The following is a 113,231-nucleotide window of genomic DNA, read 5'->3' as shown; positions in this document are numbered from 1 at the left end:
TGATGAAGGCGCAGGCGCCGTCGGTTCTGACCTACGACTACGTCATCACCTCCATCGACAATCCCGATTACGGGCGCGAGATCTACATGGCGCTCGCCTATAGCGGCGACCAGAAGGTGCTGAACGAGAAGATGGGAACGTCCGGCGTCTGGCGCTATGCCGTGCCGCAGGAGGGCACGCTCTCCTGGCTCGACTGCCTGGCCGTCACCGCTTCCTCGCCCCGCAAGGCGCAGGCGATGAAGCTGCTCGACTATATCCTTTCCGCCAAGAGCGCCGCCCTGAACGCGCAGACGCTCGGCATGCCCGCGTCCAGCACCGCAGCGCTCGCGCTCATTCCCGATACGATCAAGGCCGACCCGGCGATCTACACGCCCGAGGACATCCTCAAGAAAAGCCAGTACCAGACGGAGCTTTCGGTTTCCTCGATCCAGACCCGACGCCGGATCATCAGCGCCATGGCCAACTTCCAGTGACACTCGGCAAGCGCGCAGTCTTCCTGATTTTTCCGATCGTCCTCGCCGGATATCTCCTGGCGGCAAGCCTCGTCTATGTCGTCGAGAGCAAGGCGCTGCTGTCGCTCGAAAAGGCACGCCTCTCCCAGCAGCTCGACCATGCCGAGGCGCTGTTCCGCACCGACGCGAACCAGAGCCGCAGCTTCCTCTATTCGCTACTGGAGGGAAATGCCGTTCGCCTGTTCGTGTCCGAGCCGGACGACAGCTATCGCAACAATGCGCTGTCGCTGCGCATCCAGGCGTCGATCCGGTCTCTGTCGGACGATCCGCGCGCCTATGTCTCCTTCTCGATCCTGCAGCCGGACCTCTCGATCGGCTACTACTTCGAGAACAGCGACGATCCCTTCGCCGAGGTCAGCCCGGCACAGATGCAGCTGGCGCAGGCGCTGGCAAAGAGCGAGGTCCTGCGCAACTGGACGTTCCTCGACGGGGGCACGGGCGCGAGCGCTGGGGAAAAGCGGCCGCTGCTCGTCTATTCCGAATATATCGATCCCACGACCTTCAGCCGGGCGCTGCCGAGCAACCGGACCCGGGCGCTTCTCGTCCAGGTCGCCATCCAGCCGGACCAGTTCCTGGCAATGCTGCAATCGCTGAAAACCGAATACGGCGCCGAGCCGCTGCTGACGACGCAGGTTCTGACCGAGACGGATGCGGATGCGCTCTCCGCCTCGGTCGAGCTGATCCCGCAATTGCACCTGACGCTGCGCATTTCCGACGCCTATGCCTCGAGCGCGATGGGGCAGCTGAAGCTGGTGCTGGGGATCGGCACCATCGGCATGAGCCTTCTTTCCATCGGCCTGATGATCGCGCTCATCCGCCGCTTCATCACCGATCCGATCGCCGCGCTCGACCAGCAGGTGACGGCGGTGATGGACGAGCGGACCGAGCAGATCGTCGATGTCGGCGGCGACGGCGAGATCGGCCGGTTGACCGGCAATATCAAGAAGCTGCACGACCAGTCGTCGAGCGCGCTGCGCCGCGTGCAGGAGGCCTCCTGGACGGACGCGCTGACGGGTATGCTGAACCGTGGCCGCTTCAACATGCTCGCCGGCCGCATCGTGCAGCACGCGGTCGATGGCCATGGCAGTGCCGCCCTCCTCTTCATCGACATCGACCACTTCAAGTTCGTCAACGACAAGTACGGCCACGAGGTCGGCGACGCGCTGCTGCGCATTTTCGCGGCGCGGGTGCGCGACGCCATCGCGCCGATCATGACGCGTCGCGGGCTGCCGGGCGCTATCCTGGCCCGCCTGTCGGGCGACGAGTTCGCCGTTCTCATCCAGGCGGAGCCCGGCACCGGCGCGATCCGCGAGACCTGCGACGCGATCCTTTCCCTGTTTGCCCAAGGCTTCGAGGTGCAGGACAAGGTGCATCCCGTCACCGCCAGCATCGGCGTCGCCATCTGCCCGCTGGATGCGGAAAGCGTTGCCGAACTGATCTCCAATGCCGATGCGGCGATGTACCAGGCCAAGACCAGCGGCAAGAACCGCTCGTCGCGCTTCTCGCGCGCGCTGCAGGACAAGCGCGACCGGGTGCGCCAGATCCAGGACGAGCTGCGCGTGCTCGACCCGGACGAGCAGTTCCACCTCGTCTATATGCCGATCGTGGACCAGAGGGGCACCGTCACCGGCTGCGAGGCGCTGCTGCGCTGGACCTCGCCGACGCTCGGCCGCGTGACGCCCGACGAGTTCGTGCCGATCGCGGAAAGCTCCGGCCAGTTCACCAAGATCGACTGGTGGGTGGTCTCCCGCGCCATGGCCGATTACGACAAGATCCGCGCCATGTTCGGGCCGCAGGCGGTGCTGGCGATCAACATCTCCTCGGCCGAGCTGCATTCGCGCAGCATCGGCGACCATTTTACCCGCGAAGCCGCCCGCCATGGCATCGCGCCCGACCGGATCGAGATCGAGCTGACCGAGACCTTCGCCGTCAAGCTCGGCGACCAGCTGCATCGCAACATCGAAGCGCTGCGCAGCCGCGGCTTCCGCATTTCGATCGACGATTTCGGCGCGGGCTACACCTCCGTGCAGCAGATCATCGAATACACCGCCGACACGATCAAGCTCGACCGGGCGATCGTCGAGACCATGGCGACGGCAGACCTCTCCCCCGCCCTGACGGCGCTGATCGCGCTCTGCCATGCGCGCGGCATGTCGGTCATCGGCGAGGGGGTCGACAGCGTCGAGAAGGTCGATTTCCTCACCCGTGCCGGCTGCGACCACTTCCAGGGCTACCTCATCTCCAAGCCGCTGGCGCTGGACGAGCTCGGCATCTGGGCGCTGCAGCAGGTGCGCGAGACAGGGATGGGGCTGCCGGACGAGCGTCCGCTGACCTACGTCCCGCGCGCCCGCGGCACGCTGCGTCTCCTCTAGCTTCAGACGCAGCGCGACAAGCCTGAGCGGGTGCAGAAACCATTTTTCCTTGACCCGGCGGGAGCGCCGCTCTAACCGCAACAGCAAGGTTTGCTTCCCCGGTTGCTTCCCGCGTTTGCTTTAAGGACGAGATACGATGAAGGTATTGCTGATCGGTTCGGGCGGGCGCGAACATGCCCTGGCTTGGAAGCTTGCCCAGTCGCCCCGCCTCACCCAGCTTTTCGCCGCCCCCGGAAATCCGGGCATTGCCGATGTGGCGACGCTGATCGAGATCGACGTGGAGAACCACGAGGCCGTTCTCTCCTTCTGCCTCAGCGCCGGGATCGAGTTCGTCGTGGTCGGCCCCGAGGCGCCGCTGGTGGCCGGCCTTGCCGACATGCTGCGGGCGGAAAACATCCTCGTCTTCGGCCCCTCGCAGGCGGCAGCCCAGCTCGAGGGCTCCAAGGGGTTCACCAAGGATATCTGCGCCCGCTACGACATTCCGACCGGTGCCTATCGCCGGTTTACGGAGGCCGCCCCGGCCATCGCCTATATTCACGAGCAGGGTGCGCCGATCGTCATCAAGGCGGACGGGCTTGCAGCCGGCAAGGGCGTCACGGTCGCCATGACCGTCGCGGAGGCCGTCGATGCGGTCGAGGCCTGCTTCTCCGGCTCGTTCGGAGCGGCCGGTGCCGAGGTCGTGGTCGAGGCCTTTCTGGACGGCGAGGAGGCGAGTTTCTTCTGCCTCTGCGACGGCAAGACCGCGCTGCCGCTCGGCTCCGCGCAGGACCACAAGCGCGTCGGCGAAGGCGATACGGGCCCGAACACCGGCGGCATGGGCGCCTACTCCCCCGCCCCGGTGATGAGCGACGACATGGTCGAGCGCACGATGCGCGAGATCATCGCGCCGACGCTCGCCGGCATGGCCGAGAGCGGGCATCCGTTCGAAGGCGTGCTGTTTGCCGGGCTGATGATCACCGAAAAGGGTCCGGAACTGATCGAGTACAATGTGCGCTTCGGCGATCCGGAATGCCAGGTGCTGATGATGCGGCTGAAGAGCGACCTGCTGCCGCTGCTGCTCGCATCCGCGACCGGCGGGCTGGCCGGCCTTGAGGCGGACTGGCGCGAGGAGACGGCGCTGACCGTGGTGATGGCCTCCAAGGGCTATCCCGCAGCCTATGACAAGGGCACACCCATCGCCGCGCTGCCGCCGGAAGAGGCGGCGATGAAGGTGTTTCACGCGGGCACGGCGCTGAAGGACGGCGCGCTGGTCGCGACCGGCGGACGCGTGCTCAACGTGACCGCCATCGGCGACACGGTGGAAGCGGCGCGGGATGCGGCCTATGCCGCCGTCGACAAGGTTTCCTGGGACAACGGCTTCTGCCGGCGGGACATCGGCTGGCGCGCGATCGGCCGCACCGCCTGAACGCGGTTCCCGTCGAGGGCCGCATTTTCGCGCCGTTCATTCAAATTTTACCAATTCTCCTGACGGGACCGTAACCGCGGACCTTTATCGTGCTCCCAGATATGTGGGAGACACTGATGCGCGGATTTCTGCTGGCGAGCATCGCCTTTGCCTCGGCCATCCCGGCCCTGACCGCTTTTTCGGCCACGGCCTCGTCGCTCGAATACCTGCACGCGCCGCCGACCTCGACGCCGAGCGTGACGATGATGCCGTGCACCGCGTGTCCGGCCCTCAAGCCCGATGCGCGTGAGGTGACCTATGTCGTGCCCGCGCTCGAGCCCGGCACGGATCGAAGCGAACTCAAGGAAATCAACGGCGAAATGAAGATCGTCCGGGCGGAAGCCTGGCTCGGCGGCTCGCCCGTGACCTTCGTCAGCAAGGCATCGGACGCGGATATCAAGCTTGCGCGCGGCGAGCCGGCTCAGCCTGCCCTTGCAATCCATACAGTGGCGATCAATGCGACGGCGATCGGTGCGGTCGGCGGCAGCGCGGCGGCGGAAACCGGCATGAACGTCGCGGTGGACACGGCGATGACCACGGCGTCGCTCAGCCCGAAGACGGCGATCTCGATCGCTTCGGCCTCGGTGGCCTCGGCCTCAAGCGTTTCCGCAGAGCCGAGCAGCCCTCCGCCGGCCGCCGAATCGTCTTCACACGATTTTGATGGGCAAAGCCTTCAGCTTCGGTTAAACTGATTGCGACTTCCAGTCCCTGCCCTCGCCGGCCTCCAGGCCTCACGGGCAAGCGCCTTGTCAAAAGGCAGAAAATTGCGTCCCTGAGAGAAGCAGGGGCGCAATTTTTTTTGTCGGCTATGGCCGTTCCCGATCGAAACGATCGATGTCGGCCGCCATCAATCTCCGCCGCCATCAATCTCGGCCGCCATCAATCTCTGCAACAAGGGTGTCGATCTCGTGATCGGCAAAGACCCGGATGCCGTTGCGGCGCAGAAGTGCTGCGGCCACGCCCTCGCCGGCCTGCTTTCGGCCAGCAAAGCCGCCATCGTAAATGCTGCGCGACCCGCAAGACGGGCTGCCGTCGATCAGCAGCGCGTGGGTGCAGCCGGTCGCGCGCGCCAGGGCCAGCGCATTTTCCGCCGCCTGCCGGAAGCCGTCGGTGATATCGGCGCCGGTCGCCTCGATGACGTGGGCCTCGCCCGCGAGCACATCCGCGCCGCTGCGGCCATCCGCGATTTCGGCGGGCGGGCGCGGCACGGGCATGCCGGCCGACATTTCCGGACAGATCGTCACCAGACGGCCTTCGGCCTGCCAGCGATCGAGCGCGGCATGGCGCAGCGGCTTCGCCTTGCCGTCATAGCGGACGGCATGACCCATGAGGCAGGCGCTGACGAGAATCTTTGACCCCGCGCCCACTGCTCCGCTCAGCCTGCAATGCGCGAGAAATCCGCAACCGTGCCGGTGGCGGCGCGGATGCGGCCGAGCAATGCCAGGCGGTTCGCCCGGATTGCGGGGTTCTCGTCATTGACGAGGACATCGGCGAAGAACCGGTCGATCGGCGCCCGCAGCGTCGAGAGCGCTTCCATGGCGGCGCGGAAATCCTCGCGCGCGACCGCTTCGGCCGCAGTCGATGTCGCGGTGCCGACCGCGGCATAGAGCTCGCCTTCCGCCGGCAAAGCGAACAGAGCGGGATCGACCATGTCCATGATCACGGCGCCCTTCTTCTCTTCGGCCGCCAGAAGCTGCGTCGCGCGCTTGGTGCCGGCGAGCAGGTTCAGCCCCTCCTCCGACGTCACGAACGCCGTCAGCGCCTCGACCCGGCGAGCGACCATCAGAAGGTCGTCGTTGGCGGATGCGGCCTGCCCCTCATCCGCCCTCCGGGCACCTTCTCCCCGCAGGCGGGGAGAAGGGGAGGAGAACGCAGAGGCTGCCGCTTCCTTCTCCCCGCCTGCGGGGAGACGGTGGCCCGAAGGGACGGATGAGGGGCCAGCCGCAAGCACGGCATCGATCAGGTCATGCCGCGCGCCGAGGTCGCGGAGATAGACTTTCAGGCGGTCGTGGAAGAAGGAAAGGAGGTCGGATGACTCTTCAAAATCAAACTTGAACGAATGGAGTGTCAGGCGAATGCCTTCCTTCGCTTTTTCAACCGCCTGCGATTGCCAGTGTGGCTTTAACGTTCTCAGAGGCCCCTTGAGATCAATGCCGCCATTGCTGTTATCCTGAATGGTCGCAAGCGAATCCTGTATCACACGGGGACCATGCGAACTGAAAACGTGCGAAAGGCTCAAGCGGATTTTCCGCTCGAAGATGATTCTGAGCACACCCAAAGCGTGACGGCGCAGTTGATAGGGGTCCTTGGAACCGGTCGGCTTCTCCTCGATAGCCCAGAAACCAACAAGCGTATCCAGCTTGTCCGCCAAGGCAAGAGTTGATGCAACCGCATCCGTCGGCACGACATCCGTCGGGCCCTGGGGCTTGCGGTGTTCGGCGATTGCGGTGGCCACGGTTTCGGTTTCGCCCTGCAGCAGCGCATATTTGCGGCCCATGATGCCCTGGAGTTCGGGGAACTCGCCGACGGCTTCGGTGCGCAGGTCGGCTTTCGCGAGCACCACGGCGCGATCGACCAGCGCCGGGTCCGCGCCGGTGACGGCGCAGAGATCGGCGGCGAGTGCGCGGATGCGCTGCACCCGTTCGCCCTCGGTGCCGAGCTTGGCGTGGAACGTCACGTTGAGCGCGTCGAGCTTGGCCATCCGCTGGTCGAGCGGCTTTGAAAGGTCGAGGTCGAATTTTTCGGCCGAGGGGCGCAGGGTTTCGAGATCCGGCAGGTCGCCCTGGTCGCGGGTCCAGAAATGGCGGGCGTCGGAGAGGCGGGCGCGGACGACCTTGCCGTTGCCGTGGACGATCTCCTTGCCGCCGTCCTTCGCCTCGATGTTGGAGACGAGGATGAAGTGGTTGGAGAGGGTCTCCTCGCCCGGGCGCCGCGTGACGAAGCACTTCTGGTTGGTCTTGATGGTGAGGCGGATGATCTCGGAGGGGATCGACAGGTCGCCTTCGTCGAAGGTGCCCATCAGCACGACCGGCCATTCGACCAGGCCCGAGACCTCTTCGAGCAGGCCGGCGTCCTCGACCAGTTCCAGGCCGCTTGCGAAAGCCAGATTGCCGGCGTCGGCGGCGATGATCTCCTTGCGGCGCTCGGCATCGAGCACGACCTTGGCCTTGTCCAGCTTCTCGACATAATCGGAGAAGCGGCGCACCGTGAACGCATCCGGCGCGTGGAAGCGGTGGCCATAGGTGACGTTGCCGGCGACCAGACCGTCGACCTCGAAGGCGATGACCTGGGTCTCCTCGTTTTCAGGGCCGAAGGTGCAGACGATCGACTGCAGCGGGCGCACCCAGCGCAGCGCGCCGGGACGGGTGGAGGCGACGCCCGAGCGCATGGAGCGCGGCCAGGGGAAATTGCGGATGATGCCCGGCATGACGTCGGCGACGATCTCCTCGGCGCCGCGGCCGGGCTTCACCAGATGCGCGACGTAGAAATCGCCCTTCTTCGGATCGGAATGCACATGCGCCTCCGCGATCGAGCCGAGGCCTGCGGCGCGCAGAAAGCCTTCGATGGCCTTTTCGTTGGCGTCGGTGCGCGGGCCCTTCTTCTCCTCGCGCACATCGGCCGAGCGGGCGGTGACGCCGCGAATGTCGAGCGTCAGGCGGCGCGGCGTCCAGTATTCGCGGGCGCCCTCATAGGTCAGCCCGGCCTCGACCATGGCGTCCGTCAAGAGCTTCTTCAGGTCGCCGGCAGCCTTGCGCTGCATGCCGGCAGGGATTTCCTCGGAGCGAAGTTCAAGCAGAAGATCGGGCATGGCACTCAGACTTTTCGATGAAGCGAACGGATGCCCGTCGCCTTAGCAATCCCGGCCGGAAAAGTCACCAGGAGAGGCGCGGTTTGGCCGCCTTGTTTGCCAGCCCCATTTGCCCGGTATCACGACCGCCTACCAGCCGCCGCCGCCGCCGCCGCCGCCACCGCCGCCGGAAAAGCCGCCGCCGGAGGAGAAGCCCGAGCTGGAACTTTTCGGCGACGGGGGAAGCGAGGACTGCATGGCGCCGGCCATGGAGCCGGCAAAGCCGCCCATGCGATCGCCGAAGCCGCCATAACCGCCCTGGCCGGAATACCAGACGGGCGTGTAGGCGGCGGCACCGGCCGCGGCGGTCGCGAGCCAGGCGTCGAAGGTCTTCGACCAGGGTTTTTCCACCCCCAGCGCCACGGCATAGGGCAACAGGGTTTCATAATGCTTCGGCGACATGGTGGGCGCGCCGGCCATGTTCATGCGCTCCTGCTCGGCCAGCGTCAGATATTGCCTCAGGCCGGCGATATGGGCCGACAGGCGGGCGCCGACCGGCGTCGGGGCGCCCATGAGAAACAGGAAGACGAGATTGACGAGCACGATGCCGCCGATGCCGGCGAGCAGCGGGAGCTGGTGCGTTTCCACCGCATCGAAGGCGATGGAGGCGACGAGGCCGCCGAAGACGGTCACCCCGACGAAGCCGATGACCGTCAGCACGACGATGCCGGCGATGCGCCCGGCAAAGCTCGATTTGCGGCGGATGGAACGGCCGAAGACGGCAATGAAGATGGCGACGAAGACCGCGATGATCACGGGCACGATGACGATGGCCGCACCCGCATCGTCGAGCGTTCCGAGCACGAGGATCGCCAGGATGAAGACGATGGACAGCGCGATGCCCGCAATGATCGCGCCGATATTCGCCTTGTAGTATTTGCCGCGATGCTCGCTTTCCATCGCCTTGCGGAAGGCGTCTCCGGCTTTCTGCACGGCGGGGCCGTTCTCCCGGTCGATGACCAGCCGGCCGCCGGCCGCCTCCACGGCGCGCATCAGGGCGGCCTCGCCGGTCGGCAGCGTGTCGGTTGCCGCTTTTCCCGTGGGCGTCTTGCCGGTGGCGGCGATGACGAGCGCGCTCTTCAGATCCTCCAGAACCACGCGGCCGGTGACGGCGAGGTTGAGGGCTGCGGCCGAGATCGCGGTCCAGCCGCCATCGGCAAAGCCGCGATTATCGATATAGTTGACGAGCGCCGGCGAGGCGTTTTCGGGCGGGTCCCAGCGCGGCACGACGACGCCGCCATCCGGATCGCGCCCGGCACGCCGCCAGATCCAGCCATAATAGACCGCGACGACCAGAAGGCCGACGCCGGCCAGGATCGCGGCCATGTTTTCCTGCCACCAGGCCGCGCGCAGCTGCGCCTCGCTCGGCGGTGCGATCACACCCTTCTTGAGGCGCATGACAATGGTCAGGCCCTCGTTCGGACCGAGCGGCTGCGTGGTGCGAAACGTCGCGCCATTGCCGGCCGGAGACCCGCGCGCGTTCTTTTCCTTGGAGCCATAGGCGCCGGTAAAGACATTCAGCGCCTGCGGCCGCGCGCCGCCCGGCAGCAGCACCGTGGCGCTCGCCTCGTCGATCGGGAAGGCCCAGCCGGTTCCCGTGACGTTCCAGAAAAGCTCGTCGTGATCCTCGAAATAGCGGATCTGGCGGTCGGTGGTGTAGGTCAGCGCGAAGGTGTGGACGCCCGGCTCCAGGAAGACATCCTTGTCGCCGGTGTAGATGCGGATGCCGCCGTCGATGTTTTCGGTGCGCGAGGGCTCGGACTGCCCGTCGCGCTCGACCGAAACGAGATTGAAGCCGACGCGGTGCGTGCGGCCATCGTCAGTTGCGTAGGTCAGCGGGAAATCGCGGTAGATGCCGCGCTTGATGAGGTTGCCATCGGCGATCGCGCGGATGGTCTCGGTGACGGTGAGCGTGCCGTCGCGGGCGACCTCGATCTGCGCGTCGTAGGAGAGGATGCGCTCTTCGGCCGCGGCCGGACCGGCGGTGAGACCCGCGAGCAGGAGAAGGGCGAGCAGGAGAAGGGCGACGCCGAGCCCTGCGACGAAGCGCGACAGGCGCGATGCGGTCTCCCGCGCCTGCGCCATGCGTGCCACCAACCCCGTCCGGACCGTGTCTCCCGCGTGCCGCATCGGATCAGGCCGACCGCAGGGTCATGTCGACGCCGAGCGAGGCGAGCGCGTCCCAATAATCCGGATAGGTCTTGCCGACGCAATCCGGATCGAGAATGGCGATGCCGCCGATCTTCAGGCCCGCCAGCGCGAAGCTCATGGCGATGCGGTGATCGGCGAAGGTGTCGATCTCGGCCGGCAGGATCTGCCCGGCAAGGCCCGGATCGGAGGCGACCAGCAGGTCGTCGCCCTCTTCGGTCGCCAGGCCCGCGCGGATGTTCGACAGGCCGAGCGACAGCGCGCGCACGCGGTCGCATTCCTTGACGCGCAGATTGGCGATGCCGGTGAAGCGCACCGGGGTTTCGTTGAAGGCGGCGAGCACGGCGAGCGTCGGCACCGCATCCTGCATCTGCGACCCGTCGATGACGGCAGGGAGATGGGGGAACCGGGCGATGACGTCATGCGCGCGGGCATCCGGCTGCGAGAACTCCGCCGTGGGCACGCCGAGATCGATGCGGCCGCCGGTAAGCTTTTCCATCGCCCAGAGATAGGTGGCGGCCGAGGCGTCGGGCTCGATGCGGAAATCGGCTGCGGTGTAGCCCGTGGGCCAGACGCGCCAGACGGAGGACGAGGCCTGCTCGACGCGGGCGCCGAAGGCCCGCATGGCGGCAAGCGTCAGGTCGATATAGCCCCGCGCGCCGATCTCGTCGCCGGCGAGCACGATTTCGAGCGGCTCTCCGGTGTCGCCCGACGAGGCCGCACCGGCTGCGGCCATCAGCAGGGCGGAGACGTACTGGCTCGACAGGCCGGCATCGATTTCGACGCGGCGGCCGGGGATGCGGCCCTTGCCGGTGACGGTGACGGGCGGGCAGCCGGTCTCGGCCGAGATCTCGACGCCGAGCGAGCGCAGCGCATCGACCAGAGGCGCGATCGGCCGCTTGCGCATGTGCGGGTCGCCATCGACGATCACGGTGCCGTCGACCAGGGCGGCGGCGGCGGTGAGAAATCGGGTCGCCGTGCCGGCATTGCCGAGGAAGAGCGGTGCGGGAGGCGCCGCAAGGCGGCCGGTGCCGGTGACGACGAAGGTGGTGGGATCGGGCTCGCGGACCTCGACGCCCATGGCGCGCAAGGCCTCGGCCATGTAGCGCGTATCGTCGCTGCGCAGGGCCCCCGTCAGCCTGCTCGTGCCATGGGCAAGGCCCGCCAGCAGCAGCGCGCGATTGGTGATCGATTTCGAACCGGGCGGGCTGACGGCACCGACCAGCGGATGGGTCGGCGGCGTGATGGTCAGGGCTTTCTGCATCGCGGTCTTGTGCGCCGGCTTCTCGGCCGGCTTCTGGGCTGTCGTCTGGGATATGGGAGCATTGCTCATGCGGACGGTCTCTTGTGATCTTTCTGCGCGCCGGGCCTTTCAAGCACGGCCCGGCATCGATGGAACTCCGGGATCGGGCGGGTCAGAACTTGATCGTCGGCACGGCGCGATCGGTCTCGTTGGTGATCTCAAAATAGGGTGCCTTGGAAAAGCCGAGCGGCCCGGCCACGAGGTTGGACGGGAAGCTCTCGACCTTGACGTTCAGGTCGCGCGCGGCGCCGTTATAGTAGCGGCGCGACATCTGGATCTCGTCTTCGGTGCCTTCGATCGAGGCCTGCAGCTCGGAGAAATTCTGGTTGGCCTTGAGGTCGGGATAGGCTTCGGCGAGGGCAAACAGCTTGCCGAGCGCCTGGCCGAGCAGGCCTTCCGCCTGCGCCCGCCCCGCGACATCGCCGGCCGGCACGGCCTGGGCGCGATTGCGCAGGTTGACGATCTCCTCCAGCGTGCCGCGCTCGTGGGCGGCATAGCCCTTGACCGTTTCGAGCAGGTTGGGGATCAGGTCGGCGCGGCGCTTCAGCTGCACGTCGATGCCCGACCAGGCCTCTTCCTTGACGTTCCGCGCCTTGACCAGCCCGTTATAGACGAGGACGAGATAGCCGGCGACGACGACCAGAATGACGAGACCTGCAATCATTTTCTCTCTCCCCCGATGCCCCTGCGGGCTGCCCGCATCTCCATAGCGCGCTTTTACCCCGCTGCCCACCGTCTTGCAGTCCTGGCGCACGCTTCGACGGCGTCCTTTCACTGGAAATGAGTCACGATTTGTCGGGATTGGCGTCAGCCTCGATCCGGCTTACGCTGTCATAATCGAATTCACGATGACGACGCACCGGCGCACTTCAGGACGCGCGACATCCCCTGATTTCCGATGGTGGACATGGCGGCACCTCTCTGCGCGAGACACCGCCGGTCCGGACGACGACCGACGTCGCAGCGGTGTTCGCGCTGCCGGGTGTCATGGATGCATCGCCTGGTGCATCGGCACCGTCCCGTCGGCAATGACGGCCTGACAACCTTATTCGGAAGCCGTGGCTTCCCCCAGATTAGGAGACCGTGAACATGACGCTTCTTGCCATCATCGCCCTGTCTGCCGTGATGCTCACCGGCATCAGCCATCTCGTCGCGCTGCGCGGCGAACGCCATCGCTTCACGCCGCCCATGCTCGACAGCGCGCCGGTCAACATTCACCGCCCCGTCCAGCGCTCCTGGCACAGCTGAGCCGCCTGGTCGCTTTATTTGCGTTTGTCTTGCCGGGAAAAACGGTTCTAACCGTTCCCGGACAAACGCTCGGCGGCCCAGCCTTCAGGCCGCCGCAGCCGCCGAAAGATTGACGCCGCCGGCGTCCGTCATCAGGAAGGCTTCGCCGCAGGCCTTGGCGAGCGTTCGCACCCGCAGAATATAGCTCTGGCGCTCCGTCACGGAGATGACGCCGCGGGCATCGAGCAGGTTGAAGACGTGGCTGGCCTTGATGCACTGGTCATAGGCCGGGAACACGCATTTGTGCAGAGCGCGGTTGGCGCTGTCCCCCGGCGCGCCGGCTTTCAGCAGAGCCAGGCATTCGCCTTCCGCATCGATGAAGTGCTGGTGCAGCATCGCCGTATTGGCGTATTCGAAATTGTGCCGCGAATATTCCTGCTCGGCCTGCAGGAAGACGTCGCCGTAGCTGATCTTTTCCGCGCCTTCGCGGCCGTTGAAGTTGAGGTCGTAGACATTGTCGACGCCCTGGACATACATGGCCAGCCGCTCCAGACCATAGGTCAGTTCGCCGGAGACAGGCGAGCACTCGATGCCGCAGACCTGCTGGAAGTAGGTGAACTGCGAGACCTCCATGCCGTCGCACCAGCACTCCCAGCCAAGCCCCCAGGCGCCCAGCGTCGGGCTTTCCCAGTCGTCCTCGACAAATCGGATATCGTGCAGCAGCGGATCGAGCCCGATGGCGGCGAGCGAGCCGAGATAGAGCTCCTGCAGGTTCGACGGGTTCGGCTTCAGGATGACCTGATACTGGTAGTAATGCTGCAGCCGGTTGGGGTTCTCGCCGTAGCGCCCGTCGGTCGGTCGGCGCGAGGGCTGCACATAGGCGGCCCGCCAAGGTTTCGGACCCAGCGCCCGCAAGGTGGTCGCCGGATGGAACGTGCCCGCGCCCACTTCCATGTCGTAGGGCTGCAGCACCGCGCAGCCCTTGTCGGCCCAATAGGCGTGCAGGGTCAGGATCAGAGCCTGAAACGAGCGCTTCGGGTTCATATGGTCGGGCAAATCGGGCAAGGCAGACAGGGCAGACATGGCAGATCAATCGCTGGTGACGGAAAGACGAGACCGGACGAGTGCCACGGGCGGCGACAGGGGTCAATGTTTAAGCTATCCTGGGCGCAGATTTGCGATGGAGCCGCCGATGAATGTCAAGACGACCGTCACCTTGCCGGAAGATCTGATGCGATATGCGGAGAAGATGGTCGAAGACGGACAGTTCCCATCCGTCGATACGGTGCTTGCTGCGAGCCTCGAACATATGATGATCCGCCAGGATCAGGCGGCTGTCGATGAGGTCCTCCACCTCAATGCGGAAGAGTTGCGTCGGCGGTTGGACACGCCCATCGAAGAGACAATCGCGATGGATGAAGACGACCTCTTCGACCGCGTTCGCGCGCGCATCGCTGCCCGCGAAAGGCAATGAACACACGCTACCGGGTGCGCTATCATCGGGAAGCCGAGCAGGATCTCGTCGAGATCTACGACCTCGTTGCAAACTACGCCGGAAAACAGGCCGCCTAACGAAAATTGCGCGACATCGAATCCGTGGTGAGGGCCTTGGCTGCTTTTCCCTATCGCGGCTCGATCCGCGCCGACTTTCCCGACAATTTTCGCGTCGTACCGGCAGCCGAGAAGGCGGTTATCTGCATCACCGTTCACGAAGATATCAAGACCGTCGTCGTGCGCCACGTCGGTTATGCGGGCTCAGACTGGATGGTCTCCGTGCAAGGGCGCCTGACGTGATAGCGCGACCTCGTTCCGCTGCGATCAATCCTGCTTCACCCGATATTCTCCCGTGGCGGGGTCCTGCACCAGCGTGCCTTGCGACCCCGTCTGCTGCTGCTTGCGCACGCGTTCGCGCTGGCGGGCGAGGCGTTCGGCGTCGAGCACGAATTTGCGGTAGCCGAACCAGGCGATGGCGGCGACGATCAGGAGGAGGATGAGTTGCGGCATCTTGGGTTCCAGAGGGAGACGGGGTGCGGCCTGTCCCTAGAGACCGAACCGGCCCCATAATGCCTTTTCTTCTGCCGCTTCGGCAAGACCGGCGACGGCGGAAAGCGCAAGCCCGCTTGCGCCCGTCGCAAGCCCGCCTGCGATGGCGACACCCGGCTGGCGGCGTCCGAGCAGGCCGCGCGAGGCGCTGACCAGCCGCAGCTCCGTCTTTTCGCCGTAGCGGCGCTTGAGTTCGCCGCGCATGTCGCCGAGACCGTCGATCAGGCCGAGCGCGCGGGCGCGCTCGCCGGTCCAGAACAGGCCGGAGAAGATTTCGCCGTCATCGGTGAGGAGGTGACCGCGTCGTGCCTTCACCATGCCGGTGAAGACGCCGTGGATCTCCTGCTGCAGGCTTTTCAGATAGGCGACGTCCTTTTCCTTTTCCGGCTGGAAGGGATCGAGCATCACCTTGTTTTCGCCGGCCGTGTAGATGCGGCGTTCGATGCCGACCTTGTCGAGCAGCTCGGTGAAGCCGAAGCCGCCGGAGACGACGCCGATGGAGCCGACGATGGAGGTGGGATCGGCGATGATCTCGTCACCGGCGAGCGCGATCATGTAGCCGCCCGACGCCGCGACATCCTCCACGAAGACGAGGACGCGCTTGTTCTTTTCCACCGCGAGATCGCGGATGCGCTGGTAGATCAGCCGGGACTGGACCGGCGAGCCGCCCGGCGAATTGATGGCGATGGCGACGGCCGGCGCGTCCTTGTCGGCAAAGGCGCGTTCGAGAAGCGGCGCGACAGCCGCAATGTTGAGCATCGGCCGGAAGGCGCTGCCGCCGGCCATGATCGCTCCGTGCAGGCGAACGACCGGGATCGTCACACCCTGCTTGCGAAAGCGCTTCGGCAGCAACCTCTTGATGAAACCGGCCAAATCCGTCTCCTTTTCCTCGTGTCATCTCTTCCGGATGTAGGCACTGGCCCGGCCGGCGCAATGGCACGGCCCACGGGATCACGGGAAATTCAGCGGCGGGCGTAGAAGGCGCGCCCATTGTTGAGATTGTCCACCTCGGCCAGGAAGGCATGGGAGCCCTCGCCATGCATGACGAGCGGCGCGCGCAAAGAGAGGCGCGCGCGGGACTGCTTGATGCCGGTGGCGAGGATGCGCACCGCGTTTTCGCCGGCCCGCGGCAGGAGCGGCGTGATCTCCAGGCCACCGAAGCGGCGTCCGCAGGCGGCCACGATCTCGCCGATCGATTCCGGCCGCGCGATCAGCGACACCTGCCCGCCGGGACGCAGGATCGCGCCGGCCGTGCGGAGCCAGGCGTCGAACAGCCCGTCGTTCATCGCGTGGGCCGCAGCCTTCAGGGCGTCCGGCGTCCGGCGGTCGGCGCCATTGTTGAAGGGCGGGTTCATGACGACATGGTCGAAGACATCGCTCGGCAGACCGGCCTCGACCCGCGCACGCCCGGACAGGGCCACATCGGCCTCCAGCACTTGGAGACGGTTGGCGAAGGCGGCATTTCCCGCAAGGGCGAGGCTGCGGCGGGCAAAGGTGGCCATCTCGGCCGCCCGCTCCACGAGGAGCACCTGCGCCGAGGCCACCCGGACGGCCACCGCCATGCCGGCCGCACCCGCGCCGGCCCCGAGATCGGCGACCTTGATCGGCGTCGAACCCGGATCGGGCACGAGGGCTGCGAGCAGCATCGCATCCATGCCGGCACGATGGCCGCGGCCGAGCGGCTGAACCAGGTGAAACCGACCGCGGTGAAAGCTGTCCACCGTCTCCCCGGCCGTTGCGGCCGGCTCGGCCGTCAGGGCCGTTGCTGCGGGATCAACGGACGTGCGATCGGGAGATTTCTCAAGCGTCATGAGCGGCTCCGCGCCTCATTGATCCCGGAGTTCTGCGGCGAGGCCCGCATCCGAGAGGATGGTCCTTGCCTCGTCGGCGCGCTCGCCCTGAACCATCAGGCGGCGCGGCAGGAGGCCGAGCGAACCGTCGAGAATGCTCATGCCCTGATCGGCGATGAAGCAGATGATGCCCGCGTCGCGCATCAGGCTTTCGGCGAAGGAGAGGACGACGGCGTCGTTGGTACGGATCAATTCTTTCATCTGGCTCGCTTTTTTCCCATTCGTCGGTGCCCTGGGGCAAATCGCCACTTGCCGCGAAAGCCCCCCCTTTCTATTCTCAGAAGAATAGCTTGAACAGGAGTGCTTCGCCTTGGGCGTCGTGATACCGCTGGAAGACGGCAAGAACAAACAGGCCTCGGTGCAGCCGCTGGTCAATCTGACCAAAGCCGACATGGAGCGGGTCAACCAGCTGATCCTGGCCAAGGCGGGTTCGGATGTCGAGATGATTCCCGAGGTTGCCAACCACCTGATCTCGTCGGGCGGAAAGCGGCTTCGTCCCATGCTGACGCTGGCCTCCGCTGCCATGTTCGACTTCAAGGGCGATGCGCATGTCAAGCTCGCGACCAGCGTCGAGTTCATGCACACGGCAACCCTGCTGCACGACGACGTGGTGGACGAGAGCGACTTGCGGCGCGGCAAGTCCACGGCACGGATGATCTGGGGCAACCAGGCCAGCGTGCTCGTCGGCGACTTCCTGCTCGGCCAGGCGTTCCGGATGATGGTCGAGGTCGGCTCGCTCGATGCGCTCGACGTTCTCTCGACGGCCGCCTCGGTGATCGCCGAAGGCGAAGTGCTGCAGCTCTCCGTCGCCAAGAACATGGAAACGACGGAGGACGACTATCTCGCCGTCATTCGCGCCAAGACCGCCGCGCTCTTTGCCGCCGCCGCCGAAGTCGGCCCGATCGTCGCCAAGACCGACCGCTCGGCCCGCAACGCGCTGAAATCCTATGGCATGAACCTCGGCCTTGCCTTTCAGCTGGTCGATGACGTTCTCGATTACGGCGGCAAATCGGTCGATCTCGGCAAGAATGTCGGCGACGATTTTCGCGAGGGGAAGATCACCCTGCCGGTCATCCTCTCCTACCGGCGCGGAACGGCGGAGGAGCGTGCGTTCTGGAAGGACGCGATCGAGGGCGGCAATGCCAGCGACGCGAACCTGGAACACGCCATGGGGCTGATCACGCGCTATGGCGGGCTGACCGACACGATCGCAAGGGCCAAGCACTACGGCATGATCGCGCGCGATGCGCTCGCCCCCCTTCCCGCCTCGCCGTGGAAGGATGCGCTGCTGGAGGTCATCGACTTCTGCATCGACCGGGTGAACTGACGCTGGTGATGCGGGTCGAGCAGGACGGGCGATTTCTGGCGGCGTGCGCCAAAAAAGCCATTCTGTCTTGCCAAGCCTGCCGCAACCAAGGGTGATGCTCTCGAAGGGGAGCTGACCCCGGCTGGACGCAATTCCGGTTCTGCGCCGGGCGCAATTCCGGTTCTGCGCGGACTGCGTTATCACTACAGAACTGATTCCGGTTAGGCGCTTGCGCGGCGCATCCGAAACGAAAGGCTTGTCATGCGGCAAAAACATATTCTTCGGATGCTCACCAGCGTGGCGTTTCTGACGCTTGCCGGCTTCGTCTCCGGCCCGGCGCTCGCGGAAGAGGCGAAGGCCCCGGCGACGGAAGCCGCCGCCAAGCCCTTCGACGTGAACTCCGTCAACAGCTTTTCCGGATCGTTCCTCGCGGCCCGCACGGCCGACGTCGATCACGATCTGGACACCGCGACCAAGCTCTACCGCACGGCGCTGGAATTCGAGCCCGACAATGTCGAGGTGAAGCAGCGCCTGATGATCACCTCGTTGATGAACGGCAACTTCGCCGAAGGAGTGAAGATCGCAAACGAGCTGAAGACCGATGACTCGGTCGAGCGGATCACCACCGTCGTGCGCGGCGTCGACGCGATCAGCCGACGGGAATTCCGCAACGCGGAGAAGATCCTGAAATATTCCGGGCCGAACGATCTTGACCGGATGATGAACGGGCTGCTTCTGGCCTGGGCGAAGGCCGGACAGGGCAAGCCCAAGGACGCCATCGCCATGATCCAGGACATGAAGGGCCCGGACTGGTTCGCCATCTTCAAGAACTACCAGCAGGGCGCGATCGCGCTGGCGGCCGGCGACAAGCAGACCGCGCGCACCAAGTTCAACGAGGCCGTGACCGACCGCAATGGCGGCGGTGCGGCGCCGGACACGTTCATCCGCTCGATCATCGCGCTCGCACGGCTGGAAGCGACCGACGGCAACAAGCAGAAGGCGCTCGACACGATCTCGCTCGGGCAGAACTTCGTCAACAACTACGCTCCGCTCGATGCGCTGCGCAAAAGCATCGAGGACGGCAAGCCGCAGGAACAGCAGGTCCGCAACGCCAGCCAGGGCGCCGCCGCCGTGCTGTTCTCCGTCGGTGCCGCGCTCAATCGCGAAGGGGCGGAAGACATCGTCTCGCTCTACCTGCAGACGGCACGCGCGCTCGATCCCGACAGTGCCGACATCCTCGTGATGCTCGGCGGCATTGCCGAGACGCTGAAAAAGCCGGAGCGGGCCATCGCGCTCTATCAACAGGTGCCGCAGGGCTCGCCGATGCGCCGCCTGTCGGAAATGCAGCTGGGTCTGGCGCTTGCCGAAGTCGGCAAGGTGGACGATGCCAAGAAGCATCTGCGCGAACTGATCGACCTCGATCCGAAGGACATCCGCAGCTACGTCGCCTATGGCAGCGTGCTTTCGGACGCCAAGGACTACAAGGAGATGGCCGTCACCTACGACAAGGCTGTCGAGATCGTCGGCCCGGTGCCCAAGCGCAGCGACTGGTCGATCTATTTTCAGCGCGGCATCGCCTATGAGCGCCTGAAGGAATGGGAAAAAGCCGAGCCTAGCTTCAAGAAAGCGCTGGAGCTGAACCCCGACCAGCCGCAGGTGCTGAACTATCTCGGCTATTCCTGGGTGGACAAGAACATCAACCTCGAAGAGGGGCTGAACATGATCCGCCGCGCCGTCGACCTGAAGCCGGATGACGGCTACATCGTCGATTCGCTCGGCTGGGCCTATTTCCGCCTGGGGCAGTTCGACGAGGCCGTGGCCGAGCTGGAGCGCGCCGCCGAGCTGATGGCCGGCGACCCCACCATCAACGACCATCTGGGCGATGCCTACTGGCGCGTCGGCCGCAAGCTGGAAGCCGTGTTCCAGTGGAACCAGACGCTGGAGCTGAAGCCGGAAGACGACGAGATCGCCAAGATCAAGGCGAAGATCGAGAACGGCCTGCCGCCGGTGGAGGCCAAGGTTCCCGCCGCCGCCGAGGCCGAGGGCAAGCCGAAGCCGCCGGAAGTGACGGTTCCCGGCAAGAAGTCCTGATACCGGCCCGTGGCTGACACGCCTCGCATGCCAGCCGCTTCCGATGCGTCGGCCATCCTTGCGTCCGCGGCACACGTCTTTGCCGCGGAACGGGGTGCCGGCGTGCCGCTGGTGCTTGCGGCGCCGGCAAAGATCAATCTCGCGCTGCATGTCGTCGGCCAGCGTGCCGACGGTCATCACCTGCTCGAAAGCCTGGTGACCTTTACGGATACCGGCGACCGCCTGTCTCTGGCCGTAGCGGAGGCCGACAGCTTTACCGTGTCCGGCCCGTTTGCCGGCGATGTGCCGGTGGAGGCCGAGGGCCAAAGCGGCAATCTCGTGCTGAAGGCGCGCGACCTTCTGCGCCTGCGGCTGACCGCACTCGGCCTGCCCTGCGGGCCGGTCGCGCTGCATCTCGAAAAGAACCTTCCGGTCGCGTCGGGCATCGGCGGCGGCTCGGCGGATGCGGCGGCGGCGCTGACCGGGCTCCGGCGGATCTGGGGACAGGTGCCGGAGAGCGATCCGGATTCTGCTGCACTGGATCTGGCCGCGCTGGGGCTGTCGCTCGGGGCCGACCTGCCCATGTGTCTGACCGGCCGGCCGCTGATCGCGCGGGGAATCGGCGAGGCGATCGCGCCCGTTTCCGGCCTGCCCGAATTTCCGGCTCTGCTGGTCAATCCGGGTGTCGCGGTCTCCACGCCCGCCGTCTTCCTCGCCCTGACCGAAAAGACCCATCCGCCGCTGGCGCTGCCCGAGCGTCTCGCCACGCGCGCGGACTGGATTTCGGCGCTTGCGAAAACGCGCAACGATCTGGAGCCGCCGGCCCAGTCTCTAACGCCGCTGATCGGGCGCGCGCGGGCGGCACTTTGGGACGCGGGCGCGGCCCTTGCCCGCATGTCCGGCTCCGGCGCCACCTGTTTCGGGCTGTTTCTCGACAGGGAAACGCGCGATCTCGCCGCGGAGCGCATCCGCAACGCCCATCCGGACTGGTATCTCCTGCCCTGCACCACGCGGGGCTCGGACCCGGCCGCCGCCGAGAGGACCACGACACCATGACGATCGACACCGCCCGCAGCTTCGTGCCCGTTTCCATTGCGGTCCTCACCGTGTCCGACACGCGGACGCCGGACACCGACACATCCGGCGATACGCTGGTCGCGCGCCTGACCGAGGCCGGCCACACGCTTGCCGCCCGCGGCATCGTGCCGGACGACCGCGATGCCATCGCCGGGCAGGTGACCGCCTGGAGCCTCGATCCCGGCATCGACGTCGTGATCACCACCGGCGGCACCGGCTTTACCGGCCGCGACGTGACGCCGGAGGCGCTGGAGCCGCTGTTCGACAAGAGGATGGACGGCTTCTCCGCCATCTTCCATCGCATTTCCTATGAAAAGATCGGCACGTCGACCATCCAGTCGCGGGCGACCGGCGGCGTGCTGAACGCCACCTTCATCTTCGTGCTGCCGGGTTCGCCCGGGGCCTGCCGGGACGCGTGGGACGGGATTCTCAGCCAGCAGCTCGACCTGCGCCACCGCCCCTGTAACTTCGTGGAGATCATGCCGCGGCTGGACGAACACCTGAAGCGGTGACGGCGCGCGCCGCTTTCTAACGACCCGAGGCCCAGGCGGGCATGAGTTCGCTCGACAGACGATGGACGCCGCGGCGGGTGACGAAATCGGCAATCGTCATGCCGGGTCTCGCCATGCCGGCAGCCTGCGCGCGTTTGATGAGAAAGCCCTGCTCGAGCGGCGGGCGGCGCGACGCCAGCCGCGCCAGAAGCGGCCGCCGATGCCGGCGGGAGGCGGAAAAGCGTGCGGGACCGCGGCCGATCGCCATGTGCTCGGCGATCTCGTCCACCCAGCGACCGAGCGGCCAGGCGCCCGGCTCGATCAGCAGCAGCCACTCGCCGCGCGCCGAGCCGATCACGTCCGCCATGTCCCAATCGGTCAGAAAGCGCGCGCCGGCGGCGTCGGCCACCCGCTGCGAGGCATCGCGCGAGCCGTGATCGAGGATGATGACGTCGCTGACGAGACCTTCCACCGCACCAGCCACCAGCGCGGCCAGGGACTGGGCCAGCCTCGTCTCGCTATCGTGGGTTTCCATCAGGATCGTGAGCATGGCCGTTCCTACCGCATTGCACACACGATTGCCATGAAAGCGGAGGATCGACCGGCAGATTCCCTTCGTTCATCATGAATCGCCGGGCGGCAGGCGGCTGCGACGAGAGCCGAGAGCGGCATCCCCTCCGTTTTGTTCTTGCATTGTTCTCATTTTGGCGATAGCAATAAAACCAGAGAGAACGACATGGCGATTTGGCGAAAGTCGGGTCGCCCATGTTCCCCGGAGTGTCCCATGAACGATCTGTCCCATGTAAGGCAGGGCGCCTTTGCGCCCGGCAATCGGGCCGATGTGGCCGACGCACTGATGGTCGAGAGCGGCCTTCGCATCGACGTGGATCGTCGCCGCGGGCGTGGCGCGGGCGTCAACACCTCCGGCCGTTTCGAGCCGGTGAGCCGCAGCGCCGAGGATGACGGCTGGAACTCGCTCGAGGATCTGCCGCCGTTCAAGACCGAGGTGCAGGTGGAGAAGCCGCGCACGATCATTTCGCGCAACGAGTCGCCGGATATCCCGTTCGACCGCTCGGTCAATCCCTATCGCGGCTGCGAGCATGGCTGCATCTACTGCTTTGCCCGGCCGACCCATGCCTATATGGGCCTGTCGGCCGGCATCGATTTCGAGGCGCGGCTGTTTGCCAAGCCCGATGCGGCAAAACTGCTGGAGCGGGAACTCGCCAAGCCCGGCTACAAGGTAAAGCCGATCGCCATCGGCACAAATACCGACCCTTATCAGCCGATCGAGAAGGAATGGCGGATCATGCGCCAGATCCTGGAGGTGCTGAAGGCGGCGGACCACCCGGTGATGATCGTCACGAAATCGGCGATGGTGCTGCGCGACCTCGATATCCTCGCGCCGATGGCGGAGAAGGGTCTCGCCCGCGTCGGCCTGTCGGTGACGACGCTCGACCGCAAACTCGCCCGGCTGATGGAGCCCCGCGCCTCGACGCCGGAAAAGCGGCTGGATGCGATCCGCAAGCTGTCGGAGGCGGGGATACCGGCCAGCGTGCTGATGGCGCCGGTCATTCCCGCGCTCAACGATCACGAGATCGAGCGGGTGCTCGATTCCGCCAAGGCGGCGGGTGCCACCGAGGCGAGCTATGTTCTCCTGCGCCTGCCGCTGGAGGTGAGCCCGCTCTTCCGCGACTGGCTGCTGCAGCATTATCCGGATCGCTACCGCCATGTCATGTCGCTGGTGCGCTCGATGCGCGACGGCAAGGATTACGACGCCGACTTCACCAAGCGGATGAAGGGTGCCGGCCCCTATGCCTGGCAGATCGGCCGCCGCTTCGACCTCGCGGCCAAGCGGCTGGAGCTGAACACCAACCGGCGGGCGCTGAACTGCGACATCTTCGTGCCGCCGCTCGGAACGGGCGTGCAGCTCTCGCTGCTCTGAGAACCCGTCCTCCTCGTCCGGCACGCGCCGGATGCTGAATGGGACCGCATGTCCCTCGTACCATGCGGTCACTCGAGACCGGCGGCGTCCGCAACGTTGCCGGTCTTCCGCCCCCAGGCGCCGCCGCATCTCCTGGGGGCCTTGCGGGGAATCGGCCTCTCGTGCGACCCTGCCGCCATGGCACGCCGCACCACCACGACCGATTCCCCGCTTCTCTTCGACATCCGCCTCACGCCGGATTTCAGCCTGGAGACGGCCGCGAAGCGGGAAGGCCTGTGGCCGGTCGCCGGCACGGACGAGGCCGGGCGGGGGCCGCTTGCCGGACCCGTGGTCGCCGCCGCCGTCATCCTCGACCCGAAACGCATTCCGGACGGGCTGAACGACAGCAAGCAACTGACCGCGCAGCGGCGCGAAGTCCTGTTTGCGGAAATCCTTGCGACCTCCACCGTCTCCATCGCCTCCTCGGGTGCGGCCCGCATCGACGGCACCGACATCCGCAAGGCGAGCCTCGACGCCATGCGGCGCGCGGTCTGCGGCCTGCATCGGCGGCCGGCCCTGGTTCTTGCCGACGGGCGCGACGTGCCGCCGGGGCTCGCCTGCGAGGGCCGCGCCGTCGTCAAGGGCGATGCCCGCTCGCTCTCCATCGCCGCAGCCTCGATCGTCGCCAAGGTCGCGCGCGACCGGATGATGACCCGGGCCGACGGTGTGTTTCCCGGCTATGGCTTTGCCTTGCATGCCGGCTATGCCACCGCGCGTCATCGCAGCGCCATCACGCTGCACGGCCCGTGCCGCCTGCATCGCATGACCTTTCGGCCGCTGCGACCCGACGACAGCGCTGCGGAGATCGTGCTGGTCGAACTGCCCTAGCCCGGAAGACCATGCGTCGCGGGATTTAAACCGGAGCGAATGAGCGGGCGCGCGTCGTTCAGCCAATGCCTACCCCCGCGAGCGTCTCGGCTTTCGCATGAGCGCCGTTTGGCCGGCGGAGGCCGCCGGTCCGGCCATCCCGTCGCCATTCTGCCGGGCTCCGTCATCGTCATGACCGCAGAACCTCTGCATCTTCTCATTGCAGGGAAAGCTCTTTCTGCCTAGCCTCGGTCCCGCGGCAGTCCCGCCGCCCGAGGAGATCGACATGGATGCCGTCACGCTTTCCGCTTTCGCCCTGACCTTCTTCGTTTTCGCGGCCAGCCCCGGACCGGACAATATGACGATCGTGCTCCGGACGATCTCCCACGGTCCCGCCTCGGGCCTTGCCTATGGCGCGGGCACCGTCGCGGGCATCCTCGTCTTCCTGTCGCTGGCCGGCTTCGGGCTCTCGGTGCTCGCAACCGAGATGGGCACGCTGATGACGGTGCTGCGGTTTGCAGGCGCCGCCTATCTCGTCTGGATGGGTTTCCGCCTCTGGACCGCGCCGCCGGAGCTCCCGCAGATGCAGGCGGTCTCCGAACGCGGCAGCCTCGCCGCCGTCTTCTGCACGGGCATTGCCCTCAACCTCGGCAATCCGAAGATGCCGCTGTTCTATCTCGCGCTGCTGCCGAACGTGGTGGGGACGACGTTCACGGCGGCGACGCTGCTCGAACTCGCGGCGATCATCCTTGCGGTCGAAGCGGTCGTCATCGGCGGCCATGTGCTGCTCGCCACCCGGGCGCGTCGTCTGTTGCGCACCCAAAAGGTCATCCGCCGGGTCAATCGCACAGCGGGCGGGCTGATGATCGGTACGGGCCTCGGGATCGTCGCCGCGCGGTGAGGTTTTTGGTTGGGAAATGGGCTGATCGGAGCTGGCGCTTCGGTGGGTGGCCCGCCCCTCATCCGGCTGCCGCCACCTTCTCCCCGCAGGCGGGGCGAAGGGACTCGGGGCATCGCTTCCGCTCCCCCCCCTCGAACCGTCAAGCGGGCCACGTCCCCTCTCCCCGCCCGCGGGGAGAGGGTTAGGGTGAGGGGCAGCCTCGGAACAGGCCCTCGATGGTCAGGCCACCAATTTTCACCGTCCCAACCACGCACAAGACAACAGTCCGGAACAGACATCCGTCGAAGGAATGCGTCTGCATCCCCAACCCGGCCCAAACGAAAAAAGGCCGGCACATGGCCAGCCTTTCGTTCATGTCGTGTCGCTCTCAGAGTCCGTGTCGTCTCGGACAATTCAAGCCGCGACGCCCGCTCCGGCGCCGGAGAAAGCCTAGTTCAGCCGTGCCTTCACGTCGCCGATCGCGTTGGCGAACAGGGACTGCTGGGTCGCGGCGTCGGCCTTGGCGGTGATGACGCGTTCGGCGGCGGCGATGGCGATATCGACGGCCGTGGCGCGCACGGCGTTGATTGCGTCGGTTTCGGCCTGGCGGATCTTCTGCTCGGACAGCGTGGTGCGGCGGGTGACGAATTCTTCCGTCTTCAGCTTGGCATCGGCGGTCAGGGCTTCGGCTTCGCGCTCCGCGGCGGCCACGATGTTGGCGGCTTCCGCTTCGGCTTCCTTGCGCTTCCTCTGGTATTCCACCAGCAGAGCCTGGGCTTCCTCGCGCAGGCGCATGGCTTCGTCAAGCTCGTTGCGAATGCGCGCGGCGCGTTCGTCCAGCTGCTTGCCCATCATGCCGGGTACCTTGAGGTACACGATGAGAGCGAGGAAGAGCACCAGGCCGACGGTGGCCCAGAATGTGGCCAGAGAGGTCAAATCCATCTGTCTTCTCCCTTACTCTGCCGCAGCCTTGACGGCGGATGCGATTTCGGTGCGCGGCACCTCGCGGCCGAGCAGCTGCTCGACAACGGCGGACGCGGTTTCCTCGGCGATCGCGCCGACATCGGCCAGCGCGCTGGCCTTGATCTCGGCGATCCGGCTTTCGGCGGCCGCGATCTTGTCGTTGAGGGCGGCTTCGACGGCGGCGCGGTCGGCGGCGGCCTTCACCTTGGCGGCCTCGCGGGCGCTGGCGGCGATGGCATTGCCCTTGGCGCGGGCGGCGGCCAGTTCCTGCTCGTAGGATGCGATGGCGGCATCGGCTTCGGCCTTGGAACGCGCTGCGGCGTCGAGATCGCGGGCGATGGCATCATGGCGGGTCGCGAGGATGGTCGCGATCCGCGGCATGATCACCTTCTGCATCAGCAGATAGAACAGGCCGAACGTGATCGCCAGCCACACGAGCTGCGATGCGAATGTTGATTGGTCGAAAGGCGGAAACACGCCGGAGCCGTGGCCGCCTTCAGATGCGACACCGGTCTCGGTGTGCACGTCGCCAGGCGCGGCATGGGGTGTCTCGCCCTCGGGAGGTGTGGTTGACTGGGCATAGGCCGCGGTCACGAACATGCTCATCTCCAGGGGCAACTCAAAAGGCCACGCTCATGTCCCCCTCGAAAGCCGAGACGGAATGGCGGCACTGTAAAAGGATGACGGGCCGCGACGGAATCGCGGACCTGTCAAAATCGAACGGGCCGCGACGGAATCGCGGCCCGGCAAGCTCGACCGTCTTAGACGGCGAACAGGAGGAGCAGAGCTACGAGCAGCGAGAAGATGCCCAGAGCTTCCGTAACGGCGAAGCCGAATACGAGGCGGCCGAACTGGCTGTCGGCTGCCGACGGGTTGCGAAGCGCGCCCGAGAGGTAGCTGCCGAAGATGTTGCCGAGGCCGAGAGCCGTGCCGGCCATGCCGAGGCATGCCAGACCCGCGCCGATGTACTTTGCTGCTTCCGCTTCCATGTTGATCTCCTTGAGAAGGGTTGTTGCGGCTTTTCTTGGCAGGCGCGGCGATTGTTTGCCGGCCTGCGTGACTTATTCCTCAGTGACCGCCCGGATGGACCGCGTCGTTCAGGTACATGCAGGTGAGTACCGCGAAGACATAGGCCTGAAGGAAGGCGACGAGGAATTCGAGACCCGTGAGCGCCACGGTCATGATGAGAGGCAGGATGGCGCCGCCGATGCCCAGCGCACCCATGGTGCCGAGCGATGCGACGAAACCTGCAAAGACCTTCAGCGTGATGTGGCCGGCCAGCATGTTGGCGAAGAGACGGACCGAAAGGCTGATGGGGCGCGACAGGAACGAGATGATTTCGATGGTCACGACGAGCGGCAGCAGGATGCCGGGAACGCCGGAGGGCACGAAGACCTTCAGGAAGCCGAAGCCGTGCTTGTAGAAACCATAGACCAGGACCGTGCCGATGACGAACAGCGCCAGCGCGAAGGTGACGATGATCTGGCTGGTGATGGTGAAGAAGTAGGGCACCATGCCGAGCAGGTTCGCCGTCAGGATGAACATGAACAGCGAGAAGACCATCGGGAAGAAGTGCATGCCGTGGCTGCCGGCGCCTTCGCGCAGCATCGAGGCGATGAATTCGTAGGAGAGTTCCGACACCGACTGCATGCGACCTGGAACGACCGCGCGCGAGGTGGTGGTGAAATAGAGGAAGCCGATGGCCAGGACCAGCGTCGCGACCATGAACAGGGAGGCATTGGTGAAAGAGAGATTCAAGCCGCCGATGTGAATCGGGACGATCTCGTTGATCATAAACTGGTGGGTCGGATCTACCTTATCGCCTGCCACTGTCGTTCTCTTTCGCTCTCAGCCGCGCGAAGCGGTTGTTTCCCGTTGCCGCACCTTATGGGGCGCCGCCATCCTTGTTGTCGTCGCCGACGTCACCCTGCCGCTCTCCGACCCGATCGGCCGGATGGGGCGATGCCACCATGCCTGCAGACCGCATGACGTTCAGCACGCCGGCGCAGAAGCCGAGGAGGAGAAGGACGATCATCCCCCAGGGCCCTGTACCCGCAAAAGTATCCAGAAGATAGCCCAGAAGCGCCCCGACAATGACGGCCGCCACGAATTCGCTCGAAAGCTTGATCGCGACTTGGTAGCCCTTGCGGTTGCCCGCCGCCCTCGCCTCGTCCGCCGCGTCGCGGCTTTCGTTGCCGCGCCGTTCCGACAGCTGGGCATCGAGGCGCCGGCGCCGTTCCTCCAGACCTTCGTTCTGGTTGTCCGTCATGTGGCCCCTCCCCTGCGTCTCCGTCCCCGTGATAAACCATGGGAGCGGCCTCACAAAGGCCTGATTTGAAGCCACTCTCGGCCCGTTTGAAGTCGGCCGCACCATAGTTTTGGCGTCGCGCATAGTCAAGGCGAAGCCATGCCTTGGCGAGCGACAATATTCGACTGACAAATCAACGTGTTGTGATCGAAAAGTGCGGGCTCGGCGGAATCTGTCCCCAGCTGTTGCGGGCAAAGCGCGGCGACCCTTGCGCGGTGCGGGTGCGTGGGCGCGCGGGAAAGCCCTCCGGACCTGTGATGGACGGGAGGGCCTTAGGACATCTGGTGGGACCTGTCGGGTGATTCCCGCCGGGACCGTCGCTCAGCTCCAGCCGCCGCCATAGGTGCGGTAGAAGATGTGTTTGCCGATCTGCGTCAGCCGCTTCATGGTCGGCCCCCAGTCGGGGCGGACATAGGTCGCGTGATAATGCGTGGCCGAGCCGACTTCGGGCAGCCAGATCTTGCCGGCGGTGACCGCGAGCGCGATCTCCTTGGCGGTCTGCCAGTGCGACGGCGACCAGACGATGTCGGGGATGCGGTCGCAGGCGAACGAGAACTGGCAGCGGTTGTAGAGCGCCTTGTTCTGGTAGACGACGCCGCAGATCGAGCCGGGATAGGTGGGATTGCGCACGCGGTTGAGAATGACCTGCGCGACGGCCGCCTGGCCCTTCGCCGATTCTCCGCGCGATTCGAAATAGATGCCCGCCGTCAGGCATTTCTGCTCGGCCTCGCTGAAGGCATCGGCCGGCAGCGGATTGGCGGCCCAGGCGTGATCCTCGGGCGAGATGTCCGGAATGAAGCGGCCGCCGCCGGCGTCATCTTTGAGGATCGAGTCGAAGGGCGATTCGCGGGCATAATCGGGTGCTGCAGGCGCATAGGCGGTCGCCAGGATATCGGCGCGCTGGTTGGTGACGAGGCTCGCGATCATCGGCGACATCGCTTCGTCGCGCTTCGGCGCCAGTTTCTTATAGAAGGCCGTGGCGATTTCGATTTCCTGGCCGCGGATCTTCGGGCGGGCGAAGACCATGCGTTCCTGCGTGTCGAACAGCGGTATGGTCAGCCCGCTGGTGCGCTGGAGGATGGAGCCGGCGGAAAAATCCTTCGGCGGCGTGACCGGGGCGACAGTGACGATGCGGCCCTTTTTCTCCCGGCGGTTGACGCGCTCCTCGTCGGTGCGCGGGTCCGACTGCTTGTCGGCGGAGGCGAGCGAGACCTTGCCGCCATCCGGCAGCGTCATGCCGGCGCCGTCGCCGATGGCCGCCGTGGTGATCGGATCGTTGAAGACCATCTCAGCCTCGTGCAGCGAGCCGGCCGGCGACGTCGTCATGTGCATCCGCCAGCGCTCGCCGCCGCGATTGATGCCGGAGAGGAAGGTGGCGAGATCGGCATGGGCCGAGACGCTGGGACAGCCGACGAAGAGGCCGAGGGCGATCAGGAGCGGCGCGGACCAGCGCCGTGCCGGGGGGATGGGAGACGCGGTTGCCGGCGACCGGCGCTTCGAACCAACTCTCTGACGCATAATCTGACGCACAGGCAACTCCACGCCCACTTGGGGAAGGCACACGCGCAGGAGCCCTCGCCCGGCCGAGCGGATCGGCCGGAACGCGTTTTCCGCGAACATCCAACGAAAATGCAGGTCCGGCCCGATCATCCGAAGCGCCGCCAGGGGCCTGCTCTGGGGACGACAATGAAGCATTAACCTTAATGCGGGGTAAATGCGGGATGACGGACGGGGACACGAAGGCGGGTGCTTCCAGCCCCCTCGTTCAGCCCCTTTCAGTCCACTTTGAGCCCTCTTTTAGCCTTGGGGCCTCAGATGATTACGTGCGATCCCAGTTCCACCACCCGGTTGGTCGGCAGGCGGAAATAGTCGGAGGGGTCGATGGCGGCGTTGGCCATGGCGATGAAGAGGCGGTCCTGCCATTCCGGCATGCCGGATTGCGCGTCCGGCACCAGCTTGCGCCGGCCGAGATAGAAGGAGGTCGACATGATGTCGAACTTCAGGCCGGTCTTGCGGAACAGGCCGAGCGTCTGCGAGACGTTCTGGGTTTCCATGAAGCCGAAGCGCATTTCGAGCAGGCTGAACCGGTCGGAGAGCTTCGTTGCGCTGACGCGGTGATGCTTGGGCACCACCGGCGTGTTCGTCGTGCGGATGGTCAGGATGAAGTTCTGCGCATGCAGGACGTGGTTGTGCTTGATGTTGTGCAGCAGGGCGGCGGGGGCGGAGTCCGGGTCGCTGGTCAGGAAGATCGCGGTGCCGGGAACCTCGACCGGCGCGTGCTCGCTCTTGCGCTCGATGGACTTGATGAAGGCGGCAAGCGGGATATTGGTGTGGTGCGTCTTGTCCTGCAGGATCTTGGTGCCACGCCGCCAGGTCCACATCACCAGCACGAAGCTGGCGGCGATCAGCACGGGCACGTAGCCGCCATCGTGGATCTTCAGCAGGTTCGCGCCGAGGAAGATCGATTCCAGGGCGAGCAACGGCATCAAGAGGCCGATGGCGAGCGCCAGCGGCCAGCGCCACCGCATGCGCACGAACTGGAAGGCGAGCAGCGTATCCACCACCATGGCGCCGGTGACCGAGATGCCATAGGCGGTGGCGAGCGATTCCGACGAGCCGAAGATGAAGACCAGTGCCATGACGCCGAACATCAGGATGATGTTGACGTTCGGCACGTAGATCTGCCCGGTATTGGTTTCCGAGGTGTGGAGGATCGCCATGCGCGGCAGGAAGCCGAGGTTGATGGCTTGCCGGGTCAGCGAAAAGGCGCCGGTGATGACCGCCTGGGCGGCGATGATGGTGGCGGCGGTCGCCAGGATGACGATCGGCAGCAGCGCCCATTCCGGAAACATCAGGTAGAACGGGTCCGACATCGCCTCCGGGTTTTTCAGCACCATGGCGCCCTGCCCCAGATAGTTCAGCGCCAAGGCCGGGAAGACGAGACACATCCACGCACCCTGGATCGGGCGACGGCCGAAATGGCCGAGATCGGCATAGAGCGCCTCGGCCCCGGTGACGGTGAGGAAGACGGCGCCGAGCACGACGATGCCGACGAAGCCCGCATGGATGAGGAAGCGCACTGCATGGTAGGGATTGAAGGCGGCGAGGATGCCGTAATCGTCCTGGATATGGCTGAAGCCGATGACGGCGAGCACGACGAACCAGACCACCATGATCGGCCCGAAGAACTTCGACACCGCCTCCGTGCCGCGCGACTGGACCGCGAAGAGCGCGAGCAGGATGACGACCGAGATCGGCACGACATAATCGCTGAAGGAGGGCGCGACGAGCTTCAGGCCTTCGACGGCCGAGAGGACGGAAAGCGCCGGCGCGATGATCGCATCGCCCATGAACAGCGCGGCGCCGGCAATGCCCATGAAGAACAGATAGGCCGAATGCCCGCGCGTGAACTTCATCAGCAGCGCCAGCAGCGACAGCGTGCCGCCCTCGCCGTTATTGTCGGCGCGCAGCAGGAAGATGACGTATTTCAGCGTGACGATGATCGTCAGCGTCCAGATCATCAGCGACACGAGGCCGATGATCTCGCCACGCGTCACGCCGTCGGCCGCCACCGGGCGCAGCGCCTCGCGGAAGGCATAGAGCGGGCTCGTGCCGATATCGCCATAGACGACGCCGATCGAACCGATGGCGAGGCCGAGATAGCCGTGCTTGCCGCCATGATCCCCATGGGCGTCGTCGCCACCATGGCCCTGGGCCGGCCCATGACCCGACCCGTGGGTCGGCTCTTTGGCTTGCCCGGCATCGACCGCCGTTCCCAAGCTCTCGGGAGCCTTGATATCCTTGTGCGCCATGCGAGATGATCCGGCTCGTCAGAGCCAGCCTTTCCAGCGGAAGATATAGAACGGGACGATGGCCGAGACCACCATGGCGACGAGGGCCATCGGATAGCCGTAGGTCCAGTGCAGTTCCGGCATCACCTCGAAGTTCATGCCGTAGAGCGAGGCGACCAGGGTCGGCGGCAGGAAGACCACGGAGGCGATGGAAAAGATCTTGATGATCGCGTTCTGCTCCACGCTGATGAGGCCGAGCGAGGCATCGAGCAGAAAGGTGATGTTGCCGAAGATGAAGGAGGCATGCTCCGTCAGCGACTGCACGTCGCGGGTCACGGTGCGGCACAGCTCCTTGGCTTCGCGCGTCTCCTGCAGAGCCGGCACGGTGTAGAGGAAGGTCAGCACGCGCGACAGCGAGGCGAGGCTGTCGCGGGTCTTGGCCACCAGCCGGTGATGCGAGGCGACGTCGAGCAGGCGTGCCTCCAGATAATGCGGCGGGCGGCGCTTGCTCTGGGTGCGGTCGCCGAAGACCTGCTGCGACAGCTTGTCGAGGCTGGCGACGGCCTGTTCCAGAATTTCGGCGGTCCTGTCGGAAATCGTCTCGAACAGGCGGGCGAGCATCAAGGCGCCGTTGGAGCAGCCGCCGACGATGCGCGGCAGGCCGGCACGAAAGAGGTCGAAGGCCTTCGGTTCGTCGTAGCGCACGGTGATCAGCTTGCCACGCGCCAGCACGAAGGCGACATCGGTGATATCGGGGTGGCCGCTATCGGCGCGACAGACGAGCGACGCCGTCATGAACACGGCATCCGGCGTCGTGTACATGCGGCTCGACGGCTCGATGTCCTTCAGGTCCTCGCGGGTGGGGATCTCGATCTGCAGATACCGCTCGATCATGTGATCCTCGGCCCGGTCCGGACGCAGCATGTCGATCCAGACGATATCCTCGGGAATCGTTGCCGGCGCCGAGGCGGCATCGATGACCATCGCCTCGCCGCGGGCGTCGTAGACAGTGATCATGCTGTGAACCTCGTGCCGCGGGCCGTGGTGACCGAAAGTCACGACAGCGTGCGGATATATCCCTGGGAGTGACCGGCGAAAGGCAGTGCGGAACGTTGGACCCTGACGAGCGGATGTGTGACGGGCGGACGTGTAACGGGCAGACGTGTGACGGGCGGACACGAGACCCTGCCATTGCGGCTGGCGACCGCGTCCTGCGCGCGACCGATCCGCAACGGGATCGCGACCGACCGGCGTGCGGAGAGGCATATGACGCATGGCCCTTGCAAAATCAACCGTCATCCGGTCCCCGTGCCATCCTTTAGCCACAGGACTTAACGGCCGTCGGCGCGGTAAAGTCAACCGGGATGTTAAAGACCGGCAGGCCGGGCGCCCCGGTCTATTCGAAGACGATCGACGGCATGTCGCGCGAGGTGTCGGCCTTGGCGGCGGAGACCTGTTCCCAGACCTTCGTGGCGATCTCGCGGTAGACGGCGGCGACCGGACCGTCCGGTTCCAGCGCCACCAGCGGCGTTCCCGCGTCCGACGTCTCGCGGATGGCGATGGTCAGCGGGACTTCGCCGAGGAAGGGCACGCCGATGCGCTCCGCCTCGTTGCGGGCGCCGCCATGGCCGAAGATGTCGTAGCGGGCGCCGGTATCGGGCGCGATGAAATAGCTCATGTTCTCGACGATCCCGAGCACCGGAACCTCGACCTTGCGGAACATGGCGAGCCCCTTGCGCGCATCGATCAGGGCCAGATCCTGCGGCGTCGAGACGATGACGGCGCCGGCCAGCGGCACCTGCTGCGCCATCGTCAGCTGGGCATCGCCGGTGCCGGGCGGCATGTCGACCACGAGCACGTCGAGCTCGCCCCAGGCGACTTCGCGCAGCATCTGCAGCAGGGCCGACTGGATCATCGGGCCGCGCCAGATCATCGCCACCTCCTCGTCCACGAGAAAGCCCATCGACATGACCTTGAGGCCGTAATTCTCCATCGGCTTGATGGTCTTGCCGCCGATCTGCTCCGGCCGGCCGGAGATTTTCAGGAGACGCGGCATGGAGGGACCGTAGATATCGGCATCGAGAATGCCGACCCGCAGGCCGTTGGCATGCAGCGCCAGCGCCAGGTTGGCCGAGGTGGTGGACTTGCCGACGCCACCCTTGCCGGAGGCGACCGCGATGATGGCGCCGACGCCGGGAATGCCGGCCTTGACCGGCCCGCGCGGCGCGGCATTGGCACTGGCATTGGAATTGGGATGGGGATGGGGATGGTGCGAATGGCCGCCGGCCGCCGGCGGGCGACCGGGTGCCGTGTCTGAAGCCGGGGCGACGGGCGCGGAGGTGCGGGGTGCGGGGGCGCCGGCCTTGCGGTCGGCGGTCAGCGCGACCATGGCCCCCTTGACGCCGGGAATGTCCTTGACGACGCGTTCGGCGGCGGCGCGCAGCGGATCGAGTTCGCGGGCGCGTTCGGCCGGCACCGTGATCGAAAAATAGACCTTGGCATCAGAGATGAAGACGTCGGAGACGAGGCCGAGATCGACGATATTGCCTTCGAGCTCCGGCCCGCGCACGGCCCTCAGGGCGTCGAGGACCTTGTCCTTGCTCAGCTCGGCATTGTCTGCGGCCATTCTCGTCTTCCTTGCGCGACGACGCGCGAGAAGCGCATCTCCTGCCGGTTAGATAATCGAGCCGGGCCGCTTCGCCAATGGATCGGCTTGGGAAAAGACGCAATGACGGAAGCGGGATGTGGCAGGCCGCCTCCGAGGCTCTGACATGACAAAGGCCGCCTTTTGCATCCGTGTCCGTTCATCCGGGATCACGTCAGCGAAAGACGGCCTTGTTCGCGACCTTCTGGGGCGCAGTTTTTATCGTATGGTCCCCTCTGGACCTTGCTGAAGATGATGCAGGAAGCGTGCCAGTTTCAAACAGGCGGCTTTCACGGCGGAAGCGCTGAAATCCTTTGGCATTTGCTCGATTCGAGAGCAAATTTTCATGCGCCTGCATCTTATTCAGACGCTCACACCGATGATGGCGCTGCGGCGCTCAGCTGATCAGGCCAAGGCGCATGGCCTTGACCACCGCCTGGATGCGGTTCACGGCCTCGAGCTTCTTGGCGACATGGTTGAGGTAGTGATTGACGGTGTGTTCGGAGAGGCCGAGAATCTCGGCGATTTCCGAGCTGGTCTTGCCGGCCGCCGTCCAGTTCAGGCACTGGATCTCGCGGTCCGACAGGTCGATCTTCTGCCGTTCCTTCATCGTACCGCGAATGTTGACCATGCGATTGTAGACATGCAGGCAGATCATGTGCAGATCGGTCATGACCTCGACGGCCAGATCGGTCTGGCCGCTCAGAAGGATGAAGACGGCGCGTCCGCCGGCGGCATCGTGCACCGGGAAAAAGAAGGCTTCGCGAAAGCCCATTTCCTCGATCACCGCCTCGCGTTCGGGATGGGACACGCCATTGATCATCGTGGCACATTCGCTCGGCACCATCCGGAAGGGCGTGGTGGTCGTCCGCAAGGCGAGGAAGGCCTGGTCCTCGAGAAGCGAGGCGGTCGAGTCGTATCGCCGCAAGACATCTTCGGGGATGTTGGAGAGAATGGTGATGTGCGCGAAATTCGTCTCGTCGATCGTCGGAAGCGTGCAGAGGAGATAGAAGGGGAAGCCGCGCTCTGCGGTCATGCGCGTCATGAAGGCGACGATGTCGTCGCGCGTTTCCAGCCGGGCGATCTCCGCAAGGTGGCTTCCAGCCACGCCGCCCTGCTTTACCGCAGCCGAGATCTCGGGATCGGGGATCGTACCGCTCACGTCAGCCATGAAGTGCCCCTACCCTTCCTCCATAGGTCACATCCCCATGGCGGGTCACATCCTCCATAGGGGTCGTATCGTCCATAAGGGCCCTGTTCCCCATGGGGGCATGGTCTCCATGGCTCAGGCGCTCGGGCAACGCGGCAGACCGAGCCGCGCGCGTCCCTCCTCCAGCCTGCAGATGCACCGCATTCACGCGATCAACCCGGCCCTTAGAGCCTTGGCGATGGTCTGGACGCGGTTGACGCTGTCGAGCTTCCGGGTCGCCCGGTTGAGGTAATGATTGACGGTATATTCCGAAAGGCTCAGCAAACGGGCCATTTCCACGGTGGTCTTGCCACCAGCCGCCAGCCGGAGGCACTCGATCTCCCGACGGGACAGTGAGCCCGGCGCGCGGCGGGAGGCCGACCAGATCTCGCTCAGGCGATTGAAGGCGTGGCCGGCCACGAAGGTCACGGCATTGAGTTCCTGCTGGCTGAGTTCCGGCCGGTCGCCGCCGAAGGCCACCGCGCTGCGACGCCCGTCGGCATCATGCACCGGGATGAACACCATGCGGCCGAAGCCGGACCGCGCGAACAGGCCTCTGGCGCTCTGAACCGCTATTCTGGCGAAGGCCAGCGGCGAGCTGTTGTCGACCGTGAACGGCACGGTGCTGACCCGAAGCTGTTCGAAAACCGGGCTCGTCTTCAGAAGGCCGAGATCGTCATACTGCCTGACGATCTCCATCGACCAGTTCGTCATCATCACCAGTTTGCGGAGCATCGGAACCGACCGTGACGGCAGGGCAATCACGGCGAAGCCCTGGAACGCGTAATGCGCGCAGATGCTCTCGAATACGCGGCGGACGTCGCTCTCCTCCTCCAGATTGCCGATCGTCCAGCTGTTGCCGGCCACGACAATCTCGGGCGAGACAAATCTCGAACCCATGAAAATTCCTCTGAATGCTTTCGCTAAAGACCGCCACCAATTACAGAATGAGCCCCGAGTTCCATCATCTGCAACGATACCGGTATACTTTTTCGCACCTTGCGGCGGTTGTCCTAGTATAATTGAAGTCTGTCAGACGTCTACCGTCACGTCCCAATTTGTCTGATAAATACACAAGGTTGATCACAAAAATTTTTCTTACATATCCCCGATTGAAACCGGCCCCAAGCCAACAGCCGCATCGTGTGCGATGGCGTTCGCAACGTCCTTGACAAGCCCCGACCAGGCCTCCAATTGCCCCAGCGTGACACGGTAAGCGGGTCCCGTGACAGAGATGCCACCGATTACGCCTCTCTGATAGGCCCTGTTCCCTGTCGCGGCGCTGTCGCCGCCGTCTCCCGTGGTGACGGGTGCGGCCACGCAGCGGATTTCCACCTCATGTTCTTCCGCGTCTATGGCATAGCCTTTCTCACGGATCCGGTCCAGATCGGCAACCAGAGAGCCTTTCGACCGGTGCGTGTTCGCCGTAAAAGGGTGATAAGACATCGCTGCAAGACTGGCTTCGAGGCGGGCCGGTGACAGCGCCGACAGGGCGGCCTTCCCCAGGCCCGTGCAGTAGGCCGGCGAAACGCGGCCGATCTGGCTCTCCATCCGCACGGTCTGGCGGCTCTCCACCTTGTCCAGATAGATAATCTCCGTCTTACGAAGGACGCCCAGATGGACTGTTTCGCCGGTTTCCGCATGCAACCGATCGAGATGCGGCCGGGCGATCCGTCTCAGATCGTTGCGCGACCAGGCCCGATGCGCGAAGGCGAGAAGGCGCAGGCCCGGCTCGTAGGCAAGATCGGCGCGCTGGAACAAAAGGCCTTCCTGAACCAGATGCGAGAGATGGCGATGCAGGGTGCCGCGCGGCTGGCGCGAGAGCGCATGAATGTCGGTGAAGCGAAGCGGCACATCGGCATTGACGACCAGATCGAGCACGGCCAGGGCCTTGCCCAGCGTTCCCGTATCCTGCGCCGCCGCGCGGCTTTCGCCGCTTTCTCCGCTTTCGCCCTTTTCGACCCTGGCACCCCTGTCGCTTCCACCGCCGATGTCGCCGATCGCTGTCATTCGGACTCCCGTCTTCCAGCCCCTCTTTTCAAGCTGCGCAGAAGCGTGCTTCGCGCGGAAAAGCCTGCGTGCGCCGCAGCTTTCCGCCTTGACACTCGCAGGTGAACTAGCCGATATTCCACATAGTAAACGCTTGTTCCGAATATTGGAACGCCTTTTTGCAATGGCTGCCTGGAGGGAGGGCGTCGACAGCATGCCCGGCCCCTCTGCAGTGTTTTCGGATCTGGTCGATCGCGGCATTCTCGTCACAGGCGGAGCCTCGGGTATCGGTGCGGCCCTGGTCGAGGGCTTCCTGCGTCAGGGCGCAAGAGTCGCTTATATCGACAATGACGCAGATACGGGACGGGAAGTTTCACGACAGCTAAAGAATGTCGGGCCGCACGCGCCGCTGTTCATCGAGGCCGATCTTCGCGACATCGCCGCCATCCCGGCGCTCGTCGAGCGCGCAGCCGCGGCGCTGGGCGGTCTCAAGGTGCTCGTCAACAATGCCGCCCGCGACGACCGCCAGCGCTTCGGCGCCATCACCGAGGCCGACTGGGACGGCAATCTCGCCATCAACCTGAAGCCGTTCTTCTTCATGAGCCAGGCCGCAGCACCGCATCTCGCGGCCGGCGGCGGCGGCGCCATCGTCAATTTTTCCTCGATTGCCTATCTCCTCAATATGGGCGAGGTTCCCGCCTATGCGACCGCCAAGGCCGGGATCGTCGGCCTGACGAAATCGCTTGCCGGCGCGCTCGGCCCCTCGGGCGTCCGGGTCAACGCGCTGCTGCCGGGCATGGTGGTGACCGAGCGGCAGAAGGCGCTGTGGCTGACGGACGAGACGATCGAGGCGATGCGCCGGCGACAGTGCATTCCCGAAACGCTTGATGCCGACGACCTCGTCGGCCCCTGCCTGTTCCTCGCCTCCGACTGTTCGGCGCGGATGACGGCCCAGACGATGATCATCGACGGAGGTGTCTTGTGACGACAACGGCAAGCTATGCGGCGGCAGACTGGGGAACGTCGAGTTTCCGGATCTGGCTGATCGGCGAAACGGGGGAGGCCCTGTCCGAGCGCCGCAGTGCCGAGGGCATGACGACGGCCGCAAAGACCGGCTTTTCCGCCGTGCTGGAACAGCATCTGGAGGCGATGGGCGCCAGCCGAAGCCTGCCGGTGGTGATCTGCGGCATGGCCGGGGCGCGGCAGGGCTGGGTTGAGGCGGGCTATCTCGACACGCCGGCCGCCCTGTCCGAGATCGTCCGGCATGCGGTCGTGGTGCCCGATGCGGCGCGCGACATCCGTATCCTGCCGGGGCTCGCCCAGCGCGATGCCGCCATGCCCGATGTCATGCGCGGCGAGGAGACGCAACTGCTCGGCAGCGTCGGCGCGCTCGCCGGCACGCGGCTCGTCTGCATGCCGGGCACGCACAGCAAATGGGTGCGCGTGGCCGACGGCACGGTCGAGCGGTTCTCGACCTTCATGAGCGGCGAACTGTTCGACGTCGTGTCGCGACAGTCGATCCTCAGCCACGCGGTGGCGGAGGCCGGCGCCTTCGACGGCACGCATCCGGCCTTCGTGGCAGCGGTTGCCGAGGCCATGGCCAATCCCGGCATGGCGACGAACCTGCTCTTCACCGTTCGCTCCGGCCAGTTGCTGCACGGGCACGGCCCGACGGAGGCAAAGGCGCGGCTGTCGGGCCTGATGATCGGCCTGGAGATCGCGGGCGCGACGACGCTCGCGGCCGATGCGCAAGGGGCGATCAGGGGGGCGGTCAGGGCGCCGGTCAGCCTCGTCGCCTCCGGCCCGCTCGCCGGGCTCTATACGCAGGCGCTGACGGCCGCCGGCCTCACGAGCGAGCTGATCGACGCCGACGAGGCCGTCCGCGACGGGCTGGCGGCGGCGGCACGCGCGCTGTGGCCGGCGTGACCGGCCCCCGCCCCTGCGGTTTCAAGCCATTTCGAGATCTTTCCAGAAAGACGACATCATGACACGCGTTCCCTTTCCCACCATGAAATATCCGCTGATCGCCATCCTGCGCGGGCTGAAGCCCGAGGAAACGGAAGCCGCGATTGCGGAACTCGTCGAGGCCGAGTTCACGGCCATCGAGATCCCGCTGAACTCGCCGGACCCGTTCCGCTCGATCGAGATCGCCGTGAAGACGGCGCCGGCCAACTGCCTCATCGGTGCCGGTACCGTGCTGACGAAGGATCAGGTCGAGCAACTGGAGCAGGCCGGCGGCCGGCTGTTCGTCAGCCCCAACGTCGATGTGGACGTCATTGCGCATGCGGCCTCCAAGGGCATGGTGACCATGCCCGGCGTGTTCACGCCGACGGAAGCGCTGGCGGCGGCGGGCGCCGGTGCGACGGGGCTCAAATTCTTCCCGGCCAGCGTGCTCGGCGCGTCCGGCATTTCGGCCATCCGCGCGGTGCTGCCGACCGATCTGGAAATCGCGGCCGTCGGCGGCGTGTCGGAGACGAATTTCGCGGAATATGCCAAGATCGGCATCAAGAGTTTTGGCCTCGGGTCGAGCATCTACAAGGTCGGCATGAGTGCGGCGGAGATCGGCGCCCGCGCCCGCATCACCACCAAGGCCTACGACGCCGTTTATGGAACATCGGGCTATGGAGCATCCGCATGAGCGCCTCTGCAAAGATCGTCAGCGACAATCCGTCGGAACTGGGCGAAGGTCCGGTCTACGACCCCTCCACCGGCACGGTCTGGTGGTTCAACATCGTCGGGCGAGAGCTGCACGGGCTGCATCTCGACAGCGGCGCGAAGAGTGTCCAGCCGCTGAATTTCCTTGCCAGCGTCATGGCGCTGGTCGATGGCGAGCGTCAGCTGATCGCCAGCGATCAGGGCCTGTTCCTGCGCGATGCCGAGACGGGCGCGTTCGAGACATATGCCGACATCGAGGACAAGCCCGGCAACCGCTCCAATGACGGCCGCGTGCATGCCTCGGGCGCGCTGTGGATCAGCACGATGGGCCGGAACGCCGAAAAGAACGCCGGCGCGATCTATCACGTCGCCAAGGGCACCGTGACGCGCATCGTCGGCGACGTCACCATCCCGAACGGCATCTGCTTTTCGCCGGACGGCCGCACCGGCTATTACTCCGACACGGGCCTCAACCGTTTCATGCGCGTCGCGCTCGATCCGGCAACCGGCCTGCCGACGAGCGCGCCCGTGCTGATGGCCGAGGAGCCGGAAAGCGAAGGCGGGTTCGACGGCGCGGTGTGCGATGCCGAAGGCCTGATCTGGGTCGCGCGCTGGGGGGCCTCCGCCATCGACGTCTATTCGCCCGAGGGCAAGCGCGTGGCGCGGCACAGCGTGCCCGTGACGCAGCCGAGCTGCCCGGCCTTCGTCGGGCGCAGCGCCGACCGCGTGCTCTTCACCTCGGCCTGGCAGGGAATGGACGCGGCGGCCCGCTCCACGGATGCGGATGCCGGCAAGACCTTCCTGCTCGACGTCGCGGTCAAGGGCCGGTTCGAGCCCGTCTACAAGCTCTGACCGCTTCCGGCATGCGCGCCTCTCGACAGAGAGCGCGTCATCGCCGATTTACAGTCGAGACGACAAAAAGTAGGACAATTTGGGAACGGCCGAAGCGCCGCGCCAAAGGGAGGCTTCCATGAGCGACGAGAAGAAACGGGAACTGAGAAGCCGCCACTGGTATGGCGGCACCGACAAGGACGGGTTCATCCACCGCTCCTGGATGAAGAACCAGGGCTTTCCGGACCATGCCTTCGACGGACGTCCGATCATCGGCATCTGCAACACCTGGTCGGAACTGACGCCCTGCAACAGCCATCTGCGGATTCTCGCCGAAGGCGTGAAGCGCGGCGTCTGGGAGGCCGGCGGCTTCCCGGTCGAATTCCCTGTCTCCTCGCTCGGCGAAACCCAGATGCGGCCGACGGCCATGCTGTTCCGCAACCTGCTGGCCATGGACGTGGAAGAGGCCATCCGCGCCTATGGCATCGACGGCGTCGTGCTGCTCGGCGGCTGCGACAAGACCACGCCCGGCCAGCTGATGGGCGCCGCCTCGGTCGACCTGCCGACCATCGTCGTCTCCTCCGGCCCCATGCTGAACGGCAAATGGCGCGGCAAGGATATCGGCTCCGGCACCGACGTCTGGAAATTCTCCGAGGATGTGCGCGCCGGCAAGATGAGTCTGGCGGAGTTCATGGCGGCGGAAAGCGGCATGTCGCGTTCGCCCGGCGTCTGCATGACGATGGGCACGGCCACGACCATGGCCTCGGTGGTGGAAGCCATGGGTCTGTCGCTGCCGCTGAACGCGGCGCTGCCCGCCGTCGACGCGCGCCGCATGGCGCTGAGCCACATGACCGGCAAGCGGATCGTCGACATGGTGCACGAAGACCTGCGCCTGTCGAAGATCCTCACCAAGAAGAATTTCGAGAACGGCATCGTCGCCAATGCGGCCGTCGGCGGCTCGACCAATGCGGTCGTGCATCTGCTGGCGATCGCCGGACGTGCCGGCGTCGATCTGACGCTCGACGATTTCGACCGCGTCGGCGCGCAGGTTCCCTGCATCGTCAACTGCATGCCCTCCGGCCAGTACCTGATCGAGGATCTGGCCTATGCCGGCGGCCTGCCCGCCGTGATGAACCGCATCCAGGATATGCTGCATGCCGATGCGCCGACCGTCTACGGCTGTCCCATCTCGGATTATTACAAGGATGCCGAAGTCTTCAACGACGACGTCATCCGGCCGCTCGACAATCCGCTGCGCAAGGCCGGCGGCATCCGCATCCTGCGCGGCAACCTGTCGCCCAACGGCGCCGTCATCAAGCCGTCGGCCGCCAGCGAGCACCTGCTGGTGCACGAGGGCCCGGCGCATGTGTTCGAGACGATCGAGGACATGAAGGCGCAGATCGACGATCCCGACCTCGACGTCACCGAAGACACGATCCTCGTGCTGAAGGGCTGCGGCCCGAAGGGCTATCCCGGCATGGCGGAAGTCGGCAACATGCCGATCCCGCGACGGCTGGTGGAAAAGGGCGTGCGCGACATGGTGCGCATCTCCGACGCCCGCATGTCCGGCACGGCGTTCGGCACCGTGGTGCTGCATGTCAGCCCGGAAGCCCATGCGGGCGGGCCGCTCGCCATCGTCAAGACCGGCGACCGCATCCGTCTCGACACGCTGAAGGGCGAATTGAACCTGATGATCCCGGACGAGGAATTCGCCGCGCGCATGGCCGCCTGGGTGGCGCCCGAGCCGAAATGGACGCGCGGCTATTACAAGCTCTACCAGGATACGGTTCTGCAGGCCGACAAGGGCGCGGATCTCGATTTCCTCGTCGGCGGCAGCGGCAGCGAGGTGTTCCGCGAGAGCCACTGATCGATCGCTTGAGGGCGCTTGAGGGCGCTGGACGGCCGGCCACAGCATTTGGCCGGTCGATATTGACGAGATGGCCTGCCGAAAGTTCCGCTTTCCGCAGGCCATTTTTTTTCGGAACCACTTTCCGGGACGAGCCGTTCTCTCAGCATCACCGGTGCGGCGTGTTTGAACCCCGCGCCACGATCCGAGAAGAAACCGAATAGGAAGGTTACATCATGACCAACAAGCTCGTTACTTCCGTCGCCGCCGGCGCCCTCTTTGCCGGCATCGTCGCCTTCGCACCGTTCGCCTCCGCGCAGGATGCCGCACAGCCGGCACCGGCCGCACCGATGGCAACCGACAAGGCACCGGCCGCAGCCGCACCGATGGGCACGCAGGCCTCCTCCGGTGACTACATCACCGAACAGGGTGCAGACCAGATCGCTGCCAGCACCTATCTCGGCCAGTCGGTCTACAACTCCTCGGATGAAAGCATCGGCGAAATCAACGATGTGATCTTCTCCAAGGACGGCTCCGTCGAAGCAGCCGTGATCGGCGTCGGCGGCTTCCTCGGCATCGGCGAAAAGAACGTCGCCGTACCGCTCGACAAGGTGACGGTCGCCGAAGTCCCGAACTCCGACGATCTGAAGCTGACCACGACCGAAACGGCCGACACGCTGAAGTCCGCACCGGAGTTCAAGACGAAGGCCGCCCAGGTGGCCGAGCAGAATTCGGCAACCCCAGTCGACGGCTCCACCACCTCGTCGACGACGCCGATGGCGCCGGCCGGCAACAACACGATGGCGCCCGCCGGTGGCGCTGCCCCTGCCGGCCAGCCGGCCACGACGAACCCGTAATCCGCTTCAGTTGGATTATCGAGCGGCGGTGCGAAAGCACCGCCGTTTTCGTTTGTTCGGCTGAGAGACGAGACGCGTTCAGATCGCGATTGGACGCTTGGCGTCCGTGGGAAGGTAGCGCTCGCGCAGATAGCGCAGGGTCGCAGTGGCATCGGCGGGCTTCCCGTAGAAATAGCCCTGCCCCATGCCACAGCCGAGACCCTTGAGCTTCAGCGCCTCGGCGAAATCCTCGATGCCTTCCGCCACAACCTCGAGGCCGAGACCGTCGCACATGGTGACGATCGCCTTGATGATGTGCTCGGAGGCCCGATCGTTGACGATGCGGCAGACGAAGGACCGGTCGATCTTCACCTTGTCGAAGGTGAAGTCGCGCAGCCGCCCGAGGCTCGACTGGCCGGTGCCGAAATCGTCCAGCGAGATGCGCACACCGGCGTCCCGCAGTTCCTTGACGATCTTCTGCGCCATATCGGCATCGCTCATCATCGCCGTCTCGGTGATCTCGAGTTCCAGGCGACGCGGATCGAGGCCGACGCGGTGGATGATGGCGAGCACGGTGCTGCTGGTCGACAGGTCCATGAGCTGCGCGGAGGAGAGGTTGAAGGAGAGGAACAGCTCCTTCGGCCAGAGCAGTGCGGCTTCCGCCGCCTTGCGCAGCAGGGTTTCCGAAAGGGCATCGATGAAGCCGCGCTCTTCGGCCAGCGGCACGAACACGGCGGGCGAGACATAGCCGAGATCCCTGTCGCACCAGCGCGCCAAGGCTTCGAACCCGACCACCATGTCCGTATCGAGACTGACGATCGGCTGGAAATGCACGTCGATCTCGTCGGCGATGATGGCGTTGCGCAGGGCCTGCTCCAGCTGCGTCGCGCGCCGCATCTCCTGGGCGATTTCCTGCGAATAGACGGTGATCTGCCCGCGCCCGCGGCGCTTCGACCGATAGAGGGCGGTATCGGCGCTCTTCAGCAGATCGTCATAGGCCTCGCCGGCAAAGGGATAGACCGCAAAGCCGAAGGAGGCGGAGAGACGGACCGTGCGCTCGGCCAGATCGAAGGGCGCCTGCAGCACTTCCTTCAGCATATGGCCGATCCGCTCGGCGCCCTTGCGCTCGAAGACCAGCGGCAGCACGAAGGCGAATTCGTCATTGCCCATGCGGATGACCGTCGAGCCATCCGGCATGCAGGCTTCCAGGCGCCGGGCGACCTGGCAGAGGATCTCGTTGCCGGCATCGTGGCCGAAGAGATCGTTGAGCGGCTTGAAACCGTCGAGATTGGCAAGGCCGATGGTGAAGGGTGCGGGATCGGCGGCGCGTTCCGTCGCGATCTCGCGCACCGTCTCGCGCAGGCGGTTGGCATTGCCGAGCCCCGTCAGCGGATCGACGAAGGCCAGGGCATGAAGATCGGTGGGATAGCGTGATCGCGCGGCGGGGTCGTGCAGGGCGGACGGATGATACTCCGCAGGCACGTCGCCGGCGCGCGGGGACATGGCCGCATAGACCGCCGGCCGGCTCTGCGGGGCAACCCGTGACCGCTCCTTCTGGCGCGAAGTCTTTTCGTCCTGATCCATCGCGGAGGTCCTGCACATCTCAGTCGGCACGCTGACCGCTTGGACCATGGTGGCAGACCATTAAGAAATTGCAACAGCCGGGATCCCTAATTCTCGTGAGACTTGCATAAAGGCAAATAAATCCGGAGACTAAGTACTTGTGGGTGCAGTATATCTTCAACTATCGTGAAAAGCGTATCAGCGCTGCTGGCGATAGTCAGCGCCGTTTTTCAAATACTGGTTGCGGACGCGCTCGATCATGTCGGGGCTGATCGGCTTGACGATGTGATCGTCCATGCCGGCGGCACGTGCCTGTTCCAGATCGATGTCGAGCGCCTGCGTCGTCACCGCGACGATCGGCGTGCGGACGGACAGGCGCGCTTCCGCCGCCCGGATCGTGCGGGCCGCATCGAAACCGTTCATGACCGGCATCGAGACATCCATGAGGATGAGCTGCGGGTGATACTGCTGCCAGAACCGCACGGCCTCTTCGCCGTTGGCGGCAATCCGATAGGACAGGCCGAGCCCTTCGAGGATCTGGGAGAAGACGAACTGGTTGATGTCGTTGTCCTCGGCAACGAGGACATCGATGTCGGAGGTCGAGCGTCCGGCTTCCGGCAGGACGATTTCCCAGTCGGCGGGCGACTGCAACAGGTCGGCGGGCTCGTTGTTTTCGATCGCACGTGCCGCCTGTGCCGGACCGGCCTGCAGGGCCTGAAAGACGGCCTCTTCCAGCGCCTCGTCGGTCCAGGCCGGATCGAGAACGAGAGCCGACGGGCCTGAATCGGCGCCGGTGCCCTTGCCGGGCGCGACCCTATCGGCGAGCGCCGCGAAGGCGGGATGGAGGAGCACGAGATCGAGGCCGAGTTTCTCCGTGCGGATTTCATCGAGAAAGGCCGTGACTTCGGACGCGGACCGCAGGGCGCAGACCTCGTGGCCGAGACCCGAGAGAAGCACGACGAGATGCGCCTCGCGGAAGACGTCCGGCGTCACCACGAGAATGCGACCGCAGGTCTCCGCGCTTGCAGCCTTCGGCGGCTCGGCCGGCAGTACGAGCGTTTCGGGCGCGGCCCGCGCCGGATGGGCGAGGACGTGCAGGTCGAGCGCCCGGTAGGGATCATGACAGTTCTGCGCCGGTTCGAACGCGCCATAATGCTTGACGGCGAGGCTCCGTGCCAGCTCCGACGAAATCGCGCCGTCCTCGAAACCGACGACGACGTCGGTGACGTCGTTCATGCAGGTGACGAGCAGGCCGCGCTGCGCGTCGCCAACGCGGTATTTGTGCGTGACCACCCAGCAATCGTCGCCGTTCGCGCGAACGATCTGCTCCGGCAGGCTGTAGTCGCGGCCGGTCTCCAGCACCATGCGATCGGATTTCTCGAACTTTTCGGCCAGATCCGGCTCGATGAAATCCCAGACGGAACGCCCGAGAATCTGATCGGCGGTCATGCCGTGCAGGTCGCAGAAGGCCTTGTTGACGCCGATATATTTCAGGCTGCGGTCTTTCACGCAGATCGGATTGGGCAGGCCGTCGAGAATGCCCTCCGTCATTTCCGCCCGTTCCAGATCGAGCGCGAGCCGCTCCTCCTTCTTCTTCAGTTCGGAAACATCGGTCATCGAAACGACGCAGAGGCCGCTTGCCAACCGGCGCTTGCGCACGCTGATCCAGCGCTGCTGGGCGATGCGCTCGACCACGTCGTAGCGCTCGCGCCAGTGCAGGGAGACGCGTTCGGAAATCCATTCCTCGCGATTGACGCGCCGGCGGCTGCTTTGCGTCACCGTGCCGGCGCGGACGCCGAGATCGAACACGGCACCGAGAAAGTCGCGCAGCCGCGTGCCGCGGGCAAGAAGCCTGTCCTCGACGGGGTAGAACTGCTGTATCGGCTTGCTGGCAAAGATCAATTCATCGTTGCGGTCGCAGATGAAGATCGCCAGGCCCAGCGCATCCGTGACCGCTTCCAGCAGAGCGTGCTGGACAGGTGCGCCAGATGACGCGACATCATTCATTCACGGCCTCACAGTCCTTGACGGGCATTGACGGGAACATGCCGACGTCACGACCCTGACCGGGCGTGGCGTTTGTTCCGGATGCGCGCGGTCAGCATCGCGATCGCTCCGGCGCAGCGACGGCCGACGAGCGGGCGGGGCTGCGACATCTTTTCGTCCAGTGCGTCAGGTCCGTGTTCGCCGGCAGTGCCGGTGCGGCAAGTCCCCTTCGACATCGGCACCCCGCCCCTGATTCGACGGTGCGGCTGCCATGATCCGACACAGAATGTCATAGCCGGCTTAATGCACCCTTAACCCTCCATAATATGAAACCGTGAAGGCACAAGCGCGGATCGCGCGGGGGATATCGTTGCGACGCGGGCATCCGGTCCTTGGCGGGACGCTGCGAATGACGGAGAATGCGCCATGGCCATTACCCTTCTGTCCGAAACGCTCATCAACCAGATCGCTGCCGGCGAAGTCATCGAACGGCCGGCGAGCGCCGCCAAGGAGCTGATCGAGAATGCGCTCGATGCCGGAGCGACCCGCATCGAGATCGCCACCGCCGGCGGCGGCAAGACGCTGTTGCGCGTCGTCGACAATGGCTGCGGCATGGGCGCGGACGATCTGGCGCTCGCCGTGCGCCGGCACTGCACCTCCAAGCTCGGCGGCGGCCTGTTCGACATCCGCACGCTCGGCTTTCGCGGCGAGGCGCTGCCTTCGATCGGGTCCGTCGCGCGGCTGACGATCGCGAGCCGCCCAAGCGGCAGCGACCACGGCGCCGAAATCGCCGTGCATGGCGGCGTGGTGCAGGCCGTGCGGCCGACGCCGGCAAACCACGGCACGGTGGTGGAGGTGCGCGACCTGTTCTTCGCGACCCCTGCCCGGCTCAAATTCATGAAGACGGAGCGCGCCGAGGCGGCGGCGATTTCCGAGGTGGTCCGGCGCATGGCGATCGCCTTTCCGGGGGTGCGCTTCCTGCTGTCGGGCCCGGACCGCACGACGCTCGAATTTCCCGCGACCGGCGACGATCGGCTGGAGCGCATCGCCCAGGTGCTCGGCCGGGATTTCCGCGACAACGCCATCGAGATCGATGCGGAACGCGACGAGGTGCGCCTGACCGGATTTGCCGGCGTGCCCACCTTCAACCGGGGCAATTCGCTGCAGCAATATGTGTTCGTCAACGGGCGGCCGGTGCAGGACAAGCTGATCTTCTCGGCCCTGCGCGGCGCCTATGCCGAGACCATTCCGCAAGGGCGCTATCCGATCGCCGTCCTGTCGATCGCGATCGATCCGGCGCTGGTGGACGTCAACGTGCATCCGGCGAAGTCGGACGTCCGCTTCCGCGACCCCGGTCTCGTGCGCGGCCTCATCGTCGGGGCCATCCGCCAGGCGCTCGCGGCAGAGGGCGACCGGTCCTCGACGCTCGGGGCGCGCGGCCTGGTGAACGCCTTCCGTCCGGAGGGGGCCGGCGGCATGGGATTGGCATCCGGCGCCGGGCGCGGTTTCCCCGGCCCTGGTGGCCAAAGCGGGTATGGCAACGCGGCCGCCGCGCCATGGGCCGCGGAGCGCTCGCCGTATCGCCCGCTGGAGACGGACCGCCGCGGCTTCGGCGAGGCGGCACAGGCGGCCTTCACCGCGTTTGCGCCGTCCGCGCGGATGGCATCGGAGCCGGTGGAGCCCGAGACGGGCGGCACGGAGAGCCCTTCGCCGAGCCATCCGCTGGGCGCGGCGCGGGCGCAGCTGCACGAGAACTACATCGTCGCGCAGACGGACGACGGGCTCGTCATCGTCGATCAGCATGCCGCCCATGAACGGCTGGTCTACGAGAACCTGCGCAAGGGCCTTTCGACCAAGGCGCTTCCGGCGCAGGCGCTGCTGATCCCCGATATCGTCGATCTCGCGGAGGACGATTGCGACCGGCTGATGGTGCATGCGCAGGAACTGTCGCGGCTGGGGCTGACCATCGAGCGCTTCGGTCCGGGTGCCGTCGCGGTGCGGGAAACCCCCGCCATGCTCGGGGAAATCGATGCCGCGGGGCTCATCCGGCAATTGGCCGACGAGCTGGCGGAATGGGACACGGCCAGTGGCCTCGCCGGCCGGCTGGAGGCACTTGCGGCCACCATGGCCTGCCACGGCTCGGTGCGCTCCGGTCGTCGCCTGCGGCCCGAGGAAATGAATGCGCTGTTGCGCCAGATGGAGGCGACGCCCGGCTCCGGCCAGTGCAATCACGGGCGCCCCACCTATATCGAGATCAAGCTCGCCGATATCGAGCGCCTGTTCGGGCGCAGCGGATGAGATCGACGGGCAAGGGCCGGCCGGTGCAAGAGCGCTGGCAAAACGGCTGGCGAAGGTTTACAGCGGCGCATTGCGGGTTGGACCACCCCAGGATGCAGCGAGCAAGGGATCAGAGACGATGAACCGGTATGAAGGCAGCGGCAACAGGCTCGCAAAGATCCGATATCTGGATGGCGACTTCAACGTCATCCTGCCGGGCTCCTTCGTCATCTGCGCCATCACCGGGCGGGAGATCCCGGTCGAGGAACTGCGCTACTGGAGCGTGGCGCGGCAGGAACCCTATATCGATGCGCAGGCGGCCTTCGATGCCGACAAGCGCGCGGGCATCCTCCCCGGCCAGACGGCCGGCGCACAGGTGTCCGTTACACCCTGACCGATCCGTTGGAAAGGACGCCCGGCTTCAGCCGCCGCTGCGGCGGAGCAGCCGTTTGCGGGCAGCGGCCAGGGCGGCGTCGATCATCTTGTCGGGGGCCGCGGGATCGTCGAAGACGATCTCGACGTCGATGACGCGGACCGCGCGCGCGAGGTCGCCGACGCGGCTTGCCGGATGGCCGGCACCATGGCCCGTGTCCAGACGGCCCGTGTCCAGACGCACCCGGTCCTTGGCCGTCGTCACCAGAGTGAGCCCGGCGGCTTCGGCCTCGTCCAGCAGGGCTGCGATTTCGTCTTCGTCCAGATGATGATGATCCGGGAAATCCCGGCTCGTCACGATCTCCGCCCCGGTCGCGCGGACCGTGCGGTAGAATTTCTGGGGATCGGCGATGCCGGCGAAGGCGAGCACGCGCCGGCCGTTCAGCGAGCCGTCGTCCTCGTGCACGATATCGGCCACGAACACCGCCTTGCCGGCCCGCGCCGCGGTTCGGACCACCGGGTCGGCGGCCGCGTCCCGGCCGATCTTCAGGAGCGCGGACGCATGGCGCAGCTGGTGGCCGAGCGGCGCGCGCACCGGGCCTGCCGGCACGAGATGGCCGTTGCCGATGCCGCGCCGGCTGTCGATGACGAGCAGCGCATAATCGAACACGAGGCGCGCGCTCTGGAAGCCGTCGTCCATGATGATGAGATCGACGCCGGCCGCCGCCAGCCGCTGCGCGCCCTCGACGCGCTTGCGCGAGATCACGGTGGGCGCGGCGCGGGCGAGCAGCAGCGGCTCGTCGCCCACCTCCTGCGCCCGGTGATGATCGGGATCGACCAGCGTCGTCACATCCAGCGACCCGCCATAGCCGCGGCTGAGGAAGCCGGGCCTGAGGCCGCGGGCGATGGCGGCCCGGGCGATCGCGATCGCGGTCGGCGTCTTGCCGGCGCCGCCGACGGTGAAGTTTCCGACGCAGAGGACGGGAACGGGCGCGGCCCAGCGGCGGGCGCGGTCCATGCGGCGGCCCGCGATGCGGCCATAGACCCAGCCGACAGGGCTCAGCGCCCGCGCGGCCCAGCCGGGCTTTTCCCACCAGAAGGGCGGCGCTTCCGAGACCATCAGACTGCGGCTTCGTTCAACGGCTCGCCCTCGCCCGCCTCGGCAGGCGGATGCCGGTCGAGGAGCGCGAGAAGCTCGGTGATATCGGCAAGGCAATGGTCGCTGGCCGCAGCGAGCGACTGGCGCGAGCCGGTGCCGGTGAGGACCGCGACGGTGAGGCCGGCGCCCGCGCTTCGCCCCATATGCATATCGTGATTGTTGTCGCCGACGACGACCACCTCGTCGGGAATGAGCCCGGTGGCGGCGCAGAAGCCGTAGACCATGCCGGGTTCCGGCTTGACGCCATAGCCGCTGTCATAGCCCGCGACATAATCGAGGCAGTCCGCGAAGCCGAAACGCTCGGCCGTGCGGCGGATGGAGGCCTCGTTGTCGCTGGAGGCGACGCCGAGCTTGTAGCCGCGCGCGCGCAGCGTCGCAAACAGCGCGGCGAGATCGGTGACCGGCACGGCGTAGGCGGCGGAGCGGGAGAAAAGCTCGTCGAGGGCCGAGGTCAGGGCCTCGCGCGTCCAGGCCGCGCCAGCCTCCACCATGCCCTCGGCAATCTCGACGGTATTGCCCGCGGCAAGCAGGCTGTCGGCGGTGACGACGCCGGTCTCCGGGTCCATGCCGGTGGCACGCAGCAGCGTCGCGCCGAGGTCTGCGTCATCCCGCGAGGCGATGCGGGCGATCTCATAGTTCACCGGCACCCAGCTCTTGGCATAGTCGAGCAGCGTCCCGTCCTTGTCGAAGAGGATGCCGGTGATGGGTATCGGATGCGGTGCCTTGATCATCTCGGCGGTCTTCCCCAGGATTTGAAACGCGCAGGCTTCGAAACGCGGATGACGGCAACGTCCGGGCTAGACATCGTCGCGCGGCAACAGGCGCGCCTTCACCGTCAGCGGGTTGATGTAGGGCTCCAGCCCGCGGATGGTTGCCGACAGCGCGCCGCGCATTTCGTGCACGGCCTCCTGGCCGGCCTCGATCATCTTGCGGCGGACCTCGTCATTGGTCAGAAGATAGTGCACGCCCTTGGCCAGCATCTCGGGATCGCGGACGATCTTGGCGCTGCCGTTCTTGGCCAGCGCCTGGTAGGTCTCGCGGAAATTCTGGACATTGCCGCCCGACAGGATGGCGCAGCCGAGCATGGCCGGCTCGATCGGGTTCTGTCCGCCCTCGCCGAACAGCGACCGGCCGACGAAAGCGACATCGGTGAGGCGGAGATAGAGGCCCATTTCGCCGACGGTATCGCCAAGCAGAACGTCGGTTTCCGCCGTCACCGGATCGTTGCGGGTGCGGCGCGCGACGGTCAGCCCCTTGCCGACCAGCATGGCCTCGATCGCTTCGCAGCGCTCGGGATGGCGGGGCACGATGATGGTCAGAAGCGCGTTGCGCTCCTTCAGCGCCAGATGCACGGAGCCGGCCGCAGCCTCCTCGCCCTCGAAGGTGGAGATCGCCGCCCAGGTCTTGCGGCCCTCGATCTGCTGGCGATACTGGCGCAGCACGGCCGTGTCGACCGGCGGCGCGTCCGTATCGACCTTGAGGTTGCCGGAGACCATCACGGGCAAGGCGCCGAGCGTGCTGAACCGCTCGGCATCGGCCTCGGACTGGGCGATCACGAGCGCGAGGTTCTCGAAGATGGCGTCGGCAAGGTTCGGCCGCTTCTTCCAGCGCGCGAAGCTGCGATCCGACAGGCGGCCATTGACGAGAATTTGCGGAATGTGGCGCTTGCCGAGTTCCATGATGGTCATCGGCCAGATCTCGCTCTCGGCGATGATGGCGAGGTCCGGCTCCCAGTAGTCGAGAAAGCGGGAGACGGACGGCTTGAAATCGAGCGGCACGTATTGGTGGATGGCGATATCGCCCAGCCGCTCGGTCACGACGCGGGCCGAGGTGGTGGTGCCGCTCGTCAGCACGACGGCGATGCCGCGGCGGTGGATTTCCTTGATCAACGGCACGACGGAAACGGTTTCGCCGACGCTTGCCGCATGAAACCAGACGAGCGGGCCTTGCGGCCGGGCCGCGCTGGGAAAGCCGTAGCGCTCCTGACGGCGCGCCCGGTCTTCCTTGCCGCGCGCGGCGCGCAGAGCGAGATACGACCAGACGAGCGGATAGACGGCCGTTCCGACCCAGCGATAGCCCGAGAGAGCCATGCGCGCGAAGACGCGCGTCATGGGGCGCAATCCACAGGGAACCAGGCCATCCTACGATCGTCATGCCCGGCCGGACTGGCGACGCGGTTTCTGGCGGCGCGGTTTCTGCCGGCCGGACCCCGACGGGCGGGACGCGACGGCCCGGACACGCGCATGCCGCGTCCGCCCGAAACCATCAGAGCTGGCCTGGGTCGAGCAGGCGGTGCATGTGGACGATGAAGTAGCGCATATGCGCGTTGTCGACCGTCGCCTGTGCCTTGCCGCGCCATGCAAGCAGTGCGCTCTCGTAGTTCGGGAAAATGCCGACCACGTCGAGCTTGTCGAGATCGCGGAACTCCACGTCCTTCAGCGTCTTTAGCTCGCCACCGAAAACCAGGTGCAACAGCTGCTTCTTGTCCGTCATGTTTGCCTCTTTGTGTCTAAGTCTTCGTCTTGTCGCGCGCTCATCGACTGGTGATGTGCGGCATCCCGCCGGAAAGGTCAATGCCCGTGCAGACCGGCCGAGGCCTCCAGAAGGGCCGGCAGAGCGGGCAGCGCGGCGGCGCAGAGAACCTCGTGGCGCACGCTCGGGCGGTTGTAGGTCAGAGGCTGGCCATCGAGGCCCGCAAGCACGCCGCCGGCCTGTTGCAGGATCAGGTCGGCTGCGGCAAGATCCCAGTCGTGGGCGTTCTTCTTGACCACCGTCCCGTCGATCCGGCCATCGGCGATCATCGCGATGCGATAGGCCAGCGAAGGAACGTGGGACACCCGCGCGACATCCTTGCCATAGCCGGCCTTGAGCTTGGGCAGCAGGTCCTCGGCGATGGCGAAGCGCAGCGGCTGGCCGGCAACCGGCCTGGAAACCCGGATCGCGACGCCGTTGCGGCGGGCCTCCACGCCGTCCCTTGCCTGATAGAGCTCGATGAGGGCCGGCGCGTAGAGGACGCCGGCGACCGGCCGGCCCTTGTGGACGACGGCGACGCTGACGCACCAGACGTCCTTGCCCGCGATGAACCCGCGCGTCCCGTCGATCGGATCGACCACGAACACCGTGTCGCAGCCGAGCCGCGCCTCGTCGTCGTCCGTCTCCTCCGACAGCCAGCCGTAATTGGGCCGGGCCGAGAGCAGGCGCTCCTTCAGGATGTCGTTTGCCGCGTAATCCGCCTCGCTCACCGGCGAGCGGTCCTCGTTCTTGTAGCGGACGTCGGGATTCTTGCGGAAATAGGTCAGGGCCTTCTCGCCGGCGGCCATCGCTGCCGTTGTGATCAGGTCCAGATCCCTGGTCCACTGATCCGGCGGGTGATGGTCGGCGTTCATGGGCTTCCTTTCGGTGTGGTTTTGCTGCGCGTCAGCCATGCTGCATCAAACGGGCCGCATCAAACGGGCCGCATCAGACAGCCCGCGTCAAACAGGCGAAGTGCGGCCAAAACATGGTGGCCGCACGGTCATCCCGCGCTTTCGGTTTTCGCCGTCGGCTGTCGCCGGGACGACCCTATTTTCCGGCGAGCGTCATGCCTTCCACGGCGATCGTCGGAGCGGCGACCGAGTAGGTGCGGTCGATGTCGTCTGCCAGCGTCAGGGCCATGAACATCTGCTTGAGGTTCGAGGCGATGGTGACCTCGGAGACGGGAAAGGCGATCTCGCCGTTCTCGATCCAGTAGCCCGAGGCGCCGCGGGAATATTCGCCCGTCAGCATGTTGACGCCGTGGCCGATGAGTTCGGTGACGTAGAAACCGGTGCCGACGCTGCGGATGAGCTCCTCGCGCGAGATGTCGCCCGGCTCCAGCGCGAAATTTGTGGACGACGGGTTGACCGCCGTGCCGCTGCGCGCGCCGCGGCCGTTCGTCTCCAGCCCGAGTTCGCGGGCCGTGGCGGTGGAGAGGAACCAGTTTCTGAGGACCCCGTCCTCGATCATCGTCATCTTCTGCCCGGTCACGCCTTCGCCGTCGAAGGGCCGCGAGCCGGAGCCGCGCACGATCAGCGGATCGTCGGTGAGGTTGATGCCGGGCTTCAGGATGCGCTCGCCCATCTTGTCCCGCAGGAAGGTGGTCTTGCGCGCGACCGAGGCGCCGTTGATGGCACCGGCGATATGGCCGGCAAAGCCGCGGGACACGCGCGGATCGAAGACGACGGTGACGTTCTTCTGCGTCTCGACCTGGCGCGGATTGACGCGGGCCGCAGCCCGTTCCCCGGCATGACGGCCGATATCGGCGGCGCCCCGCAGGTCTGCGAGGAACAGGGCGCTGTCGAAGTCGTAGTCGCGCTCCATTTTCGTGCCCTCGCCGGCAATGGCGCTGACCGACAGGCTGAAGCGGGTGCCCATATAGGCGCCGGAAAAGCCGTTGGAGGTGACGAGCACGAGGCCGCCCATGCCGGTGGAGCCGCCGGCCCCGCTGGTCTTGGTGACGCCGGGCACGGCAAGGGCTGCGGCTTCCGCCTCGAGCGCCCGTTCGGTCAGCTCTTCCGTGGAGATTTCGCTCGGGTCGAACAGGTCGAGATCGGGATAATCGCGGGCGATGCGGGCATCGTCGGCGAGCGTGGCAAAGGGATCTTCCGGGGAGGCCTTGGCCATGGCGACCGCGCGCTCGGCCAGAACCTTCAGGTCGAAGCCGGGATTGGCGGAAACGCTGGCGACGCGGCGGCCGACGAAGACGCGCAGCGAGAAATCGTCGCTCTCGGAACTGTCGGTCGCTTCCACCTTGCCGAGGCGCACCGACACGGAGCGCGAGCGCCCGCGCAGCACGACGGCGTCGGCCTGATCGGCTCCCGCCTTTCTCGCAAGGTCCACGAGCTCGGCGGCTCGCGTTTCGAGTGCGGCGGAATCAATCGTCTGGGGCATGAATTGGCCTTTCCTTCCCGTCCCATTTATTGTGCACTGGCCCGGGCATCAAGGGCGTGGCACGATTCTCACGGCAAGCACGCCTTATTTCCGTCTCGCCGGCCGGGAAGAAAGCCTTTCTGCAGAACGCCTTCGATCGAAGGTGGCCCGGATCCGCTGCGCCCGCGCGGAATACGGCCAAGGTTGAGGATACCGTGCCGATGTCGACAACGCCTGTCCTGACCTCCCAGGCGCTCCTGCTGCTCGGCGGCGCCGTGGTGGCAGCCCCTATCTTCAAGAAGCTCGGGCTCGGGACCGTGCTCGGCTATCTCGCCGCCGGCGTCATCATCGGCCCGGTGTTTCACCAGATCACCGACGGAGAAGAAATCCTCGGCTTTGCCGAACTTGGCGTCGTCTTCCTCCTGTTCGTGATCGGGCTGGAGCTGAAGATGTCGCGGCTGTGGGCCATGCGCCGGGACATCTTCGGGCTGGGCTCCGCGCAGGTGCTGGTGACGGGCGGGCTGCTGTTCCTCATCATCTACGAACTCGGCCTGCTCGACGCCTCCGGCAGCCTCATCGCCGGCTTCGGGCTGGCCCTGTCCTCGACCGCCTTCGCGCTGCAGATCCTCGACGAGAAGGGCGACACCAATACGCGCACCGGCCAGCGCGCCTTTTCGATACTCCTGCTTCAGGATCTCGCGATTGTGCCGCTGCTGGCGCTGATCCCGCTGCTCGCGCTGCAGGCGCCGGAGGACACCACGCCGCCGATCGAGGATTTCTCGGTGGCGCTGGGCGCGATCCTCGTGATGGTGCTGGCAGGGCGGTATCTGATCAACCCGTTCTTCCGCATCCTTGCGCGTACCGGCGCGCGCGAGATCATGATCGCCGCGGCGCTGCTGATCGTGCTCGGTGCGGCGACGCTGATGCAGATGGCGCAGCTGTCCATGGCGATGGGTGCCTTTCTCGCCGGCGTGCTGCTCGCGGAATCGACCTACCGGCATGAGCTGGAAGCCGACATCGAGCCGTTTCGCGGCCTGCTGCTGGCGCTGTTCTTCATGGCGGTCGGCCTGTCGCTGCAGATCGACGTGATCTTTTCCAACTGGCTCACGGTGCTGATCGCCGTTCCCCTGCTGGTCGTCATCAAGGCAGTCAGCCTCTATGCCGTCTGCCGGCTGTTCGGCTCGGGCCACAACGAAGCGGTGCGCATCGCGCTTCTGTTGCCGCAGGGCGGCGAGTTCGGCTTCGTGCTCTTCAGCGCGGCGGCGGCGGCCGGCGTGTTTGCGGACGCGACCGGATCGCTGCTCGTGGTCATCGTCACGCTCTCCATGGCGCTCACGCCGGTGGCCTCCGCCCTGTCGCGCTACCTCGTGCGGGACGAGGAGGAAGAGGCCGAGGACGAAATGGAGGAGGATTTCGAGGGCGCCGGTGCCGACGTGCTGATGATCGGCTTCTCGCGCTTCGGGCAGATCGCCGCGCAGATCCTGCTGGCCGGCGGCCGCGACGTCACCATCATCGATCATTCCGCCGCCCGCGTGGAACAGGCCTCGACCTTCGGCTTCCGCATCTATTTCGGCGACGGCATGCGGCTCGACGTGTTGCGGGCCGCGGGCATCGAACGGGCGAAGATCGTCGCGATCTGCACGCATCGCAAAGAGATCACCGACCGGATCGTCGATCTCGTCCAGTCGGAATTTCCCAATGCCCGCATTTTCGCACGCTCCTACGACCGGCAGCATACCCTGCAGCTGCGGGCGCGCGGCGTCGATTACGAAGTGCGCGAAACGCTCGAGTCCGGCCTGCTGTTCGGCCAGCGCACGCTGGAGGGTCTTGGCGTGCCGGATGCGCAGGCGATCGCGATCACCACGGACATCCGCCGACGCGACGAGGCGCGGCTGGAGGTGCAGGCCGTGGACGGGCTGACCGCCGGTCGCGACATGCTGCATTTCCGCCCGGTCAAGCCCGAGCCGCTGATGAAGCCGAAGCGCGAACCGGCGGCGTCGCTCGGACCGGACGAGGAAATCGCCGCGGCGGACCGGGCGCAGGTGGCGAAGTAGAAACGATCGAGAGACTTACACCGAGAGAAGACGGTCAAGCTGTGCCTTGACCTCGTCCTTGACGCCGGCGCTCATGGCGAGCACCTCGTGTGCGCGCAGGAAATCCATGACGCGGGTGCGGCCGACAGCGGGGCGCACGAGAAGATCCGGCGCACGCGCCTTCATCTTCATGGCGGTGATGGTCTGCATCATCAGCTGGCTTGCGCCGAACATCGCATCCATCCGCGTCGGCAGCGCAGTGCCGTCGCCCTCCGGGCCGCCGACGACATCGACGGCGAGAACGAGATCGGCCAGGCCGTGGAGATGATCGAAGGGGACCGGATTGACGAAGCCGCCATCGATCATGACCCGCCCGCCGAGCCGAACCGGCTGGAACATGCCGGGAAGCGCGGCGGAGGCGGCGATGGCCGCGCGCAGGTCCCCGGTTTCCAGCACCGTCTCGCCCTGTGCGTAGTAGTCGGTGGCGATCACCTTGAGGGGAATGGACAGCGCCTCGAACGCCTCGGGAATGGCCTCCGGCAGGAAGGCGGACAGCACGCGTTCGAGATTGAACGGGCCGAAGCGCAGGCTGCCGCCGATCGCCTGCAGGGTCGAGGGCCGCAGCCGCCAGAGGCGGTTGGCGATCTCCTTGCGCTGCCCGACCGTGGACAGGGCGAAATCGCGGATATCGCTGCCGCGCATGCCCGCCGCCATGCCGGCGCCCATGATGGCGCCGATGGAAGTGCCGGCGATCACCCGCGGGCGGATCCCGAGTTCGTCGAGCGCCTCGATGACATGGATATGGGCAAGACCGCGCGCCCCGCCGCCGCCGAGCGCCAAAGCGACCGAAGGGCCGCTCGATCCGGTGCGCGTGGAGAGTATCTCCGACATCGCCGGGTCAGCCGCGTTTGCGGAAGCGGTAGACATGCATGCGGGTATCGCCGAACTGGCGGATATCGAGCGGCTCGAAATCGGGACCGGGCATCGGCGTCACATCGGCGCGTTCTTCGAGGATGACGAGCGCATCGGGCAGGATCCAGCCACCGTTCGACGCCGCAGCCATGGCCCGCTCGCCGAGGCCCTTGCCATAGGGCGGATCGGCAAAGACGAGATGAAAGGGCTCGACGGTGCCGACGGGGCCGAGATCGGTGGCGTCGCGCCGGAAAATCTTGGCGCGACCTGTCAGCCCCAGCGTCTCGATATTGGTGCGCAGCAGGCCCCTGCCCTCCGCGCTGTTTTCGACGAACAGCGCCTGCCGGCAACCGCGCGACAGCGCCTCGAGCCCGACGGCACCGGTTCCGGCGAAGAGATCGAGGATGCGGGTCTCCGCCAGCTTGTCCGGATAGGCATGGGCGAGGATGTTAAACAGGCTTTCGCGCGTCCTGTCGGAGGTCGGCCTGATATCGGCCGTTGCCGGGCTCGCCAGAGCCCGGCCGCGAAACTCTCCACCGACGATGCGCACCGGGCGTTACTTCCCGCCGCGCGGCTTGGAACCGCCCGGTTTGCCGCCAGCCGGACGACCGCCCGAAGGCTTGCCGCCGAAAGCGGGCTTGCCACCGAACTTCGCACCGGCGGGCTTGGCGAAGGATTTGCCCGCCGGACGATCGCCGCCAAAACTCTTCTTTTCGCCGAAGCTTTTGGCGCCGAAGCTCTTGCCGTCACGGGGTGCACGATCGCCGCGATCGCTACGATCGCCACCGTCGCGCGCCTTGAAGCCGCCGCGTTCCTCGCGGACCGGGGGTTCGCTCGCCTTGATCCAGTCGCGATCGTCCTTGTCGCGCTCGACGATGACGCGCGGTCCGGTATCGGGCCTTGAAAAGCCTGCGCCCGCGCTCTTGCGATCGGGATCGAAGCGCTGCTTGCCGGCGATCGCCTGCCCGTCCTTGGTCCGGCCGTAGCGCTTGACCTTGGGCGCGCCTTCCGGACGCTCGCGACGCACCGGCTTTTCGGCAGCCGCCGCCTCGGGTCCGGTCCTCTTCTCGGCGATGGGACGGGCGCCGGGCGCCATCCAGACATTGGCCTTGCGGGGCCGTCCGACCTGCTCGCGCTTCGGACGATCGTCGCTCCGCGCGGCCGGCGCGCTCTCGCGGCCGCCCCGCTTGGCGTTGTCGGCCGGGCGCGTATCGAGACGACCGCGCAGGCGCTCGTTGCGGTCTGCGGCCTTCTCGCGGAAGGCCGGCTTTTCGTAGGCAGCCTGCCCACGTTCACCCGCGCGATCGTGGCTGCGTTCCGCGCCGCGATCGGTGGAGACCAGCGGCCCCTCGTCGTCGGCATCCGGATTGTTGAAGAGCGGCGCGTCGAAATTGGCTTTCGCATCCTCGATGAGGCGCGGGCCGAGCTGGTCGCGCAGCGTGCGGCCGCGAATTTCCTGGGCCGCACCCTCCGGCAGTTCGCCGAGCTGGAACGGGCCGTAGGAGATGCGGATCAGGCGGTTCACGTCGAGGCCGAGCGCGCCGAGCACGTTCTTGATCTCGCGGTTCTTGCCTTCGCGCAGGCCCATGGTGATCCAGACATTGGCGCCCTGAACCTTGTCGAGCGTCGCATCGATCGCGCCATAGAGCACGCCGTCGACCGCGATGCCGTCCTTCAGCTTGTCGAGATCGGCCTGTTCGATCTTGCCATGCGCGCGAACGCGGTAGCGCCGCAGCCAGCCGGTGGCCGGCAGCTCCAGCACGCGGGCGAGACCGCCGTCATTGGTGAGGAGCAGCAGGCCCTCGGTGTTGATGTCGAGGCGGCCGATGGAAAGCACGCGCGGCAGATCCTCCGGCAGGCGGTCGAACACGGTCGGCCGGCCTTCCGGATCGTTGTTCGTGGTCACCAGGCCCGTCGGCTTGTGGTAGAGCCAGAGGCGCGTGCGCTCGATGCCGCGGATCGGCTGGCCGTCGACCTCGATCTTGTCGGACAGCGTGACGTTGACGACCGGCGTCTCAAGCTTGGTGCCGTTGACGCTGACCCGGCCCTCCATGATCATCCGCTCGATATCGCGACGCGAGGCGATGCCGGCGCGCGCGAGGATCTTGGAGATGCGCTGGGGGGCCTCGTCGGAGACCGCGGTGGCCGCGACGGCGCGTGCGCGGGCCGGACGATCCTCGGTGGAGCGACCCTCCTGGCGATCACCGCGCGGCTTGTCGAATTTCGGTTTGTCGAATTTGGGCTTGTCGAACCCGGGCTTGTCGAATCTGGGCTTGTCGGAACGGGCCGTTTCGGCACCGGACGTCTCGAAGCGTGGCTTCTCCGAACGCGGCCTGTCCGAACGTGGTTTGTCCGAACGCGGCCTGTCTGAACGCGGTTTGTCGAACCGGGGTTGTTCGCCCCAGGGCTTGTCCGAGCGCTTGTCGGAGCGTGCCTGATCGCTGCGGGGCTTGTCGAAGGCGGGGCGCTCGGTCGCGCGCGTTTCGCCGGGCGTGCCGTCGTCGCGCTTGGCGAAGGCGGGCTTGCCGCGCGGCGGGCCGCTGGTCTTTCCGAAGGCTGGCTTGCCGAAGGCAGGTTTGCCGAACGCGGGCTTGCCGAACGCGGGCTTGCCGAACGCGGGTTTGCCGCCGTCCCTCTTCTCGAAGGGCTTCTTGTCGCCAGCCTTGGTATCGAACGGCTTCTTGCCGAATTTCGGCTTGCCGTCGGCTGCCGCTCCGCGCGGCGCCCGGTCGGTCGTCTTGCCGCCGCTTGCGGGCTTGCCGCGCGGCCGCTGGGGCTTGTCATTGGATGTCATTTGTGTTGCCTGCCTTTTCAGGCTCTCCTATCAGGTCGGAGCCGATGGGTTAAGAGAAATAATGACGCGAATGGCCGCATCACCGGGCTTCATGGATCTGGCACTGGCCGAGGCACGGGCCGCGGAGGCCCGCGGCGAGGTGCCGATCGGCGCCGTGGTCGTGCTCGAGGGCACCGTCATCGGCACCGGCGGCAACCGGACGCGCGAGCGCCGCGACGTGACGGCCCATGCCGAGATCGAGGCGATCCGCGACGCATCCCGGTTGCTGGACGCCGAACGCCTCACCGGCGCCGACCTCTATGTGACGCTCGAACCCTGCGCCATGTGCGCCGCCGCCATCTCGTTTGCCCGCATCCGCCGGCTCTATTACGGCGCCGCCGACCCGAAGGGCGGCGGGGTGGAGCATGGCGGACGTTTTTACGCCCAACCGACCTGCCACCACGCCCCCGACGTCTATCCGGGGCTCGGGGAAACGGAAGCGGCGGACCTGTTGCGCACCTTCTTCGAGGCACGGCGGTAGGGGCGCCAGCCTCCAGCGAGCGGACGTCTGCAGGGTCAGGGGCGCCTCTTCATCTCACGGACGTGAGATGAAAATATTCCGGGTCAGGCCCGGAAAGACGAGGAGACGGAGGGGCCGCGACTGACATCGCGCGTCTGCGGAAGCCGCGTTCGCCGACCCGGAAAGCTCGCAACCGGCGACACCGTCAGCCGGCGGCGAAATCCTGCAGGGCGTCGCCGGTGAGGCGGTAGCGGGTCCAGCCGGCCATGGGTTCGGCACCGATGGCGCGATAGGCGCGGATGGCGGGTTCGTTCCAGTCGAGGACGCTCCATTCGAAGCGGCCGCAGTTCGCCGCAACCGCGATCCGGGCCAGGTGGCGCAGAAGGCTGCGGCCGGCGCCGGTGCCGCGGGCGTCCGGGGTGACGTAGAGATCTTCGAGGTAGATGCCGTTGCGGGCCTGCCAGGTGGAATAGATCAGGAACCAGACGGCAAAGCCGATGGGGGCGCCGTCGCGCTCGCAGATGACCGCTTTGGAGACGCTTTCAGGGCCGAACAGGGCCTGCGCGGTGGTGTCCACCGTCGCTTCGACTTCGTGTTCCAGCTTCTCATAGGCCGCCAGTTCGCGCACGAAGCGCAGGATGATGGCGGCATCCTCGATGGTTGCCTCGCGGATCGTGACGGTCATGACCGGCTCAGAACACCTGCCACCACTTCTTGCCGGTGCCCTGCACCTGCGCTTCCTTCTTGCGGCGACGTTCCTTGACGCTTTCCTCCTCGCCCAGATCGGTCAGCGATGCCTCGGGCGCCCGGCGATATTCGAGCGGCGGATCGCTGAGCGTGCGGCGCTTGTCGGAATAGGCGCCCATCTGCATCCGGCGGGCTTCGCGGTAGGCTTCCTGCTGTTCTTTTGCGGTCAGCTTGCGGCCGTTCGCAGATGCCTTGGCGAGCGGCGAGACATAGCCCGGCCGGTCCGCATTCTCGTCGGCTTCCTCGCGCAGGCGCTGGCGCGTTTCCTCGGGGCTTTCGACCCAGGCCGGATTGTCCTTGTTGGCCAGCGAAGCCTGCGGCTGGACCAAAGCGGTGCGTTCGCCGGTCGGCGGCAGCACGAGGCCCGGGCGCGGCTGATACTTGACGTTGGCGGCCTTATCGCCGCCCATGCTGACCGCGCTGCCGAGGTCATCCATCAGGTGCTCGCCGGCGGTCTTGTCCGTCCCGTAGGTCGGGCCGCCGATGCAACCGGTGAGCACGAGGCTTGCGGCCATGATCGAGAGCACGCCGGCGCTCGCACCATACTGTCGCGTCATTGTCATTCAAACCCTTCCAGCGCGTGCGGCCTGCCCCGCGGCCCTCCGGCGCTCCCGGACCCCCCGGAGGCGCTTCGGCCGATCTGCCCGCCAATTCCTGCCCCATGACGGATGAATCCGCCCATTTTCAGGCAGGGTTCTACCGGATGAACCGCGCAAGCGCAATTCACCCGGTGGTCACGACGTGACGACCCCGTCAGAGAGAAACGCCGAGCTCCCGCAGGGCCGCCGCATCGCGGGCGGTGACATCGGGATAATCGGCGTCGGAGCCGACATCGGTCGTGACCTTCCACGAGCGGGCGCATTTGCGGCCCTTGGCCAGCTGCGGCTCGACGGAGATGCGGCTCTCGCCGTCCAGGCGGAACGCGTTTTCCGGGCCCTTTCCGACGACGATCTCGATGGCCGAGGTGATGCAGATCTCGGCGAAATCCTCGTCGCTCAGCGCGTCCGCCGTTGCGGCATCGGCGATGTGGACGATGGGGGCGGCCTCCAGCGAGGATCCGATGCGCTTTTCGCGGCGCTCGACCTCCAGCGCGCCGGTGACGACGCGGCGGATATCGCGGATCAGGCGCCACTTCTCGGCAACGGCCTCGTCGCGCCAGTCGGCCGGAAGTTCCGGAAACTGCTCCAGATGGATCGAGACCGCATCGGGCTTCAGCGACAGCCAGGCCTCCTCGGTGGTGAAGGGCAGCATGGGCGCCAGCCAGGTGACGAGGCACTCGAAGATGCGGCGGATGACGCAGAGGCTGGCGCGGCGGCGCAGGCTCGACGGCGCGTCGCAATAGAGCGCGTCCTTGCGGATGTCGAAGTAGAAGGCCGACAGCTCGACATTGGAGAAATCGATCAGCGCGCGCGTCACCCGCTTGAAGTCGAACGCGTCGTAGCCGCTGCGCACGACCTCGTCGAGCTCGCTCAGCCGGTGCAGCATCAGCCGCTCCAGCGACGGCATGTCGGCCAGCGCGACGTCTTCGCCGGTGTCGTGCGCGAGCGTGCCCAGCATCCAGCGGATGGTGTTGCGCAGCTTGCGATAGGCATCGATATTGGTCTGGATGATCGCCTTGCCGACGCGCAGGTCGTCGGCATAATCGGACGTCATGACCCAGAGGCGCAGGATATCGGCGCCGGCATCCTTCATCACTTCCTGGGGGGCGGTGACGTTGCCCTTCGACTTCGACATCTTCTCCCCCTTCTCATCCATGATGAAGCCGTGGGTGACGACGGTGTCGTAAGGCGCGCGGCCGCGTGTCGCCGCACTTTCGAGCAGCGACGAATGGAACCAGCCGCGATGCTGGTCGGAGCCTTCGAGATAGACGTCGGCCGGCCATTTGAGATCCGGCCGGTCTTCCAGCGTGAAGACATGGGTGGAGCCGCTGTCGAACCAGACGTCGAGGATGTCCATGACCTGGTGCCATTCGGCCGAGTCTTTATCGTTGCCGAGGAAGCGCTCCTTGGCGCCGGCCGCAAACCAGGCGTCCGCCCCCTCGGCCTCGAAGGCTTCGAGGATGCGGGCATTGACGGCCTCGTCGTTCAGGATCGTGCCGTCTTCGCGGGCGAAGACGCAGATGGGCACGCCCCAGGCGCGCTGGCGCGACAGAACCCAGTCCGGACGGCCTTCGATCATGGCGCGCAGACGATTCTGGCCGGCCGCCGGCACGAAGCGCGTGTCGTCGATGGCGGTGAGCGCGCGGGTGCGCAGCGTCGTGCCGTCGGCGAGGTCCTTGTCCATGTAGACGAACCATTGCGGCGTGTTGCGGAAGATGACCGGCTTCTTGGAGCGCCAGGAATGCGGATAGGAATGCTTCAGGCGACCACGGGCAAAGAGCGTGTTGGTCGCGATCAGCGCCTTGATGACGCGCTCGTTGGCATCGCCCTTTTTGCCGTTGTCGTCCATGACGCGCGCGGCGCCACCCTCGGCCTCCGGGCCGAAGCCCGGCGCGTCCTTGGTGTAGTAGCCGGCATCGTCCACCGGAAACGGAATGGCGGTATCGATGCCACGGGCGTCCAGCGCGCGCACGTTTTCCATCCAGACGTCGAAGTCCTCGCGGCCGTGGCTGGGCGCGGTGTGCACGAAGCCCGTGCCGGCCTCGTCGGTGACGTGGTCGCCGGCGATCAGGGGGACATCGAAGATGTAGCCGAGATCGGCCAGCGGGTGGGCGCAGGTGATGGCGGCGAGTTCGTCGGAGGCGATGGTGCGCAGACGCTTGAATTGCAGCTTGGCCTTGGCGAAGGAGTCCTCGGCGAGTTTGTCGGCGAAGATCAGCTTCTCGCCGGGACGCGGGCCGAAATCGTTGGCGGCTTCGGTGACTTCATAAAGACCGTAGGCGACGCGGTTCGAGAAGGCGATGGCCCGGTTGCCGGGGATCGTCCAGGGGGTCGTGGTCCAGATAACGACGAAAGAGTTCAGAAGCTGCGCTTCTTTCTCATTTCTTCCCATCGGGAGATTGCCGTCATCGTTCCTCTTCACAAGGGACGACTTGGGAGTAACAGGAAACTTCACCCAGATCATATCGCTATCGACGTCGTGATACTCCACCTCCGCTTCGGCCAGCGCCGTGCGCTCCACCACCGACCACATGATCGGCTTCGAGCCGCGATAGAGCTGGCCGCTTTTTGCGATCTTCAGGAGTTCGCCGGCGATGCGGGCTTCGGCGTGAAAGTTCATCGTCAGATAGGGATTGTCGAAATCGCCGGTGATGCCGAGGCGCTTGAACTCGTCGGCCTGCACCTTGATCCACTTTTCGGCATAGGCGCGGCATTCGCGGCGGAACTCGATCATGGCGTCGGGTTCGGAGAGGTCCGGCTTGCCCTTGCCCTTGGCGCGATAGTTCTCCTCCTCGATCTTCCACTCGATCGGCAGGCCGTGGCAATCCCAGCCGGGCACGTAGTTGCTGTCGAAGCCGCGCATCTGGAACGACCGGGTGATGACGTCCTTCAGGATCTTGTTGAGCGCATGGCCGATATGGATATTGCCGTTGGCATAGGGCGGGCCGTCATGCAGCACGAATTTTTCGCGGCCGGCGGCGGAAGCGCGCAATTGTCTGTAGAGGTCCATCTGCTGCCAGCGGGCCACCATCTCCGGCTCCTTCTGCGGCAGGCCGGCGCGCATGGGAAATTCGGTTTCGGGCAGATAGAGGGTCTTGGAATAGTCAAACGCTGCTGGCGTATCGGAAGGCTGGGTGGTTTCGGTCATATCGGCCATCATTCTCTGGCGCGCTCAAAGCGCGATGTCGGGGCAGGAAACAGACGCGCGAGGCTGCAAGCCCCGCGGCGGCGCAAATGCTTGAAACCCGGACCTTCCGGCCGCTTAGCGCGCGCGGAAGGCCGGGCCGATAATTCGCAGGAAGGATGCAAGCCGCCTCGGTGTCATGATGGCCCGTTGTCTAAGGGGTTTTGCAGCGGAATGGAAGGGGGCGCACGCATGCGGCGAATGGACTTTCCGGGTTGGCGCGACTATGCTGACCATCTGACCAGATGGAAGGTTTTCCATGCCCAACAATCTCGCGAAACCCCCGACCTGGAAACTTGAGGACGCAAAAGCGCGCTTCAGCGAAGTCGTCCGGCGGGCACGAAGCGAAGGTCCGCAACGCGTGACCGTGCGGGGGCGCGACAGCGTCGTCATCATCAGCGTCGAGGAGCACGAGCGGCTGACGGGATCTCAACCCCGGCAAAGCTTCGTGGAATTCATGGAAGGACTTGGTCTTCACGGGGCCGACCTCGATCTTGAGCGGGAAGACGACCGGGGACGGGACGTCGAGCTGTGATCGGCTGGCTTCTGGATACCAACGTCATCGCCTCTCTCCTCAGCCCCAACGGCGCTCTCTCCGTCCAGACCTGGGCCGACACACAGAAAGAGGACTTCCTCTATATCAGCATCCTGACGCTTGCCGAATACGACAAAGGCATCGAAAACCTCCCTGACGATAATATGAACCGGCATCGTTACACTGCTGCCCGCAACGAATTGGAGATGCGCTTTTCAGGCAGAGTTCTTTCGCTTGATGATGCAACCATACGCCGCTGGGGAGCCATCTCGGGGCGCGTAAAACAGATAACCGGCCATACGCCACCGGTCATCGACACAATGCTTGCAGCCCAGGCTCAAGAGAAAAATCTCTATCTCGTGACACGCAATGTCAGGGATGTCGAAAGAAGCGGTGCGGCGGTCTTCAACCCCTGGAAGGATGACATCGCGCAATTTCCTCTTCGCAGCCGCTGAGGCTTGATCAGAAACACAGCCCCAGATCGATCGGCGTGATGCCCGAGAGGGTGCGCGCTTGCGCCTTTAACGGGCAGTCGTTTGGATGTAGACAAGAGATCGAGCTGCAATGAGGATCATCGGCATGAAACGTACGTTCTTCGTGAGAGCCGTCTGGGATGCGGAGGCCGGGGTTTTCGTGTCCGAGAGCGACATCGAGGGCCTGCATATCGAAGCGGACGATCTCGACGCCTTTCAGGCCATCATGGCAGACACCGCGATCGAGTTGATCGTCAACAACCACATGTCCCTGCCCGAACTGGCGACGACGCCGCTGAAGGACCTGATCCCCGCGATCGTCTGGCAGGCACCGGTCCTGCCGGTCGCGGCCTGATGCCGGACGGGTTCTACAAGGATGTGCGCGACATTCTCGTGACGCTTGGTTTCGAGTATCAGACGAACGCCAAGGGCTCGCACGAAAAATGGAGATCCCGGGAAACCGGCAAGATGCTGCTGGTTCCGCACAACCTAAAGAGCCGTCATACGGCCAACGCCATTCTGAAAGACGCGGGCTACGACGGCAAACTCTGATCATCCGTTTGGCTGATCACCCCCTAGAAACACAGCCCCAGATCGAGCGGCCCGAGCGGCGTGACGCCCGAGAGGAGGGCGCGGGCTTCGGCGTCGTCCTGTTTCATCTGGACGATCAGCGGGTCGAGGCCGTCGAATTTCAGCTCGTCGCGCAGGTGGCCGAAGAAGGAGACCGAGGCCACTTCGCCGTAGAGATCGCCGGAGAAATCGAACAGGAAGGTTTCGAGCAGCGCTTCGCCGTCGCTGGTGACCGTGGGGCGCCGGCCGAAGCTTGCGACGGCGTCGTGCAGGGAACCGTCGGCGCGGCGGAAACGGACGGCGTAGATGCCGTTTTTCAGGCAGACGCCGGGGTCGAGACGCATGTTGGCCGTGGGATAGCCGAGCGTGCGGCCGAGCCGCTTGCCGCCGATAACCTCGGCCTCCACCGTGTAGCGATAGCCGAGCAGGGCGGCGGCCTGCGCCACGTCGCCTTCGACGAGAAGGCTGCGCACGCGGCTCGACGAGACGACGTCGGCGTTTTCGTCGCGGAAGGCATCGACCAGGGTCACGCCAAAGCCGTTGTCGGCGCCGGCCTTCATCAGGAAGGCGGGGCCGCCTTCCCGTCCCTTGCCGAAATGGAAATCGAAGCCGGTGACGACATGGCCGGCCTTCAGCCAGTCCATCAGCACGTCGCGAATGAAATCATGGGCCGACATCTGCGAAAAGCTGCGATCGAACGGATATTCGATGACGGCGGCAAAGCCCATGCCTTCGAGGATGCGCGCCTTGAGCGGCGCCGGCGTCAGGCGGAAGACGGGCTCGTCCGGCCGGAACACGGCGCGAGGGTGCGGCTCGAAGGTCAGAACGAGCGCGGGCACGCCGAGCGTGCGGGCCTCGGCCAGCGCGCGATCGAGCACCGACTGGTGACCGCGATGGACGCCATCGAAATTTCCAATGGCGATGACGCCGCCGTGGAGAGTGGCAGGGAGAGGATTCCTGGTCTCGTTGCGGTGAAAGACTGTCATGTCACGCGAGCCGCGGCATCCACCATTTCGGCGTCGCGCCCTCCTTTTTCAGGAAGGCGGCGAGCTTCGCTTCATCGGTCTTTTCGCCGGTCATGTATTCGGCATTGTGGATGCCGGCGCCGATATAGAGCACGTCGATGCCGCTATCCTGCGCGCCGCGAACGTCGGTCGGCATGCCGTCGCCGATGGCGATGACGCGGGCGCCGTCGAGCGCGCCGCGCACGGCCCTGGCTTCGCCGAGCGCTGCGCGATAGATCGGCTTGTGCGGCTTGCCGGCGATCCGCGCCTCGCCGCCCAGTTCCTCGTAAAGCTTGGCGATGGCGCCGGCGCAGGGGATCAGCCGCTCACCGCGCTCGACCACGAGATCCGGATTGGCGCAGATGAAGGGCAGGTTGCGCTTGACGAGGGCCGAGAGCGTGGCGCGGTAATCGTCCGGCGTCTCGGTCTCGTCGTCGAAGAAGCCGGCGCAGACGATGATCTCGGCATCTTCGGAGGCGACGATATCGACGCCCAGGCCCGCCAGCAGCGGAAAGTCGCGGTCGGAGCCGATGAAGTAGATCTTTTTCGGGCCGGCCGCGATCAGCGCGCGGGTGACGTCGCCGGAGGTGACGATGCGGTCATAGGCAGCATCGGGCACGCCAAGGCCGCGGATCTGGACGATGACGCCGGGATGCGGGCGCGGCGAATTGGTGACAAGCACGACGGTCAGGCCGCGACTGCGGGCGTCGGTCAGGGCTTCGCAGGCTGAGCGAAAGGCCGCGACGCCGTTGTGGAGCACGCCCCAGACGTCGCATAGCACCACGTCATAGCGGTTTGCGATGTCGCGAAAGCTGTTGATGCGAACGGCCATGCAGGCTTCCCATTGAGACTTCTGTCGGCTGACATCGCAAGGACGTCACCAAAAGACAAGCCTAAACGCGGCAATCGCCTCTCTTATCCGTCGCATTCCTGCGGAAATACCCTCTTCTGCCGCCTCACAGCAGCGAGACGAGCAGGCCGCCGGCAGCGCAGACGCTCAGCGTGGCGACCACGCCCAGGCGCGCGACGAATAGCAGGCCGGCTGCCAGCAGTGCGAGAAGGGCCGCCCAGGGATCGAAGGAGGCAAGGTCGGGCACGGACAGGACCAGGGGTCCGAGCCGGACCGGCTGCACGCGCGCAAACAGCACATGCAGGGCGAACCAGACCGCGAGGTTGAGGATGACGCCCACCACGGCTGCCGAGATCGCCGCCATGGCCGCGACCGCCATCCGGTTGCCGCGCAACCGCTCGACCGAGGGGGCGCCGAGAAAGATGAGGGCAAAGCAGGGCACGAAGGTGACCCAGGTGGCGACCAGTCCGCCGATGAGGCCGGAGACCACGGGATCGAGGCCTGTGGGCGGCACGCGGAAGGCGGCCATGAAACCGACGAAGGTGAGCACCAGCACCAGCGGTCCCGGCGTGGTTTCCGCCAGCGCCAGGCCGTCCAGCATTTCGCCCGGACGCAGCCAGTGATGCGTTTCCACCGCCTGCTGGGCGACATAGGCAAGCACCGCATAGGCCCCGCCGAAGGTGACGACCGCCATCTTGGAAAAGAAGATATGAAGGGCGGCAAAGACGCTCTCTCCACCCCAGAGAAGAACGATGAGACCGAGCGGCGCGACCCAGAGCCCGGCCCAGACGGCGACGAGCGCCAGCGTCTGCGGCCAGGTGCGGGCCGGACCTGCCACCTCTGCCATTGATGCACTCGCCGCCTGGCGACCGGCCGTCAGGAGACCGAACAGGCCGGCCGCGAGAATGACCAGCGGGAACGGCACGGAGAAGACGAACAGACAGACGAAGGCGAGCGCCGCGATCGCGCGCGCCACGGTCGTCTTCAGTGCCCTTCGGGCCAGACGCAGCAGGGCTTCGACAACGATGGCGAGGACCGCGGCTTTCAGGCCGAAGAAGACGGCCGACAGCATGCCCGTCTGGTGGTAGAGCGCGTAGAGCGTCGAAAGGCCGAGGAGAACGCAAAGGCCGGGCAGCACGAAGAAGAGGCCGGCCACGAGGCCACCGCGCGTGCCGTGCAGCAGCCAGCCGATATAGATGGCGAGCTGCTGCGCCTCCGGGCCCGGCAGCAGCATGCAATAGTTCAGGGCATGGAGGAAACGGTCCTCATCCACCCAGCGCCGGGTCTCCACCACCTCGCGGTGCATCAGGGCGATCTGCCCGGCGGGACCGCCGAAACTGAGACAGCCGATGCGCGCCCAGACGCGCGCGGCTTCCGCGAAAGCGGGGCGAATGGCCACCTCCCCCTCTGTGGAAACATAGTTTTGACCATCGCTTGAATCCGCGCTTGAACCATCGCGGGACGGGCCGAAATTCCGGGCTGTCGCATTCGTGCCGTGTTGATCGTTCATGTTGCCCCAGCGATTCCCGATCCACGCGCCGACCGTTGCGTGCGACGCGCATCCGGCCCCGTGTCGCGCACCGTTCGTACGACGGTCTCATGACAGGCTGCCGACAGAAATGACGGCCTCAACCTTGACTCCGGCAGAAACCACCCTTATCTCAGCCTTGCTAGCACTCGACATACCGGAGTGCTAACAGATCGATGGATCCCGAGAGATCCCAGCGTCATTTGATCGAGGGAAAAGACAATGACAAGCACTACATTCCGCCCCCTGCACGACCGCGTCGTCGTACGTCGCGTCGAATCCGAAGCCAAGACCAAGGGCGGCATCATCATTCCCGACACCGCCAAGGAAAAGCCGCAGGAAGGCGAAATCGTCGCCGTCGGCTCCGGCGCGCGTGACGATAGCGGCAAGGTCGTTCCTTTGGACGTCAAGGCCGGCGACCGCATCCTGTTCGGCAAGTGGTCGGGCACCGAAGTCAAGCTTAACGGCGAAGACCTGCTGATCATGAAGGAATCCGACATCATGGGCGTTATCGCCTGATATCGGCTCTGCCTCCGGCAGTCTCTTCGTACAATCCGACGACACTTAAAATTTGGGCTTTTGCCCGGGAGTTTTCAAAATGGCAGCTAAAGAAGTAAAATTCGGCCGCACCGCGCGCGAAAAGATGCTGCGCGGCGTCGATGTCCTCGCTGATGCCGTCAAGGTCACGCTGGGCCCCAAGGGCCGCAACGTCGTCATCGACAAGTCCTTCGGCGCACCGCGCATCACCAAGGACGGCGTTTCCGTCGCCAAGGAAATCGAACTGGAAGACAAGTTCGAGAACATGGGCGCACAGCTCGTTCGCGAAGTCGCATCCAAGACCAACGACATCGCCGGTGACGGCACCACGACCGCAACCGTTCTGGCCCAGGCGATCGTTCGCGAAGGCAACAAGGCCGTTGCAGCCGGCATGAACCCGATGGACCTGAAGCGCGGCATCGACCTCGCCGTTCTCGCCGTCGTCAAGGACCTGCAGGCCAAGGCAAAGCCGATCTCCACGTCGGAAGAAGTCGCACAGGTCGGCACGATCTCGGCAAACGGCGACAAGCAGGTCGGCGCCGATATCGCCGAAGCCATGCAGAAGGTCGGCAACGAGGGTGTCATCACCGTCGAGGAAGCCAAGACCGCGGAAACCGAACTCGAAGTCGTCGAAGGCATGCAGTTCGACCGCGGCTACCTCAGCCCCTACTTCGTGACCAACCCGGAAAAGATGCTGGCCGAGCTTGAGGACGTCTACGTTCTCCTGCACGAAAAGAAGCTTTCGAACCTGCAGGCCATGCTTCCGGTTCTCGAAGCTGTCGTCCAGACCGGCAAGCCGCTCCTGATCATCGCTGAAGACGTCGAAGGCGAAGCTCTTGCAACGCTCGTCGTCAACAAGCTGCGTGGCGGCCTCAAGATCGCTGCCGTCAAGGCTCCGGGCTTCGGCGACCGCCGCAAGGCCATGCTGGAAGACATCGCCGTCCTGACGGGTGGCACGGTCATCTCCGAAGACATCGGCATCAAGCTCGAGAACGTCACGCTCGAAATGCTCGGCCGTACCAAGAAGGTCTCGATCTCCAAGGAGAACACGACCATCGTCGACGGTGCCGGCGCCAAGAACGAGATCGAAGGCCGCGTTGCCCAGATCAAGGCGCAGATCGAAGAGACCTCTTCGGACTACGACCGCGAAAAGCTGCAGGAACGTCTGGCCAAGCTCGCCGGTGGCGTTGCCGTCATCCGCGTCGGCGGCTCGACGGAAATCGAAGTCAAGGAACGCAAGGACCGCATCGACGACGCGCTGAACGCAACGCGTGCAGCCGTTCAGGAAGGCATCGTCCCCGGCGGCGGCGTCGCCCTGCTGCGTTGCTCCGCTGTTCTCAACGTCAAGGGCGAGAATGCCGACCAGGACGCCGGCGTCGCCATCGTTCGTCGTGCGCTCCAGTCGCTCGTTCGCCAGATCGCCGACAATGCCGGTGACGAAGCCTCGATCGTGGTCGGCAAGATCCTCGAGAAGAACGACGACAACTACGGCTACAACGCCCAGACGTCCGAATATGGCGACATGATCGCCATGGGCATCGTTGACCCGGTCAAGGTCGTGCGCACGGCGCTGCAGAACGCAGCCTCGGTCGCCTCGCTCCTGATCACCACCGAAGCCATGATCGCCGAGCTCCCCAAGAAGGACGCCCAGATGGGCGGCGGCATGCCCGACATGGGCGGCATGGGCGGCATGATGTAATCCATCCGGAAACGGATCGATGGAATGAGGGGCGGTCCGCGAGGGCCGCCCTTTTTTCGTCGATGGGTATTCGTCTTTCGCTTCTTTTGCTCATATTCGCTACCCCATCGACCCGCGCGCGCGCCATCGAAAGGTTGCCATGATGCCGATGCCATCCGGACTGTTCATCGCCGGCACGTCTCATGTCGGAAAGTCGTCTCTCGCGGCGCGGCTCGGGGGCAGCCTCGGCTGGACGGTCATCTCGACCGACGATCTCGGGCGTCACCCCGGGCGACCCTGGCCAGAGGTGAAGCCTCAGGTCGCAGAGTTCTACACCGGCCTCTCGCCCGAGACCGCCCACTGGTTCCTGAAGGTCCATCACGAAAACATGTGGCCGCGCCTGCTTCAGGCCATCGAATGGCAGGAGACCCTGGAGGAGCCTTTCATCATGGAAGGTGCCGCCCTTCGGCCGGACTATCTCTCGACGCTTGACCTCGCCCGATACAGGATCGTCTTCCTGCAGGCGCCCGATGCCGTCTTGCGACAGCGCGTGGAAGCAGCCTCCGATTACGACCACGCAACGGCCGAACGCAAGCACCTCATCGATCGCTTCATCGAACGATCGATTCTGGACAATCATGCCTTGAGCGCCGGTTTCGACGCACTCGGCGTGACGGCGACGGATGCGGACGCATCGACCATCGACGCCCTGGCAGCCGACATTACCGCGCTTCTCCGGCAATAGCTGTCGCCCCGGGGGAACCTCCTCCCCGCGTGAACGTTTAGCGAACATAACGTTCACAGGAGCAGTCCATGTCCGACAAGACCATTGCCAACGACACGTCTTCCAACACCGAGAAAAACCCCGACGATTGGGTCAGCGGCGACGAGCCGATGACGGGAGCGCAGCGGTCCTATCTGCAGACGCTGTCGGAGCAGGCGCACCAGCCGGACCAGTTTGCCGAGGACATCACCAAGGCGGAGGCGTCCAAGCGGATCGACGCCTTGCGCAGCAAGCTCGATCTCGGCGAATAAGACGGGATCAGGCGACGAGCAGCGCCTTAAGGTCGGTGGCGGGGTTTTCGATGGCGGCCTTGTCCGGCGTCGCCCCCATCTCGATCAGTTTCTTCCCCACGACATACGCCTTGGCATCGTTGATCGCATCCACCGCGATCAGCCTGCCCTGGCGGTAATACCAGACGGAGGCGCTGCCCTGCCTTTGCCCGGCGCGCGTGATCGTTTCGTCATGCCCGAGGCCGAAGCCGGCGATCTGCAGCTTGACGTCGTATTGATCCGACCAGAACCAGGGCTTTGGATGATAGGGCGTCGGTGTGCCGCCGATGGTCGCGGCAATCGCTTCCGCCTGATCCACCGCATTCTGCACCGATTCCAGGCGGATCAGCATGTCGGCAAAGGGCAACACGGCGCAATCGCCCATCGCGAAGACGGAGGGGTCGCTCGAGCGGCCGTGGATATCCACGATAACGCCGTTTGCCGTCTCGATGCCGGCGTCATGGGCGATGCGATCGTTGGCGGACACGCCGATGCCGACGATGACGAGATCGACGTCGATGGTCGTGCCGTCCGAAAGTTCGGCGCCGGCGACGCGGCCGCCTTTTTCCACGAGATGCGTCAGGCCGGTGCCCTCCCGCAGATCCACACCGCGCGAGAGGTGCAGCGCGCGCAAAATGTCCGACGTTGCCGAGGCCGCGACGCGCTGGACGATGCGGTCGGCCATTTCGATCAGCGTGACCTCGAGCCCGAGCGTGCGGGCAACAGCCGCCGCCTCCAGCCCGATATAACCGCCGCCGATGATCAGCACGCGACGACCGGGGCGCATCGCCTCGGCCAGCCGGTCGGCATCGCCGAAATCGCGCAGGGTGAAGACGCCATCGAGAGCGCCGCCGACGCTGTCGGCCAGGTGGCGGGGCGTGGCGCCGGTCGCAAGCGCCAGCGTGTGGTAAGGAAGCCTCGTGCCGTCGCTCAGGACCACGGATTTCGCCGCGCGGTCGATGGCGGTCACGCGGGTGGCGAGCCGGAGGTCGATCGCCTGCTCGGCATACCAGCTTTCCGGCCGGTATTGCAGCCGGTCGAGCGTCATCTCACGAAGCAGATATTTCTTCGACAGCGGCGGGCGCTGGTAGGGCAGGCTCGGCTCGTCCGAAATCAGCGTGATCGGACGGCTATCCTTCAGCGCCCGAAGCCGCGCGATCAGCGCGAAGGCCGCCTGCCCGCCGCCGACCACGACGAGCCGGTCGTCCTGCACTCCGATCCCGCCAAGCTCTTCCGCCACGCTGTCCTCCCTTCGCATCGTTCCGCCCGTGACCTATCCCGTCACGCGCGGAAGCGTCAATGCGGGAGAGAAAGCGCTTCTGATCAATCCCGCTTGGGGATCTCCATGCCCTTCTGGACGGCCGGGCGCTGCAGCGCGCGATCGACCCAGGCGACGACGTTCGGGAAGCTCGCATAGTCGAGCACCTGATCGCCGCCATAGAACTTGCGGGCGCCGTCGATCCAGGGGAAGGTCGAGATATCGGCAATGGTGTAGTCATCGCCCATCAGCCATTGGCGGCCTTCGAGGCGCGCTTCGAGCACCGACAGCAGCCGCTTGGATTCGTCGCGGTAGCGCTCCATCGGATAGGAGTTGTTGGCGACCTTGTCGGCGGCGAACTTGTAGAAATGACCAAACTGGCCGAACATCGGCCCGACGCCGCCCATCTGGAACATGACCCAGGCCAGCGTCTCGTAACGCCCGGCAGCAGACGCCGGGAAAAGTTTTCCGGTCTTCTCGGCTAGATAGATGAGGATGGCCCCCGACTCGAACAGGCCGATCGGCTTTCCCTCGGGGCCGTTCGGATCGATGATCGCGGGGATGCGGCCGTTCGGGTTCAGCGACAGGAATTCCGACGACTTCTGGTCGTTGGTGCCGAAGGAAACGAGGTGAGGCTCATAGTCCAGCCCAAGTTCTTCGAGCGCGATCGAGACCTTCACGCCATTCGGTGTCGGCAGCGAATAGAGCTGGATGGCGTCTGGACGGGTGGCGGGCCAGCGGGTGGTGATGGGGAAGGAAGAGAAATCGGCCATATGAGACGGGTTCCTTGGAAACGGTTGCGGTTTCACATAGGTGTGATGGGACGGGATGTCAGCGGGCGGTGCTGTGATTTTCGTTCATCGCAGCAACAGCAATGACCAGGAGTTCCGCCACAGATGAAAATTTCCAACCTTAAGCACCAGCCGGGTTTTGCAAGCATCATCGCAGACCGCGCGTGGAATGCGTGGTGGACGGAAAGCGGTGTCACGTTGGAGGACTATCGGGCCCATCTCGACCCGATGATCGGCGGGACCGGCGTTCCTTTCGCGCTCGTCGCGCACCGGGGCGACACCTATGCGGGATCCGTGCTGGTCATCGAGCACGATCATGACGCTCGTCCCCAATATTCGCCTTGGATCGCTGCACTTTGGGTCGAGCCCGAATTCAGACGCCAAGGCTTGGCTGCGCGTTTGTTGACCGCAGCCCGTTCAGAAGCGGCCACAGATACCGTCTCCTGCTGCTATCTATGCGCAGCGCCGGACAAGCAGGCCTATTATCTGAAACAGGGTTTCAGACTGATCGAGAGCAACGTGAATGGGCTCGATATTTTCGTTATCGGAGAACCGCTCTCGCGCGAACGCTAACCCCGCAAAGCCCCCTGCACCCGCTCCACGATCTCCCTGATCCGCGCGTCCCCATCATGCTCCGGCTTGCGGGCGCGGACGAGGCAGGCTTGGGAGCGCAGGATGATGCCGTCGGAGAGGATTTTGAGGTGGTTGGCCTTCAAGGTCGAGCCGGTGGAGGTAATATCGACGATGATATCGGCGGAGCCGGACGCCGGCGCGCCTTCGGTGGCACCGAGGCTTTCGACGATGCGATAAAGCTGGATGCCGTGGCTGCCGGAAAAGTGCTGCTGGGTCAGGCGCCAGTATTTGGTGGCGATGGCAAGCCGGCGGCCGTGGCGGGTTCGGAACTCGGCCGCGACATCGCCGAGATCGGCCATGGTGTCGACGTCGAGCCAGATATCCGGCACGGCGACGACGACATCGGCATGGCCGAAGCCGAGCCGGGCGCAGAAATCGACGCGCTCGTCGGCGTCCGCAAGGCCCTCGCGCACGAGGTCTTCGCCCGTCACGCCGAAATCCACGGCACCGGCGCCGATCTCGCGGGAGATCTCCGACGCCGACAGGAAAGCGATCTCGACATCGTCCATGCCCTCGACGCGGCCGCGATAGGAGCGGTCGTTGCCGACGGTGGATATTTTTAGCCCGGCGCGCTCGAAGATGGCGGAGGCCTCGTCCTTCATGCGGCCCTTGGAGGGGAGCGCGATGGTGATGGTCATGCCGGCTCTCCCGATCTGCGCGTGCGCAGCGTGTCGATGCGATCGAGCCACAGCGAGAAGCCGACGGCCGGGATGTGGCTCTCAGCGCCCAGCAACGTCATCAGCCGGTCGAAGCGCCCGCCGCCGGCAAGCACCTCGCCGCCGGCGGCGGTGATTTCGAAGACCATGCCGGTGTAGTAATCGAGCGGGCGGCCGAAGGCGGCGCGGTAGGTCATGGCGGAGAGATCCGCACCGGCATTGGCGAGCGCGGCGAGACGCGCGTCGAAAGCGGCGATCGCCGGGCCGAGTTTCAGGTCCGCGGCATCGGCAAAGCCGGCGAGTGCGGCGGACGCCTCGGCGAGCGGCAGGCGCAACGTCAGGAATTCGCGCAGCAGCAGCAGGGCCGAACCGTCGAGGCGCGTCTCGGCCAGCGCGCGCTTTTCCTTGAGCCGCCGGGCAATCTCGGCCGGCGAGCGGCTGGCATTGGTGGAGTATCCGGTCTCCTCCATCCGGCTTTCGAGACGGGCGATCAGATCGTCCTCCCGGTCTGCCGACAGCAGGGCTTCGATCTCGGGATCGAGGCCGGCCACGGGCTGCGGGCGGGCCAGCCGGTCGAGCAGCGCTTCGAGATGCGCGGCGTCGCCAAAGGCGTGGATCAGCCGTTTCTGCCAGCCGACCGGCAGGCCGAGGGCGGCGACCACGGCCTCGAACACGGCCTGATCGCCGAGTGTCAGGGAAAGGTTTCTGCCTTTCAGAACGAGGCGCAGGATCTCCATTGCGTCGACAATGGCGCGCGCATCGGCACTGGCCACGTCCCGCTCCCCGAGATCCTCGATGCCGGCCTGATAGAATTCCTCCGCGCCGCCGCGGCGCTGGCGGAAGACCTCACCGAGATAGGCATAGCGCTTCGGCGTGCCGGTGGCCGTGGCGATGTGGCGCAGGCAGACGGGAATGGTGAACTCCGGCCGCAGGCAAAGGCTCGTCCCGGTCTCGCTCGCGGTGAGAAAGATCCGCCGACGCAAGTCCTCGCCCGCCATGTCGAGAAAGGGATCGGCCGGCTGGATGACCGGCGTATGCACCCGCTCGGCCCGCCGGGCCGTGAAGGCTGCGAGAAGGTCCGGGGCGAAATCGGGCATGTCGGAGAGGGTCATGGATGTGCGGTTCCCGGGGGCGTGCGGGCGGGGTTGAAGGGCTGGAAGCCCGGTGCCGTCGTGGGGATGCTGCCCCTCATCCGCCTGCCGGCACCTTCTCCCCGCAAGCGGGGAGAAGGAAGGCTCGGGCGGGCTCCCCGCAAGCAGAGAGAAGGGAGGCTCGGGCGGGCTCCCCGCAAGCAGAGAGAAGGGAGGCTCGGGCGGGCTCCCCGCAGGCGGAGAGAAGATAGGGTGTGATGGGCCCCCTGCTTTCGAGGTGAAGAGCCGGTGTGGCTGACCTCTTCGGCGATCATGGCGGGTGCGTGTGCCGCGTCCCCTCGCCCCGCTTGCGGGGAGAGGGTTAGGGTGAGGGGCTGTGCGGTCGAGGCGATCGGAGACACGCGGGTCAGCCTGCCGCCCGGTCGCGGTCCTGCTTCTGGGCCTCCAGCATCTCGCGGACTTTTTCGACAAGCTCGGCTTCCGGCACCGAGACCTGGGCGACGCGGGCCTCGCGCCAGGTGGCGTTGTCCTCGATCTCGCCGGAAAGGCGCTTGCCCTCGATCAGGTCCTTGATCTGGACGACGCCCTGTTCGCGCTCGTCGCCGCCCTGGATGATGGCCAGAGGCGCGCCGCGGCGGTCGGCATATTTCAGCTGGTCGCCGAAATTCTTCTTGTTGCCCTGATACATTTCGGCGCGGATGCCGGCGTGACGCAGCGCCTGTGTGAAGCGCTGGTAGCGGCCGAGGCTGTCGGTGTCGCGATCCATGACGCAGACGACGACCGGGGCGAGGATCTCGTCTCCCCCCAGCTTGCCGAGGTTCTTCAGCGCCGTCATCAGGCGGGAGACGCCGATGGAGAAGCCGGTGGCCGGCACGGGCTGGCCCATGAAGCGGGAGACGAGGCCATCATAACGACCGCCGCCGCCGACCGAGCCGAAGACGACGGTTTCGCCCTTTTCGTTGGTGACGGGGAAGGTCAGTTCGGCTTCGAAGACGGGACCGGTGTAGTATTCGAGGCCGCGCACGACGGAGGGGTCGATGCGGATGCGATCGCTCTGATAACCTGCAGCCTGCACGAGATCATAGATTTCCCGTAGCTCCTTGAAACCCGCTACAAATGTCGCGTTGATGCTTAGCTCTGACAGTGCTGCAGTTTTAAACGTTAAGGTCTGTTTGTAGTCGAGTAGCTCATCAAGCTCATGCGCTTCAAGAAGTTCGATAATCGCGTCGATGGCACGATCTGGAAGCTGCGCGCCTTTCGTTACATCTCCACTCTCATCTTTGCGACCAGAACCGAGGAGTAAGCGTACTCCGTCCCTCCCAAATTTATCGAACTTATCCATTGCCCGCAGCACTGTAAGGCGCCGCTCCGCAGTCTCAGGACCAACAAGCCCGATGGCCTCCAATAGTCCGTCGAGAACCTTGCGGCTATTCACGCGCACGACGTACTGATCTTTTAGGCCCAGCGCCTCCATCGTATCCGCCATCATCATGCACATCTCGGCATCGGCCTGCACGCCGGCGGCGCCGACCGTGTCGGCGTCGAACTGCATGAACTGGCGGAAGCGGCCGGGGCCGGGCTTTTCGTTGCGGAAGACCCAGCCGGCGCGGAAGGTGCGGTAGGGCAGCTGGATCTCGTTGAAATTCTCCGCGACATGGCGGGCGAGCGGCGCGGTGAGGTCGTAGCGCAGCGACATCCACTGCTCGTCGTCGTCCTTCAGCGAGAAGACGCCTTCGTTGGGGCGGTCGCTGTCGGGCAGGAACTTGCCGAGCGCATCGGTATATTCGAACAGCGGTGTTTCCACGGGATCGAAGCCGTAGCGCTCGTAGACCTCGCGGATTTTGGCGACCATGCCATCGACGGCGCGGATGTCGGCGGCGGAGCGATCGACGAAGCCGCGCGGCAGGCGGGCCTTGAGCTTCTGAGGCTTCTTCTTCATGGCGTTCGACCGTCTCGTTTGCAGTTGGAAAGTCCATTCATTGGCTTGGCGCCTTCCCTAACCGATCACGGGCAGAGCGGCAAGGCTGGGCGGGCGGCCCGAAGACGACCCGAAGACGGCGCGAAGGCAGACGAGGCGGGCTTCCCTTCGGGCAGATCCTGCTTATGTTGAGGCGATGCGCGCCTTCGTCCTCGCCCTTTCCGTGCTTTGCGCCATCCTGTCGGGATGGACCTCCGCCATGGCGCAGGCGCAGGGGCTCGCCCATGGGGACGGCATCGCCGGGTCTCACGCCGTTCACGACGACGGCAACCGGCATTCGGGATCGCCCGATTGCCCGAGCGGCTGTCACGCCTCGACCAAGGGCACGCATCCCATGCTCTGTTCGGCCTGTTTCGCGCTGGAGGTCGAGGCCGGCGATATCGGCCGGCTTGCCCTGGCGCCGCAGCGCCTGCGCCCGGCCGTCGAGCTTCCGCTGATCGCCCTATCGCCGGAGCCCGCGGCGCCACCACCCAGATCCGCCCTTTCGACCTGATCGGCATATTCATCCTATCGAAAGGACAGACCATGTTTCAAAAGATGACCGTCGGCGCCGCCACGATCGCGCTTCTCTCGCTCGCCCCTGCCCTCGCCTTCGCGCAGGACGCGGCCAAACCCATGGATCACAGCCAGATGAACCATGATGCCAAGTCGGGGGCCATGTCGGGCGACAAGACGACGCCCAAGGGCGACCAGGGGCCTTCGAGCCAGGCCTTTGCCAAGGCGAATGCCCGGATGCACGAGGGCATGGCCATCGCCTATACGGGCAAGGCCGATGTCGATTTTGCCAAGGGCATGATCGCGCATCACCAGGGCGCCATCGACATGGCGAAGGTGGAGCTGGAATTCGGCACCGATCCCGATCTGCGCGCGCTGGCGCAGGAGGTGATCGCGGCGCAGGAAACCGAGATCGCCCGGATGAAGACCTGGGCCGGCAATGCCTGGCCCCACGCCGCGCGGCGCACCATGGGGGACGCCGCTTGAGGAGGAGACGGGAATGAAGCGTTTCAAGACGATCGCCGGCGTGCTCTGCCTGCTGGTGGGACTGATCTGGATTTTGCAGGGCGCCAATCTGATGGGCGGAAGCTTCATGACCGGCCAGACGCAGTGGCTCGTCATCGGCATCGTCGTCGCCCTTGTCGGCATCGTGCTTCTGGCAAGCGGGCGGCGGGGCCGCACGCTCTGACATCCGTTAGGGCCGGACGAAGCTGGCCCGCAGCTCCTCGATCGGCTGCCGGCAGATGCAGCCTTCGATATGGTCGTTGACGAGGCCCATGGCCTGCATGAAGGCATAGACCGTGGTCGGGCCGACGAAGGTCCAGCCGCGTTTCTTCAGGTCCTTGGAGATCCGCACCGACACCGGCGTCGTCGGGTTGGCGGCGATTTCGGCGTGGGTGACGCTTGAGGGCCGCTCGTGCAGGGCAGGCTCGAAACGCCAGAAATAGCGGGCGAGCGTGCCGAATTCGGCGCGCATGTCCTGTGCGCGGCGGGCATTGTTGATCGTCGAGACGATCTTGCCGCGATGGCGCACGATGCCGGCATCCGCGACGCAGCGGGCGATGTCCTCCTCGCCGAAATCGGCCACGGCATCGATGTCGAAGCCGGCAAAGGCGGCGCGGAAGGATTGGCGCTTCCTGAGGATCGTCAGCCAGGACAGGCCGGACTGGAAGCCCTCGAGGCAGATCTTTTCGAACAGCCTGATATCATCCGTCACCGGGCGGCCCCATTCCTCGTCGTGGTAGCGCAGATAATCCGGAAGATTGCCATGCCAGGCGCAGCGGGTCCGTCCGTCCGGGCCGGCGATCAGGCCCTTGGGTGTCTCGATCTCGGTCATCGCATTCGCCCCTCTTCTGTCCGCAATCGGCACGCTTCACGCTTCGTCAACCATTTTTCGAAAGCACGCAATAACCCTACCGAAGACTTTCACGGGCCGGCCACCCGTTCTGCAATGTCCGTTTACGCTTCCTATCCCGCTCCGGTGTCAGGCTCTCCCCCACAAGCCGGATGGACCGGCCGAGCCTTCGCCGCGCGCCAGAACGAGAGCCACCCCGTCATGAAGACATTGCTGATCCTCACCACTCTCCTTTCCGTTGCCGTCACCGATATCGGCGCCGGCTTCGCACAGGCCGCCGAGCGCTACGGCAACCGCCCGCCGGTCATCGTCAGCCCGGACCTGACGGCCCCCTGGCTGATGCAGCTCGGGGCCGGGCCGCGGGCCGCGCCCCGGACCGCGCCCCCGACCGAGCAGGGCCGTGTGGACGAGCGGCGCGTTCTGCGCCAGCGCGCCGTCGGCGACCAGCCGCGCGTCGTCTACCGCGAACGCTCCGGGATCTTCGCGCCGCGCCAGCAGGTGATCTACCAGCGACCCGCCGTCCAGCGGGCCGCGCCGCTGGTGCGCTCCGCCGGCATGGTGGCGCCGCAGCGCCCCGTGCGGCCGATCGATCCGCAGTTCCTGCCGCAGACCGTCGCCTACGAGACCCGCGAGCGTCCCGGCACGATCGTCATCGATACCAACAGCCGCTTCCTCTATCTCGTCACCGGCAAGGGCGAGGCCCGGCGCTATGGCGTCGGCGTCGGCAAGCCGGGCTTCGAATGGGCGGGGGCGCACAAGGTGACGCGCAAGGCGGAATGGCCGACCTGGCGCCCGCCATCCGAAATGATCGCCCGCGAAGCCGCCAAGGGCCACTATCTCCCCGCCAGCATGGAGGGCGGCCCGGCAAATCCGCTCGGCGCGCGCGCCATGTATCTCGGCTCCACCCTCTACCGCATTCACGGCACCAACGCGCCCTGGACGATCGGCTATGCCGTGTCCTCCGGCTGCATCCGCATGCGCAACGAGGACGTGACCGACCTCTACGAGCGCGTCGACGTGGGAACGCGGGTCATCGTCCAGTAAGGCAGGCCAGATGCGGGGACCACGGGCGTAAGCCGGTTTCGACGCCGCATCGTGCTTTTTCAGCAACAATCGTCCTCGACATGACCTCGGGGACGATCACATTCGATCCATGTCGCACGGTCCGATCTTGCGGGATGCGTGCGATCGAATAGCGTTTCCCCGATGCGTTGCGCGTCTGCCGGCCCTTCGAGAGGGTCCGGCGGCGCGACCGGCGGGCTTGAGAGGGAGAGACATTCATGACGACGAAACGGGGACGTGCGGCAGGTGCGGCACTTGCGGCAGCGCTGCTCTTCGGCGGCGCGGGCGCGGCATCGGCAACGATGATCGAGCGGCCGGCGGCAACCATCGGGCAGAGCGACGTGACGACGATCGCCGCATCGCAGCGCAAGCCGGCGCGCGAATTCTGGCGCACCAAGGTGCGGCTGCGCACCGACGAGGCCCCCGGCACCATCATCGTCGATACCAACCACAAATATCTCTACTACGTCGAAGGCAACAACAAGGCGACCCGCTACGGCATCGGCGTCGGCCGCGAAGGCTTCGGCTGGTCGGGCGTGGTGAAGGTCCAGCGCAAGGCCGAATGGCCCGGCTGGACGCCGCCGGCGGAAATGATCGCCCGCGAGCGCAAGAACGGCCATATCCTGCCGGCCTTTATGGAAGGCGGCGTCAACAACCCGCTCGGCGCCCGCGCCCTCTATCTCTACAAGGGCCGGAACGACAGCGGCTTCCGCATTCACGGCACCAACCAGCCCTGGACCATCGGCCAGAACATGTCCTCCGGCTGTATCCGCATGATGAACCAGGACGTCGAGCATCTCTACGACCGCGCCTCGATCGGCGCCAAGGTGATCGTGGTCGGCCCCGGCAACAAGCAGGGCGAAGTCTCCTACGACGACCGCGGCATCGACCTGCTGCGCACCATCTTCGGCGGCTGATCGGCCGACCGGACATCATCGGGACCGGCCGGCAGGACGCCGGTCGGTTCCGTTTCGTTTTGTTCCGTCGCCGTGTCCGACGCCAAAACGGGACGTTTTGGCTGGACATGCTCGATGAGGAGAAACGCGTGGCGGACGAGCCGGTCGAAATGTTCTCCGCCATTCACCAGAGCCGGGCGGCCGACGAGATCGTCCAGCGCATCGAGACGCTGATCCTCGACGGCGTGCTGCGCGACGGCGACCGGCTGCCGGGCGAGCGCGACCTTGCCGCCCGCTTCGACGTCTCGCGACCGATCCTGCGGGAGGCCCTGAAGACGCTCGAGACGCGCGGCCTGCTCGTCAGTCGGCACGGCGGCGGCACCTTCGTCGCCGATATCATCGGCGAGATCTTTTCGCAGCCCATGCGCGCCCTGATCGTGCGCCATGAAAAGGCGGCGCGCGACTATCTCGACTACCGGCGCGAAATCGAAGGCCTGACCGCCGAGCGCGCCGCGCGCCATGCGACGGAGGCCGACCGGGAGAGCCTGACCCGGATCGTGACGCGCATGCGGGCGGCACGCGATGCCGACGACCGCGACAGCGGCCTGCGCGCCGATATCGATTTTCACATGACGGTCGGCGAAAGCGCCCACAACGTCATTCTGCTACACACGCTCAGGTCGTGCTACCGACTTTTGGAGCAGGATATTTTCTTTAGTCGGACAACGGTTTTCCAGGCCCCCGGAGCCGCCGATCGGCTGCTGGAGCAGCATGCGGCGATCCATGCGGCCATTCTGGCGGCGGACCCTGCCGGCGCGCGCCGCGCTGCAGAGCAGCATATCGATTTCGTGATATCGGCAAGCCTGGATGCGCATCGTGCCGAGGATCGGGCGAGAATTTCAAGGCTGCGCCTGCTGGAAAGGCCTCGGGATTGAAATGCGCCATTTGACGTCGCATATGTGATAGTAAATGCCGGTGTGCGACCATGTCGGCGCAAGATTGCAGGCATAGTGTTCCTTATCGACTTGCACCAGTTTGCGATGGACTGTGACAACGTCCGCGTTCATTTATATTTCTGACGTGCCGAGAAGGGTGCGAATCGAAATTTCCCCCTGCGTCCGGATCAATCTCCCCGCGTCAGGGTTAGACCGAGCGCCGGCAGGCCTCACATGCCGTTTTCGGCAAGCGCAATTCCTGACGAGACCGCTTCCGACGAAAGAGCTACAGATCATTGACCATACTCGATAGCATCGTATCCGAAGTCCGCCTGATGTTCCGCCGACCCGAGCGCATACAGTTTGCTGCGCTGTGCTATCGGTTCCGGAAGAAAAGTGCCGTGCCGGAAATGCTGCTGATCACGAGCCGGGATACCGGCCGCTGGGTCATTCCAAAGGGCTGGCCGATGGAGGGCAAGGCGTCCCACGAGGTTGCGGCGCGCGAGGCCTGGGAAGAGGCCGGCGTGAAGGGCGAGCCTTCGGCCGACCCCGTCGGCAGCTTCACCTACGAGAAGGGCATGAGCAAAGGCCTGAAGATCCAGTGCCGCGTGCATGTCTATCCGGTCGTGGTGTTCGACATGGCGAAGCGTTTTCCCGAAAAAGGTTCGCGCACGCTGGAATGGGTGACCTTTACGGAGGCCGCCGGCCGCGTCGCGGAACCGGGCCTGCGCAAGCTCATCCTCGATTACCAGACCCAGCTTCTCGCCACCCTGCAGCCGCCGCTCGAAGCGGCCCGCAGCGCCGCGCAATAAGGCATCGCCGCGTGTCCGGTATCGTCGCGGCTTCCCGGCCGTTGGCAAGCGTCGCGCGAGCCTTACTTTCTACGGATAGCTGAACGAAAGAGATGCGCTTGCCGCGGCGCGGCTTTCCTGCGTCGTCCCCGAGATCGGATTAGACTTCGGGACGAAACGATGATGCAGGTAGAAACGCTGGAGCGACGCGGGACCGGGCGGCGGCGGGCGATGAGGACTGATGATGGGGAAGACGGCACCGTCGCTTGAGAAATCGACACTCGACAAGGACCTCGACAAGCTGACGCTGAACGAGGAGGCGTCGCAATTCGTCCTGAAGGGCTCAGTCGGCCTCGGGCTCGGCTTCATCTTTCTCGTCTTCGTCATGATCGTCGCGGCGAGCGCGGTGTCGCAGGCGCCCGGCGCTATCATCGTCATCGCGGCGGCCGCCATTGCCGGCTACATGGCGATGAACATCGGCGCGAACGACGTGACAAACAATGTGGGTGCCGCCGTCGGCGCCCGGGCGATGACCATGACCGGCGCCCTGGTGATCGCCGCGATCTTTGAGATTGCCGGCGCGCTCTTTGCCGGCGGGCGGGTGGTCTCGACCATCGAGGGCGGGCTGGTCGATGCCGCGGCCTTTACCGACAGCCAGACGCTGGTCTGGGTCATGATGTCGGCGCTGATCTCCGCTGCGGTCTGGATCAACATCGCGACCTGGTGCAGCGCGCCGATTTCCACCACGCATGCCATCGTCGGCAGCATTCTGGGCGCCGGCGTTGCCGCCGTCGGATTTTCGTCGGTGCAATGGCTCTCGCTCGGCGGCATCACGCTCAGCTGGATGCTGTCGCCCTTTCTCGGCGGCGGCGTGGCGGCCGGCCTACTGCTCTTCATCAAGACGTTCATCATCTACCGGGAAGACAAGATCGCCGGGGCGGTGTTCTGGATCCCGATCCTGCTGGCCTTCATGGGCGGCATCTTCACCGTCTATTTCGCGCTGATCGGCCTCGACCGGGTCTATGAGGTGACTCTCGTTGACGGCCTCGGCGCGGGCCTGGCCGTCGGCGTGCTCGTCTATCTCGTCACACGCCGCACGGTCGCGCGCCGGGCGGTAGGGCTCGAAAACCGCAACCAGTCGCTCCGGCCGCTGTTTCACCTGCCGCTTGTGGTCTCGGCCGCGCTGCTCTCCTTCGCGCATGGCTCCAACGACGTCTCCAACGCGGTCGGGCCGCTCTCGGCCATCGTCGCCAATGTCGGCAGGTCGGTGCCGGGGGAAACCGCGGCCGTCGCCTTCTGGGTGTTGCTGATCGGCGCGCTCGGCATTTCGGCCGGGCTGCTGCTCTATGGGCCGAAGCTCATCCGCGTGGTCGGCGAGGAAATCACCAAGCTCAATCCGGTGCGCGCCTTCTGCGTGGCGCTCGCCACCGCCATCACCGTCATCCTCGCCTCGACCCTCGGCCTGCCGGTCAGCACGACCCACATCGCCGTCGGCGCCGTGTTCGGCATCGGCTTCTTCCGCGAATGGTACACCCGCAATTCCAAGCTGCGGCTGGACTATGTCCGGCGGAAGACCGGCCAGTCGGACTTCCAGCTGCGGGCCGAGCATGGCGCGGACGAGACACGGCGGCGGCAGCTCGTGCGGCGTTCGCATTTCCTGACGATCGTCGGCGCCTGGATCATCACGGTTCCCGCCTCCGCCCTGCTCTCCGCGCTCCTCTACATTCTCTTCTCCGCGATCTTTCTGTAGAAGCGTGTCATGAGAGCCAATTTTCGCATGCAGCGCCTGTTCATCGCGCCGGATCTTGCACCCGGCATCGCGGTGGAGACGACCAAGGACCAGTTCAATTACCTCGCCAATGTGTTGCGCATGGAGGAGGGTCGCGACCTCCTGCTGTTCAACGGGCGCGACGGCGAATGGCGGGCGGAAATTACCATGCCGACCCGCAAGCGCATGGCGCTGATCCCACGGGAGCAGACCCGGCCGCAGTTCCCCCTGCCCGATCTCCATTATCTCTTCGCCCCGCTGAAGGTGGGCAGGCTCGACTATCTCGTGCAGAAGGCGGTGGAGATGGGCGCGGGGCTCTTGCAGCCGGTGATGACGCAGCATGTGCAGGGGCGCATCTCGAGCCTCGAACGGCTGCAGGCCAATGTGATCGAGGCGGCCGAGCAATGCGGCGTGCTGGCGGTGCCCGAGGTGCGCGAGCCGGTGCGGCTGGACGCCTTGCTGGACGCCTGGCCGGGCGACCGGCGCATTCTCTTCTGCGACGAGGGGGATGCGGGCGACAATCCGCTGCCCGTGCTGCAGGGGCTGACCGACGCCCGCTATGCGCTGCTGGTCGGGCCGGAGGGCGGTTTTTCGGACGCGGAGCGGGCTCGCCTGCGGGGTCTCGACATCGTGACGGCCATCCCGCTCGGGCCGCGCATACTGCGCGCCGACACGGCCGCCGTCGCCGCCATGGCGATCATCCAGGCGACGCTGGGCGACTGGCGCTGAAAGGCCACAGCGGCCACGAAATTTTGGAACATAGGTTGAAATATTTTTGCTTGCACCGCATCTGAAAGCGGTTCAATCAGCCTCATATCAGCTGATCTCATGCCCTGCTCGACGGCCGGGTTTCTCCGTTATCGAGACGATGCCCATGGCCCGCGACACCACCGACCAGACCCCGGTGACCTCCGTTTCCGAGTTGACCGAATATCTGGCGGACGGCAACAAGCCGAAAGAGGCCTTTCGCATCGGCACGGAGCACGAAAAATTCGTGTTCTACACCGCCGACAACAGCCCCGTGCCCTATGCGGGCGATGCCGGAATCCTGAAGCTTCTGGAGGGCATGCAGCAGAAGACCGGCTGGGAGCCGATCATCGATGCCGGGCATCTGATCGGCCTCGTCGAGCCCACGGGCCGCGGCGCGATTTCGCTGGAGCCGGGCGGGCAGTTCGAGCTGTCGGGTGCGCCGGTCGAGACGCTGCACGAGACCTGCAAGGAATCCAACACGCATCTGGCGGTGCTGCGCGACATCGCCGAGCCGCTCGGCATCCGTTTCCTCGGCATCGGCGGCAGCCCGAAATGGACGCTGGCCGAAACCCCGCGCATGCCGAAGTCGCGCTACGACATCATGACCCGCTACATGCCGAAGGTCGGCAGCCAGGGCCTCGACATGATGTACCGCACCTGCACGATCCAGGTGAACCTCGACTTCTCGTCGGAAGCCGACATGGCGGCGAAGATGCAGGTCTCGCTGAAGCTGCAGCCGCTGGCGACCGCGCTCTTTGCAAGCTCGCCGTTTACCGAGGGCAAGCCGAACGGGCTGCAGTCCTGGCGCGGCGAGATCTGGCGCGACACCGACAACCAGCGCGCCGGCGTGTTGCCCGAAGCGCTGACCGGCCATTTCCGCTTCGAGCAATATGTGGAATGGGCGCTGGATGCGCCGATGTATTTCGTGGTGCGCGACGGGCGCTACCACGACTGCACGCATGTGACCTTCCGCCAGTTCATGGGCGGCGCGCTGAAGGGCACGCTGGCCGACTGGGAGCCGAACATGGGCGACTGGACCAACCATCTCTCGACGCTGTTTCCCGATGTGCGGCTGAAGCGGTTTCTCGAAATGCGCGGCGCGGACGGTGGCCCCTGGCGGCGCATCTGTGCCCTGCCGGCCTTCTGGGTCGGCCTGCTCTACGACGATGCCGCGCTGGCGAGCGCTGGCGAACTGGTGCGCGACTGGACCTATGAGGACGTGATCGCGCTGCGCGATTCCGTGCCGGCCGAAGGGCTGGATGCCACGGTTCGCGGCCGCAAGCTCGGCGAGGTCGCCCGCGACGTGCTCGCGATTTCGCGCGCGGGCCTGAAGGCGCGCAACCGGCTGAACGGCGACGGCGTGGACGAAAGCCACTTCCTTGCGCCGCTCGACGAGGTGGTTGCCCGCGGCACGACGCTGGCACAGGAACTGCTGTCGCTTTACAAGGGCCGCTGGAACGGCTCGGTCGAGCCGGTCTTCAAGGACTATGCCTATTGAGGCGTCCTCGTCAGAGGTGCGTCTCCCCGGTGACACGCGCTAAAAAGCGATATGCCAACGTCTTTTTCCCGTTATAGTGCAGCCTGACGTGCTGTCTGCAACAAGGATAAGACGATGATGCCCCTATTCGACATGATGATGCAGGCACAGAACGGCCGCGCCATGGATGTGATGGCACAGCAGTTCGGGCTGGCGCAGGAGCAGATGGCGAAGGCCACGGCCGCCCTCATGCCGGCCTTTTCGGCCGGGCTGAAGACCAATGCGGCCAACCCTTACGATTTCGGCACGTTTCTCGCGTCGATGAGCAGCGGCGGCTACGCCAAATATTTCGAGGACATGACCAAGGCCTTCACCCCGCAGGGGCTTGCCGACGGTCAGGCGGCCCTCGGGCAGATCTTCGGGTCGCGCGATATGTCGGGCGCGGTGGCGGCGCAGGCCGCGCAGCTGACGGGGATCGGGCAGGACATCTACCGGCAGATGCTGCCGGTGGTGGCGAGCGCCATCATGGGCGGGCTGTTCAAGCAGGCGACCGGCCAGATGCACGCACCGCCGTCTTTTGCGGACAATCCGTTCGGCCCGGCGATGCAGACCTGGCTGGAGGCCGTCGGCCTTGCCCGCAAGAAGGAGCCGCCGGCCATGCCGAACCCCTTCGACAATCCGTTCACGCAGACCATGCAGGCCCTCTTCACCCCGCCGAAAACCCCGGAGAAGCCGCAGGCCGCACCGGACATGTTTGCCGGCAATCCCTTCATGAAGGCCTTTCAGGACATGATGGCCATGGGCTCGCCGCAGGCCAAGCCCGCCGAAGCCCCGCCCGCGCCGAAAGCGCCAGTCGTCGACATGTTCAACACCATGTTCGACAGCGGCATCGAGGCGCAGAAGGAATATCAGAAGGCCATCGACGGGCTTTTCGCACAGTTCCAGCCCAAGGGCTGAGAGGGCACCCCCTCATAAAACGCATAAAAAAGCCCGGCGCCGAACGGATCGGAGCGCCGGGCAAGCGGCAGGGTCGTTGGCTATGACCCTGCGGGGAACGCGGATGATGCGAGCGGTCGCACCATCCGGGCGTCGCAGGCCCGGGGAGAGCCTGGGAGCGCCAAGGGAATTGCCCCGCTTTCCGAGACGTCGAGACGTCGAGACGGAAAGCGGCGGCATCGGATGTCAGCGGCTGCGGGCATCCCGGTAATAGCGATTGGCGCGCTCGCGCGCGGCGCGCGTCAGGTGCCGGCTCGGATCCTCGAAGAAGGGCGACGTGGTGGCGTCGCGCACATCGGTGCGGCTGAGGCCGATATCGGCGAGCTGGCGGTCGTCCAGATCATGCAGATGGCCCGCGGCGCGGCGGTTGTTCAGGAGGCGCCATACCATCACGAGACCCTGGACCCGCGCGATCAGGCGCAGTGCTGCCGGTTTGCCGGCGAAGGTGACATCAAGGGCGGTATCGGGCGTGCGCATGGGCTTAGCTCCTGAAAAGGCACGGGTCGGACATCCCACGCCCAGTGGGCGCAGGTTGGGCGGGGTTTGACCGAGGCATTGGCGCAGCGGAGGTTGGGAAGACGTTGTTTGCAGCCCGACAGTCGCAAATCGATATTGATCAGTCCAACGAATGTTTCTAATGGTATTGATCAAACAAACTTATAGGCACCCCGATGGCCTCTCCCCTCGACCTCGACCAGCTCCAGACTTTCGTCGCAATTGCCGATACGGGGAGCTTTACCCGTGCCGCCGAGCGGGTGTTCAAGACGCAATCGGCCGTGTCGATGCAGATGCGGCGGCTGGAGGAGCGGATCGGCAAGGCGCTGTTTGCCAAGGACGGGCGCGGCAACCGGCTGACGACCGAAGGCGAAAAGCTGCTCAACTATGCGCGCCGCATGATTCGCCTCAACAACGAGGCGGTCGCCGCCTTCGACGACAACCGGCTGGAGGGAACGCTGCGCATCGGCACGCCCGACGACTATGCCGACCGCTATATGCCGGAGATCATCGTCCGGTTTGCCAAGACCCATCCGAATGTCGAGCTTTTCATCGTCTGCGAGCCTTCGGTGGACCTTGCGGAGAAGATGGCGCGCGGCGAACTCGATATCGCGCTCGTCACCCACAATCCGCGCGCGCGCGCCTCGGATGTCGTCCGGACGGAGCCGCTCTGCTGGGTCAGCTCCATCAACCATCCCCTGCCCGAGAACGCGCCCGTACCGCTCGCCGTCGGCAAGCGCGATTGCCAGTGGCGGCAGGCCGCCTGCTCGGCGCTGGATGCGACGGGCAAGGACTACAACATCCTCTTCACCAGCTGGTCCTCGACGGTGGTTGCGGCCGCCGTGCTCGCCGGCATGGCGGTGTCCGTGCTGCCGGAATCGGCGCTGCGCAGCGGCATGAAGGTGCTGACCCAGGCCGACGGCTTTCCCGCGCTCGCCCCCGTGCAGATCGGCATTATGAAGCGGCCGGGCCTTTCCCCCTCGCTCTCCACCGCCATCAGCAACCACATCACCGCCTGCCTCGACAACATCACGCCGCAGGTCGCGGGCGACGATATCGATGGCGACCTCAAGGGTCTCTCGCGCCTCGCGCGGCAGAGACAGGGGCAGTTGCTGGCGGGGTGGTAGGCTAACTTCGCTCGCTCCCTCACCTTACGGGTTTGGGTGTCGCTGAACGCGTTTTTCGATCGCGTGAAGTGCGCGGCTGAGGAGCATGCCTGAGGAAGTCAGAGGTCCCGGCGAAAAAAGCACCCTCCCCCAGACGCAAAAAAACCGGAAGCATCGCTGCTCCCGGTTTCTTCCCATTCCGATGCCTGACGTCGATTATTCGGCGGCGGCGGGCTGGTCGGCGCTGATGGTGTCGGCCTGGTAGCCGTGCGCCTTGTTCAGCGCGGCGCGGACGCCGGCTTCGTAGTCGGGATGAACCAGCTTGAAGTGGGCGAGCTGGCGCTCGACGATCTCGCCGGGGACGCCGCCCATCGCGGCTGCGATGTTGGAGAACAGGCGCGCCTTCTGGTCGGCATCGAACAGGTTGAACAGCGCCATCACCTGGACGTAGTCGTTGTTGCCGTCACGATGGTTGAAGCGGGCCATGTCGCCATCGATCCGCAGCGGCGGCTCGAGGGCTGCGGGCTGCTCGACCGGGCCGTTGAACGAGTTGGGCTCGTAATAGGCATCCGGGTTACCGGTGCGAATGCCGCCGAATGTGTTCATCTGGCCATCGCGATGATAGTGATGGACCGGGTTCTTCGGCTGGTTGACCGGGATGTGCTCGTAATGCGTGCCGAGGCGATGACGGTGCGCATCGGCATAGGAGAACACGCGGGCCTGCAGCATCTTGTCCGGCGAGAACGCGATGCCGGGGACGATGTTCGACGGCGAGAACGCCGCGTTCTCGACTTCCGCGAAGTAGTTTTCCGGATTGCGGTTCAGCTCCATCGTGCCGATCTCGATCGGCGGATATTCGCTGTGCGGCCAGACCTTGGTGAGGTCGAACGGGTTGTAGGAGGTCTTCTCGGCATCCAGTTCCGGCATGATCTGCACCTGAACGGTCCAGCGCGGATAATTGCCTTCCTCGATCGAGCCGAACAGCGCTTCCTGGTAGGATTCGCGCGTCTTGCCGATGACCTGCTCGGACTCTTCGTTGGTGTAGAACTTGTGGCCGTGCTGGGTCTTGAAGTGGAATTTCACCCAGTAACGCTCGCCGGCATCGTTCCAGAACGAGAAGGTGTGCGAGCCGTAGCCGTTCATGTGCAACGGCGACGTCGGACAGCCGCGGTCGGACATCAGGATGGTGACCTGGTGCAGGCTTTCCGGCGAGAGCGACCAGAAGTCCCACATGGCCGTTGCCGACCGCAGGTTGGTCTTTGGGTGGCGCTTCTGCGTGTGGATGAAGTCGGGGAACTTGTAGGGGTCGCGGACGAAGAACACGGGCGTGTTGTTGCCGACGAGGTCCCAGTTGCCTTCGGAGGTGTAGAACTTCAGCGCGAAGCCGCGCACGTCGCGCTCGGCATCGGCTGCCCCCTGCTCACCGGCAACGGTGGAGAAGCGGGCGAGCATCGGCGTTTCCGCACCCGGCTGCAGCACAGCGGCCTTGGTGTATTTGGAAATGTCGCCGGTGATTTTCAGCGTGCCGAAAGCACCCCAGCCCTTGGCGTGGACGGCGCGCTCCGGAATACGCTCGCGGTTCTGGTGGGCCAGCTTTTCGATCAGCTGGTAATCCTGCAGCATGATGCCGCCCTTGGGGCCGGCCGTCAGCGAGTTCTGGTTGTCCGGCACGGGCGCGCCGGCGGTCGTCGTCATTGTCGGGCGATCAGTCATTTCGTCCTCCTGTCTCACCTTGTCGGTTCCGGCCGTGCCGGTCCGCTTGTTCATTGCCGGGCGCGCGCCTGCGCTCCGGCACGTTCGGTGCGCATGTCTCTCCATCGAGATTTTGCCCACCCAATTCCGCTTGCAAGGCCGCAAGGGCCTATCCAGCCCTTAGGGCCTCCGCGCATCTTCCACGTCCATCATGCCGAAAATGCGACACAGGTGAAATACGCGTGTCCGACCCTCTTTTCGCACTCCCCGTCGATAATTTCCAATTGTATTTCTTGTGATGTTCGATAGGAAAAACCGATCATGCTTACCATTCGACAGATGCGCTATTTCGATGCCCTCGCCACCACGCGGCATTTCGGCCGGGCGGCGGAGATGGTCAATGTCAGCCAGCCGGCGCTCTCCGCGCAGATCGCCGAAATGGAGAAGGATCTCGGCGTCGCCCTGTTCGAGCGCAATCGCGCGGGGGCGCTTCTGACGCGGCAGGGCGAGGCCCTGCTGCCGGAGGTGCGGGCGATCCTGCAGGCGGTCGATGCGCTCTACGATCGGGCCCGGCAGGTCACCGGCATTCTCGAAGGCCGGCTGCGGCTGGGCGTCATCCCCACGGTGGCGCCCTATCTGGTGCCGGTGCTCATTCCGATGCTGCGCGCGCGGTTTCCCAAGCTGGAGATCGAGCTGCGCGAGCTTCTGACCTCGGGCTGCGTCGAGGACGTGAAGGCCGGGCGGCTCGACTGCGCCATCGTGGCGCTGCCGCAGAGCGAGGAGACGCTGGAGGGTCTGCCGCTGTTTCAGGACCGCTTCCTGATCGCGATGGCCGAGGACGAAAGCACCGTGCTGCTGTCGCCGATGACGGAGGCGCAGGTGGATGTCGACCGGTTGCTGCTGCTCGAGGAGGGACACTGCCTGCGCGATCAGGCGCTCGCCGTCTGCGGCGCGTCTGCCGGGCGGCGCGTCGCCAATTATGGCGCGACGTCCATGGCGACGCTTCTGCAGATGGTGAGCCACGGCATGGGCATCACGCTCATTCCCGAAATCGCCGTGAAGGAGGAGCGCGGCCGCAGCCGCATGTGCATCGTGCCATTCGCCGATCCGCAGCCCTCGCGGCAGATCGGGCTCGTATGGCGGGGACGGTCGCGCCGGACGGCGGATCACCGGGCGCTTGCCGAGGTCGTCATCGACGCCTCGGCAAAATTGCTCGCGGAAACCGATAGCGTGGCTACCGCATCGCCCATCCGTGGCTGACCATCAGCGACTGGCCGGTCAGGGCATTGGTCTCGAACCCGGCGAGAAACAGCGCGACGTTCGCCACATCCTCGATGGTGGTGAACTCGGTGTCGACCGTGCCGCCCAGCATGACGCGCTTGACCACGTCCTCCTCCGAAATGCCCAGCGCCTTTGCCTGTTCGGGGATCTGCTTTTCCACGAGCGGCGTCTTGACGAAGCCGGGGCAGATGACGTTGGAGCGCACGCCATGCGGGCCGCCTTCCTTGGCCGCGACGCGGGCAAGGCCGAGAAGGCCATGCTTGGCCGTGACGTAAGCGGATTTCAGCGGCGAGGCCTCGTGGGAATGGACCGAGCCCATATAGATCAGCGCGCCGCCGCCCTGGCGCTTCATGTGCGGCATGCAGGCCTTGGTGGTGAGGAACGCGCCGTCGAGATGGATCGACAGCATCTTCTTCCAGTCCTCGAAGGGAAAGTCTTCGATCTTGTGGACGATCTGGACGCCGGCATTGGAGACGAGCACATCGACGCGGCCCCATTTTTCCACGACGGTTGCGACACCCGCATTGACCGCATCCTCGGAGGTCACGTCCATCGCAAGGCCGATGGCTTCGCCGGGACCGGCGGCGGTGAGATCCGCGGCCGTGGCTTGCGAGGCGTCCAGCTTGAGGTCGGCGATGGCGACGCGCGCGCCTTCGGCAACATAGCTAGCGGCAATCGCCCGGCCGATGCCGCTGGCAGCGCCGGTGACGATGCAGACCTTGTCTTTCAGTTTCATGATGCTCTCCGTTGTCTCAGGCTGGCGTGTCTTCGCTTGGCGTGTCTCGGGTCTTGGCGGCAACTGTGCGGACGATAACCGCTTCGCGTCCGCGGTAAAGCCGGCGGGCGTCGGAATCTTGCGCTGCCGATCAGAGAATATGGATGGCGAGCAGCAGCCAGAGCAGCGCATTGATGAAGAAGCCGGCGACGAACAGCCGGTGACGCAGCATCAGCCGGTTGGAGGTCATATGCACGAAGGCATGACCATAGCGGGAGAGAACGAAGAGCCAGGCCGCAGAGACCGCCAGGATCGAGACGCCGTCGGTGACGGCCAGCAGCGTGCAGACCGTGTAGAAAAGGACGGGAAGCTCGAACTGGTTGGTCAGGTTGCGGGCAACGGTGGCGCTCGCTTCCGGCTCGACCGAGGGGATGAGAAAGTCGCGCGCGCGGGCCGTTCCCTCCCGCACGGCGCCGAACCGCCGTTTCCCCATCACGCCATAGACGATGGTGACGAGCAGGACCTGTGCGATCACGGGCCAGATGATGGCGGTCTGGGTCATGCGTCCTCACCCGAAGACAAGAGAGCCGCGCGGCGGGTGGCGGCTCTCCTGAAAGCTTCGTTCCGATAGATTTTGGTCCGATCCGCGATCACGCCCCCGGATAGTTCGGGCTTTCGCGCGTGATCGTGACGTCGTGGGCGTGGCTTTCGCGCAGGCCGGCACCGGAGATGCGCACGAAGGTGGCCCGCTCCTGGAAATCTTTCAGCGTCTTGCCGCCGACATAGCCCATGGAGGCTTTCAGACCGCCGGCCAGCTGGTGGAGGACGCCGGAAACTGGACCCTTGTACGGCACCTGACCCTCGATGCCTTCCGGCACGAGCTTCAGCGTGTCGCGCACTTCCGCCTGGAAGTAGCGATCCGCCGAGCCGCGCGCCATGGCGCCGACCGAGCCCATGCCGCGATAGGCCTTGAAGGAACGGCCCTGGTGCAGGAACACCTCGCCCGGGCTTTCGTCCGTGCCGGCGAGCAGCGAGCCGATCATGACGGCGGAGGCGCCGGCCGCGATGGCTTTCGCAAGGTCGCCCGAGAACTTGATGCCGCCATCGGCGATGACGGGGATATCGGCGGCGCGCGCGGCCTCGACGGCCGACATGATGGCCGCCAGCTGCGGCACGCCGACGCCGGCGACGATGCGCGTGGTGCAGATGGAGCCCGGACCGATGCCGACCTTGACGGCATCGGCGCCCGCGTCGATCAGCGCCCTGGTGCCCTCGGCGGTCGCGACGTTGCCGGCCATGATGCGGACCGAATTCGACATGGTCTTGACGCGGGTGACGGCGTCGAGAACGCGCTGCGAGTGGCCATGCGCCGTGTCGATGACGATGAGGTCGATGCCCGCGTCGATCAGGCGCTCGGCACGCTCGATGCCGTCATCGCCGACCGAGATGGCGGCGGCGGCGCGCAGACGACCCTGCGCATCCTTGGAGGCATTGGGGTTCAGCTGCGACTTCTCGATGTCCTTGACCGTGATCAGGCCGACGCAGCGGCCGTCGCCATCCACCACCAGCAGCTTCTCGATGCGGTGCGTGTGCAGAAGGCGCTTGGCTTCCTGCTGATCGACGTTTTCCTTCACCGTGATCAGGTTTTCGCGCGTCATGAGTTCGTAAATGCGCTGGCTGGGATCGGAGGCGAAGCGGACGTCGCGGTTGGTGACGATGCCGACGAGGCGGCCGGGCGTCTTGCCGTTGCCGGCATTCTCGACCACCGGAATGCCCGAAATGCCATAGGTCTTCATGAGGCCGAGCGCGTCGGCCAGGGTCGCGTCCGGACCGATCGTCACGGGATTGACGACCATGCCGCTTTCGAACTTCTTGACCTGGCGGACCTGCTCGGCCTGCTCGACCGGGGAGAGATTGCGGTGGATGACGCCGATGCCGCCGGCCTGGGCCATGGCGATGGCGAGACGGCCTTCCGTGACCGTATCCATGGCAGACGAGAGGATCGGCAGGTTGAGCTCGATATCCTGGGCGATGCGGGTGGCGATGTTGGTCTGGCCCGGCATGACCTCGGAGTGACCGGGCTGCAGGAGGACGTCGTCGAAGGTCAGAGCCTCCAGACCGGTAGCCGTTTCGATAATGCGCGCCATGGGCCAATTCCTTTAAAAATGTGCAAGGCGCCCGGACGGACGGGGTTCCGGCGGGAGCGTCGCCTGCCGGGCATCCTGGGAGGGGAATGGCGGCAAGTGTTTCATGGAAGTTGGCGAGGGCACGTAACACGGATGTGACGGGATGGGAACAGAAAAAGCCGACCGACCGCAGCCGTCCCACGGGAACCGCGGGAACACGCATTTTTAGGTTTTATTAGGCGTCCCTTTTCGAACGGAATTAAGCGACGTCCGCTAGAACCGCTTCTCACGGGGCTCCGGAAGAAGGGCGACCGGCGATACAGGCAGAAACCGAGAGAACAGGGACCGAAACCATGACCGCACTGCGCAAAAACGCCCAAGCCGAGGAAACGCGGTTCGTCCGCCAGGAGGAACTGACCTTTCGCGCGGAGGCGCGCCGCAATGCGCTGATCGGCCTCTGGGCCGCGGCCCTGATCGACCGGCCGGACGCCGAATCCTATGCGCGGGACATCGTGGATGCCGGCGTCACCCATCCGGACGGCGTGATCGACCGGCTGCACAGCGATTTCGAAGCCGCCGGCGTCATCTTTCTCGAAGACGACATTCGCGAGCGCATGACGACCATGCTCCGCGCGCTGCGCGACGAGATGTACGCAGCCTGAGTGTCGCCCGCGCCATCCGGCGCAGGCAACATGATCCGTCTCAGAGATAGAGCTGATACGATGCCGGCACGAAGCGGTAGCCGGCATCCTGCTTCTCGACATAGCCGACGGCCGGAAACGGCATGTGGTAGCCGATGAAGGGCAGCCGTTCGGTGGCGATCATGTCGAACACCTTCCGGCGCGACGCCGCGGCCTTTTCCTTGTCCATATCGAACTTCACCTGCCAATCCGGCTGCTGGAGGGAGAGGACATAGTGGTTGGCGGTATCGGCCGTGAGCATGAGATCCTTGCCCTGCGAGGAGATGCGGAACACCATGTGGCCGGGCGAATGACCGAATGCGGCCATCGCCGTGATGCCGGACGCGACATCGGCTCCGTCGCCGATCAGCTTCGCTTTTTCGACCAGCGGCACGACGTTCTTCAGCACGGCCTTGTGGCCGCCCTCGGCGGGCGTTCCCATCCGTGCCGGATCCTTCCAGAAGGCGAGTTCCGTCTCGCCCATGACATAGCGCGCATTGGGGAAGGCCGGCTTGCCGCCTTCCATGAGGCCATTGATGTGATCGCCATGCATATGCGTGAGCACCACGAGCGTGATGGTTTCGGGCGGATAGCCGGCGGCCCGCAGGCCTTCGAGCAAATAGCCGGTGCCGGCCGGACGACCCGCCTCGCCATTTCCCGTATCGAACAGCACGACCTCCGACCCCGTATCGACGACGACCGGTGAAAAGCCGTTGGCGAAACGATCGGTCGGCAGGAAGTTCTTCTCAAGGAGCGCTTTGACGGCCTCGGGCGGCTGGTCGGTCCCGAAGGTTTCGTTCGGTTTGTCGGCGATCCGCAGACCGTCGCTGACGACGGTGACGGTGACATCGCCGAGCTTGACGGTGGCGCTCTTGCCGCCGGTCGAGGCTTTCGGAGTTTCCTTCCCGGCCGCACCCGCTGCACCCTGCGCAAAAGCGGCGCGCTTCATGATCAGGGGCGCCGCCAGCGCGCCAAGGGCTGTCGCGGCGAAGAGGGCGCGTCGGCCGAGAGTGAATCCGTGCATCGATCGTTTCCTTGTGTCTTCGAAGTATGTTCGAAACTGCAGCGCAAGGCCGCAGGGTCGCAAGCGGGAGCGCCGGCAAGAGGCCCTGAGGTAGCGCGAGATCGATGCCTTGACAGACGAGGCGCGCACCCTTCACAGGAAATTGACTGTTGCGTGAGACGGGACGCGGGACTTTCGCCGCTGCGTGTCTATCTCCTGTTCGATACACCAAGACCGACGGCTTGCCCTGCGCATCTGCCCCGCGCACGGACATCCGCCTCCCACCTCAGCCGACCATCCCGGGCGTCTCCCCGGAGCCCAAGAGGCCGTCGAAAAGGCTTGCCTTCGCATGAACCGCATCGTTCCCCTGATCCTTGCCGTCGCGCTCTTCATGGAGCAGATGGACTCCACCGTCATCGCCACCTCGCTGCCTGCGATCGCCCGCGACCTCGGCGTCGGACCGATCACGCTCAAGCTGGCGCTGACCTCCTACATGGTGTCGCTCGCCATCTTCATTCCCTTGAGCGGCTGGATGGCCGACCGGTTCGGCGCCAAGCGCATCTTCCGCTCGGCGATCCTTGTCTTCGTCGTCGGCTCGATCCTCTGCGCCATCTCCGGGGACCTCGTTTCCTTCGTCGGCGCCCGCTTCCTGCAGGGCATGGGCGGCGCCATGATGACGCCGGTGGCGCGGCTGGTGCTGGTGCGCAGCACGCAGCGCAGCGACCTCGTGAGCGCGATGGCGCTGCTCAGCATTCCCGCGCTGACCGGGCCTCTGGCCGGCCCGCCGCTCGGCGGCTTCATCACCACCTATTTTTCCTGGCACTGGATCTTCATCATCAACGTGCCCGTCGGCATTCTCGGCTACATCCTGTCCGGCATCTACCTGCCCGAGGTCATCAGCGACCGGCCGCCGCCGATCGACGTCACCGGCTTCTTTCTCAGCGCCATCGCCGCTTCCGGCACGATGTTCGGCCTGTCGGTGATGAGCCTGCCGGCCCTGCCGCCGAGCATCGGCGCGATCGCGGCCGGCATCGGCATTCTCTGCGGCATCCTCTATGTACGCCACGCCCGGCACCATCCGGCGCCGCTGCTCGATCTCGCTTTGTTCAAAGACAGCGCCTTTCGTGCCGCGGCCGTCGGCGGCACGCTGTTCCGCATCTCGATCGGCGCCATTCCCTTCCTCATGCCGCTGATGCTGCAGGTCGGGTTCGGGCTTTCGCCCTTCCAGTCGGGCATGATCACCTTCGTCGGCGCCATCGGCGCGCTGACGACGAAATTCTTCGCCAAACGGGTGCTCGTTCTCGCCGGCTTCCGCACCACGCTGATCATCGCGGCGCTGATCGCCACCGTGCTGACCTTCGTCAACGGGCTTTTCACGCCGGCGACGCCCTACATCGTCATGTGCCTCGTGCTGCTGCTGGCCGGGTTCGCCCGCTCGTTCTTCTTCACCAGCATCAACGCCCTCTCCTTCGCCGATATTCCCGACGCGATGGCCAGCAAGGCGACCGCGATGAGCGCCGTGCTGCAGCAGATGAGCCTTGCGATGGGCGTCGCGGTGGCCGGTGCCATTCTCGAGGTGGAAAACCGCTGGACCGGCACGCAGCTCGAACTCGCCGACTTCCAGCTCGCCTTCATGCTGATCTCCGCCATCACCCTCGTCTCGGTCATCCCCTTCCTCGGCATGGCGAAAACCGCCGGCGCCGCGGTCTCGGGACACGGCGCCGCGCCGCGGGAGAAGGGCGAGGCGCAGCTGGAGCAGCTGGCGGGGAAGTGATGCCGGCCGAGCGCTGCCTGCAAAAAGCAGCAACGTCGAAGTCTATCTGCCGGGTGCGTTTCTGGCGGATGCGTTTTCGAAGGACGGGCCCCTCCGTCATTCCGGGCTCGCCCCGGACTCTATCCAGCCCACGTCCCTGAGCCGAAGAAACGCATTGAGTCGAGAAGCGGTCTTTGACCCGACGGACGTCAGGTCGCTCGATTCCGGGTCAAGCCCGGAATGACGGAGCTTGGGGGTGCTTCGTCACGTCATCGAACGCGTCTCGAAATTCGGGCCGCCGCCCGGAAATAGGCATCATGAAGCCGGCGGCATCGTACCCTGCAACGGGATCATGCGCGTTCGCAGACGGCGGCAATCTTGTTGCCATCGGGATCGCGCAGGAAGGCTGCGTAGAACGCGGCATGGAACGGTCGAAGGCCGGGTGCGCCTTCGCATGTCCCACCCATCCGGAGACCTTCCGCGTGAAACGCGTCCACGGCGGCTCGGCTGGCAGCGTCCAGTGCAATCGTCACGCCGTTTCCGACGGTCGCCGGCCGCCCGTCGTAAGGCGCGACGACCCAGACGCGGCAGCGGCTGTCATCAGGATGTGCATAGCCGATATCCGAGCCGCTTTCCTGCCGGCGGACGAGGCCGAGCGGCGCCAGCGCAGCATCGTAGAACGGGCCCGCGCGGGCCGGATCGTTCGAACCGACGGTGACGTAAAGCAGCATCCGCTCAATCCTCGTCGTGTTCGGTCACATCCTCGCGCTCGTCGCGGAAATCCTGGCCTTCCGCCCGGAGATCGGCATGGTCCGAGATGCCGTCGCGCCGGCCTTTGAAGTCCTTGGCGAGCAGAAACATCTCGACCGATTCCGCACGCGACGACGCCGGCTTGATGTGCAGGACCTGGCGGAAATTCTGTTTCAGCAGGTTGAGAAGCTCGCGCTCCGTTCCGCCCTGGAAGGTCTTGGCCAGGAAGTGGCCGCCGGGGCCGAGAACGTCGATCGCGAAGTGCGCCGCGACCTCGCAGAGGTGCATGGTGCGGATGTGGTCCGTCTGGCGGTGGCCCGTGGTGGGGGCCGCCATGTCGGAGAGCACGAGATCCGGCGTACCGCCGAGCGCATCCATCAGCGCGTCGGGCGCGGAGGGATCGAGGAAATCGAGCTTGAGGATGACGACGCCGGGCAGCGGATCGACATCGAGGAAATCGATCGCCACGACGCGCGGGTCCGTATCCGTCGAGCTCGTGACCTTGGCCGCGATCTGCGACCAGCTGCCGGGGGCGGCTCCCAGATCGATGATGCGCTTGGCGCCGGCCAGGATCTTGTGCTTTTCGTCGATCTCCAGGAGCTTGAAGGCCGCGCGGGCGCGATAGCCTTCCAGCTGGGCGCGCTGCACATAGGGGTCGTTGATGTGGCGCTCGATCCAGCGCCGCGAGGACGCCTTGAGCTTGCCCTTCTTCACCTTCTGTCCGAGCTTGCGTCCGGTCCGATTTCCGCCGATGGGAGGCTTGGTCATGAGCTTCGGCCCTCCTCGGAGCCGGTTTGCGGGCCGGACCGCGACGGGCGGCGGCCACGGCCGCGACGCCAGACGCCGTCATCGGCCATCATATCGGTCAAAAGACCTTCGCGCAGCCCGCGATCGGCGACCCGCATGCGGGTCGACGGCCAGCGGCGGCGGATGGCCTCCAGAATGGCGCAGCCGGCGAGAACGAGATCCGCCCGATCCGGCCCGATGCAGGGATTAGCCGCACGCGCGGCGAAATCCCAGGACAGAAGACGCGCCTGCATCGCGGACACCTCGTCATCCGACAGCCACAGGCCATCCACCCGGCGGCGATCGTAACGCGGCAGATCCAGATGCACGCCGGCCAGCGTCGTGACCGTGCCGGAGGTGCCGATGAGGTGGAAATCCTCGGCCGCCCGAACCTCCTCGATATCCGGGCAATCGAAGCGATCGAGCATGCCGGAGACTTCGCGGATCATGCCCTCGAAGCTTTCCGGCGTGACATCGCGGCCGCCATGCCGCTCCGACAGGGTGACGACGCCGACCGGCAGCGAGGTCCAGTGGGTGATATGGTTGGCAAGCCGGCTCGACCTGTTGTCGCCGATGCGCAGCACGGCGATTTCCGACGAGCCGCCGCCGATATCGAACAGGACCACCGAGCGCGCCTCGCGCCCGACCAGCGACGCACAACCGGACACGGCGAGCCGCGCCTCGGTTTCACGGTCGATGATCTCCAGTTCGAGGCCGGTTTCGGCCGACACGCGCTCCATGAAGACCACGCCGTTTTCGGCGGCGCGGGCCGCCTCGGTCGCGATCAGCCGGGCGCGCCGGATATTGCGATGCCCGAGCTTTGCGGCGCAGATCTTGAGCGCCTCGACCGAGCGGTTCATGGCATCCTCGGACAGGCGGCCGCTCGCCGCCAGGCCCTCGCCCAGCCGAACGATCCGCGAAAAGCCATCCACGACCCGGAACTGCCCTGGCCGCGTCGGCTGCGCGATCAGAAGCCGGCAATTGTTGGTGCCGAGATCGAGCGCCGCATAGAGCGGCATCGGACCGGCATCATCCCCCTCGAAGGCATCCGCACGTCGGCCGGCACTCGAAGCGGCATAACCGGCATTGCTTCCGGCTACGCCGCGGGCGGCCGACCCCGCCTGCGGACCATGGCCATGGCCATGGTTTTGCGCGGGGTGTGAAGAATTCCCGGACGGCCCGGATACCCGGCCAGCCGGATTGCCCGGTTGCGCGCCGCCCTGCTCGAAACGCTGATGTCCGGAATGGCCGCTCTGTTGCGATGCCGCCCGCCCGGGGGCTCCGCCGATCGGGGCAGAATGGGCCCCCGTCGGCAGACCCGCAGCCGAGGAGGACGCAGACGCGGATGCGCCGTGCGCGCCGGCGCCACGGCCCGGCCGCTGGCCCGCCGAGGGGCGTCCGCCGGCCGGCTCGTTTGCTCGCTTCGTCGGGCCGGCATGGGCTGGCTCTGCGCGGTCGCGCCCGGACCGGACGACATCCGTGCCCTGAAGCGGACGCGCCTGCGCCGACCGGCGATGACGATGCCGGTGGTTTCGGTGACCCTTGCCGGCCGGTTCTGCGGCATGCCCCTGTCCGCGGCCTTGTCCACTGCCCCGCCCGTCTCCATTGGCGCGTCCTTGTCCACCACCCTGCGTCGGGCCCGGCCTGGAACCCGAATTCCCCGGACCGGCCCCATCGGCCCGACCATCGGACGGGCCATTGCGACCCGAAAGGCCATGGCTGTCCGTCTCGTCCGCACCCTCACCCGCCTGCCGGCCGGATGGAGAGCTTGATGCCGCAGCACTTGCGCGCCCGTCAGGGGCCCCACCATGAGCGGACCCGCTTTGCCAGACCCCACTGGGCGAGACCCCATCGTGCGAGACCCCATTGGGCGAGATCACGTCACGGCGATCCCGTCCCGATCCGTCGCGAGAGGTCAGGGCGCTGGCGTGCGCATCATAAGACGCGACATTCCGGCCCTTGCCGTCACGCGCCCTGCCGTCGCTGTGCTCGCGGTTGCCGGATACGGACGCGCCGCCGTCGACGCCAGACGCCGTGCCTTGCCCACGCGCAGGATGGCCGCGCACCGGATCGGCATGCGCAGGCTCTGCGTCGGGATGGTCGTCGCGGGGATGATCGTTTGGTGCGGAAACACGGCCGTGCGGAAAGCCTGACGATCCAGACTTCGTACGGCGCCGCCGCTTGCGTTTGCGCACGGGTTCACCGTCCAGAATAGTCTGTGCGGAATGGCCTCCTCCAGATGCGGAGAGGTCTTGGGAGCTGGCATGCGCGGCGCCATTGCGCGCCGTCTTGCGACGCCTGCGCTTGGCTTTGCCGGACCCGGGGATAGCGTGCCCCTGGTTTCCTGCCGCTGCCGAAGCCCCGCTCTCATACGGCGTATCGCCGTGCTCGGGGTCTTTCACTGATCTTACCACCGCGTCGCGCGAAGCCTTGTCGGTCGCTCAAGACGCTCTTTCGATTTTCGTTGCCCCAACTCTACCAGCGCGCCCGCCTTTCGCCAACTGCTTTTTCCAGAACGACAATCCATGCTTTGCACCAACAAGCGCACCCCGCACACGCGCCCGGCCAGACACCCAACCCCGGCCTCGCCAAAGTTTTTCAAAAACCCCCTTTGCATCCCGCCCCGTTTTGTCTATAAGCCCGGCACACCGACGGGCACAGCCCGCGCGTTGGGGAATAGGTTAACGGTAGACCCACGGACTCTGACTCCGTTAGTCCTGGTTCGAATCCAGGTTCCCCAGCCAGCTCTCTCGATTTTTCCTGAATTCCTTGTTTCTTCGACCTTTTTGGATCTCGTTCTGGCATTAACCGCGACCTGATGCCCAGAACTGATGCCCAAAGGTGGTGTCCATTGCTTCGCGCGAGGGCAACACGGAGGGCCGTTCAAAGGGCTTGAGCCACATGACGGTTCGTCACCACGTCGAGAACCTCATCCGTCGAGGAAATGTCTTTTATTGGCGGCCGCGGGTCCCACGCAGTTTTCATCTCTGCCCAGCAGGCAGCCGGCTTTCACTCTCTCTTCAGGCCTCCGATCATAGAAAGGCACAGATGATGGCGAGGCGGCTCAACACCCTTCTGGCAGACTTGAAGTTAGGAACAATGGCAGGGACGACGACGAAGGATCAGTTGGCAAGATTGTGTGCGGCCGAACGAGACCAGATGATGGATCACCTCGACGGCATCGCCTTTGCAGCCCGTCGTCGCGGAAGACCCCACGACATCACAGACGTAGAGATGGACCTGGAGAACGGTTGGGCATACCGGCTGCTTGAGAACTTCGGGTCCCATACTCTGCTTACTCTGGACGATGGATGCCCAGGGCGAGCCCTGCTGGACAGGAACGGGATACCCGACGCACATATCGCCAACATTAAGGCAGACTACGCTTCGGCCAGATCTCAGTTTCTGCATAGGGGACACGAGAATCGCCTCCGTGCCGTCATGAAGGAGTTCGAGATTCCGGACAGCGCGCTCAACCAAGAGCGGACAGCTATGAATATTTTCCGTGGTCGAGCAGATGCATTGATGGCCACGGACGAGCGCTACCCGTTAGCGGACAGCAGCCTCAGCGAACTCACGGGCGGATCACCGCCTCGAGAAACTGCAGACCAGTCATCGGACCAACCCCATCAAACGAAAGCCTCGGCGTCGTCTGCAGACTCAGAGGCAGTGCCTTTTCGGCTCACTCATACTGCACCCGACCTCACACTTCTCTCTACGCCACCTGAGGAGGAGCTCGGCAACGTAGATTTCGGAGAGGTTGCGCGTTCTACGCTTGTCGACCTGCCCATCTCAGCTTTCACCCAAGAGTGCGAGAACCTGGTCAAGAACAAGAAGGACGAGTGGGAGGCCGCGACAGCAAATGACGCGCGCGCTCTTGTGCGTATATTCACCGGCGTCCTTCAGGAACACAATGTCGCGCATTCTGGACAGATCACGCAATATCACATCGGCCGTTTGCGGCAGCACTTCAACGACATACCGACACGATGGGGGCAAAGCTCACAGCTCCGAGCTCTGTCAACTGCCGATCTACGCAAGCAAGGTCTACAGATGAGAGCGGACGCTGAAGCATCGGGAGCAAAATCCCCGGTGGGATTGAGTGCCCAGACCATCCGAAAGCATTTTGCCAATCTTCAGACATTCCTCCAGCATCTTCGAGGTAACGGGTTCAATATTCTCGACTAGACGTTCGAAGGCGTTCGACCAAAGAAGCCAAAGCCCGGTTCAATCAGAACCCAACAGTACAAGCCTACACCCGCGGATATCAAACCGATTTTCTCTGCCCCTATATTCACAGGATGCGCTGGCTGGGAGGAGCGGGAAAAATCTGGCGACGTCGTGTATCACGACAGCCTTTTCTATATGCCGCTGCTTTTCGTTTACCTCGGTGCGCGCCGTAAGGAGCTCGCCGGCCTGGGGGTAAATGATGTGTATGAGACAGAAAACGGCTGGGTTGTCGATGTCCGGGCTAATGAGCTTCGTCGTATCAAGACCATCCAATCACACAGGCTGCTCCCGCTGCCGGATGAACTCATCCGATTGAATTTTCTCCAATACAGGACCGAGATCAAGAAGCTTGGATATGACGCGCTCTTCCCAGATCTATTCTCACATTTGACGGAGAATGATCCAGGCGATCGCTTTTACGATCAATTCATACCGGTGATGCAGCAGTCACTCGGTGAGGCTCTTTGGCAGCGCTCGCTTCACGCGCTCCGGCACGGCCTTTCCAACACTTTGAAACAGAGGGGCGTTCCTCCCGCGATCATCGATGACCTTTCCGGACGACTGAGTGACGGTGAAACCAACAATCGATATACCGATGTCGCCGGTCTTTCGTTGATGCGCGATGCCTTAGCAAAGTTTCCGATCATTACGGACGATATCCAGCCTCGAGACATCAAACTGCTGCCTTGGGTTAAGGAGAAGCAACCGCCGCCGTGGGCACGACCTGGTCGTAAATAACCAGCAAGACGGCCGGAAATCATTTCCTCGGCAGTGCTCACTGTGCCCCTGCGTACATCGTGCGCCGCAGCTCGTCCCATAGCTGCTCAAGACCGTTGATGTCTCATACCTCTGCGCCGTCGGAGGAAGCTTTCGGCGGGTTGCGCTACAGGCTGGACAATCCGGTCGGACGTAGCGTGTCGCCGAGCCAGTCAGCTATCTCTTGAAAAAACCGATTCAGAATCGTATGCCTCCGCCGAAGGCCGTCTGCCCTGATTTGGTGATTGGCTTTATGTCCATGCCTTATGTCATGCGCTACAATCATTTCCCCTATTGAGGTCTTTNGTATGCCTCCGCCGAAGGCCGTCTGCCCTGATTTGGTGATTGGCTTTAWGTCCATGCCTTATGTCATGCGCTACAATCATTTCCCCTATTGAGGTCTTTTCCGCGGACGATCTTGGCCGTCGACGGGAYTGGTCGGACGAAGAGAAGGTTCGGATCGTCGAAGAGAGCTTGCAAGGCTTTCGGCAGGGTTCAGTGACGGCGCGGCGATATGGATTGTCTCGGTCGTTNCCGTGCCGCGCGGAGTAATCTTGGCCGTCGACGGGATTGGTCGGACGAAGAGAAGGTTCGGATCGTCGAAGAGAGCTTGCAAGGCTTTCGGCAGGGTTCAGTGACGGCGCGGCGATATGGATTGTCTCGGTCGTTGTTGACCCGTTGGCGTCGGGAATACCGGAGCGGGCWTCTGAGCGTTACCGCATCAACAAGCTTCGTGCCGCTTTCGATTTTGCCGCCACCGGCATCTTCCGAGATGGCCGGTCCGCTCCGGTCGGACGGCGACAAGACGATCGAGATCGGCCTGCCGAACGGTCGTCGCCTRACGATCCCGGCCTCGCTTGATCCGAACATCCTTGCCGGCCTTTTGCCGGTCCTGGATGCGTCATGATCGCCTTTCCGGCCGGGGTGAAGGTCTGGATCGCGGGCGGCGTGACGGACATGCGTTGCGGCATGAACAGCCTGGCGCTGAAGGTGCAACAGGGTCTTGGCCGCGATCCTCATGGCGGTGAGGTCTTCTGCTTCCGGGGTCGCAAGGGTGATCTGATCAAGGTTTTGTGGCACGACGGGATCGGCATGTCGCTTTACCTGAAGCGGCTTGAGGCCGGAAAGTTCATCTGGCCGGTCAGCCAGAATAGCTCCGCCGTGCCAGTGTCGGCGGCGCAACTCGGCTATCTTCTGGAAGGGATCGACTGGCGCAATCCACGCTGGACGCAGCGACCTGCAACGGCAGGATAGTCGCCAACCGTTCCACTGTTTTTGTTGGGCTTTCTGTGGTTCCATGGTAGCTTTCGGCCATGGATGATGCTGCTTSGGAGATAGCCAGATTGCGCGCCGCGCTTGCGGTATCGGAAGCGCGTGCCGCCTCCGCCGAGGCCGATCTCGCGCAGGTGCGCGCCGTCGTGACGACKTCGGAGGCGATGATCCGGCACCTCAAGCTCGAGATCGCAAAGCTGCGCCGTGAGCAGTATGGCCAGAGCTCGGAACGGCGCGCCCGGCTGATCGACCAGATGGAACTGCAGCTCGAAGAACTCGAAGCCGACGCCACCGAAGACGAGATCGCGGCTGAACGCGTGGCAGCGAAGATCACAAATGTCTCCGCCTTCGAACGCCGCCGGCCGGCCCGTAAGCCGTTTCCCGAGCACCTGCCACGTGAGCGCCTGATCATCGAAGCTCCGTCGACCTGCACCTGCTGCGGCTCGACCAGGATCGTGAAGATGGGCGAAGACATCACTGAGACGCTGGAGGCGATCCCGCGGCAGTGGAAAGTGATCCAGACGGTGCGAGAGAAGTTCACCTGCCGGGATTGCGAGAAGATCAGCCAGTCACCGGCCCCRTTCCATGCGACACCGCGGGGATGGGCAGGTCCCAACTTGCTCGCTACGATCCTGTTCGAGAAGTTCGGCCAGCATCAGCCATTGAATCGCCAAGCCGAGCGCTACGCCAGGGAAGGCGTCGATCTCAGCCTCTCCACGTTGGCCGACCAGGTCGGAGCCTGCGCGACYGCCCTGCAGCCGATCCATGACCTGATCCGCGCCCATGTACTGGCAGCCGAACGGCTGCATGGTGACGACACCACCGTGCCACTCCTCGCCAGGGGCGCAACACGGCAGGCAAGGTTATGGACCTACGTGCGCGATGATCGTCCGTTTGCGGGCGGCGCACCGCCCGCAGCGCTCTTCTACTTCTCACCCGATCGCGAGAAGACCCATCCCAATCGGCATCTCGCCGGGTGGCATGGCACCCTTCAAGCCGATGCATACGGCGGCTACAACGATCTCTATCGTGCGGATCGCCGCCCCGAACCGGTCAAGAGCGCGCTCTGCTGGAGCCATGCACGGCGCAAGTTCTTCGAACTGGCCGATATCGCCGGCAATGTGCGCAATGGCAAACCTGCCCACGAGATATCGCCTGTCGCGCTTGAGGCCGTTGCCCGCATTGACGCGCTCTTCGACATCGAGCGGGGCATAAACGGGAAGTCCGACGAAGAGAGACTGGTAGCGAGGCGGCAGCATGCGCGTCCGATCGCCGAGGAACTGCACGACTGGCTCATGGCCMAGCGTTCCCAGATGTCGAAGCACAATCCCGTCGCCAAGGCGATCAACTACATGTTCGAGAAGGAGGGACGCTGGGAGGCCTTCACCCGGTTCCTCGATGACGGCAGGCTATGTCTGACCAACAATGCGGCCGAGCGGGCCCTGCGCGGGATCGCTCTCGGAAGAAAATCCTGGCTATTCGCCGGCTCCCAGCGCGGAGGCGAGCGTGCCGCCTTCATGTATTCTCTGATCGTCACCGCCAAGATGAACGACATCGATCCGCAGGCTTGGCTGGCGGACGTGCTCGCTCGCATGCCTGGCATCCCCGTGTCGCGGCTGCCGGAACTGTTGCCGTGGAACTGGTCTTCCGCAGGCCACGTCCACCAGAAAGCAGCCTGATGACGCGCCCGACGCATGTCTACACGATCGACTATGTCGCCTCGCTGATCGGCGAGAACATTGAACTTCTCCAGAAAATCGCCAACAATTCCGACAACATCGACTACGGCGAGATGATCCATGTCCATGACGGCAGCGAAGAGGGCATCACCACCTTCACGGACCGGGGGATCGAAAGCTTGCAGGAATTCCTCGCCGATATCCGCACCTGGGACGGAGGTGTGAGRCAGTTCCTTATCGACGAGCAATGTGATCCGGAAAGGATCGAACGCATCATGGCGGACCAGCCTAAATCATAAGCTCTGCGGCCTTCGCCGGATGGATAC

General features: G+C 65.3%; 108 protein-coding genes, 1 tRNA gene and 1 pseudogene (1 of these 110 running past the window's edge). 55 read left to right on the top strand and 55 right to left on the bottom strand.

From position 1 onward, the window contains the following. The 4 genes from ASG39_RS08555 to ASG39_RS08540 all read left to right on the top strand — a co-directional run. Positions 1–473: the end of a spermidine/putrescine ABC transporter substrate-binding protein gene (locus ASG39_RS08555; protein ID WP_062594595.1), read on the top strand. Its footprint begins 571 nt before the window's first position; 473 of the gene's 1,044 nt are visible here — the last part of the coding sequence; the start codon falls outside the window, past its left edge; its stop codon occupies positions 471–473. After that, positions 470–2,884, top strand: coding sequence for a bifunctional diguanylate cyclase/phosphodiesterase (locus ASG39_RS08550; protein WP_082477078.1), 2,415 nt, complete (start codon positions 470–472; stop codon positions 2,882–2,884). Before ASG39_RS08555 ends, ASG39_RS08550 begins: the two co-directional genes overlap by 4 nt. 136 nt (positions 2,885–3,020) lie before the next feature. Next, positions 3,021–4,289: a phosphoribosylamine--glycine ligase gene (purD, locus tag ASG39_RS08545; protein WP_062594594.1), complete on the top strand. Its 1,269-nt coding sequence runs from the start codon at positions 3,021–3,023 to the stop codon at positions 4,287–4,289. Positions 4,290–4,405: 116 nt separating this feature from the next. Then, the gene (locus ASG39_RS08540; protein ID WP_062594593.1) at positions 4,406–5,020 is read left to right on the top strand and encodes a plant virulence effector HPE1-like domain-containing protein; all 615 of its coding nucleotides are present in this window, start codon (positions 4,406–4,408) and stop codon (positions 5,018–5,020) included. 171 nt (positions 5,021–5,191) lie between these two features. Here the strand turns inward: ASG39_RS08540 and ASG39_RS08535 are convergent, their stop codons facing one another. From ASG39_RS08535 to ASG39_RS08515, 5 genes are all read right to left on the bottom strand, one after another. Next, positions 5,192–5,695: a DUF523 domain-containing protein gene (locus ASG39_RS08535; RefSeq protein ID WP_277995961.1), complete on the bottom strand. Its 504-nt coding sequence runs from the start codon at positions 5,693–5,695 to the stop codon at positions 5,192–5,194. Positions 5,696–5,703: 8 nt separating this feature from the next. Next, positions 5,704–8,136: a glycine--tRNA ligase subunit beta gene (gene glyS, locus ASG39_RS08530; protein WP_062594592.1), complete on the bottom strand. Its 2,433-nt coding sequence runs from the start codon at positions 8,134–8,136 to the stop codon at positions 5,704–5,706. Between the two features lie 129 nt (positions 8,137–8,265). Then, the gene (locus tag ASG39_RS08525; RefSeq protein WP_082477077.1) at positions 8,266–10,260 is read right to left on the bottom strand and encodes a DUF2207 domain-containing protein; all 1,995 of its coding nucleotides are present in this window, start codon (positions 10,258–10,260) and stop codon (positions 8,266–8,268) included. 49 nt (positions 10,261–10,309) lie between these two features. Continuing rightward, the gene (locus ASG39_RS08520; protein ID WP_062594911.1) at positions 10,310–11,587 is read right to left on the bottom strand and encodes a 3-phosphoshikimate 1-carboxyvinyltransferase; all 1,278 of its coding nucleotides are present in this window, start codon (positions 11,585–11,587) and stop codon (positions 10,310–10,312) included. Positions 11,588–11,738: 151 nt separating this feature from the next. Beyond that, a complete protein-coding gene (locus tag ASG39_RS08515) occupies positions 11,739–12,290 on the bottom strand; it encodes a LemA family protein (RefSeq protein WP_062594591.1) in 552 nt (183 codons plus the stop codon). Between the two features lie 425 nt (positions 12,291–12,715). On the opposite strand from ASG39_RS08515, the gene ASG39_RS23745 reads away from it, so the two are divergent. Further along, entirely contained in the window at positions 12,716–12,874 is a 159-nt protein-coding gene (locus ASG39_RS23745) for a hypothetical protein (protein WP_156468077.1), read from the top strand. 84 nt (positions 12,875–12,958) lie between these two features. Here the strand turns inward: ASG39_RS23745 and ASG39_RS08510 are convergent, their stop codons facing one another. Then, on the bottom strand, positions 12,959–13,897 hold the full coding sequence (locus ASG39_RS08510; RefSeq protein ID WP_200943880.1) for a glycine--tRNA ligase subunit alpha: 939 nt from the start codon (positions 13,895–13,897) through the stop codon (positions 12,959–12,961). A 148-nt stretch (positions 13,898–14,045) separates the two neighbouring features. Here ASG39_RS08510 and ASG39_RS08505 point away from each other — a divergent pair, with 148 nt between their 5' ends. Together ASG39_RS08505 and ASG39_RS08500 are read left to right on the top strand one after the other, a co-directional pair. Further along, positions 14,046–14,327 carry a hypothetical protein gene (locus ASG39_RS08505; protein WP_062594590.1) on the top strand — a complete coding sequence of 94 codons (282 nt, stop codon included), beginning with the start codon at positions 14,046–14,048 and terminating at the stop codon, positions 14,325–14,327. Between the two features lie 134 nt (positions 14,328–14,461). Then, the gene (locus tag ASG39_RS08500; RefSeq protein WP_156468076.1) at positions 14,462–14,647 is read left to right on the top strand and encodes a hypothetical protein; all 186 of its coding nucleotides are present in this window, start codon (positions 14,462–14,464) and stop codon (positions 14,645–14,647) included. A gap of 24 nt (positions 14,648–14,671) precedes the next feature. Here ASG39_RS08500 and ASG39_RS08495 read toward each other — a convergent pair whose 3' ends face one another. The 4 genes from ASG39_RS08495 to ASG39_RS08480 all read right to left on the bottom strand — a co-directional run bounded on the left by ASG39_RS08495 (position 14,672) and on the right by ASG39_RS08480 (position 16,947). Next, positions 14,672–14,857 carry a hypothetical protein gene (locus tag ASG39_RS08495; RefSeq protein WP_062594588.1) on the bottom strand — a complete coding sequence of 62 codons (186 nt, stop codon included), beginning with the start codon at positions 14,855–14,857 and terminating at the stop codon, positions 14,672–14,674. Positions 14,858–14,893: 36 nt separating this feature from the next. Further along, complete coding sequence (locus ASG39_RS08490) at positions 14,894–15,769, bottom strand: S49 family peptidase (RefSeq protein WP_062594587.1); 876 nt, start codon at positions 15,767–15,769, stop codon at positions 14,894–14,896. A gap of 89 nt (positions 15,770–15,858) precedes the next feature. Further along, complete coding sequence (locus ASG39_RS08485; protein WP_082477076.1) at positions 15,859–16,707, bottom strand: methyltransferase; 849 nt, start codon at positions 16,705–16,707, stop codon at positions 15,859–15,861. 15 nt (positions 16,708–16,722) lie between these two features. Continuing rightward, positions 16,723–16,947 (bottom strand): DUF2007 domain-containing protein, encoded by a 225-nt coding sequence (locus ASG39_RS08480; RefSeq protein WP_062594586.1) that lies wholly within the window; start codon positions 16,945–16,947, stop codon positions 16,723–16,725. A gap of 109 nt (positions 16,948–17,056) precedes the next feature. Here ASG39_RS08480 and ASG39_RS08475 point away from each other — a divergent pair, with 109 nt between their 5' ends. From ASG39_RS08475 to moaB, 4 genes are all read left to right on the top strand, one after another. Then, positions 17,057–18,073, top strand: coding sequence for a polyprenyl synthetase family protein (locus ASG39_RS08475; RefSeq protein ID WP_062594585.1), 1,017 nt, complete (start codon positions 17,057–17,059; stop codon positions 18,071–18,073). 240 nt (positions 18,074–18,313) lie between these two features. Continuing rightward, positions 18,314–20,143, top strand: a complete 1,830-nt coding sequence (locus tag ASG39_RS08470; protein WP_062594584.1) for a tetratricopeptide repeat protein — start codon at positions 18,314–18,316, stop codon at positions 20,141–20,143. Positions 20,144–20,170: 27 nt separating this feature from the next. Beyond that, a complete protein-coding gene (locus tag ASG39_RS08465; protein ID WP_082477075.1) occupies positions 20,171–21,178 on the top strand; it encodes a 4-(cytidine 5'-diphospho)-2-C-methyl-D-erythritol kinase in 1,008 nt (335 codons plus the stop codon). Beyond that, positions 21,175–21,711, top strand: a complete 537-nt coding sequence (gene moaB, locus ASG39_RS08460; protein WP_062594583.1) for a molybdenum cofactor biosynthesis protein B — start codon at positions 21,175–21,177, stop codon at positions 21,709–21,711. The genes ASG39_RS08465 and moaB overlap by 4 nt, the downstream gene beginning before the upstream one ends. Before the next feature lie 16 nt (positions 21,712–21,727). On the opposite strand, the gene ASG39_RS08455 is transcribed toward moaB, so the two are convergent. Next, positions 21,728–22,240: a hypothetical protein gene (locus ASG39_RS08455; RefSeq protein WP_062594582.1), complete on the bottom strand. Its 513-nt coding sequence runs from the start codon at positions 22,238–22,240 to the stop codon at positions 21,728–21,730. A gap of 234 nt (positions 22,241–22,474) precedes the next feature. Between ASG39_RS08455 and ASG39_RS08450 the strand changes: the two genes are divergently transcribed. The 3 genes from ASG39_RS08450 to ASG39_RS08440 all read left to right on the top strand — a co-directional run bounded on the left by ASG39_RS08450 (position 22,475) and on the right by ASG39_RS08440 (position 25,379). Then, positions 22,475–23,632, top strand: a complete 1,158-nt coding sequence (locus ASG39_RS08450; RefSeq protein WP_062594581.1) for a PA0069 family radical SAM protein — start codon at positions 22,475–22,477, stop codon at positions 23,630–23,632. A gap of 177 nt (positions 23,633–23,809) precedes the next feature. Further along, entirely contained in the window at positions 23,810–24,499 is a 690-nt protein-coding gene (locus ASG39_RS08445; protein WP_062594907.1) for a ribonuclease HII, read from the top strand. Between the two features lie 265 nt (positions 24,500–24,764). Further along, positions 24,765–25,379 (top strand): LysE family translocator, encoded by a 615-nt coding sequence (locus ASG39_RS08440; RefSeq protein ID WP_062594580.1) that lies wholly within the window; start codon positions 24,765–24,767, stop codon positions 25,377–25,379. Between the two features lie 429 nt (positions 25,380–25,808). Here ASG39_RS08440 and ASG39_RS08435 read toward each other — a convergent pair whose 3' ends face one another. From ASG39_RS08435 to ASG39_RS08380, 12 genes are all read right to left on the bottom strand, one after another. Then, the gene (locus tag ASG39_RS08435) at positions 25,809–26,294 is read right to left on the bottom strand and encodes a F0F1 ATP synthase subunit B (protein ID WP_200943879.1); all 486 of its coding nucleotides are present in this window, start codon (positions 26,292–26,294) and stop codon (positions 25,809–25,811) included. 18 nt (positions 26,295–26,312) lie between these two features. After that, positions 26,313–26,921, bottom strand: a complete 609-nt coding sequence (locus tag ASG39_RS08430) for a F0F1 ATP synthase subunit B (RefSeq protein WP_062594578.1) — start codon at positions 26,919–26,921, stop codon at positions 26,313–26,315. 161 nt (positions 26,922–27,082) lie between these two features. Beyond that, positions 27,083–27,310, bottom strand: a complete 228-nt coding sequence (locus ASG39_RS08425; RefSeq protein ID WP_056332699.1) for a F0F1 ATP synthase subunit C — start codon at positions 27,308–27,310, stop codon at positions 27,083–27,085. Between the two features lie 79 nt (positions 27,311–27,389). Beyond that, positions 27,390–28,151, bottom strand: coding sequence for a F0F1 ATP synthase subunit A (locus ASG39_RS08420; RefSeq protein WP_277995960.1), 762 nt, complete (start codon positions 28,149–28,151; stop codon positions 27,390–27,392). Between the two features lie 55 nt (positions 28,152–28,206). Beyond that, the gene (locus ASG39_RS08415; RefSeq protein ID WP_062594576.1) at positions 28,207–28,590 is read right to left on the bottom strand and encodes an AtpZ/AtpI family protein; all 384 of its coding nucleotides are present in this window, start codon (positions 28,588–28,590) and stop codon (positions 28,207–28,209) included. A gap of 360 nt (positions 28,591–28,950) precedes the next feature. After that, entirely contained in the window at positions 28,951–30,159 is a 1,209-nt protein-coding gene (locus ASG39_RS08410) for a cell wall hydrolase (RefSeq protein ID WP_244481182.1), read from the bottom strand. A 281-nt stretch (positions 30,160–30,440) separates the two neighbouring features. Further along, positions 30,441–32,441 carry a potassium transporter Kup gene (locus ASG39_RS08405; protein ID WP_082477073.1) on the bottom strand — a complete coding sequence of 667 codons (2,001 nt, stop codon included), beginning with the start codon at positions 32,439–32,441 and terminating at the stop codon, positions 30,441–30,443. A gap of 18 nt (positions 32,442–32,459) precedes the next feature. After that, on the bottom strand, positions 32,460–33,437 hold the full coding sequence (locus ASG39_RS08400; RefSeq protein ID WP_062594575.1) for a magnesium transporter CorA family protein: 978 nt from the start codon (positions 33,435–33,437) through the stop codon (positions 32,460–32,462). Between the two features lie 379 nt (positions 33,438–33,816). Beyond that, entirely contained in the window at positions 33,817–35,046 is a 1,230-nt protein-coding gene (locus ASG39_RS08395; RefSeq protein WP_062594574.1) for an Mrp/NBP35 family ATP-binding protein, read from the bottom strand. Between the two features lie 415 nt (positions 35,047–35,461). Beyond that, positions 35,462–36,235, bottom strand: a complete 774-nt coding sequence (locus ASG39_RS08390) for a LuxR family transcriptional regulator (RefSeq protein WP_062594573.1) — start codon at positions 36,233–36,235, stop codon at positions 35,462–35,464. Positions 36,236–36,418: 183 nt separating this feature from the next. Continuing rightward, a complete protein-coding gene (locus tag ASG39_RS08385; protein WP_062594572.1) occupies positions 36,419–37,153 on the bottom strand; it encodes an autoinducer binding domain-containing protein in 735 nt (244 codons plus the stop codon). A 198-nt stretch (positions 37,154–37,351) separates the two neighbouring features. Beyond that, on the bottom strand, positions 37,352–38,152 hold the full coding sequence (locus ASG39_RS08380) for an IclR family transcriptional regulator (RefSeq protein ID WP_062594904.1): 801 nt from the start codon (positions 38,150–38,152) through the stop codon (positions 37,352–37,354). A 304-nt stretch (positions 38,153–38,456) separates the two neighbouring features. Here ASG39_RS08380 and ASG39_RS08375 point away from each other — a divergent pair, with 304 nt between their 5' ends. The 6 genes from ASG39_RS08375 (at position 38,457) to ASG39_RS08350 (ending at position 44,431) form a co-directional block, all read left to right on the top strand. After that, positions 38,457–39,227, top strand: coding sequence for an SDR family oxidoreductase (locus tag ASG39_RS08375; RefSeq protein ID WP_062594903.1), 771 nt, complete (start codon positions 38,457–38,459; stop codon positions 39,225–39,227). Beyond that, positions 39,224–40,168, top strand: coding sequence for a 2-dehydro-3-deoxygalactonokinase (locus ASG39_RS08370; RefSeq protein ID WP_062594571.1), 945 nt, complete (start codon positions 39,224–39,226; stop codon positions 40,166–40,168). The genes ASG39_RS08375 and ASG39_RS08370 overlap by 4 nt, the downstream gene beginning before the upstream one ends. A 58-nt stretch (positions 40,169–40,226) precedes the next feature. After that, complete coding sequence (locus ASG39_RS08365) at positions 40,227–40,880, top strand: 2-dehydro-3-deoxy-6-phosphogalactonate aldolase (RefSeq protein ID WP_062594570.1); 654 nt, start codon at positions 40,227–40,229, stop codon at positions 40,878–40,880. Next, positions 40,877–41,749 carry an SMP-30/gluconolactonase/LRE family protein gene (locus ASG39_RS08360; RefSeq protein WP_062594569.1) on the top strand — a complete coding sequence of 291 codons (873 nt, stop codon included), beginning with the start codon at positions 40,877–40,879 and terminating at the stop codon, positions 41,747–41,749. Before ASG39_RS08365 ends, ASG39_RS08360 begins: the two co-directional genes overlap by 4 nt. Before the next feature lie 118 nt (positions 41,750–41,867). After that, positions 41,868–43,595: an IlvD/Edd family dehydratase gene (locus ASG39_RS08355; RefSeq protein WP_062594568.1), complete on the top strand. Its 1,728-nt coding sequence runs from the start codon at positions 41,868–41,870 to the stop codon at positions 43,593–43,595. Between the two features lie 215 nt (positions 43,596–43,810). Then, a complete protein-coding gene (locus ASG39_RS08350) occupies positions 43,811–44,431 on the top strand; it encodes a PRC-barrel domain-containing protein (protein ID WP_082477071.1) in 621 nt (206 codons plus the stop codon). Between the two features lie 78 nt (positions 44,432–44,509). Here the strand turns inward: ASG39_RS08350 and ASG39_RS08345 are convergent, their stop codons facing one another. Then, on the bottom strand, positions 44,510–45,994 hold the full coding sequence (locus tag ASG39_RS08345; RefSeq protein ID WP_244481181.1) for an EAL domain-containing protein: 1,485 nt from the start codon (positions 45,992–45,994) through the stop codon (positions 44,510–44,512). Positions 45,995–46,171: 177 nt separating this feature from the next. Continuing rightward, positions 46,172–47,980: a response regulator gene (locus ASG39_RS08340; RefSeq protein ID WP_062594567.1), complete on the bottom strand. Its 1,809-nt coding sequence runs from the start codon at positions 47,978–47,980 to the stop codon at positions 46,172–46,174. Positions 47,981–48,385: 405 nt separating this feature from the next. On the opposite strand from ASG39_RS08340, the gene mutL reads away from it, so the two are divergent. Beyond that, positions 48,386–50,257, top strand: a complete 1,872-nt coding sequence (mutL, locus tag ASG39_RS08335) for a DNA mismatch repair endonuclease MutL (RefSeq protein ID WP_062594566.1) — start codon at positions 48,386–48,388, stop codon at positions 50,255–50,257. A gap of 118 nt (positions 50,258–50,375) precedes the next feature. Then, positions 50,376–50,630: a DUF2093 domain-containing protein gene (locus tag ASG39_RS08330; protein WP_062594565.1), complete on the top strand. Its 255-nt coding sequence runs from the start codon at positions 50,376–50,378 to the stop codon at positions 50,628–50,630. A 27-nt stretch (positions 50,631–50,657) separates the two neighbouring features. On the opposite strand, the gene lpxK is transcribed toward ASG39_RS08330, so the two are convergent. From lpxK to ASG39_RS08300, 6 genes are all read right to left on the bottom strand, one after another. Continuing rightward, complete coding sequence (lpxK, locus tag ASG39_RS08325) at positions 50,658–51,728, bottom strand: tetraacyldisaccharide 4'-kinase (RefSeq protein ID WP_062594564.1); 1,071 nt, start codon at positions 51,726–51,728, stop codon at positions 50,658–50,660. Next, positions 51,728–52,498 carry an HAD family hydrolase gene (locus ASG39_RS08320; protein ID WP_062594563.1) on the bottom strand — a complete coding sequence of 257 codons (771 nt, stop codon included), beginning with the start codon at positions 52,496–52,498 and terminating at the stop codon, positions 51,728–51,730. The genes lpxK and ASG39_RS08320 overlap by 1 nt, the downstream gene beginning before the upstream one ends. 66 nt (positions 52,499–52,564) lie before the next feature. Next, positions 52,565–53,878 carry a lipid IV(A) 3-deoxy-D-manno-octulosonic acid transferase gene (gene waaA / locus ASG39_RS08315; RefSeq protein ID WP_062594562.1) on the bottom strand — a complete coding sequence of 438 codons (1,314 nt, stop codon included), beginning with the start codon at positions 53,876–53,878 and terminating at the stop codon, positions 52,565–52,567. A gap of 154 nt (positions 53,879–54,032) precedes the next feature. Next, positions 54,033–54,260 (bottom strand): DUF4170 domain-containing protein, encoded by a 228-nt coding sequence (locus tag ASG39_RS08310; RefSeq protein ID WP_062594561.1) that lies wholly within the window; start codon positions 54,258–54,260, stop codon positions 54,033–54,035. A gap of 77 nt (positions 54,261–54,337) precedes the next feature. After that, positions 54,338–55,153 (bottom strand): 3'(2'),5'-bisphosphate nucleotidase CysQ, encoded by an 816-nt coding sequence (locus ASG39_RS08305; protein ID WP_062594560.1) that lies wholly within the window; start codon positions 55,151–55,153, stop codon positions 54,338–54,340. Positions 55,154–55,328: 175 nt separating this feature from the next. Then, complete coding sequence (locus ASG39_RS08300) at positions 55,329–56,675, bottom strand: TldD/PmbA family protein (RefSeq protein WP_062594559.1); 1,347 nt, start codon at positions 56,673–56,675, stop codon at positions 55,329–55,331. 200 nt (positions 56,676–56,875) lie between these two features. Here ASG39_RS08300 and ASG39_RS08295 point away from each other — a divergent pair, with 200 nt between their 5' ends. Then, positions 56,876–58,708 (top strand): monovalent cation:proton antiporter-2 (CPA2) family protein, encoded by a 1,833-nt coding sequence (locus ASG39_RS08295; RefSeq protein WP_062594558.1) that lies wholly within the window; start codon positions 56,876–56,878, stop codon positions 58,706–58,708. Positions 58,709–58,723: 15 nt separating this feature from the next. Here the strand turns inward: ASG39_RS08295 and ASG39_RS08290 are convergent, their stop codons facing one another. From ASG39_RS08290 to ASG39_RS08280, 3 genes are read right to left on the bottom strand one after another with little or no spacing between them, the layout of a single operon-like run. Continuing rightward, positions 58,724–59,578 (bottom strand): patatin-like phospholipase family protein, encoded by an 855-nt coding sequence (locus ASG39_RS08290; protein ID WP_062594557.1) that lies wholly within the window; start codon positions 59,576–59,578, stop codon positions 58,724–58,726. A gap of 7 nt (positions 59,579–59,585) precedes the next feature. Then, positions 59,586–60,149, bottom strand: a complete 564-nt coding sequence (gene rsmD / locus ASG39_RS08285) for a 16S rRNA (guanine(966)-N(2))-methyltransferase RsmD (protein ID WP_062594556.1) — start codon at positions 60,147–60,149, stop codon at positions 59,586–59,588. Between the two features lie 6 nt (positions 60,150–60,155). After that, positions 60,156–62,393: a pseudouridine synthase gene (locus ASG39_RS08280; protein ID WP_244481180.1), complete on the bottom strand. Its 2,238-nt coding sequence runs from the start codon at positions 62,391–62,393 to the stop codon at positions 60,156–60,158. A gap of 70 nt (positions 62,394–62,463) precedes the next feature. Between ASG39_RS08280 and ASG39_RS08275 the strand changes: the two genes are divergently transcribed. Beyond that, positions 62,464–62,913 (top strand): nucleoside deaminase, encoded by a 450-nt coding sequence (locus ASG39_RS08275; protein ID WP_062594555.1) that lies wholly within the window; start codon positions 62,464–62,466, stop codon positions 62,911–62,913. Between the two features lie 184 nt (positions 62,914–63,097). On the opposite strand, the gene ASG39_RS08270 is transcribed toward ASG39_RS08275, so the two are convergent. From ASG39_RS08270 to ileS, 3 genes are all read right to left on the bottom strand, one after another. Then, positions 63,098–63,577: a GNAT family N-acetyltransferase gene (locus ASG39_RS08270; protein ID WP_062594554.1), complete on the bottom strand. Its 480-nt coding sequence runs from the start codon at positions 63,575–63,577 to the stop codon at positions 63,098–63,100. Between the two features lie 7 nt (positions 63,578–63,584). Then, on the bottom strand, positions 63,585–64,202 hold the full coding sequence (locus ASG39_RS08265; protein ID WP_062594553.1) for a hypothetical protein: 618 nt from the start codon (positions 64,200–64,202) through the stop codon (positions 63,585–63,587). Positions 64,203–64,392: 190 nt separating this feature from the next. Further along, positions 64,393–67,386, bottom strand: a complete 2,994-nt coding sequence (gene ileS, locus ASG39_RS08260; protein ID WP_062594901.1) for an isoleucine--tRNA ligase — start codon at positions 67,384–67,386, stop codon at positions 64,393–64,395. 295 nt (positions 67,387–67,681) lie between these two features. On the opposite strand from ileS, the gene ASG39_RS08255 reads away from it, so the two are divergent. The 4 genes from ASG39_RS08255 to ASG39_RS08240 all read left to right on the top strand — a co-directional run bounded on the left by ASG39_RS08255 (position 67,682) and on the right by ASG39_RS08240 (position 68,982). Continuing rightward, complete coding sequence (locus ASG39_RS08255; RefSeq protein ID WP_062594552.1) at positions 67,682–67,957, top strand: type II toxin-antitoxin system Phd/YefM family antitoxin; 276 nt, start codon at positions 67,682–67,684, stop codon at positions 67,955–67,957. Further along, positions 67,954–68,412, top strand: a complete 459-nt coding sequence (locus ASG39_RS08250) for a type II toxin-antitoxin system VapC family toxin (protein WP_062594551.1) — start codon at positions 67,954–67,956, stop codon at positions 68,410–68,412. The genes ASG39_RS08255 and ASG39_RS08250 overlap by 4 nt, the downstream gene beginning before the upstream one ends. 124 nt (positions 68,413–68,536) lie before the next feature. Next, entirely contained in the window at positions 68,537–68,785 is a 249-nt protein-coding gene (locus ASG39_RS08245; RefSeq protein WP_244481179.1) for a DUF1902 domain-containing protein, read from the top strand. Next, complete coding sequence (locus tag ASG39_RS08240; RefSeq protein ID WP_062594549.1) at positions 68,785–68,982, top strand: type II toxin-antitoxin system HicA family toxin; 198 nt, start codon at positions 68,785–68,787, stop codon at positions 68,980–68,982. The genes ASG39_RS08245 and ASG39_RS08240 overlap by 1 nt, the downstream gene beginning before the upstream one ends. A gap of 23 nt (positions 68,983–69,005) precedes the next feature. On the opposite strand, the gene ASG39_RS08235 is transcribed toward ASG39_RS08240, so the two are convergent. The 3 genes from ASG39_RS08235 to chrA all read right to left on the bottom strand — a co-directional run bounded on the left by ASG39_RS08235 (position 69,006) and on the right by chrA (position 72,253). After that, the gene (locus tag ASG39_RS08235) at positions 69,006–69,986 is read right to left on the bottom strand and encodes a bifunctional riboflavin kinase/FAD synthetase (protein WP_062594548.1); all 981 of its coding nucleotides are present in this window, start codon (positions 69,984–69,986) and stop codon (positions 69,006–69,008) included. Position 69,987: 1 nt separating this feature from the next. Then, complete coding sequence (locus tag ASG39_RS08230) at positions 69,988–70,836, bottom strand: TIGR01459 family HAD-type hydrolase (protein WP_062594547.1); 849 nt, start codon at positions 70,834–70,836, stop codon at positions 69,988–69,990. A 124-nt stretch (positions 70,837–70,960) separates the two neighbouring features. After that, the gene (gene chrA, locus ASG39_RS08225; RefSeq protein ID WP_062594546.1) at positions 70,961–72,253 is read right to left on the bottom strand and encodes a chromate efflux transporter; all 1,293 of its coding nucleotides are present in this window, start codon (positions 72,251–72,253) and stop codon (positions 70,961–70,963) included. 351 nt (positions 72,254–72,604) lie between these two features. Here chrA and groES point away from each other — a divergent pair, with 351 nt between their 5' ends. The 4 genes from groES (at position 72,605) to ASG39_RS08205 (ending at position 75,632) form a co-directional block, all read left to right on the top strand. Continuing rightward, the gene (gene groES, locus ASG39_RS08220) at positions 72,605–72,901 is read left to right on the top strand and encodes a co-chaperone GroES (protein ID WP_062469756.1); all 297 of its coding nucleotides are present in this window, start codon (positions 72,605–72,607) and stop codon (positions 72,899–72,901) included. 79 nt (positions 72,902–72,980) lie between these two features. Next, positions 72,981–74,618, top strand: a complete 1,638-nt coding sequence (gene groL, locus ASG39_RS08215; RefSeq protein WP_062594545.1) for a chaperonin GroEL — start codon at positions 72,981–72,983, stop codon at positions 74,616–74,618. Between the two features lie 139 nt (positions 74,619–74,757). Next, the gene (locus tag ASG39_RS08210; protein ID WP_062594544.1) at positions 74,758–75,342 is read left to right on the top strand and encodes a hypothetical protein; all 585 of its coding nucleotides are present in this window, start codon (positions 74,758–74,760) and stop codon (positions 75,340–75,342) included. A gap of 68 nt (positions 75,343–75,410) precedes the next feature. Further along, positions 75,411–75,632: a DUF3072 domain-containing protein gene (locus ASG39_RS08205; RefSeq protein WP_062594543.1), complete on the top strand. Its 222-nt coding sequence runs from the start codon at positions 75,411–75,413 to the stop codon at positions 75,630–75,632. 7 nt (positions 75,633–75,639) lie between these two features. On the opposite strand, the gene ASG39_RS08200 is transcribed toward ASG39_RS08205, so the two are convergent. Both ASG39_RS08200 and ASG39_RS08195 read right to left on the bottom strand, forming a co-directional pair. After that, complete coding sequence (locus tag ASG39_RS08200; protein ID WP_244481178.1) at positions 75,640–76,890, bottom strand: FAD-dependent oxidoreductase; 1,251 nt, start codon at positions 76,888–76,890, stop codon at positions 75,640–75,642. Between the two features lie 83 nt (positions 76,891–76,973). Then, positions 76,974–77,681, bottom strand: a complete 708-nt coding sequence (locus ASG39_RS08195) for a glutathione binding-like protein (RefSeq protein ID WP_062594541.1) — start codon at positions 77,679–77,681, stop codon at positions 76,974–76,976. A 123-nt stretch (positions 77,682–77,804) separates the two neighbouring features. Between ASG39_RS08195 and ASG39_RS08190 the strand changes: the two genes are divergently transcribed. Further along, a complete protein-coding gene (locus ASG39_RS08190; RefSeq protein ID WP_062594540.1) occupies positions 77,805–78,272 on the top strand; it encodes a GNAT family N-acetyltransferase in 468 nt (155 codons plus the stop codon). Here ASG39_RS08190 and hisG read toward each other — a convergent pair. The 3 genes from hisG to hisS form a co-directional block, all read right to left on the bottom strand. Next, the gene (gene hisG / locus ASG39_RS08185; RefSeq protein ID WP_062594539.1) at positions 78,269–78,970 is read right to left on the bottom strand and encodes an ATP phosphoribosyltransferase; all 702 of its coding nucleotides are present in this window, start codon (positions 78,968–78,970) and stop codon (positions 78,269–78,271) included. The two genes, ASG39_RS08190 and hisG, sit on opposite strands and share 4 nt — an antisense overlap. Beyond that, positions 78,967–80,100, bottom strand: coding sequence for an ATP phosphoribosyltransferase regulatory subunit (locus ASG39_RS08180; protein ID WP_062594538.1), 1,134 nt, complete (start codon positions 80,098–80,100; stop codon positions 78,967–78,969). The genes hisG and ASG39_RS08180 overlap by 4 nt, the downstream gene beginning before the upstream one ends. Positions 80,101–80,485: 385 nt before the next feature. Next, the gene (gene hisS, locus ASG39_RS08175; protein WP_062594537.1) at positions 80,486–82,018 is read right to left on the bottom strand and encodes a histidine--tRNA ligase; all 1,533 of its coding nucleotides are present in this window, start codon (positions 82,016–82,018) and stop codon (positions 80,486–80,488) included. 175 nt (positions 82,019–82,193) lie between these two features. Here hisS and ASG39_RS08170 point away from each other — a divergent pair, with 175 nt between their 5' ends. From ASG39_RS08170 to ASG39_RS08160, 3 genes are all read left to right on the top strand, one after another. Then, a complete protein-coding gene (locus tag ASG39_RS08170; RefSeq protein WP_062594536.1) occupies positions 82,194–82,550 on the top strand; it encodes a hypothetical protein in 357 nt (118 codons plus the stop codon). A gap of 122 nt (positions 82,551–82,672) precedes the next feature. Continuing rightward, entirely contained in the window at positions 82,673–83,038 is a 366-nt protein-coding gene (locus ASG39_RS08165) for a DUF305 domain-containing protein (RefSeq protein ID WP_244481204.1), read from the top strand. A gap of 13 nt (positions 83,039–83,051) precedes the next feature. Further along, a complete protein-coding gene (locus ASG39_RS08160; RefSeq protein ID WP_062594535.1) occupies positions 83,052–83,240 on the top strand; it encodes a hypothetical protein in 189 nt (62 codons plus the stop codon). Positions 83,241–83,246: 6 nt separating this feature from the next. On the opposite strand, the gene ASG39_RS08155 is transcribed toward ASG39_RS08160, so the two are convergent. Then, positions 83,247–83,888, bottom strand: coding sequence for a DNA-3-methyladenine glycosylase I (locus ASG39_RS08155; protein ID WP_062594534.1), 642 nt, complete (start codon positions 83,886–83,888; stop codon positions 83,247–83,249). 219 nt (positions 83,889–84,107) lie between these two features. Here ASG39_RS08155 and ASG39_RS08150 point away from each other — a divergent pair, with 219 nt between their 5' ends. From ASG39_RS08150 to ASG39_RS08115, 8 genes are all read left to right on the top strand, one after another. Further along, positions 84,108–84,950: a L,D-transpeptidase gene (locus ASG39_RS08150; RefSeq protein ID WP_062594533.1), complete on the top strand. Its 843-nt coding sequence runs from the start codon at positions 84,108–84,110 to the stop codon at positions 84,948–84,950. A gap of 236 nt (positions 84,951–85,186) precedes the next feature. Next, positions 85,187–85,885, top strand: a complete 699-nt coding sequence (locus tag ASG39_RS08145) for a L,D-transpeptidase (RefSeq protein WP_062594532.1) — start codon at positions 85,187–85,189, stop codon at positions 85,883–85,885. Between the two features lie 128 nt (positions 85,886–86,013). Then, positions 86,014–86,799 carry a FadR/GntR family transcriptional regulator gene (locus ASG39_RS08140; protein WP_244481177.1) on the top strand — a complete coding sequence of 262 codons (786 nt, stop codon included), beginning with the start codon at positions 86,014–86,016 and terminating at the stop codon, positions 86,797–86,799. 335 nt (positions 86,800–87,134) lie between these two features. Then, positions 87,135–87,611 (top strand): NUDIX hydrolase, encoded by a 477-nt coding sequence (locus ASG39_RS08135; RefSeq protein WP_062594899.1) that lies wholly within the window; start codon positions 87,135–87,137, stop codon positions 87,609–87,611. Between the two features lie 223 nt (positions 87,612–87,834). Then, the gene (locus ASG39_RS08130) at positions 87,835–89,340 is read left to right on the top strand and encodes an inorganic phosphate transporter (protein ID WP_062594530.1); all 1,506 of its coding nucleotides are present in this window, start codon (positions 87,835–87,837) and stop codon (positions 89,338–89,340) included. A 9-nt stretch (positions 89,341–89,349) separates the two neighbouring features. Then, complete coding sequence (locus ASG39_RS08125; protein ID WP_062594529.1) at positions 89,350–90,087, top strand: 16S rRNA (uracil(1498)-N(3))-methyltransferase; 738 nt, start codon at positions 89,350–89,352, stop codon at positions 90,085–90,087. Between the two features lie 145 nt (positions 90,088–90,232). Continuing rightward, on the top strand, positions 90,233–91,606 hold the full coding sequence (locus ASG39_RS08120) for a glutamate--cysteine ligase (RefSeq protein WP_062594528.1): 1,374 nt from the start codon (positions 90,233–90,235) through the stop codon (positions 91,604–91,606). Between the two features lie 114 nt (positions 91,607–91,720). Then, the gene (locus ASG39_RS08115; RefSeq protein WP_062594527.1) at positions 91,721–92,542 is read left to right on the top strand and encodes a DUF937 domain-containing protein; all 822 of its coding nucleotides are present in this window, start codon (positions 91,721–91,723) and stop codon (positions 92,540–92,542) included. A 225-nt stretch (positions 92,543–92,767) separates the two neighbouring features. Here ASG39_RS08115 and ASG39_RS08110 read toward each other — a convergent pair whose 3' ends face one another. Continuing rightward, positions 92,768–93,058 (bottom strand): DUF1127 domain-containing protein, encoded by a 291-nt coding sequence (locus ASG39_RS08110; RefSeq protein ID WP_062594526.1) that lies wholly within the window; start codon positions 93,056–93,058, stop codon positions 92,768–92,770. Between the two features lie 194 nt (positions 93,059–93,252). Here ASG39_RS08110 and ASG39_RS08105 point away from each other — a divergent pair, with 194 nt between their 5' ends. Further along, the gene (locus tag ASG39_RS08105) at positions 93,253–94,203 is read left to right on the top strand and encodes a LysR substrate-binding domain-containing protein (RefSeq protein ID WP_062594525.1); all 951 of its coding nucleotides are present in this window, start codon (positions 93,253–93,255) and stop codon (positions 94,201–94,203) included. A 195-nt stretch (positions 94,204–94,398) separates the two neighbouring features. On the opposite strand, the gene katA is transcribed toward ASG39_RS08105, so the two are convergent. Beyond that, positions 94,399–95,895: a catalase KatA gene (katA, locus tag ASG39_RS08100; protein ID WP_062594898.1), complete on the bottom strand. Its 1,497-nt coding sequence runs from the start codon at positions 95,893–95,895 to the stop codon at positions 94,399–94,401. 300 nt (positions 95,896–96,195) lie between these two features. On the opposite strand from katA, the gene ASG39_RS08095 reads away from it, so the two are divergent. Continuing rightward, complete coding sequence (locus tag ASG39_RS08095; RefSeq protein WP_062594524.1) at positions 96,196–97,134, top strand: LysR substrate-binding domain-containing protein; 939 nt, start codon at positions 96,196–96,198, stop codon at positions 97,132–97,134. On the opposite strand, the gene ASG39_RS08090 is transcribed toward ASG39_RS08095, so the two are convergent. The 3 genes from ASG39_RS08090 to guaB form a co-directional block, all read right to left on the bottom strand. Beyond that, positions 97,109–97,891, bottom strand: a complete 783-nt coding sequence (locus ASG39_RS08090; protein ID WP_062594523.1) for a 3-hydroxybutyrate dehydrogenase — start codon at positions 97,889–97,891, stop codon at positions 97,109–97,111. The two genes, ASG39_RS08095 and ASG39_RS08090, sit on opposite strands and share 26 nt — an antisense overlap. A 130-nt stretch (positions 97,892–98,021) precedes the next feature. Then, the gene (locus ASG39_RS08085; protein WP_062594522.1) at positions 98,022–98,432 is read right to left on the bottom strand and encodes an MAPEG family protein; all 411 of its coding nucleotides are present in this window, start codon (positions 98,430–98,432) and stop codon (positions 98,022–98,024) included. A gap of 88 nt (positions 98,433–98,520) precedes the next feature. Beyond that, complete coding sequence (guaB, locus tag ASG39_RS08080) at positions 98,521–100,017, bottom strand: IMP dehydrogenase (RefSeq protein ID WP_062594521.1); 1,497 nt, start codon at positions 100,015–100,017, stop codon at positions 98,521–98,523. Positions 100,018–100,349: 332 nt separating this feature from the next. Here guaB and ASG39_RS08075 point away from each other — a divergent pair, with 332 nt between their 5' ends. Further along, positions 100,350–100,658, top strand: a complete 309-nt coding sequence (locus tag ASG39_RS08075) for an ATPase inhibitor subunit zeta (protein WP_062594520.1) — start codon at positions 100,350–100,352, stop codon at positions 100,656–100,658. A gap of 40 nt (positions 100,659–100,698) precedes the next feature. Here ASG39_RS08075 and ASG39_RS08070 read toward each other — a convergent pair whose 3' ends face one another. After that, a complete protein-coding gene (locus ASG39_RS08070; protein WP_062594519.1) occupies positions 100,699–101,700 on the bottom strand; it encodes an MBL fold metallo-hydrolase in 1,002 nt (333 codons plus the stop codon). A 328-nt stretch (positions 101,701–102,028) separates the two neighbouring features. On the opposite strand from ASG39_RS08070, the gene ASG39_RS08065 reads away from it, so the two are divergent. Beyond that, the gene (locus ASG39_RS08065) at positions 102,029–103,453 is read left to right on the top strand and encodes an MFS transporter (RefSeq protein ID WP_062594518.1); all 1,425 of its coding nucleotides are present in this window, start codon (positions 102,029–102,031) and stop codon (positions 103,451–103,453) included. Between the two features lie 329 nt (positions 103,454–103,782). On the opposite strand, the gene ASG39_RS08060 is transcribed toward ASG39_RS08065, so the two are convergent. From ASG39_RS08060 to ASG39_RS08050, 3 genes and pseudogenes are all read right to left on the bottom strand, one after another. Next, a complete protein-coding gene (locus ASG39_RS08060) occupies positions 103,783–104,163 on the bottom strand; it encodes a VOC family protein (protein ID WP_062594517.1) in 381 nt (126 codons plus the stop codon). Between the two features lie 4 nt (positions 104,164–104,167). Next, on the bottom strand, positions 104,168–104,950 hold the full coding sequence (locus tag ASG39_RS08055) for an RlmE family RNA methyltransferase (protein ID WP_062594516.1): 783 nt from the start codon (positions 104,948–104,950) through the stop codon (positions 104,168–104,170). Continuing rightward, positions 104,947–105,981 (bottom strand): annotated as a pseudogene (locus tag ASG39_RS08050) (Ppx/GppA phosphatase family protein); the annotation flags it as partial. The pseudogene ASG39_RS08050 and the gene ASG39_RS08055, both read right to left, overlap by 4 nt. 1,657 nt (positions 105,982–107,638) lie before the next feature. Here ASG39_RS08050 and ASG39_RS08040 point away from each other — a divergent pair. From ASG39_RS08040 to ASG39_RS08015, 7 genes are all read left to right on the top strand, one after another. Next, positions 107,639–107,712: transfer RNA gene (locus ASG39_RS08040), tRNA-Gln, on the top strand. Positions 107,713–107,869: 157 nt separating this feature from the next. After that, a complete protein-coding gene (locus ASG39_RS24495) occupies positions 107,870–109,156 on the top strand; it encodes a DUF6538 domain-containing protein (protein WP_347360156.1) in 1,287 nt (428 codons plus the stop codon). A 153-nt stretch (positions 109,157–109,309) separates the two neighbouring features. Then, entirely contained in the window at positions 109,310–109,936 is a 627-nt protein-coding gene (locus ASG39_RS24490) for a tyrosine-type recombinase/integrase (protein ID WP_244481175.1), read from the top strand. Positions 109,937–110,564: 628 nt separating this feature from the next. Further along, the gene (locus ASG39_RS23205; RefSeq protein ID WP_244481203.1) at positions 110,565–110,861 is read left to right on the top strand and encodes a transposase; all 297 of its coding nucleotides are present in this window, start codon (positions 110,565–110,567) and stop codon (positions 110,859–110,861) included. Beyond that, positions 110,858–111,208 carry an IS66 family insertion sequence element accessory protein TnpB gene (tnpB, locus tag ASG39_RS08025; RefSeq protein ID WP_062594513.1) on the top strand — a complete coding sequence of 117 codons (351 nt, stop codon included), beginning with the start codon at positions 110,858–110,860 and terminating at the stop codon, positions 111,206–111,208. Before ASG39_RS23205 ends, tnpB begins: the two co-directional genes overlap by 4 nt. A 59-nt stretch (positions 111,209–111,267) precedes the next feature. Beyond that, positions 111,268–112,905, top strand: coding sequence for an IS66 family transposase (locus ASG39_RS08020; RefSeq protein ID WP_062594512.1), 1,638 nt, complete (start codon positions 111,268–111,270; stop codon positions 112,903–112,905). After that, the gene (locus tag ASG39_RS08015; RefSeq protein ID WP_062594511.1) at positions 112,905–113,204 is read left to right on the top strand and encodes a hypothetical protein; all 300 of its coding nucleotides are present in this window, start codon (positions 112,905–112,907) and stop codon (positions 113,202–113,204) included. Before ASG39_RS08020 ends, ASG39_RS08015 begins: the two co-directional genes overlap by 1 nt. Positions 113,205–113,231 lie beyond the last annotated feature (27 nt).

The organism is Rhizobium sp. Leaf371, assembly GCF_001424045.1.
In the GTDB taxonomy this organism is placed as follows: domain Bacteria; phylum Pseudomonadota; class Alphaproteobacteria; order Rhizobiales; family Rhizobiaceae; genus Ferranicluibacter.
The sequence above is the reverse complement of the archived record's forward strand: the minus strand, read 5'-3'. Positions and strand labels throughout refer to the sequence as shown.

Coding starts and splice junctions, on each gene's coding strand:
- purD (WP_062594594.1), top strand. CDS start 3,021: ATGAAGGTATTGCTGATCGGTTCGGGCGGGCGCGAACATGCCCTGGCT.
- ASG39_RS08075 (WP_062594520.1), top strand. CDS start 100,350: ATGACCGCACTGCGCAAAAACGCCCAAGCCGAGGAAACGCGGTTCGTC.
- ASG39_RS08240 (WP_062594549.1), top strand. CDS start 68,785: ATGCCGGACGGGTTCTACAAGGATGTGCGCGACATTCTCGTGACGCTT.
- ASG39_RS08170 (WP_062594536.1), top strand. CDS start 82,194: ATGCGCGCCTTCGTCCTCGCCCTTTCCGTGCTTTGCGCCATCCTGTCG.
- ASG39_RS08515 (WP_062594591.1), bottom strand. CDS start 12,290: ATGATTGCAGGTCTCGTCATTCTGGTCGTCGTCGCCGGCTATCTCGTC.
- ASG39_RS08275 (WP_062594555.1), top strand. CDS start 62,464: ATGGCCGCATCACCGGGCTTCATGGATCTGGCACTGGCCGAGGCACGG.
- ASG39_RS08205 (WP_062594543.1), top strand. CDS start 75,411: ATGTCCGACAAGACCATTGCCAACGACACGTCTTCCAACACCGAGAAA.
- lpxK (WP_062594564.1), bottom strand. CDS start 51,728: ATGGTCTCGGAAGCGCCGCCCTTCTGGTGGGAAAAGCCCGGCTGGGCC.
- ASG39_RS08485 (WP_082477076.1), bottom strand. CDS start 16,707: ATGACGCTTGAGAAATCTCCCGATCGCACGTCCGTTGATCCCGCAGCA.
- ASG39_RS08405 (WP_082477073.1), bottom strand. CDS start 32,441: ATGGCGCACAAGGATATCAAGGCTCCCGAGAGCTTGGGAACGGCGGTC.
- ASG39_RS08495 (WP_062594588.1), bottom strand. CDS start 14,857: ATGCCGCAACTCATCCTCCTCCTGATCGTCGCCGCCATCGCCTGGTTC.
- ASG39_RS08125 (WP_062594529.1), top strand. CDS start 89,350: ATGAGAGCCAATTTTCGCATGCAGCGCCTGTTCATCGCGCCGGATCTT.
- ASG39_RS08055 (WP_062594516.1), bottom strand. CDS start 104,950: ATGACCAAGCCTCCCATCGGCGGAAATCGGACCGGACGCAAGCTCGGA.
- ASG39_RS08390 (WP_062594573.1), bottom strand. CDS start 36,235: ATGGCTGACGTGAGCGGTACGATCCCCGATCCCGAGATCTCGGCTGCG.
- ASG39_RS08255 (WP_062594552.1), top strand. CDS start 67,682: ATGCCCAACAATCTCGCGAAACCCCCGACCTGGAAACTTGAGGACGCA.
- ASG39_RS08110 (WP_062594526.1), bottom strand. CDS start 93,058: ATGCGCACGCCCGATACCGCCCTTGATGTCACCTTCGCCGGCAAACCG.
- ASG39_RS08195 (WP_062594541.1), bottom strand. CDS start 77,681: ATGGCCGATTTCTCTTCCTTCCCCATCACCACCCGCTGGCCCGCCACC.
- ASG39_RS08120 (WP_062594528.1), top strand. CDS start 90,233: ATGGCCCGCGACACCACCGACCAGACCCCGGTGACCTCCGTTTCCGAG.
- ASG39_RS08300 (WP_062594559.1), bottom strand. CDS start 56,675: ATGCCCCAGACGATTGATTCCGCCGCACTCGAAACGCGAGCCGCCGAG.
- ASG39_RS08445 (WP_062594907.1), top strand. CDS start 23,810: ATGGCACGCCGCACCACCACGACCGATTCCCCGCTTCTCTTCGACATC.
- ASG39_RS24495 (WP_347360156.1), top strand. CDS start 107,870: ATGACGGTTCGTCACCACGTCGAGAACCTCATCCGTCGAGGAAATGTC.
- ASG39_RS08360 (WP_062594569.1), top strand. CDS start 40,877: ATGAGCGCCTCTGCAAAGATCGTCAGCGACAATCCGTCGGAACTGGGC.
- guaB (WP_062594521.1), bottom strand. CDS start 100,017: ATGGCGCGCATTATCGAAACGGCTACCGGTCTGGAGGCTCTGACCTTC.
- groES (WP_062469756.1), top strand. CDS start 72,605: ATGACAAGCACTACATTCCGCCCCCTGCACGACCGCGTCGTCGTACGT.
- mutL (WP_062594566.1), top strand. CDS start 48,386: ATGGCCATTACCCTTCTGTCCGAAACGCTCATCAACCAGATCGCTGCC.
- ASG39_RS08320 (WP_062594563.1), bottom strand. CDS start 52,498: ATGATCAAGGCACCGCATCCGATACCCATCACCGGCATCCTCTTCGAC.
- ASG39_RS08180 (WP_062594538.1), bottom strand. CDS start 80,100: ATGACCCTCTCCGACATGCCCGATTTCGCCCCGGACCTTCTCGCAGCC.
- ASG39_RS08355 (WP_062594568.1), top strand. CDS start 41,868: ATGAGCGACGAGAAGAAACGGGAACTGAGAAGCCGCCACTGGTATGGC.
- hisG (WP_062594539.1), bottom strand. CDS start 78,970: ATGACCATCACCATCGCGCTCCCCTCCAAGGGCCGCATGAAGGACGAG.
- ASG39_RS08345 (WP_244481181.1), bottom strand. CDS start 45,994: ATGGATCAGGACGAAAAGACTTCGCGCCAGAAGGAGCGGTCACGGGTT.
- ASG39_RS08430 (WP_062594578.1), bottom strand. CDS start 26,921: ATGTTCGTGACCGCGGCCTATGCCCAGTCAACCACACCTCCCGAGGGC.
- ASG39_RS08135 (WP_062594899.1), top strand. CDS start 87,135: ATGTTCCGCCGACCCGAGCGCATACAGTTTGCTGCGCTGTGCTATCGG.
- ASG39_RS08330 (WP_062594565.1), top strand. CDS start 50,376: ATGAACCGGTATGAAGGCAGCGGCAACAGGCTCGCAAAGATCCGATAT.
- ASG39_RS08440 (WP_062594580.1), top strand. CDS start 24,765: ATGGATGCCGTCACGCTTTCCGCTTTCGCCCTGACCTTCTTCGTTTTC.
- ileS (WP_062594901.1), bottom strand. CDS start 67,386: ATGACCGAAACCACCCAGCCTTCCGATACGCCAGCAGCGTTTGACTAT.
- ASG39_RS08065 (WP_062594518.1), top strand. CDS start 102,029: ATGAACCGCATCGTTCCCCTGATCCTTGCCGTCGCGCTCTTCATGGAG.
- ASG39_RS08060 (WP_062594517.1), bottom strand. CDS start 104,163: ATGCTGCTTTACGTCACCGTCGGTTCGAACGATCCGGCCCGCGCGGGC.
- ASG39_RS08130 (WP_062594530.1), top strand. CDS start 87,835: ATGGGGAAGACGGCACCGTCGCTTGAGAAATCGACACTCGACAAGGAC.
- ASG39_RS08525 (WP_082477077.1), bottom strand. CDS start 10,260: ATGGCGCAGGCGCGGGAGACCGCATCGCGCCTGTCGCGCTTCGTCGCA.
- ASG39_RS08305 (WP_062594560.1), bottom strand. CDS start 55,153: ATGAACGCCGACCATCACCCGCCGGATCAGTGGACCAGGGATCTGGAC.
- groL (WP_062594545.1), top strand. CDS start 72,981: ATGGCAGCTAAAGAAGTAAAATTCGGCCGCACCGCGCGCGAAAAGATG.
- ASG39_RS08290 (WP_062594557.1), bottom strand. CDS start 59,578: ATGTCGGAGATACTCTCCACGCGCACCGGATCGAGCGGCCCTTCGGTC.
- ASG39_RS08115 (WP_062594527.1), top strand. CDS start 91,721: ATGATGCCCCTATTCGACATGATGATGCAGGCACAGAACGGCCGCGCC.
- ASG39_RS08505 (WP_062594590.1), top strand. CDS start 14,046: ATGAATGTCAAGACGACCGTCACCTTGCCGGAAGATCTGATGCGATAT.
- glyS (WP_062594592.1), bottom strand. CDS start 8,136: ATGCCCGATCTTCTGCTTGAACTTCGCTCCGAGGAAATCCCTGCCGGC.
- ASG39_RS08270 (WP_062594554.1), bottom strand. CDS start 63,577: ATGACCGTCACGATCCGCGAGGCAACCATCGAGGATGCCGCCATCATC.
- katA (WP_062594898.1), bottom strand. CDS start 95,895: ATGACTGATCGCCCGACAATGACGACGACCGCCGGCGCGCCCGTGCCG.
- ASG39_RS08155 (WP_062594534.1), bottom strand. CDS start 83,888: ATGACCGAGATCGAGACACCCAAGGGCCTGATCGCCGGCCCGGACGGA.
- ASG39_RS08310 (WP_062594561.1), bottom strand. CDS start 54,260: ATGACGGACAAGAAGCAGCTGTTGCACCTGGTTTTCGGTGGCGAGCTA.
- ASG39_RS08400 (WP_062594575.1), bottom strand. CDS start 33,437: ATGATCACTGTCTACGACGCCCGCGGCGAGGCGATGGTCATCGATGCC.
- ASG39_RS08295 (WP_062594558.1), top strand. CDS start 56,876: ATGTCGACAACGCCTGTCCTGACCTCCCAGGCGCTCCTGCTGCTCGGC.
- ASG39_RS08340 (WP_062594567.1), bottom strand. CDS start 47,980: ATGAATGATGTCGCGTCATCTGGCGCACCTGTCCAGCACGCTCTGCTG.
- ASG39_RS08375 (WP_062594903.1), top strand. CDS start 38,457: ATGCCCGGCCCCTCTGCAGTGTTTTCGGATCTGGTCGATCGCGGCATT.
- ASG39_RS08235 (WP_062594548.1), bottom strand. CDS start 69,986: ATGACAGTCTTTCACCGCAACGAGACCAGGAATCCTCTCCCTGCCACT.
- ASG39_RS08415 (WP_062594576.1), bottom strand. CDS start 28,590: ATGACGGACAACCAGAACGAAGGTCTGGAGGAACGGCGCCGGCGCCTC.
- ASG39_RS08395 (WP_062594574.1), bottom strand. CDS start 35,046: ATGGCCGCAGACAATGCCGAGCTGAGCAAGGACAAGGTCCTCGACGCC.
- ASG39_RS08350 (WP_082477071.1), top strand. CDS start 43,811: ATGACCAACAAGCTCGTTACTTCCGTCGCCGCCGGCGCCCTCTTTGCC.
- ASG39_RS08465 (WP_082477075.1), top strand. CDS start 20,171: ATGCCAGCCGCTTCCGATGCGTCGGCCATCCTTGCGTCCGCGGCACAC.
- ASG39_RS08280 (WP_244481180.1), bottom strand. CDS start 62,393: ATGACATCCAATGACAAGCCCCAGCGGCCGCGCGGCAAGCCCGCAAGC.
- ASG39_RS08385 (WP_062594572.1), bottom strand. CDS start 37,153: ATGGGTTCGAGATTTGTCTCGCCCGAGATTGTCGTGGCCGGCAACAGC.
- ASG39_RS08470 (WP_062594584.1), top strand. CDS start 18,314: ATGCGGCAAAAACATATTCTTCGGATGCTCACCAGCGTGGCGTTTCTG.
- ASG39_RS08095 (WP_062594524.1), top strand. CDS start 96,196: ATGCTTACCATTCGACAGATGCGCTATTTCGATGCCCTCGCCACCACG.
- ASG39_RS08245 (WP_244481179.1), top strand. CDS start 68,537: ATGAAACGTACGTTCTTCGTGAGAGCCGTCTGGGATGCGGAGGCCGGG.
- ASG39_RS08520 (WP_062594911.1), bottom strand. CDS start 11,587: ATGCAGAAAGCCCTGACCATCACGCCGCCGACCCATCCGCTGGTCGGT.
- ASG39_RS08450 (WP_062594581.1), top strand. CDS start 22,475: ATGAACGATCTGTCCCATGTAAGGCAGGGCGCCTTTGCGCCCGGCAAT.
- ASG39_RS08265 (WP_062594553.1), bottom strand. CDS start 64,202: ATGACAATGACGCGACAGTATGGTGCGAGCGCCGGCGTGCTCTCGATC.
- ASG39_RS08425 (WP_056332699.1), bottom strand. CDS start 27,310: ATGGAAGCGGAAGCAGCAAAGTACATCGGCGCGGGTCTGGCATGCCTC.
- ASG39_RS08540 (WP_062594593.1), top strand. CDS start 4,406: ATGCGCGGATTTCTGCTGGCGAGCATCGCCTTTGCCTCGGCCATCCCG.
- ASG39_RS08190 (WP_062594540.1), top strand. CDS start 77,805: ATGAAAATTTCCAACCTTAAGCACCAGCCGGGTTTTGCAAGCATCATC.
- ASG39_RS08105 (WP_062594525.1), top strand. CDS start 93,253: ATGGCCTCTCCCCTCGACCTCGACCAGCTCCAGACTTTCGTCGCAATT.
- ASG39_RS08150 (WP_062594533.1), top strand. CDS start 84,108: ATGAAGACATTGCTGATCCTCACCACTCTCCTTTCCGTTGCCGTCACC.
- tnpB (WP_062594513.1), top strand. CDS start 110,858: ATGATCGCCTTTCCGGCCGGGGTGAAGGTCTGGATCGCGGGCGGCGTG.
- ASG39_RS08165 (WP_244481204.1), top strand. CDS start 82,673: ATGGATCACAGCCAGATGAACCATGATGCCAAGTCGGGGGCCATGTCG.
- ASG39_RS08510 (WP_200943880.1), bottom strand. CDS start 13,897: ATGAACCCGAAGCGCTCGTTTCAGGCTCTGATCCTGACCCTGCACGCC.
- ASG39_RS08210 (WP_062594544.1), top strand. CDS start 74,758: ATGATGCCGATGCCATCCGGACTGTTCATCGCCGGCACGTCTCATGTC.
- hisS (WP_062594537.1), bottom strand. CDS start 82,018: ATGAAGAAGAAGCCTCAGAAGCTCAAGGCCCGCCTGCCGCGCGGCTTC.
- ASG39_RS08480 (WP_062594586.1), bottom strand. CDS start 16,947: ATGAAAGAATTGATCCGTACCAACGACGCCGTCGTCCTCTCCTTCGCC.
- ASG39_RS23745 (WP_156468077.1), top strand. CDS start 12,716: ATGACGCTTCTTGCCATCATCGCCCTGTCTGCCGTGATGCTCACCGGC.
- ASG39_RS08085 (WP_062594522.1), bottom strand. CDS start 98,432: ATGACCCAGACCGCCATCATCTGGCCCGTGATCGCACAGGTCCTGCTC.
- ASG39_RS08070 (WP_062594519.1), bottom strand. CDS start 101,700: ATGCACGGATTCACTCTCGGCCGACGCGCCCTCTTCGCCGCGACAGCC.
- ASG39_RS08365 (WP_062594570.1), top strand. CDS start 40,227: ATGACACGCGTTCCCTTTCCCACCATGAAATATCCGCTGATCGCCATC.
- moaB (WP_062594583.1), top strand. CDS start 21,175: ATGACGATCGACACCGCCCGCAGCTTCGTGCCCGTTTCCATTGCGGTC.
- waaA (WP_062594562.1), bottom strand. CDS start 53,878: ATGACGCGCGTCTTCGCGCGCATGGCTCTCTCGGGCTATCGCTGGGTC.
- ASG39_RS08160 (WP_062594535.1), top strand. CDS start 83,052: ATGAAGCGTTTCAAGACGATCGCCGGCGTGCTCTGCCTGCTGGTGGGA.
- ASG39_RS08230 (WP_062594547.1), bottom strand. CDS start 70,836: ATGGCCGTTCGCATCAACAGCTTTCGCGACATCGCAAACCGCTATGAC.
- ASG39_RS08090 (WP_062594523.1), bottom strand. CDS start 97,891: ATGAAACTGAAAGACAAGGTCTGCATCGTCACCGGCGCTGCCAGCGGC.
- ASG39_RS08145 (WP_062594532.1), top strand. CDS start 85,187: ATGACGACGAAACGGGGACGTGCGGCAGGTGCGGCACTTGCGGCAGCG.
- ASG39_RS08455 (WP_062594582.1), bottom strand. CDS start 22,240: ATGCTCACGATCCTGATGGAAACCCACGATAGCGAGACGAGGCTGGCC.